This window comes from Stenotrophomonas sp. YJH_SMC_36 (genome assembly GCF_059369935.1).
The window spans coordinates 56,907-168,124 of the sequence record NZ_JCAFTD010000003.1; the positions used below are offsets into that span (position 1 = coordinate 56,907).

Annotated in this window: 104 protein-coding genes and 1 tRNA gene (2 of these 105 cut by a window edge); 63 read left to right on the forward strand and 42 right to left on the reverse strand. The window is 68.3% G+C overall.

Translation table 11 applies throughout. The features are described from left to right. Nucleotides 1-171, forward strand: partial view of a universal stress protein gene (locus AC5P76_RS06835; RefSeq protein WP_053519931.1) — the end only. The gene continues 276 nt to the left of window position 1, outside the view; 171 of the gene's 447 nt are visible here — the last part of the coding sequence; its start codon lies off the left edge, out of view; the stop codon is at nt 169-171. 121 nt (nt 172-292) lie between these two features. Here the strand turns inward: AC5P76_RS06835 and AC5P76_RS06840 are convergent, their stop codons facing one another. Then, nucleotides 293-577 (reverse strand): DUF2782 domain-containing protein, encoded by a 285-nt coding sequence (locus AC5P76_RS06840; protein WP_053519930.1) that lies wholly within the window; start codon nt 575-577, stop codon nt 293-295. Between the two features lie 99 nt (nt 578-676). Here AC5P76_RS06840 and polA point away from each other — a divergent pair, with 99 nt between their 5' ends. Continuing rightward, complete coding sequence (gene polA, locus AC5P76_RS06845; protein ID WP_253119103.1) at nt 677-3,451, forward strand: DNA polymerase I; 2,775 nt, start codon at nt 677-679, stop codon at nt 3,449-3,451. A 326-nt stretch (nt 3,452-3,777) separates the two neighbouring features. Beyond that, nucleotides 3,778-4,260 (forward strand): DUF421 domain-containing protein, encoded by a 483-nt coding sequence (locus AC5P76_RS06850; protein WP_253119104.1) that lies wholly within the window; start codon nt 3,778-3,780, stop codon nt 4,258-4,260. A 48-nt stretch (nt 4,261-4,308) separates the two neighbouring features. Here the strand turns inward: AC5P76_RS06850 and hemF are convergent, their stop codons facing one another. The 4 genes from hemF to AC5P76_RS06870 are packed head-to-tail and all read right to left on the reverse strand — an operon-like array spanning nt 4,309 to nt 8,625. After that, nucleotides 4,309-5,205, reverse strand: a complete 897-nt coding sequence (hemF, locus tag AC5P76_RS06855) for an oxygen-dependent coproporphyrinogen oxidase (RefSeq protein ID WP_053519927.1) — start codon at nt 5,203-5,205, stop codon at nt 4,309-4,311. Between the two features lie 49 nt (nt 5,206-5,254). Next, complete coding sequence (locus AC5P76_RS06860; protein ID WP_253119106.1) at nt 5,255-5,815, reverse strand: hypothetical protein; 561 nt, start codon at nt 5,813-5,815, stop codon at nt 5,255-5,257. A gap of 27 nt (nt 5,816-5,842) precedes the next feature. Continuing rightward, nucleotides 5,843-6,262: an NUDIX hydrolase gene (locus AC5P76_RS06865; RefSeq protein ID WP_065181420.1), complete on the reverse strand. Its 420-nt coding sequence runs from the start codon at nt 6,260-6,262 to the stop codon at nt 5,843-5,845. Continuing rightward, nucleotides 6,259-8,625, reverse strand: a complete 2,367-nt coding sequence (locus AC5P76_RS06870) for a S9 family peptidase (RefSeq protein ID WP_128987636.1) — start codon at nt 8,623-8,625, stop codon at nt 6,259-6,261. The genes AC5P76_RS06865 and AC5P76_RS06870 overlap by 4 nt, the downstream gene beginning before the upstream one ends. A 167-nt stretch (nt 8,626-8,792) precedes the next feature. Here AC5P76_RS06870 and AC5P76_RS06875 point away from each other — a divergent pair, with 167 nt between their 5' ends. From AC5P76_RS06875 to AC5P76_RS07000, 26 genes are all read left to right on the forward strand, one after another. Beyond that, nucleotides 8,793-9,122 carry a hypothetical protein gene (locus AC5P76_RS06875; protein WP_340044272.1) on the forward strand — a complete coding sequence of 110 codons (330 nt, stop codon included), beginning with the start codon at nt 8,793-8,795 and terminating at the stop codon, nt 9,120-9,122. A gap of 37 nt (nt 9,123-9,159) precedes the next feature. Next, nucleotides 9,160-9,801: an RNA polymerase sigma factor gene (locus AC5P76_RS06880; protein WP_445394000.1), complete on the forward strand. Its 642-nt coding sequence runs from the start codon at nt 9,160-9,162 to the stop codon at nt 9,799-9,801. Then, nucleotides 9,798-10,013, forward strand: coding sequence for a hypothetical protein (locus AC5P76_RS06885; RefSeq protein WP_495222712.1), 216 nt, complete (start codon nt 9,798-9,800; stop codon nt 10,011-10,013). The genes AC5P76_RS06880 and AC5P76_RS06885 overlap by 4 nt, the downstream gene beginning before the upstream one ends. A gap of 216 nt (nt 10,014-10,229) precedes the next feature. Continuing rightward, nucleotides 10,230-11,627 (forward strand): cytochrome ubiquinol oxidase subunit I, encoded by a 1,398-nt coding sequence (locus tag AC5P76_RS06890; protein ID WP_495222713.1) that lies wholly within the window; start codon nt 10,230-10,232, stop codon nt 11,625-11,627. A gap of 1 nt (nt 11,628) precedes the next feature. Further along, a complete protein-coding gene (gene cydB / locus AC5P76_RS06895) occupies nt 11,629-12,642 on the forward strand; it encodes a cytochrome d ubiquinol oxidase subunit II (protein WP_065174269.1) in 1,014 nt (337 codons plus the stop codon). Between the two features lie 214 nt (nt 12,643-12,856). Then, nucleotides 12,857-13,600: a beta-ketoacyl synthase chain length factor gene (locus AC5P76_RS06900; RefSeq protein WP_253119111.1), complete on the forward strand. Its 744-nt coding sequence runs from the start codon at nt 12,857-12,859 to the stop codon at nt 13,598-13,600. Further along, on the forward strand, nt 13,593-14,390 hold the full coding sequence (locus tag AC5P76_RS06905) for a lysophospholipid acyltransferase family protein (RefSeq protein WP_053518128.1): 798 nt from the start codon (nt 13,593-13,595) through the stop codon (nt 14,388-14,390). Before AC5P76_RS06900 ends, AC5P76_RS06905 begins: the two co-directional genes overlap by 8 nt. Next, nucleotides 14,377-14,634, forward strand: coding sequence for a phosphopantetheine-binding protein (locus AC5P76_RS06910; RefSeq protein WP_053518072.1), 258 nt, complete (start codon nt 14,377-14,379; stop codon nt 14,632-14,634). The genes AC5P76_RS06905 and AC5P76_RS06910 overlap by 14 nt, the downstream gene beginning before the upstream one ends. Before the next feature lie 17 nt (nt 14,635-14,651). Then, nucleotides 14,652-14,909, forward strand: a complete 258-nt coding sequence (locus tag AC5P76_RS06915; protein ID WP_053518073.1) for an acyl carrier protein — start codon at nt 14,652-14,654, stop codon at nt 14,907-14,909. 22 nt (nt 14,910-14,931) lie between these two features. After that, on the forward strand, nt 14,932-15,483 hold the full coding sequence (locus AC5P76_RS06920; RefSeq protein ID WP_053518075.1) for a COG4648 family protein: 552 nt from the start codon (nt 14,932-14,934) through the stop codon (nt 15,481-15,483). Beyond that, nucleotides 15,476-17,161 carry an ApeI family dehydratase gene (locus AC5P76_RS06925; protein WP_253119113.1) on the forward strand — a complete coding sequence of 562 codons (1,686 nt, stop codon included), beginning with the start codon at nt 15,476-15,478 and terminating at the stop codon, nt 17,159-17,161. Before AC5P76_RS06920 ends, AC5P76_RS06925 begins: the two co-directional genes overlap by 8 nt. Further along, nucleotides 17,151-17,921: a glycosyltransferase family 2 protein gene (locus AC5P76_RS06930; protein ID WP_053518077.1), complete on the forward strand. Its 771-nt coding sequence runs from the start codon at nt 17,151-17,153 to the stop codon at nt 17,919-17,921. The genes AC5P76_RS06925 and AC5P76_RS06930 overlap by 11 nt, the downstream gene beginning before the upstream one ends. A gap of 1 nt (nt 17,922) precedes the next feature. Continuing rightward, on the forward strand, nt 17,923-18,864 hold the full coding sequence (locus tag AC5P76_RS06935) for a lysophospholipid acyltransferase family protein (RefSeq protein WP_053518078.1): 942 nt from the start codon (nt 17,923-17,925) through the stop codon (nt 18,862-18,864). Continuing rightward, the gene (locus tag AC5P76_RS06940; RefSeq protein ID WP_065181425.1) at nt 18,854-20,404 is read left to right on the forward strand and encodes an HAL/PAL/TAL family ammonia-lyase; all 1,551 of its coding nucleotides are present in this window, start codon (nt 18,854-18,856) and stop codon (nt 20,402-20,404) included. The genes AC5P76_RS06935 and AC5P76_RS06940 overlap by 11 nt, the downstream gene beginning before the upstream one ends. Then, a complete protein-coding gene (locus AC5P76_RS06945) occupies nt 20,397-20,813 on the forward strand; it encodes an acyl-CoA thioesterase (protein WP_414488004.1) in 417 nt (138 codons plus the stop codon). Before AC5P76_RS06940 ends, AC5P76_RS06945 begins: the two co-directional genes overlap by 8 nt. Beyond that, the gene (locus AC5P76_RS06950) at nt 20,810-21,439 is read left to right on the forward strand and encodes an outer membrane lipoprotein carrier protein LolA (protein WP_065174273.1); all 630 of its coding nucleotides are present in this window, start codon (nt 20,810-20,812) and stop codon (nt 21,437-21,439) included. The genes AC5P76_RS06945 and AC5P76_RS06950 overlap by 4 nt, the downstream gene beginning before the upstream one ends. Then, nucleotides 21,432-23,786: an MMPL family transporter gene (locus tag AC5P76_RS06955; protein WP_253119115.1), complete on the forward strand. Its 2,355-nt coding sequence runs from the start codon at nt 21,432-21,434 to the stop codon at nt 23,784-23,786. Before AC5P76_RS06950 ends, AC5P76_RS06955 begins: the two co-directional genes overlap by 8 nt. A 52-nt stretch (nt 23,787-23,838) precedes the next feature. Beyond that, nucleotides 23,839-25,089: an NAD(P)/FAD-dependent oxidoreductase gene (locus AC5P76_RS06960; RefSeq protein ID WP_065181428.1), complete on the forward strand. Its 1,251-nt coding sequence runs from the start codon at nt 23,839-23,841 to the stop codon at nt 25,087-25,089. Then, nucleotides 25,089-25,634: a DUF3261 domain-containing protein gene (locus AC5P76_RS06965; protein ID WP_219631760.1), complete on the forward strand. Its 546-nt coding sequence runs from the start codon at nt 25,089-25,091 to the stop codon at nt 25,632-25,634. The genes AC5P76_RS06960 and AC5P76_RS06965 overlap by 1 nt, the downstream gene beginning before the upstream one ends. Continuing rightward, nucleotides 25,631-26,815: a beta-ketoacyl-[acyl-carrier-protein] synthase family protein gene (locus tag AC5P76_RS06970; protein WP_253119117.1), complete on the forward strand. Its 1,185-nt coding sequence runs from the start codon at nt 25,631-25,633 to the stop codon at nt 26,813-26,815. The genes AC5P76_RS06965 and AC5P76_RS06970 overlap by 4 nt, the downstream gene beginning before the upstream one ends. Further along, nucleotides 26,812-27,267 carry a hotdog family protein gene (locus tag AC5P76_RS06975; RefSeq protein WP_253119119.1) on the forward strand — a complete coding sequence of 152 codons (456 nt, stop codon included), beginning with the start codon at nt 26,812-26,814 and terminating at the stop codon, nt 27,265-27,267. Before AC5P76_RS06970 ends, AC5P76_RS06975 begins: the two co-directional genes overlap by 4 nt. Then, nucleotides 27,264-27,995 (forward strand): 3-ketoacyl-ACP reductase FabG2, encoded by a 732-nt coding sequence (locus AC5P76_RS06980; protein WP_053518094.1) that lies wholly within the window; start codon nt 27,264-27,266, stop codon nt 27,993-27,995. Before AC5P76_RS06975 ends, AC5P76_RS06980 begins: the two co-directional genes overlap by 4 nt. After that, the gene (locus tag AC5P76_RS06985; protein ID WP_065174278.1) at nt 27,995-29,233 is read left to right on the forward strand and encodes a beta-ketoacyl-ACP synthase; all 1,239 of its coding nucleotides are present in this window, start codon (nt 27,995-27,997) and stop codon (nt 29,231-29,233) included. Before AC5P76_RS06980 ends, AC5P76_RS06985 begins: the two co-directional genes overlap by 1 nt. Nucleotides 29,234-29,288: 55 nt before the next feature. Beyond that, nucleotides 29,289-29,729, forward strand: a complete 441-nt coding sequence (locus tag AC5P76_RS06990) for a hypothetical protein (RefSeq protein ID WP_053518098.1) — start codon at nt 29,289-29,291, stop codon at nt 29,727-29,729. A 160-nt stretch (nt 29,730-29,889) separates the two neighbouring features. Next, nucleotides 29,890-30,150 carry a YcgL domain-containing protein gene (locus AC5P76_RS06995; RefSeq protein WP_053518100.1) on the forward strand — a complete coding sequence of 87 codons (261 nt, stop codon included), beginning with the start codon at nt 29,890-29,892 and terminating at the stop codon, nt 30,148-30,150. Beyond that, a complete protein-coding gene (locus AC5P76_RS07000) occupies nt 30,143-33,487 on the forward strand; it encodes an ankyrin repeat domain-containing protein (RefSeq protein ID WP_253119121.1) in 3,345 nt (1,114 codons plus the stop codon). Before AC5P76_RS06995 ends, AC5P76_RS07000 begins: the two co-directional genes overlap by 8 nt. An 87-nt stretch (nt 33,488-33,574) precedes the next feature. On the opposite strand, the gene AC5P76_RS07005 is transcribed toward AC5P76_RS07000, so the two are convergent. Then, nucleotides 33,575-35,362, reverse strand: coding sequence for a monovalent cation:proton antiporter-2 (CPA2) family protein (locus tag AC5P76_RS07005; protein WP_065181433.1), 1,788 nt, complete (start codon nt 35,360-35,362; stop codon nt 33,575-33,577). 317 nt (nt 35,363-35,679) lie between these two features. Here AC5P76_RS07005 and mgtE point away from each other — a divergent pair, with 317 nt between their 5' ends. The 3 genes from mgtE (at nt 35,680) to AC5P76_RS07020 (ending at nt 40,746) form a co-directional block, all read left to right on the forward strand. Then, entirely contained in the window at nt 35,680-37,050 is a 1,371-nt protein-coding gene (gene mgtE, locus AC5P76_RS07010) for a magnesium transporter (protein ID WP_053518107.1), read from the forward strand. A 98-nt stretch (nt 37,051-37,148) separates the two neighbouring features. Then, nucleotides 37,149-39,875: a bifunctional acetate--CoA ligase family protein/GNAT family N-acetyltransferase gene (locus AC5P76_RS07015; RefSeq protein ID WP_111187192.1), complete on the forward strand. Its 2,727-nt coding sequence runs from the start codon at nt 37,149-37,151 to the stop codon at nt 39,873-39,875. A gap of 169 nt (nt 39,876-40,044) precedes the next feature. Next, on the forward strand, nt 40,045-40,746 hold the full coding sequence (locus AC5P76_RS07020) for an alpha/beta fold hydrolase (RefSeq protein ID WP_053518111.1): 702 nt from the start codon (nt 40,045-40,047) through the stop codon (nt 40,744-40,746). 116 nt (nt 40,747-40,862) lie between these two features. On the opposite strand, the gene dkgB is transcribed toward AC5P76_RS07020, so the two are convergent. Further along, the gene (dkgB, locus tag AC5P76_RS07025; RefSeq protein ID WP_253119122.1) at nt 40,863-41,672 is read right to left on the reverse strand and encodes a 2,5-didehydrogluconate reductase DkgB; all 810 of its coding nucleotides are present in this window, start codon (nt 41,670-41,672) and stop codon (nt 40,863-40,865) included. A gap of 128 nt (nt 41,673-41,800) precedes the next feature. Then, entirely contained in the window at nt 41,801-43,015 is a 1,215-nt protein-coding gene (locus AC5P76_RS07030) for an MFS transporter (RefSeq protein WP_053518114.1), read from the reverse strand. Between the two features lie 104 nt (nt 43,016-43,119). Here AC5P76_RS07030 and AC5P76_RS07035 point away from each other — a divergent pair, with 104 nt between their 5' ends. After that, entirely contained in the window at nt 43,120-44,022 is a 903-nt protein-coding gene (locus AC5P76_RS07035) for a LysR family transcriptional regulator (protein ID WP_253119124.1), read from the forward strand. A gap of 92 nt (nt 44,023-44,114) precedes the next feature. Here AC5P76_RS07035 and AC5P76_RS07040 read toward each other — a convergent pair whose 3' ends face one another. Then, nucleotides 44,115-46,235, reverse strand: coding sequence for a methyl-accepting chemotaxis protein (locus AC5P76_RS07040; protein ID WP_180876479.1), 2,121 nt, complete (start codon nt 46,233-46,235; stop codon nt 44,115-44,117). A 184-nt stretch (nt 46,236-46,419) separates the two neighbouring features. Between AC5P76_RS07040 and AC5P76_RS07045 the strand changes: the two genes are divergently transcribed. Both AC5P76_RS07045 and AC5P76_RS07050 read left to right on the forward strand, forming a co-directional pair. Beyond that, entirely contained in the window at nt 46,420-46,875 is a 456-nt protein-coding gene (locus tag AC5P76_RS07045) for an Rrf2 family transcriptional regulator (RefSeq protein ID WP_053518119.1), read from the forward strand. Then, the gene (locus AC5P76_RS07050; protein ID WP_065174286.1) at nt 46,865-47,767 is read left to right on the forward strand and encodes an NAD(P)/FAD-dependent oxidoreductase; all 903 of its coding nucleotides are present in this window, start codon (nt 46,865-46,867) and stop codon (nt 47,765-47,767) included. The genes AC5P76_RS07045 and AC5P76_RS07050 overlap by 11 nt, the downstream gene beginning before the upstream one ends. Nucleotides 47,768-47,815: 48 nt before the next feature. Here AC5P76_RS07050 and AC5P76_RS07055 read toward each other — a convergent pair whose 3' ends face one another. The 4 genes from AC5P76_RS07055 to AC5P76_RS07070 all read right to left on the reverse strand — a co-directional run bounded on the left by AC5P76_RS07055 (nt 47,816) and on the right by AC5P76_RS07070 (nt 52,250). After that, entirely contained in the window at nt 47,816-49,036 is a 1,221-nt protein-coding gene (locus AC5P76_RS07055) for an RtcB family protein (RefSeq protein WP_065181439.1), read from the reverse strand. Between the two features lie 56 nt (nt 49,037-49,092). Then, on the reverse strand, nt 49,093-50,217 hold the full coding sequence (locus tag AC5P76_RS07060; protein ID WP_164150475.1) for a slipin family protein: 1,125 nt from the start codon (nt 50,215-50,217) through the stop codon (nt 49,093-49,095). A gap of 355 nt (nt 50,218-50,572) precedes the next feature. Then, nucleotides 50,573-50,646, reverse strand: a tRNA-Gln gene (locus tag AC5P76_RS07065). A gap of 647 nt (nt 50,647-51,293) precedes the next feature. Next, a complete protein-coding gene (locus AC5P76_RS07070) occupies nt 51,294-52,250 on the reverse strand; it encodes an aldo/keto reductase (RefSeq protein ID WP_053518125.1) in 957 nt (318 codons plus the stop codon). A 170-nt stretch (nt 52,251-52,420) separates the two neighbouring features. Here AC5P76_RS07070 and AC5P76_RS07075 point away from each other — a divergent pair, with 170 nt between their 5' ends. The 3 genes from AC5P76_RS07075 to AC5P76_RS07085 all read left to right on the forward strand — a co-directional run bounded on the left by AC5P76_RS07075 (nt 52,421) and on the right by AC5P76_RS07085 (nt 54,232). Next, nucleotides 52,421-53,278: a class I SAM-dependent methyltransferase gene (locus AC5P76_RS07075; protein ID WP_197600232.1), complete on the forward strand. Its 858-nt coding sequence runs from the start codon at nt 52,421-52,423 to the stop codon at nt 53,276-53,278. 85 nt (nt 53,279-53,363) lie between these two features. Continuing rightward, nucleotides 53,364-53,624, forward strand: coding sequence for a hypothetical protein (locus AC5P76_RS07080; protein WP_065174290.1), 261 nt, complete (start codon nt 53,364-53,366; stop codon nt 53,622-53,624). Nucleotides 53,625-53,692: 68 nt separating this feature from the next. Then, a complete protein-coding gene (locus tag AC5P76_RS07085; protein ID WP_065174511.1) occupies nt 53,693-54,232 on the forward strand; it encodes a pseudouridine synthase in 540 nt (179 codons plus the stop codon). Nucleotides 54,233-54,291: 59 nt separating this feature from the next. On the opposite strand, the gene AC5P76_RS07090 is transcribed toward AC5P76_RS07085, so the two are convergent. Both AC5P76_RS07090 and hrpB read right to left on the reverse strand, forming a co-directional pair. Then, on the reverse strand, nt 54,292-54,681 hold the full coding sequence (locus AC5P76_RS07090; protein WP_065174291.1) for a hypothetical protein: 390 nt from the start codon (nt 54,679-54,681) through the stop codon (nt 54,292-54,294). Nucleotides 54,682-54,799: 118 nt separating this feature from the next. Then, nucleotides 54,800-57,304, reverse strand: a complete 2,505-nt coding sequence (gene hrpB, locus AC5P76_RS07095; RefSeq protein WP_253119126.1) for an ATP-dependent helicase HrpB — start codon at nt 57,302-57,304, stop codon at nt 54,800-54,802. 67 nt (nt 57,305-57,371) lie between these two features. On the opposite strand from hrpB, the gene AC5P76_RS07100 reads away from it, so the two are divergent. After that, the gene (locus AC5P76_RS07100; RefSeq protein WP_111187264.1) at nt 57,372-58,184 is read left to right on the forward strand and encodes a TatD family hydrolase; all 813 of its coding nucleotides are present in this window, start codon (nt 57,372-57,374) and stop codon (nt 58,182-58,184) included. Here AC5P76_RS07100 and AC5P76_RS07105 read toward each other — a convergent pair. From AC5P76_RS07105 to AC5P76_RS07120, 4 genes are all read right to left on the reverse strand, one after another. Continuing rightward, the gene (locus AC5P76_RS07105; protein ID WP_253119127.1) at nt 58,175-59,107 is read right to left on the reverse strand and encodes a Rossmann-fold NAD(P)-binding domain-containing protein; all 933 of its coding nucleotides are present in this window, start codon (nt 59,105-59,107) and stop codon (nt 58,175-58,177) included. The genes AC5P76_RS07100 and AC5P76_RS07105 overlap by 10 nt on opposite strands. Beyond that, nucleotides 59,104-60,042 (reverse strand): 2-dehydropantoate 2-reductase, encoded by a 939-nt coding sequence (gene panE, locus AC5P76_RS07110; RefSeq protein WP_253119129.1) that lies wholly within the window; start codon nt 60,040-60,042, stop codon nt 59,104-59,106. The genes AC5P76_RS07105 and panE overlap by 4 nt, the downstream gene beginning before the upstream one ends. 71 nt (nt 60,043-60,113) lie before the next feature. After that, complete coding sequence (locus AC5P76_RS07115) at nt 60,114-60,905, reverse strand: ABC transporter permease (protein ID WP_053519566.1); 792 nt, start codon at nt 60,903-60,905, stop codon at nt 60,114-60,116. Next, entirely contained in the window at nt 60,902-61,870 is a 969-nt protein-coding gene (locus AC5P76_RS07120; protein ID WP_196769925.1) for an ABC transporter ATP-binding protein, read from the reverse strand. Before AC5P76_RS07120 ends, AC5P76_RS07115 begins: the two co-directional genes overlap by 4 nt. An 84-nt stretch (nt 61,871-61,954) precedes the next feature. On the opposite strand from AC5P76_RS07120, the gene AC5P76_RS07125 reads away from it, so the two are divergent. Continuing rightward, entirely contained in the window at nt 61,955-62,704 is a 750-nt protein-coding gene (locus AC5P76_RS07125) for a ferredoxin--NADP reductase (protein WP_080375334.1), read from the forward strand. Between the two features lie 50 nt (nt 62,705-62,754). Here AC5P76_RS07125 and AC5P76_RS07130 read toward each other — a convergent pair whose 3' ends face one another. After that, nucleotides 62,755-63,924: a lytic polysaccharide monooxygenase gene (locus AC5P76_RS07130; protein ID WP_495222714.1), complete on the reverse strand. Its 1,170-nt coding sequence runs from the start codon at nt 63,922-63,924 to the stop codon at nt 62,755-62,757. A gap of 213 nt (nt 63,925-64,137) precedes the next feature. Continuing rightward, on the reverse strand, nt 64,138-64,638 hold the full coding sequence (locus tag AC5P76_RS07135; RefSeq protein WP_253119131.1) for a DUF1203 domain-containing protein: 501 nt from the start codon (nt 64,636-64,638) through the stop codon (nt 64,138-64,140). 211 nt (nt 64,639-64,849) lie between these two features. Here AC5P76_RS07135 and AC5P76_RS07140 point away from each other — a divergent pair, with 211 nt between their 5' ends. Genes AC5P76_RS07140 through AC5P76_RS07150 form a run of 3 tightly spaced genes read left to right on the forward strand, consistent with a single transcriptional unit; the run spans nt 64,850 to nt 68,300 of the window. After that, on the forward strand, nt 64,850-66,376 hold the full coding sequence (locus tag AC5P76_RS07140) for an alpha/beta fold hydrolase (RefSeq protein ID WP_065181447.1): 1,527 nt from the start codon (nt 64,850-64,852) through the stop codon (nt 66,374-66,376). After that, nucleotides 66,373-67,119, forward strand: a complete 747-nt coding sequence (locus AC5P76_RS07145; protein WP_253119133.1) for an ABC transporter ATP-binding protein — start codon at nt 66,373-66,375, stop codon at nt 67,117-67,119. The genes AC5P76_RS07140 and AC5P76_RS07145 overlap by 4 nt, the downstream gene beginning before the upstream one ends. After that, nucleotides 67,116-68,300, forward strand: a complete 1,185-nt coding sequence (locus tag AC5P76_RS07150) for an ABC transporter permease (protein ID WP_065174299.1) — start codon at nt 67,116-67,118, stop codon at nt 68,298-68,300. Before AC5P76_RS07145 ends, AC5P76_RS07150 begins: the two co-directional genes overlap by 4 nt. Nucleotides 68,301-68,531: 231 nt before the next feature. Here AC5P76_RS07150 and AC5P76_RS07155 read toward each other — a convergent pair whose 3' ends face one another. Then, a complete protein-coding gene (locus tag AC5P76_RS07155) occupies nt 68,532-69,317 on the reverse strand; it encodes an AraC family transcriptional regulator (protein ID WP_180876502.1) in 786 nt (261 codons plus the stop codon). A gap of 77 nt (nt 69,318-69,394) precedes the next feature. Between AC5P76_RS07155 and AC5P76_RS07160 the strand changes: the two genes are divergently transcribed. Continuing rightward, nucleotides 69,395-69,649, forward strand: coding sequence for a hypothetical protein (locus AC5P76_RS07160; RefSeq protein ID WP_180876503.1), 255 nt, complete (start codon nt 69,395-69,397; stop codon nt 69,647-69,649). A gap of 59 nt (nt 69,650-69,708) precedes the next feature. On the opposite strand, the gene AC5P76_RS07165 is transcribed toward AC5P76_RS07160, so the two are convergent. Continuing rightward, the gene (locus tag AC5P76_RS07165) at nt 69,709-70,707 is read right to left on the reverse strand and encodes an energy transducer TonB (RefSeq protein WP_074900126.1); all 999 of its coding nucleotides are present in this window, start codon (nt 70,705-70,707) and stop codon (nt 69,709-69,711) included. 201 nt (nt 70,708-70,908) lie between these two features. Further along, on the reverse strand, nt 70,909-71,514 hold the full coding sequence (locus AC5P76_RS07170; RefSeq protein WP_053519577.1) for a TIGR00645 family protein: 606 nt from the start codon (nt 71,512-71,514) through the stop codon (nt 70,909-70,911). Between the two features lie 109 nt (nt 71,515-71,623). Here AC5P76_RS07170 and AC5P76_RS07175 point away from each other — a divergent pair, with 109 nt between their 5' ends. The 4 genes from AC5P76_RS07175 to AC5P76_RS07190 all read left to right on the forward strand — a co-directional run bounded on the left by AC5P76_RS07175 (nt 71,624) and on the right by AC5P76_RS07190 (nt 77,161). Beyond that, nucleotides 71,624-72,313 (forward strand): glutathione binding-like protein, encoded by a 690-nt coding sequence (locus AC5P76_RS07175; protein WP_065181452.1) that lies wholly within the window; start codon nt 71,624-71,626, stop codon nt 72,311-72,313. Nucleotides 72,314-72,506: 193 nt separating this feature from the next. Next, nucleotides 72,507-74,735, forward strand: a complete 2,229-nt coding sequence (locus AC5P76_RS07180; RefSeq protein WP_253119135.1) for a S9 family peptidase — start codon at nt 72,507-72,509, stop codon at nt 74,733-74,735. Nucleotides 74,736-74,760: 25 nt separating this feature from the next. Next, nucleotides 74,761-75,279 carry a cytochrome c oxidase assembly factor Coa1 family protein gene (locus tag AC5P76_RS07185; protein WP_065181454.1) on the forward strand — a complete coding sequence of 173 codons (519 nt, stop codon included), beginning with the start codon at nt 74,761-74,763 and terminating at the stop codon, nt 75,277-75,279. A 79-nt stretch (nt 75,280-75,358) separates the two neighbouring features. Further along, nucleotides 75,359-77,161 (forward strand): DUF885 domain-containing protein, encoded by a 1,803-nt coding sequence (locus tag AC5P76_RS07190; protein ID WP_253119136.1) that lies wholly within the window; start codon nt 75,359-75,361, stop codon nt 77,159-77,161. Between the two features lie 92 nt (nt 77,162-77,253). On the opposite strand, the gene AC5P76_RS07195 is transcribed toward AC5P76_RS07190, so the two are convergent. Beyond that, nucleotides 77,254-77,712, reverse strand: coding sequence for a hypothetical protein (locus tag AC5P76_RS07195; RefSeq protein WP_053517962.1), 459 nt, complete (start codon nt 77,710-77,712; stop codon nt 77,254-77,256). Nucleotides 77,713-77,894: 182 nt separating this feature from the next. Here AC5P76_RS07195 and AC5P76_RS07200 point away from each other — a divergent pair, with 182 nt between their 5' ends. From AC5P76_RS07200 to AC5P76_RS07215, 4 genes are all read left to right on the forward strand, one after another. After that, nucleotides 77,895-78,143 carry a hypothetical protein gene (locus AC5P76_RS07200; protein WP_006475755.1) on the forward strand — a complete coding sequence of 83 codons (249 nt, stop codon included), beginning with the start codon at nt 77,895-77,897 and terminating at the stop codon, nt 78,141-78,143. 121 nt (nt 78,144-78,264) lie between these two features. Beyond that, a complete protein-coding gene (locus AC5P76_RS07205; RefSeq protein ID WP_253119139.1) occupies nt 78,265-79,182 on the forward strand; it encodes a bestrophin family protein in 918 nt (305 codons plus the stop codon). A gap of 19 nt (nt 79,183-79,201) precedes the next feature. Further along, nucleotides 79,202-80,191 carry a porphobilinogen synthase gene (hemB, locus tag AC5P76_RS07210; protein WP_053517964.1) on the forward strand — a complete coding sequence of 330 codons (990 nt, stop codon included), beginning with the start codon at nt 79,202-79,204 and terminating at the stop codon, nt 80,189-80,191. Nucleotides 80,192-80,224: 33 nt separating this feature from the next. Beyond that, nucleotides 80,225-80,494, forward strand: a complete 270-nt coding sequence (locus AC5P76_RS07215) for a hypothetical protein (protein WP_053517966.1) — start codon at nt 80,225-80,227, stop codon at nt 80,492-80,494. 21 nt (nt 80,495-80,515) lie between these two features. Here AC5P76_RS07215 and AC5P76_RS07220 read toward each other — a convergent pair whose 3' ends face one another. After that, nucleotides 80,516-81,379, reverse strand: coding sequence for a TolB family protein (locus tag AC5P76_RS07220; RefSeq protein WP_253119200.1), 864 nt, complete (start codon nt 81,377-81,379; stop codon nt 80,516-80,518). Nucleotides 81,380-81,427: 48 nt separating this feature from the next. On the opposite strand from AC5P76_RS07220, the gene aroE reads away from it, so the two are divergent. The 3 genes from aroE to dinG all read left to right on the forward strand — a co-directional run bounded on the left by aroE (nt 81,428) and on the right by dinG (nt 84,951). Next, a complete protein-coding gene (aroE, locus tag AC5P76_RS07225) occupies nt 81,428-82,273 on the forward strand; it encodes a shikimate dehydrogenase (protein ID WP_065174307.1) in 846 nt (281 codons plus the stop codon). 3 nt (nt 82,274-82,276) lie between these two features. Beyond that, a complete protein-coding gene (locus AC5P76_RS07230; RefSeq protein ID WP_053517969.1) occupies nt 82,277-82,633 on the forward strand; it encodes a hypothetical protein in 357 nt (118 codons plus the stop codon). Between the two features lie 215 nt (nt 82,634-82,848). Then, nucleotides 82,849-84,951, forward strand: coding sequence for an ATP-dependent DNA helicase DinG (gene dinG, locus AC5P76_RS07235; protein ID WP_253119141.1), 2,103 nt, complete (start codon nt 82,849-82,851; stop codon nt 84,949-84,951). A 107-nt stretch (nt 84,952-85,058) separates the two neighbouring features. On the opposite strand, the gene ilvD is transcribed toward dinG, so the two are convergent. Further along, complete coding sequence (ilvD, locus tag AC5P76_RS07240) at nt 85,059-86,897, reverse strand: dihydroxy-acid dehydratase (RefSeq protein WP_253119143.1); 1,839 nt, start codon at nt 86,895-86,897, stop codon at nt 85,059-85,061. A gap of 234 nt (nt 86,898-87,131) precedes the next feature. Here ilvD and AC5P76_RS07245 point away from each other — a divergent pair, with 234 nt between their 5' ends. Then, on the forward strand, nt 87,132-87,704 hold the full coding sequence (locus tag AC5P76_RS07245; RefSeq protein ID WP_053517972.1) for a DUF1190 domain-containing protein: 573 nt from the start codon (nt 87,132-87,134) through the stop codon (nt 87,702-87,704). A gap of 7 nt (nt 87,705-87,711) precedes the next feature. Continuing rightward, nucleotides 87,712-88,890: a glutathionylspermidine synthase family protein gene (locus AC5P76_RS07250; protein WP_253119145.1), complete on the forward strand. Its 1,179-nt coding sequence runs from the start codon at nt 87,712-87,714 to the stop codon at nt 88,888-88,890. Nucleotides 88,891-88,982: 92 nt separating this feature from the next. Here AC5P76_RS07250 and AC5P76_RS07255 read toward each other — a convergent pair whose 3' ends face one another. The 9 genes from AC5P76_RS07255 to AC5P76_RS07295 all read right to left on the reverse strand — a co-directional run bounded on the left by AC5P76_RS07255 (nt 88,983) and on the right by AC5P76_RS07295 (nt 99,317). Beyond that, the gene (locus AC5P76_RS07255; RefSeq protein ID WP_065174310.1) at nt 88,983-90,281 is read right to left on the reverse strand and encodes a DUF58 domain-containing protein; all 1,299 of its coding nucleotides are present in this window, start codon (nt 90,279-90,281) and stop codon (nt 88,983-88,985) included. After that, nucleotides 90,278-91,264: an AAA family ATPase gene (locus AC5P76_RS07260; RefSeq protein WP_074900112.1), complete on the reverse strand. Its 987-nt coding sequence runs from the start codon at nt 91,262-91,264 to the stop codon at nt 90,278-90,280. Before AC5P76_RS07260 ends, AC5P76_RS07255 begins: the two co-directional genes overlap by 4 nt. Further along, nucleotides 91,261-92,445, reverse strand: coding sequence for a DUF4350 domain-containing protein (locus tag AC5P76_RS07265; RefSeq protein WP_065181461.1), 1,185 nt, complete (start codon nt 92,443-92,445; stop codon nt 91,261-91,263). The genes AC5P76_RS07260 and AC5P76_RS07265 overlap by 4 nt, the downstream gene beginning before the upstream one ends. Beyond that, complete coding sequence (locus AC5P76_RS07270) at nt 92,442-94,049, reverse strand: DUF4129 domain-containing protein (protein WP_253119146.1); 1,608 nt, start codon at nt 94,047-94,049, stop codon at nt 92,442-92,444. Before AC5P76_RS07270 ends, AC5P76_RS07265 begins: the two co-directional genes overlap by 4 nt. Next, nucleotides 94,039-95,031 carry a stage II sporulation protein M gene (locus AC5P76_RS07275; protein ID WP_253119148.1) on the reverse strand — a complete coding sequence of 331 codons (993 nt, stop codon included), beginning with the start codon at nt 95,029-95,031 and terminating at the stop codon, nt 94,039-94,041. The genes AC5P76_RS07270 and AC5P76_RS07275 overlap by 11 nt, the downstream gene beginning before the upstream one ends. Then, nucleotides 95,028-95,717 carry an RDD family protein gene (locus AC5P76_RS07280; protein WP_053517981.1) on the reverse strand — a complete coding sequence of 230 codons (690 nt, stop codon included), beginning with the start codon at nt 95,715-95,717 and terminating at the stop codon, nt 95,028-95,030. The genes AC5P76_RS07275 and AC5P76_RS07280 overlap by 4 nt, the downstream gene beginning before the upstream one ends. Before the next feature lie 122 nt (nt 95,718-95,839). After that, nucleotides 95,840-96,370: a gamma carbonic anhydrase family protein gene (locus AC5P76_RS07285; protein WP_253119150.1), complete on the reverse strand. Its 531-nt coding sequence runs from the start codon at nt 96,368-96,370 to the stop codon at nt 95,840-95,842. Between the two features lie 90 nt (nt 96,371-96,460). Then, nucleotides 96,461-98,350, reverse strand: coding sequence for a tRNA uridine-5-carboxymethylaminomethyl(34) synthesis enzyme MnmG (mnmG, locus tag AC5P76_RS07290; RefSeq protein WP_065174313.1), 1,890 nt, complete (start codon nt 98,348-98,350; stop codon nt 96,461-96,463). A 490-nt stretch (nt 98,351-98,840) separates the two neighbouring features. Then, nucleotides 98,841-99,317: a hypothetical protein gene (locus AC5P76_RS07295; protein WP_053517985.1), complete on the reverse strand. Its 477-nt coding sequence runs from the start codon at nt 99,315-99,317 to the stop codon at nt 98,841-98,843. A 156-nt stretch (nt 99,318-99,473) separates the two neighbouring features. Between AC5P76_RS07295 and AC5P76_RS07300 the strand changes: the two genes are divergently transcribed. Together AC5P76_RS07300 and AC5P76_RS07305 are read left to right on the forward strand one after the other, a co-directional pair. Further along, a complete protein-coding gene (locus AC5P76_RS07300; protein WP_065174314.1) occupies nt 99,474-100,436 on the forward strand; it encodes a pyridoxal-phosphate dependent enzyme in 963 nt (320 codons plus the stop codon). Beyond that, a complete protein-coding gene (locus AC5P76_RS07305; RefSeq protein WP_111187213.1) occupies nt 100,433-101,065 on the forward strand; it encodes a YdcF family protein in 633 nt (210 codons plus the stop codon). Before AC5P76_RS07300 ends, AC5P76_RS07305 begins: the two co-directional genes overlap by 4 nt. Before the next feature lie 63 nt (nt 101,066-101,128). Here the strand turns inward: AC5P76_RS07305 and bioC are convergent, their stop codons facing one another. From bioC to bioB, 5 genes are all read right to left on the reverse strand, one after another. Further along, nucleotides 101,129-102,013 carry a malonyl-ACP O-methyltransferase BioC gene (gene bioC, locus AC5P76_RS07310; protein WP_053517990.1) on the reverse strand — a complete coding sequence of 295 codons (885 nt, stop codon included), beginning with the start codon at nt 102,011-102,013 and terminating at the stop codon, nt 101,129-101,131. 11 nt (nt 102,014-102,024) lie between these two features. Beyond that, a complete protein-coding gene (locus tag AC5P76_RS07315) occupies nt 102,025-102,804 on the reverse strand; it encodes an SDR family oxidoreductase (protein ID WP_253119152.1) in 780 nt (259 codons plus the stop codon). A gap of 29 nt (nt 102,805-102,833) precedes the next feature. Then, nucleotides 102,834-103,613: a pimeloyl-ACP methyl ester esterase BioH gene (gene bioH / locus AC5P76_RS07320; RefSeq protein WP_065174316.1), complete on the reverse strand. Its 780-nt coding sequence runs from the start codon at nt 103,611-103,613 to the stop codon at nt 102,834-102,836. An 18-nt stretch (nt 103,614-103,631) separates the two neighbouring features. Next, nucleotides 103,632-104,855: an 8-amino-7-oxononanoate synthase gene (gene bioF / locus AC5P76_RS07325; protein WP_164150516.1), complete on the reverse strand. Its 1,224-nt coding sequence runs from the start codon at nt 104,853-104,855 to the stop codon at nt 103,632-103,634. A gap of 67 nt (nt 104,856-104,922) precedes the next feature. Next, the gene (gene bioB / locus AC5P76_RS07330; protein ID WP_253119153.1) at nt 104,923-105,966 is read right to left on the reverse strand and encodes a biotin synthase BioB; all 1,044 of its coding nucleotides are present in this window, start codon (nt 105,964-105,966) and stop codon (nt 104,923-104,925) included. 202 nt (nt 105,967-106,168) lie between these two features. On the opposite strand from bioB, the gene AC5P76_RS07335 reads away from it, so the two are divergent. The 4 genes from AC5P76_RS07335 (at nt 106,169) to AC5P76_RS07350 (ending at nt 109,465) form a co-directional block, all read left to right on the forward strand. Continuing rightward, the gene (locus AC5P76_RS07335; RefSeq protein WP_111187216.1) at nt 106,169-107,509 is read left to right on the forward strand and encodes a chloride channel protein; all 1,341 of its coding nucleotides are present in this window, start codon (nt 106,169-106,171) and stop codon (nt 107,507-107,509) included. A 183-nt stretch (nt 107,510-107,692) separates the two neighbouring features. Further along, nucleotides 107,693-108,388, forward strand: coding sequence for a ComFC family protein (locus AC5P76_RS07340; RefSeq protein WP_053518002.1), 696 nt, complete (start codon nt 107,693-107,695; stop codon nt 108,386-108,388). A gap of 58 nt (nt 108,389-108,446) precedes the next feature. After that, on the forward strand, nt 108,447-108,998 hold the full coding sequence (locus tag AC5P76_RS07345) for an HdeD family acid-resistance protein (RefSeq protein ID WP_253119155.1): 552 nt from the start codon (nt 108,447-108,449) through the stop codon (nt 108,996-108,998). After that, nucleotides 108,995-109,465, forward strand: a complete 471-nt coding sequence (locus tag AC5P76_RS07350; RefSeq protein ID WP_253119157.1) for a SecDF P1 head subdomain-containing protein — start codon at nt 108,995-108,997, stop codon at nt 109,463-109,465. The genes AC5P76_RS07345 and AC5P76_RS07350 overlap by 4 nt, the downstream gene beginning before the upstream one ends. 50 nt (nt 109,466-109,515) lie before the next feature. Here the strand turns inward: AC5P76_RS07350 and AC5P76_RS07355 are convergent, their stop codons facing one another. Then, nucleotides 109,516-111,218: the 3' portion of an MFS transporter gene (locus AC5P76_RS07355; protein WP_164150519.1), read on the reverse strand. 76 nt of this gene lie beyond the right edge of the window; 1,703 of the gene's 1,779 nt are visible here — the last part of the coding sequence; its start codon lies off the right edge, out of view; it ends in the stop codon at nt 109,516-109,518.

Genomic DNA, 111,218 nt, shown 5'->3' on the forward strand with positions numbered 1-111,218 from the left:
GTACTGGACCGCTACGCGGCCGACGGCATCATCGAGACCGCTGCCGAGCGCAACAGCGACCTGATCGTGATGACCTCGCATGGCCGTCGTGGCGTGACCCGCGTGCTGCTGGGCAGCCAGACCGCCGAGGTGCTGGCACGCAGCACGCTTCCGGTGCTGGTCATCCGCTGAGGCACGTGTTCCCGGGGAGGGGACACCGACGCCGGCCGCAGGATGCGCGCCGGCGTCATCTTTTATGCAGCCGGGCTCGCTGGGGTCGGATCCTGCGGAAAGGGATCCGACCTCTGTCACATCACCAGCTGTAGAGCTTCCAGTACACCGGCGAGACGCCGTCCTTGTCGGTGTCCATGCGGCCATCGCCGTTCTTGTCGTACATGTAGAACGGGGCACCCCGCGACGGCGTCACCTTGACCATGCGCAGCTGCCCGGCCACGCGGTACTCCTCGATGGTGTCGCCGTTGCTCATGGTGCGGCTGGAGACCTCGGCGCCCTTGACGTCGACCGGGGGCGCCCCGGCGCCACCCATGCTGGCGCAGCCGGCAAGCAGGAGCAGGGAGGCCAGCATCAGAGTCTTCATGGGCGGTGGTCCTTTGCCTGGAAAGAGATTCGATTATGCCCCATCGTCGGGCATGCGCCGTGTCGCCGCTGTGCAGGGACAGGCGCGTAGAATCGCTGCATGAGCAGATTAGTCCTGATCGACGGGTCCAGTTACCTGTACCGCGCGTTCCACGCGCTGCCGCCCCTGTCCAATGCACAGGGCGAGCCCACCGGCGCGCTGTTCGGCGTGGTCAACATGCTGCGCTCGACGCTGAAGGAGCGGCCGGCCTACGTCGCGTTCGTCGTCGATGCGCCCGGCAAGACCTTCCGTGATGACCTGTACGACCAGTACAAGGCCAACCGTCCCCCGATGCCCGACGAGCTGCGCAGCCAGGTCGAGCCGATGTGCCGCATCGTCGAAGCGCTGGGCATCAGCATCCTGCGCGTTCCGGGCGTGGAAGCCGACGATGTGATCGGCACGCTGGCCCTGCAGGGCCAGGCGCAGGACCTGAAGGTGACGATTTCCACCGGCGACAAGGACTTCGCCCAGCTGGTGCGGCCGGGCATCGAACTGGTCAACACCATGACCGGCAGCCGCATGGATTCGGACGCGGCGGTGATGGAGAAGTTCGGTGTGCGCGCCGACCAGATCGTCGACCTGCTGGCGCTGATGGGCGACAGCGTCGACAACGTGCCGGGCGTGGAGAAGTGCGGGCCGAAGACCGCCGCCAAGTGGCTGGCGGAGTACCAGCACCTGGAGGGCGTGATGGCCGCCGCGCCGTCCATGAAGGGCAAGATCGGCGAGAACCTGCGTGCGGCGCTGGAGCGCCTGCCGCTGAACCGCGAGCTGGTGACGATCCGCACCGACGTCGCGCTGGAGGCCACCCCGACCACGCTGGCGCTGCGGGAACAGGACGTGCCGGCGCTGACCGAGCTGTACACGCGCTACGGGTTCACCCAGGCCCTGAAGGAACTGGGGGCGCCGCTGCCGGCACCGGCCGTGGCCAGCGAGGCGGCACCGAGCCTGCGTGGCACGGCGGCCGGCTTCGCCCGTGGCAGTGCGGAGGCACCGGCCGAGGGCACGCTGGATCCGGCACTGGCCGCGCCAGGTGAATACGAGACCGTGCTTACCAGCGAACAGCTGCAGGCCTGGGTGGAGCGGCTGCAGCAGGCCGACCTGATCAGCTTCGATACCGAAACCGACGCGCTGGATGCGATGCGCGCGCGCCTGGTCGGTGTCAGCCTGGCGGTCGAGCCGGGCAGGGCGGCCTACATCCCGGTGGGTCATGACTACCCCGGCGCACCGGCGCAGCTGCCGCTGCAGCAGGTGCTGGACGCGTTGCGCCCGGTACTGCAGGATCCGGCAAGGAAGAAGCTGGGCCAGCACGGCAAGTACGACCTGCATGTGCTGCGGCGCCACGGTGTCGAGGTGCAGGGTTACCACGACGACACCATGCTTGAGAGCTTCGTGCTCAATTCCACCGCCACCCGCCACGACATGGATTCGCTGGCCCTGCGTTACCTGGGCTACACCACCATCAAGTTCGAGGACGTGGCCGGCAAGGGCGCCAAGCAGATTCCGTTCTCGCAGGTGGGCATCGACGAGGCCAGCCGCTATGCGGCCGAGGACGCCGACATCACCCTGCGCCTGCACCGCGCGCTGCAACCGCAGCTGCTGGCCGAACCGGCCCTGGACAGCGTGTACCGCGACATCGAGATGCCACTGGTGCCGGTACTGGCCAGCATCGAGGCCAACGGTGTACGCATCGATGCCGACGAGCTGCGCCGGCAGAGCCAGGACCTGTCTTCGCGCATGCTGGCCGCGCAGCAGAAGGCCACCGAGCTGGCCGGGCGCAGTTTCAACCTGGATTCGCCGAAGCAGCTGCAGGCCGTGCTGTTCGACGAGCTGAAGCTGCCGGCGGTGGTGAAGACTCCGAAGGGCCAGCCCAGCACCAATGAAGAGGCGCTGGAGGCGATCGCCGACCAGCATGAGCTGCCGCGGGTGATCCTCGATTACCGTGGCCTGGCCAAGCTGCGCAGCACCTATACCGACAAGCTGCCGGAGATGGTCAACCCGGATACCGGCAGGGTGCACACCAGCTACCACCAGTCCGGCGCTGCCACCGGCCGCCTGTCCTCCTCGGACCCGAACCTGCAGAACATCCCGATCCGCACCGAAGATGGCCGCCGCATCCGCCGCGCCTTCGTCGCACCGGAAGGCTGCCAGCTGCTGGCCGCCGACTATTCACAGATCGAACTGCGGATCATGGCCCACCTGTCCGAAGACCCGGGCCTGGTGCGCGCCTTCGAGCAGGGCGCCGACGTGCACCGCGCCACCGCCGCAGAAGTGTTCGGCCGCACCCTGGACGAGGTGACGCCGAACGAGCGCCGCGCGGCCAAGGCGATCAATTTCGGCCTGATGTACGGCATGAGCGCCTTCGGCCTGGCCCGCAACCTGGGCATCGACCGTGGCCAGGCGCAGGATTATGTGGCGTTGTACTTCAGCCGTTACCCGGGCGTGCGTGACTTCATGGAGCGGATGCGCCAGCAGGCCCGTGACCAGGGCTATGTGGAAACGCTGTTCGGCCGCCGCCTGTATCTGAACGATATCCATGCACGCAACCAGGGCCTGCGTGCCGGTGCTGAACGCGCCGCGATCAACGCGCCGATGCAGGGCACGGCTGCCGACATCATCAAGCGCGCGATGGTGGATGTTGACCGCTGGCTGCGCGACAGCGGGGCGCCGGCGCGGATGATCCTGCAGGTGCACGATGAACTGGTGTTCGAAACCGAGACTGCGTTTGTCGAGGAGCTGCGGGAAAATGTGGTGCAGCGCATGTCGCAATCGGCACAGTTGCGCGTTCCTCTGGTGGTCGACACCGGCGTAGGTAACAACTGGGACGAGGCACACTGAGTCGCTTTCGGGCCTGAAACGACGTGAATTTGTTCATCTGGCCACAGTTTCTGACTCGGCCATGAATACTCGCCCCATTGCGGTTCATTAAATTGGCTCCCTTCACGAACCGTTAGTGTTCGGAGTGGTTCTATAGCTCTCGACAGGCGCAATGCCTGTTGTGGATCTCTCCCATCCCCTGGAGCAGATCTCGGAACGGGGACTCCTCCCCAAGTGCCCGTTCCCCGGCCCCGTTGACCTCCCCCTGGTCAGCGGGGCTTTTTATTTGCGCCGCCGGCAGGCTGCCGGCTGCTAGGCTGGGCCACCGCCCAGCAGGGGAGCCCGCAATGCACGATCTGTTCGTACTGGCGATGCCGTGGTGGGAGTTCATCCTGCGCGCGGTGGTGGTCTACACCGTCGTGCTGGGCCTGGTGCGCCTCAGCGGCAAGCGCGCGCTGGGGCAGATCACCCCGTTCGACGTGCTGCTGATCGTGCTGCTGGGCAACGCGGTGCAGAACGCGCTGCTGGGCCAGGACACGTCCCTGGGCGGTGGCCTGCTGCTCGCCGCGACCCTGATCCTGCTCAACTACGGCGTGGGCTGGGTGACCACCCGCAACCGCCGCCTGGAGCGCCTGATCGAGGGGGAACCGGTGGTGATCGCCCGTGACGGCACCCTGTTGCGGGATGTTCTGCGCCGCGAACTGATCAGCCGGGCCGATTTCGATGCCGCCATGCGCCAGCAGGGCTGCCTGCGCATCGATGATGTGCAGGTGGCGCTGCTGGAAACCACCGGCCACATCACGATCATCGCCCGGCACACGGACGCGTAGGGCCGGCGGCATGTGTGCGGGGACGGCCACGCCGCCCCGCGAGATGCCTTAGAGCCAGTCGCGCGGGACCAGGTAATCGGCCAGCCGGGCTTCCGGACTGCCCGCCTCGGGGGTGAAGCCGTATTCCCAGCGCACCCGCGGCGGCAGGCTCATCAGGATGCTTTCGCTGCGGCCGCCGCTCTGCAGGCCGAACAGCGTGCCGCGGTCGTAGACCAGGTTGAATTCCACATATCGGCCCCGCCGGTACAGCTGGAATTCGCGCTCGCGCTCGCCATGGGCGATGTCCTTGCGCTGCTGCACGATCGGCAGATAGGCATCGAGGAAGCCGTCGCCGACCGCCCGCAGGTAGTCGAAGTCGCGTTCGAAATCGCCGTGCAGATCGTCGAAGAACAGGCCGCCGATGCCGCGCGTTTCGTTGCGGTGGCGCAGGAAGAAGTACTCGTCGCACCAGCGCTTGTGCGCGCTGTAGCGCTCTTCACCGAACGGCGCGCACAGGTCGTGGGCGACCTGGTGCCAATGGCGCACGTCCTCGTCGAAGGGATAGAAGGGGGTCAGATCGAAACCACCCCCGAACCAGCTGGCCACCACTTCGCCGTCGCGCTGCGCCTGGAAGAAGCGCACGTTGGCATGGGTGGTGGGCACATAGGGGTTGAGGGGGTGGAACACCAGCGATACGCCGGTGGCGCGCCAGGATGCACCGGCCAGCTCCGGGCGGTTGGCCGAGGCCGACGGCGGCAGGCGGCTGCCGGAGACATCCGAGAAGCCGATTCCGGCCTGTTCGAACACCGCGCCGTCGCGCAGCACGCGGGTGCGGCCACCCCCGCCTTCAGCGCGCTGCCACAGGTCTTCCTGGAAGCGGGCCTGGCCGTCGGCCGCTTCGATCGCCGCACAGATGCGGTCCTGCAGGTCGGTCAGGTAGGCGCGCACGCGCTCGAATTCGTTCATGACGCGTACTTTACCGCAGGGCCTGCCGCACGCCGCGGGTGAGGGCAGGTCAGTGGAAGCAGGAGCGGATATCCGGCCGCAGCAGGCGCCAGGCCAGCCAGCCCTGCGCGACGAGCAGGGCGAATGCGCCGCCGAACAAGGTCAGCGACATGAGGATGTGCTGGGTTCGCGCTTCGCGCAGTGTGTCTGGATCGACGATACGCCCGATGACGTCGGCGAGGACGCTGTCCAGCCACCCGGCGACGGCGAAGTTTGCCAGGGCCGAGAGCCACAGCAATGCTACGTAGCTCCACAGCCCCCAGCGACGTCGCCGGGCAAATCCCCAGCTGGAAAGCACGGCGGGGATCGCTGACAGCATCAGCCACAGGGTAGCGTCCACCGGCTTGCGCAGTATCCACAGCACGCTTGGCGGGAACTGCTGTTCAGTGGCCGACAGCAGCATCCACCGCCAGAACGGGCCGCCGGACAGCTGCCAGACCACCAGCGCCTGAATCGCCATGGCCACCACGAACGCTGCGCAGATCAGCAGCGACGCCAAGCCGAGCGGCCGCACGAAATCCTCCGGGTTGAGCGGCGTGGCAGGGCGGTGCCGGGGCGGTTGAAGCGACATCCGATGTCCTTGGCTGCAGTGGCGTCTTCAGCGGGTCGCCACCCGGGTGGCAACGGCCGGCAGGATATGGTGTTCGCTCAAGGGTGCCAAGAGCAGGCCATGGGGCGGGCGCAGCGGCACCCACGCCAGCTCGGCGATTTCCGCGCGTGCCTGCGGCGTGCCCTGTACCTGCACCCACCAGGCCTCGGCCTGTACGCGATGACCAGGCTCGTTCACCGCCCAGTCCTGGAAATGGCCCAGCGCCACGGTCGGGCCGGCGAGCAGGCGCACACCCAGCTCCTCGTCCAGTTCGCGGGCGAGCGTCTGCAGTGGCGTTTCGCCCGGTTCGGGCTTGCCTCCGGGCTGGATGAAGCGGTCGGCGCCGTGCTTGCGTACCACCAGCGCCCGGCCGTGGTCGTCGACGATGACCGCGGCCACGATGTGGATCGTGGCCGCGGCACTGCTCACTTCAGGTTCTGCTCGAACAGCTTGAGGATGCGCTTGTACTGGTCCAGCCAGGAGTCGGCGCGGACGTAGCCGTGGCGTTCCAGCGGGTACGGGGCGATCGACCAGTTGTCCTTGTGCAGCTCGATCAGGCGCTGGGTCAGGTTCACCGAGTCCTGGAAGAACACGTTGTCATCCATCATGCCGTGCGCGATCAGCAGGTTGTCCTGCAGGTTCTGCGCGTACTCGATCGGCGAGGACACCCGGTACGCCTCTGGATCGATGTCCGGCGTGTTGAGGATGTTGCTGGTATAGGCGTGGTTGTAGTTGTGCCAGTCCACCACCGGGCGCAGCGCGGCACCGGCCTTGAAGGTGCCCGGTGCGCGGAACAGCGCCATGAAGGTCATGAAGCCGCCGTAGGAGCCACCGTAGATGCCGGCGTGGTCACGGTCGCCCTGCTGGGTGTCCACCAGCCAGTCCAGGCCGTCCTTGTAGTCTTCCAGTTCCGGGTGGCCCATGTTGCGGTAGACGGCCGTGCGCCAGTCGCGGCCGTAGCCCTCGCTGCCGCGGTAGTCCATGTCCAGCACGATGTAGCCCTTCTGCACCAGCAGGTTGTGGAACATCTGCTCGCGGAAGTAGGCCGGGTAGCGCTGGTGCACGTTCTGCAGGTAGCCGGCACCGTGCACGAACATCACGATCGGGTACTTCCTGCCCGGCTCCTTGTGCTCGGGTTCGTAGTACTTGGCCCAGACCACGCCGGCGCCATGCCTGGACGGCACCGCCACCAGCTTCGGCTGGATCCACTGGCGCGCCTTGAAGTCGGCGCTGCGGGTATCGGTCAGCACGCGGGCCTGGCCGCCCGCGCTGGGCAGCACCGCCAGCTGCGGTGGCAGGTAGGCACCGGAGTAGCGCACCAGCAGCTGCTGGCCATCCGGCGACAGCGAGAAGTCTTCCACGCCGTTGAGGCTGGTCAGCTCGCGGACCTGACGGCTGCCGGTGTCGACCGCGCAGACTTCGTAATCGTGCGGGGCCTGCGGGTTGCACAGGAAGTAGAAGCCCTTGCCGTCGGCCGACAGCACGGGCGCGGAGGTCTCCCACTTGCCGCTGGTCAGCGCCTGCGGCCGGGCAGTGCCGGCCTGGGTGTACAGGTGCGAGAAGCCCGATTCCTCGGACAGCAGCCACAGCGTGCGGCCATCGGCCATCCAGCCGAAATCGTTGAAGCCCCAGTTGATCCACGCGTTGTCGGTCAGCCGGTGGCGGTTCTGCACGCGGCCGTCGCTGCCGATGCTGACGATCCAGCGGTCCTTGTTGTCGTTGGCGCGCAGCATCACCGCCGCCTGCTGGCCATCGGCGCTCCAGCGCATGCCGCCGCCCATGAAGTCGCTCATCACCTGCACGCTGCGTTCGCCCTTCAGCGCCTCCTTGCCGGCCTTGCGGCGCAGGTCGGCCAGCGGGTCGGTGGCGATGCCCGGCAGGCCGGACAGCGACAGCTTCTGCGCCTTGCCGCTGCGCACGTCCACGTACCACAGGGTGTGCGGCTCGTTGCCATTGCGACCGACGCGGGTGCGGGTGTCCTCGGTTTCCTCGTAACCGGATTCGGTCACGTACAGCGGCATCTTGCTGGTGCGGCCCTCGTCGAAGTCCTTCGGCGTGGTCACCACGATCAGGTGGCCCAGGTCCGGCGACAGCACGCTGTCGGCGATCTCCACGTCGGCGCCCAGGTATACCGGGCCCGGCGCGCGGGTCGGGTCGGCCTGGCGCCAGCGCTGGTCCTGGTCCTTCAATGCCTCGCGCTGCTCGCGGTCGCGACGCAGGGTTTCCAGGGTACGCAGCTGCTGGTCGCGCAGCAGGTCGTCCTTGGGCGCGCTGTTGGGGTCCTTGTCGGCCTTCAGGCTGGCAACCTGCTGCACGCCGCCGGCAGCGGTCCAGTGGAACCAGTTCTGGCCCACCCGCCAGATCACGCCGTTGTCGGCAGCGAAGTTCACCCCGCTGGCGCGCTCGTTGCTGCGCGTGAGCTGGGTGAGCGCGCCGCTGCGCAGGTCGCGCACGAACACGTCGCCGTTGCGGACGAAGGCGCTGCGGGTGCGGGTGCGGTCGTAGACCGGATCGGCCACGTCCAGGGTGCCGCGCTGGTCGTCAGCCACCTGGGCCGCAACACCACCGGCCACGGGCTGGCGGAAGGTGTCGCGCACCGGGCTGCCGTTGCGCTTGAGCTGGTACTCGACCTGCTGGCTGTTCCACGACCACCAGGCCTTCTCGACCGGCGGACCGATCCAGTCCGGATCCGCCATGGCCTGTTCGATGGTGATCGGCGTCGGCGCGGCATGGGCGGCCGGTGCGGCCAGCACGGCCGACAGCAGGAGGGACAGGGGCAGCACTCGGGACATGGGCGGACGGCACCAGAAAAGGAAACCGGGCAAGGGTAGCAGCCGTTCGCGCCGCAGGAGGGGGCCACAGGTCATGGCAGCGGGATCGGCAAAGCGGTGCAACCGGTGCCCCCCATCGCGCATCCATTCTCCTGAACCCGCATCATTCACCGCACAGGAGCACGACCATGCAGGAACTCATCCCGATCACCCTCTTCATCTGCATCGCCTACGCCATCCACGCCATCGCCGATGCGCGCGCGCGCAGCAAGCTGGTCGCACCGCACGTGCCCGAGGAGGTGATCCGCTCCCTGGCCGTGCTGGAGGAAGAGCGCCGCCGCCAGGGCGCGCTGCGCTGGGGCATCAGCCTGGTGTGCCTGGCCCTGGCCATGGGCCTGCTGGAAGTCCTGGGCGCCCGCGACCTCACCTTTGGCGCCGCCGCCGCCCTGGTGGGCAGTGCCGGCCTGGGCCAGCTGCTGGCCTGGCACTTCACCCGCCCCACTGTGCGCAAGAGCTGAGCGCCGGCATGCCACACGCCCCGGGGGAGCGGTGCGCATGAGCCTGCTGGGCGAAGCCCTGTCCGCCCTGCGCGGCCGCCGACGGCAGGACGCCGCGGCGGCCGCGGTCATCGACAATGATGCAGCGCTGGTGCGGGCCATCATCGATGGCTCGCAACCGGCGTTCGCGCAGCTGGTGCAGGCCCATCAGCGCACGTGCGCGCATGTGATCGGGCGCATGGTGGGTGACCGCGATCAGGTCGCTGACCTGCTGCAGGAGACCTTCCTGGCGGTGTTCCGGCAACTGCACCGGTTCCGCTTCGAATCCTCGCTGCGGACCTGGATCTCACGGGTGGCCTACACCACCGCATTGCAGCACCTGCGTCGCCGGCGCCTGGAAGCGCAGTGGATGGTGGCGGTGGAGGTACCGGAGGATCTGGGGATCGGTGACGAGGGACCGGGCCCGGCCGAACTCAGCCAAGCGCTGCAGGCCGGCCGCCAGCTGGGTGCGGCGCTGGAGCGGTTGAGCCCGCCGCAGCGCCTGATCGTCGGCCTGCATTACCTGGAGGATTTCGACCTGGCAGAGATCGAGCAGGTGACCGGTCTTGCGCGCGGTACCATCAAGAGCCACCTGCACCGCGCGCGTCTGCTCCTGAAGCAGGAACTGACGCGGCATGCCACCGCCGGAGAACTGCTGTGAACCCACCGACCGATCCCCGCGATGCCGACGAGCGCGCGCTGGCGCAGGCGTTGCGTGAACAGGCACGGCAGGAACAGACCCCGGACGTGAGCGAGGCGTTGCAGACGCGTATTGCCAGTGAGTCGCGCGACAGTGGCGTGGGCTATGTGGTGGTGCAGGTGCTGCTGGTGGGCGCGCTGATGGCGGCCGGTGCCTGGTACTTCTGGCCTTGAGGCTCTCGCCGGGCATGGCCCGGCGCTACCTGGGGATCAATGGGTAGCGCCGGGCCATGCCCGGCGGATCGGCGCCGGCAGGTCATGGGGCGCGGCCATGCTCGGCGGCTTCCCCTGCGACAGAGTGAAGCAGCGCGTCACCCGGTCGCATCCCGGCGTAACGAAATATTCCTAAAGTGGTCCGGTATCCCACCGGTCGCAGGCAGGAGGCGTCCCTTGGACGCGTTGTTGTTGTCCCGGATCCAGTTCGGATTCGTCATCAGTTTCCATGTGCTGTTCCCGGCCTTCACCATTGGCACGGCCAGCTGGCTGGCCTTCGTCGAATGGCGCTGGCTGCGTACCCGTCTCCCGGTCTGGCGGGAGCTGTACTTCTTCTGGCAGAAGATCTTCGCCGTATCGTTCGGCATGGGCGTGGTCAGCGGCATCGTCATGGCCTTCCAGTTCGGCACCCACTGGCCGCGCCTGAGCGAGGTGGCCGGTACCGTCATCGGCCCGCTGCTGACCTACGAGGTGCTGACCGCGTTCTTCCTGGAAGCCAGCTTCCTGGGCGTGATGATGTTCGGCTGGGGCCGGGTTTCGCCGCGCCTGCATTTCCTGTCCACCTGCATGGTGGCGCTGGGCACGCTGTTCTCCACGTTCTGGATCCTGTCGTCCAACAGCTGGCTGCACACCCCGGCCGGCTACGAGATGGTCAATGGCATCGTGCATCCGGTGGACTGGTGGCAGGTGGTGTTCAACCCGTCGTTCCCGTACCGGCTGGCGCACATGGCGCTGGGCTCGTTCATTACCACCTGCTTCGTGATCGGCGGCGTGGGTGCGTGGTACCTGCGCAGGGGAACGCACGTGGAGGCGGGTCGGCGCATGCTGATCGCGGCCGTGGCGTTTGCCGCGCTGACCGTGCCGGTGCAGATCTTCGTCGGCGACATGCATGGCCTGAACACCCTCAAGCACCAGCCGATGAAGATCGCGGCGGTGGAAGCGCACTGGCATGAATCCGGCGAAGGCGAGGGCGTGCCGCTGGTGGTATTCGCGCTGCCCAACGAAAAGGACGAGCGCAACGACTTCGAAGTCGCCATTCCGAAGCTGGGCAGCGTGATCCTGACCCATTCGCTGGACGGCACCTTCGATCCGCTGACTTCGGTACCGGCCAGTGAACGGCCACCGGTGACGCCGGTGTTCTTCGCCTTCCGCATCATGGTTGGACTGGGCACGCTGATGCTGCTGCTGGCATGGCTGTCGGCGTTCCAGCTGTGGCGGAGGAAGCTGCTGGATTCGCCGTGGCTGCTGCGCGGCTGGAACTGGATGTTGCCGAGCGGCTTCATCGCGCTGCTCTCCGGCTGGTTCGTCACCGAGATGGGGCGGCAGCCGTGGGTGGTCTACGGCGTGCTGCGTACTGCCGATGCGGTCGGCCCGCAGAGCGCATGGATGACCGCGCTGTCGCTGGGGGTCTACGTCGTCGGCTACGCCTTCGTCTTCGGCTGGGGCATCTGGTACCTGGTGAAGATCCTGCGCCATGGACCGCAGCCCCACGACCAGGGGCCCTCGCTGGACCACGGCAGCCACACCCCGGCACGGCCGCTGTCCGCCGCCGACGAACCGCTGGAGGAGCGCTGACATGGACCTGGTGACCTGGCTGCCGGTGGCGTGGTTCGCGGTGATCGGCTTCGGCGTACTGATGTACGTGGTGCTGGACGGGTTCGTGCTGGGCATCGGCATCCTTGCGCCGTTCGCCGAGGACGAGGAGCAGCTCGACCTGATGATGAACACGGCTGCGCCCATCTGGGACGGCAACGAGACGTGGCTGGTGCTGGGCGGCGCCGGCCTGCTGGCGGCGTTCCCCAAGGCCTATGCAGTGCTGTTGTCGGCGCTGTATCTGCCGGTGCTGCTGCTGGTGGTGGCACTGGTGTTCCGCGGCGTGGCCTTCGAATTCCGCTTCAAGGCGCATCGCTCGCGGAGGCTGTGGAGCGTGGCGTTCGCGCTCGGCTCGCTGCTGGCCACGTTCGCCCAGGGCGTGATCCTGGGCGCACTGGTGCAGGGGCTGCCCCTGGTGGACGGGGTCTACCACGGCGGTGCGTTTGCCTGGTTCAGCCCGTTTGCGATGCTCACCGGCGCGGCGCTGGTCGCCGGTTACGCATTGCTGGGCAGCACCTGGCTGATCCTGAAGACGGAAGGGCGCGTGCAGGCGCTGGCGCGGCAGCTGACACGGCCGCTGGTGGTGGCGGTGATCGCAGCGATGGGCCTGGTCAGCAGCTGGCTGCCGTTCCTGGACTCGCGGCTGATGGCGCGCTGGTTCAGCGACGGCAACTTCTGGTGGCTGTCACCCGTGCCGTTGCTGACCCTGGCGGTGGCCGCTGCGTTGTGGCGCAGCGCCACGCATCCACGCCGCGACCTGCCGCCGTTCCTGCTCAGCCTGGCGCTGTTCATTCTCGGCTTCCTGGGCCTGGTGCTGGGCATGTGGCCGTACCTGCTGCCGCCCTCGATGACGTTGTGGCAGGCAGCAGCACCGGCGTCCTCGCTCGGCTTCACCCTGGTCGGGCTGGTCATTCTGCTGCCGGTCATCCTCGGCTATACGGCGTGGTCGTACCGGGTATTCCGCGGCAAAGTGCAGGCCGGAGCCGGTTACCACTGAGCAATGGCGTGCGGGGCCACAGGTGCCGGCCCCGTGTTGTGCAATGTGAAACCTGCACACCCTGCGCAGGACGTGCTAGCGTGCGCTCCTTTCCGGCCGCCAGGGGGGCAGCCGGCGACGTCCTGGACGGACGCACGGCTGCAGGGACGGGGGGCCGCCGCGCGTCGCCATAATGGCTCGTGCCATCGTTCTCCTGATGAAGCACCATCGCTAGATGATCGAATTCTCCATCGTCGACTGGGCTGCCTGGGCACCTGGCCTGAGCGAGCGCAGCCAGTGGCTGAGCTGGGCTGACGCACCCTTCCTGCCACAGGGCGAGGGCACGCCGGCGCTGTCCGAGGTGCCCGCGATGCAGCGCCGCCGCATCGAGCGGCTGGGGCGGATGGCGATCCAGACGGCCTGCTGGTGCGAGGATGGCCAAGGGGCCGACAGCCAGGTACCGCTGGTGTTTGCCAGCCGCCATGGTGATGTGGCGCGCTCGATGGACCTGCTCGGGGCGCTGGTGAACGAGCAGCCCCTGTCGCCCACCGGATTCGGCCTGTCGGTCCATAACGCGATCGCTGCGCTGTACTCGATCGCTCGTGGCCATCGCGGCAACTATCTGGCGCTGGCTGCCGGCCAGGCGACGGTGGAGGCCGCCTGCCTGGAGGCCGCCGGTCTGCTGGCCGATGGCGCCCGCGAAGTGCGGGTGGTGGTCTACGAGTCGCCGTTGCCCGAAGTTTACGCGACGTTCGCCGACGAACCCGATCCGTTCTTCGCTTGGTGCTGGCGTGTGGTGGCGTCGACACAGGCGCTGCCGACGCTGTCGCTGCAGTGGGATGGCGCGCCGGCCCCGGTTACCGCCGCACCCGGCCTGTTGCCGCACGCGTTGGACCTGCACCGCTTCCTGCTCGCGGGCGCGCCGGCGCTGGAACACGTTGCCAATGGCCAGCGCTGGCGCTGGAGCCGCCGTGGCTGAGGCGCTGCGCCGCCTCGATCTTGCCTGGCGGGTGGTGGGCACCGGCCTGAGTTTTGCTGCGTTCGGCATCGGCGGACTTCTGCTGGGCGCCGTGGTGATGCCGGTCCTGCTGCTGATGCGTGATCCGGTGGCCCGCCGCCGTCGCGCCCGCCGCGTGGTGCAGGTGGCGTTCGCCAGCCACCTGCGGCTGATGCGCGGGCTCGGGGTGATGACCTATGAGATCGAAGGGCGCGAGCGCCTGCAGCGCGACGGCCTGCTGGTCCTGGCCAACCACCCCACCCTGATCGACGTGGTCTGCCTGGTCTCGCTGCTGCCCAATGCCGACTGCGTGGTCAAACGGGCGGTGGCTCGCAACCCGTTCATGCGGGGCCCGGTCCGGGCCGCCGGCTACATTTCCAATGACGACGGGGCCGGCCTGGTCGATGACTGCGTGGCCGCGGTACGGGCCGGCGGCAGCCTGGTCATTTTCCCGGAAGGGACCCGCAGCGTGCCCGGCCAGTCGCCGAGGCTTCAGCGTGGGGCCGCCAATATCGCCGTCCGCGGCCGGCTGGACATCACGCCGGTGCGGATCACCTGTACCCCGCCAACCCTGAGCAAAGGGCAGAAATGGTATCGTGTGCCCTCACGTCGCTTTCACGTTCGGCTGCAGATCGGCGAAGATATCCCGATCGCGCCATTCCTGGCCGAAGACGACGCGCCAAGGGGGGATGCCTTGGCAGCACGCCGCGTCACCGAGCACCTTTCTCGTTATTTCGACCTGTCTGGAGATTCGACCCGTGCAAGCACTTGAGCACGAGATCAAGGAATTGATCATTTCCTCGCTTTCACTGGAGGACATCACGCCGGAGGACATCGATCCGACCGCGCCGCTGTTCGTCGAGGGCCTGGGCCTGGATTCGATCGACGCTCTGGAACTGGGCCTGGCGCTGCAGAAGAAGTACGGTGTGAGCCTGTCGTCCGACTCGGAAGAGACCCGGCGCCATTTCTCCAGCGTGCGCGCGCTCGGCGAGTTCGTCGCCGCCCGCCAGTCGTAACGGCGCCAGGAGCTGCCATGACCAAGAATGAACTGTTCGAACGCATCGTCAACATCCTGACCGACAGCTTCGAGATCGAACCGGCCCGGATCACCCCCGAGGCACGTCTCTATGACGACCTGGACATCGACAGCATCGATGCGGTCGACCTGATCGTGCAGCTCAAGCCGCTGCTCGGCCGCAACCTGCAGCCGGAAGCGTTCAAGGCCGTGCGCACCGTGCAGGACATCGTGGATGTCGTGCACCGGCTGCTGCCGGACCAGGCAGCAGCCTGACCGCAGCGCGGGCGGCTCCGCCTTGGCACGCGCGCGTACGGTCGTGGTGGCGGCGATTTCGCTGGCCTACCCGCTGCTCGTCTACCTGGCGATGGGCCGCTTCGAGCCGCGCTGGCTGGCACTGCTGCTGTTCACCCTGGCATTGCTGCGTGCCCTGAGCACGCGCCAGCCGCTGTGGTGGGCTGCTGCAGCCGGTACCGGACTGCTGGCGGTGCTGGCCACCGTGCTCAACCAGGCGCTGCCGCTGAAGCTGTACCCGGCGCTGGTGAACGTGGTGATGCTGTGCGTGTTCGCCATCAGCCTGCGGTTCGGGCCGCCGCTGGTGGAGCGCCTGGCGCGGCTGCAGGAGCCGGACCTGCCACCGTTCGCGGTGGCCTATACCCGCCGCGTCACCCAGGTGTGGTGCGGCTTCTTCGTTCTCAACGGCAGTCTGGCCCTGCTCACCGCGCTGTACGCATCGGATCGGGTCTGGATGCTCTACAACGGATTGTTGGCGTACGTGATGATGGGCGTATTGTTCGCAGGCGAATGGCTGGTGCGGCGACGGGTGAAGGCGGCGCACGCCCATGGCTGAGTGGATTGCCCTGGACCGGCTGCTGCGGGATGCGCGGCCGCAGCGTGCTGTCGGCATCCGCGATGGCGAAGTGGTCGACCATCAGCAATTCCGTCAGCGCGTACTGGCCTGGCGTACGGCGTTTGCCGCCACTGACGGCCGTGACTGGGCGCTGTACTTCGATGATGCCGTGTCGTTCGCCGAGGCGCTGTTCGGTGCCTGGCACGCCGGCAAGCGGGTGTTCCTGGCCGCCGACAACCTGCCCGCCACGCTGCAGGCCCTGCAGCCGCAGGTGAGCGGTTTTGCCGGTGACGTTTCCCGTGATTACCGGCCACTGATGATGGCGGCCGCCGGTGCGCAGGTCGAGCTGGATGCGTTGGACGAGCATGCCTGCGAGCTGTGCGTGTTCACGTCGGGCAGCACCGGCGAACCCACTGCGATCGACAAGCGCCTGGACCAGCTGGCGCGCGAGGTCGATGCGTTGCAGGCCGCGTTCGGCGCACAGCTGGAAGGCGCGCAGGTGCATGGCACGGTGTCGCACCAGCACATCTACGGCCTGCTGTTCCGCGTGCTGTGGCCGCTGGCCGCCGGTCGCCTGATCCATCCGCGGCGGTTCTTCCATGAGGATCTGGTCGCTGCGCTGGCGGGCACGCAGACGGTGCTGGTGGCGACCCCGGCGCACCTCAAGCGCCTGCCTGCGCAGCTGGATTGGGCCAGCGTGCAGGGCCACCTGCGCGCTGTGTTCTCCTCTGGCGGCCCGCTGCCGGAAGAGGCAGCGCGGCAGGTGCGGCAATGGATGGCAGTCGCACCGACCGAGGTCTACGGCAGCAGCGAGACCGGCGGCATCGCCTGGCGTCGCTGGGATACCGATCTTCCGCCCTGGCAGCCGCTTCCGGGGGTGCAGTGGAGAATCGAGGGAGGCTGCCTGGCGGTGGCTTCACCCCATCTGCAGAGCCGCGACTGGTGGTGCACGCAGGATCGGGTGGAAGCGCTGGCCGAGGGTTGCTTCCGCCTGCTCGGCCGCGCCGACCGCATCGTCAAGATCGAAGAGCGCCGCGTTTCGCTCGATGCGCTGGAACGTGCGTTGCGCGACGACGCGGACGTCGATGACGTGCGCGTGCTGGTGCTGCCCGGCCAGCGCGAGCAGCTGGCGGCCGTGGTGGTGCCGGCCGATGCGGCACTGCTTGATGCCGATGATGCCGCGCGCCGCGCGCTGGGCCAGCGGCTGGCCGCGCGCCTGGCACAGAGCCATGACGCCGTGACCCGTCCGCGCCGCTGGCGGCTGGTACCCACGCTGCCGGTGAATGCGCAGGGCAAGGTGACCCAGGCCGCGCTGGTGGCCCTGTTCCAGCCGTCGATGCCGGTGCCGGTATGGGATCGGCGCGAGGCGGCCAGCGCTACCCTGCGCATGACACTGGACCCGGCGCTGCGCCCGTTCCAGGGACATTTCCCGCAGGCCGCGATCCTGCCCGGCGTGGCCCAGGTGGACTGGGCGGTGCGCTTTGCCCGGCAGGCCTTTGCGATGCCGGAGGGGTTCGTGCGCATGGATGCGGTGAAGTTCCAGCATGTGGCGCGTCCGGGCGACGAGCTGACGCTGCATCTGGACTGGGATACCGCACGCAACGTGCTGGTCTTCCGCTATGCCTCCGTGCATGGCGTACACGCCAGTGGCAGGATGGTCTTCGCCGATGCGCAGTGATCCGGCCGATGCCGGTGCCGCGTTCGCGCCACTGGTGGTGATTCCCGTCTACGACCACGAACATGCTGTCGCCGCGGTGGTCGATGGCGTGCAGCGCGCTGGCCTGCCCTGCCTGCTTGTGGACGATGGCTCGCATGCATCATGTGCTTCGGTGCTGCAGGCGCTGGCACAGCGTGAAGGGGTCGATCTGCTGCGTCTGCCGGTCAACCAGGGCAAGGGTGGGGCGATGCTGGCGGGCTTCGCCGAGGCCGCAAGGCGGGGCTGCAGCCACGTGCTGCAGATCGATGCCGACGGCCAGCATGACACCGGCGACCTGCCGCGCTTCATCGCGGCCGCGCGTGCGCGGCAGGACGCGGTGATCTGCGGCATTCCCGCCTACGACGCCAGTGTGCCCAAGGCCCGCCTGTACGGTCGCTACGCAACGCATGTCTGGGTCTGGATCAACACGCTGTCGCTGCATCTGCGCGACACCATGTGCGGTTTCCGTGTCTATCCACTGCCTCCGGTGCTGCGCCTGATGGGCGAAGAGACCATCGGCCGGCGCATGGATTTCGATACCGAAGTGATGGTGCGGCTGTACTGGCGGCAGGTGCCGGTGGAACATCTGGCGACGCGGGTGACCTATCCGGCAGACGGTGTCTCGCATTTCGATGTGTGGCGCGACAACGTACGCATCAGCCGCATGCATGCGCGCCTGTTCTTTGGCATGCTCCGGCGCGCACCGCGCCTGCTCTGGCGCCGCCTGCAGGGGCAGGGCTGAGATGGCCGCCCCCCAAGGTGCGCCGCACTGGGCCGACATCGGTGAATCCACATCGGTGGCCGGCGTGTTGTTCCTGTGCTGGGTGCATCGGTGGTTCGGGCGCTGGCCGTTCCGCCTGTGCGTGTGGCCGGTGGTGCTCTGCCACTGGCTGGGCAACCGCGTGGCCCGGCAGGCATCACTGCAGTATCTACAGCGCTTGCAGGCACACAGTGGCGCGCTGGGCCGCGAGCCGACGCGGCGCGACAGCCTGCGCCATTTCTTCGCGTTCGCCGACACCCTGCTGGACAAGATCCTCGGCCTGGGCGGACGCTATCCGCCCGAGCGCATCCAGCTGCGGCGCGATCTGGTGCTGGACAGGATCGCACGCCGCGAAGGCGGGCTGATCCTGACCGCCCACATCGGCTGCCTGGAGTTGTGCCAGGTGCTGGCCGAACAGGTGCCGGGGTTCCGCATCACCGTGCTGGTGCACACCGCGCACGCGCAGCGCTTCAACCGCCTGCTGCAGCGGTTGGACCCGCTGGCAACGGTGGAACTGGTGCAGGTCACCGCGATGGGGCCGGCCACGGCGATGATGCTGTCCGAGCGCGTGGCTGCCGGTGGCTTCGTGGCCATCGTCGGCGACCGCACGCCAGTGCAGGGTGGACGCAGCGTCACCGCGGATTTTCTCGGCCACCGTGCCCCGTTCCCCATCGGTGCCTACGTGCTGGCGGCGGCACTGGGCTGCCCGGTGTACACCATGGCCTGCCTGCATGAAGGCCAGGGGTACCGGGTCGCCTTCGAGCAGTTCGCCGATCGCATCGTGCTGCCGCGTGGCTCGCGGGACGCGGCACTGGCAGGGCAGGCGCAGCGTTTCGCGCAGTGGCTCGAACTGCAGGTCATCCAGTCCCCGCTGGACTGGTTCAATTTCTTCCCCTTCTGGGATCAGGCTCCGCATGACGACTGACGCCGTACCCGTGTGCCGCTTTGGCGACGCACCGTTGACCATCGAAGACGTGGTGGCGCTGGCCCATCGCCAGTGCGAGGCCGCGCTGAGCGAGGCCCCGGCCTTTCGTGCCCACATCCAGCGCGGTGCCGATTTTCTCGACCGCCTGCTGCGCGAGGACGGGGTGATCTACGGCGTGACGACCGGCTACGGCGATTCGTGCACGGTGAACATCCCGCCGGCGCTGGTGGCCGAGTTGCCGCACCACCTGTACACCTACCATGGCTGCGGACTGGGCCGTTACCTGGACCCGGCCGAGACCCGCGCAGTGCTGGCTGCCCGTCTGGCGTCGCTGGTGCGTGGCATGTCCGGTGTCAGCGTAGCCCTGCTGGAAGGCCTGGCCACACTGTTGCGGCATGACGTGCTGCCGATGATCCCGGCGGAGGGATCGGTCGGCGCCAGCGGTGACCTGACGCCGCTGTCATACGTGGCGGCGGTGCTGTGCGGCGAGCGCGAGGTCCTGCACGATGGCCGCGTGCAACCGGCTGCCGGAGTACTGGCGAGCATCGGCATGGTCCCGCTGAAGCTGCGGCCGAAGGAAGGCCTTGCGATCATGAACGGCACTGCGGTGATGACCGGCCTGGCCTGCCTGGCCTGGCAGCGTGCCGACTACCTGGCGCGCCTGGCCACCCGCCTGACCGCATTCAACGTGCTGGCCAGCGACGGCAACGCGCACCATTTCGACGAGACCCTGTTCGCGGCCAAGCCGCATCCGGGCCAGGCCCGCATCGCCGCACGGCTGCGCCGCGACCTGCACAGCGAACGGCCGCCGCGCAACGAACAGCGCCTGCAGGATCGTTACTCGCTGCGGTGCGCCCCGCACGTGATCGGCGTGCTGGAAGACAGCCTGCCCTTCCTGCGGCAGCTGATCGAAACCGAGCTGAACAGCGCCAACGACAACCCGCTGATCGATGCCGACGGCGAGCGCATCCTGCACGGCGGCCACTTCTACGGCGGCCATATCGCACTGGCAATGGACACGCTGAAGAACACCGTGGCCAACCTTGCCGACCTGCTCGACCGGCAGCTGGCGCTGGTGGTGGATGCGCGATACAACCACGGCCTGCCCGCCAATCTGTCGGCGGCTACCGGCCCGCGGGCAGCAATCAACCACGGGCTGAAGGCACTGCAGATCAGCGTCTCGGCGTGGACCGCCGAAGCGTTGAAGCAGACCCTTCCGGCCAGTGTGTTCTCGCGCTCGACCGAATGCCACAACCAGGACAAGGTCAGCATGGGCACCATCGCCGCGCGCGACTGCCTGCGTGTGATCGAACTGACTGAACAGGTGGTGGCGGCGATGCTGATCGCCGCCCGCCAGGGCCTGGCACTGCGCGAGCGGGTTGGCCTGAACGCGCAGCTGCATGGCAGTCTGGCCGACATGTATGTGGACCTGGGGCAGCGCATCGCGCTGGTCGAGGAAGACCGCGCGCTGGATCGCGAACTGCGGGAGCTGCTGGTGGAGATCCGCGCGCAACGTTGGGAACTGTATTCCGGTGAATGACCTGGTCTGTGAAATCGAGCTGCGCCCCGCCTTCCACGACTGCGATCCGATGAACGTGGTCTGGCATGGCAACTACTTCAAGTATCTGGAGATTGCCCGGTGTGCGCTGCTGCAGCGCCACGACTACGACTACCCGCAGATGCTCGCATCGGGCTACCTGTGGCCGGTGGTCGATGCGCGCGTGAAATACGTGCGACCGCTGCTGTTCAACCAGCGGCTGCTGGTGCGTGCACGCATCGTCGAATGGGAGAACCGGCTGAAGATCGACTACGAGATCCTGGATGCGGAGAGCGGCCAGGTGGCCACCCGGGCCATGACCATCCAGGTCGCGGTGGATGCCGCCAGCAAGGAGATGCTGTACCAATGCCCGCCGGTACTGTGGGAACGTCTGGGAGTGCCCGCGCCATGAACATGCTCGCCCGTCTTCCAGGCGTGCTGCTGTGCGCGCTGCTGCTGGTGGCCGCACCGCGTGTACAGGCAGCCGATCCTGCCGTCGACGCGATCACCCAGGCGGTGGCGCGTCCGGAGGTGCTGCGTGGCCAGTTCAGCCAGGAAAAGCAGGTCAGTGGCTTCAGGAATCCGCTGCGCTCGCACGGCCGGTTCGTGGTCGCGCGCCAGCACGGTGTGATCTGGACCACGCTCACGCCGTTCCCCTCCGAGGTGGTGGTCACCGCCGACCGCATCCTCAGCCGCCAGCGCGATGGCAGCACCCGCGTTGAACTCGATGCACGGCAGCAGCCGGCGATGCGCTCGGTGAATGCGATCATGTTCGCGCTGATGAGTGGCGACGTGCAGGCACTCTCCGGCCAGTTCAACGTGGCGGCCAGCCGTGAAGGGCAGGGCTGGCGCCTGCGTTTGACACCGAAGTCGGCGATGCTGGCCAAGGCCTTCGAGTCGCTGACGCTGCAGGGTGACCGCTATGTGCGCCAGGTCGAGATCGTCGAGGCGAACAAGGACCGCACGCAGATCCAGTTCAGCGCGTTGAGTGAAGCCCCCGCCACGCTGAACCCCGACGAGGCGCGCCGCTTTGAGTGACGCCGTGGCGTTGAACGCACCGGACCGGTTGCGGCGTTGGTGGCATTGGCTGGGCATCGCCTGGCTGGTGTTGCTGCTGGTACTGGGCGTGCAGCAGTGGCGACTGTGGAGCCAGGAGTCGCGGATCGATACCGACATCCTCGCGCTGTTGCCGCAGGATGCACATGACCGCCTGTTGAGCGATGTCACCCGGCGCATCGCCGATGGCAGTTCGCGGCAGGTGGTGGTGCTGCTCGGCAGCCAGGATGGCGCCGCCGCCAAGCGGGCGCAGGCCGCGTTCGCTGCGGCCATGGCTGGAGATGCCGAGAGCGCTTTGCTGGTGCCCAGTGGGTCCATTGAAGGCTGGTTCGACGAGGCGCGTGCGTTCTACGCGCCGTATCGCGACCGCCTGCTGACCCCGGCCCAGCGTGACCAGCTGCAGAGCACGGAAACCGGTGCGCTGGCCGAACAGGCACTCGCCGCGCTGTACGGGCCGATGGGTGCGCCGCGGCTCACCGAATGGCGGCAGGATCCGCTGTCGTTGTGGCCGCAGTGGTGGCAGCAGCAGGCGCAGGGTTCGGGCTTGCGGCTGGGTGATGATGGCCTGCTTGAAGCCGAGGGCAAGCATTGGGCGGCGCTGCAGTTCGATACGCCGGGTTCGGCGTTCCAGCTCGATGGCGAGCGCCATCTTGATGGCCTGCTGGAGCGGGCCGGGAAGGCGGCCAGGGCCGCAGCGCCTGAGCTGGAAATCCTGCATGCCGGCGTGCCGCTGCACGCCGAAGCCGCTGCGGTGCAGGCCAACCGCGAGATCAACACCATCGGTTGGGGCTCGCTGGCCGCGGTACTGCTGCTGGTGTGGCTGGCGTTCCGTTCGCTGCGGCCGATCCTGCTGGTGGCCGCGTCGCTGCTGATCGGTTGCGGCGTGGCGCTGGCGGTGACCGTGCTGGTGTTCGGCAAAGTGCACGTGCTGACCCTGGTGTTCGGTGCATCGCTGGTGGGTGTAGCGGAGGACTACGGCATCCACTGGTTTGCGTCGCGCCAGGCCGAACCGGCCGACCGTCGCTGGAAGCTGCTGCGGCATCTGCTGCCCGGCCTGTGGCTGGCGCTGTTGACCAGTGCGCTGGCCTACCTCGCGTTGGGCCTGGCTCCGTTCCCGGGCCTTCGCCAGATGGCGCTGTTCTCGGTGGTGGGCCTGGCAGCAGCGTTCCTCACGGTGATCTTCTGGTTCCCGTGGCTCGACGGTGGCGAGATCCGCCAGACCCGCTTCTCGCACTGGCTGGGCAATACGCTGGAACGTTTCCCGCGCCTGCACGGCCGGCGCCCGGTGGCGATCTTCGTGGTGGCGGCGCTGGCGTTGTCCGCGGTGGGCATCGCGCGCCTGCAGAGCAACGACGACCTGCGCAGCCTGCAGTCGTCTCCACCGGCGCTGATGGCCCAGCAGATCCGCCTGAGCCAGCTGCTGGGCATGCCCAGCCCGGCACAGTTCTACCTGGTGCAGGGCAGCGATGCCGCCCAGCTGTTGCAGCGCGAAGAGGCGTTGACCGAACGCTTGCGCGTACTGGCCGATGACAAGCGCATTGGTGGCTACCGCGCGATCAGTGACTGGCTGCCATCACCGGCCCGGCAGCAGGCCGATGCTGCGCTGACCGCGAAGGTGGAGCCCGGCGTGCTGTCGGCCGTGTCCGAAGCCGTGGGCGAGCCGCTGCAGCGGCCGCAGTTTGCCGCAGCGCCGCTCACCGCCGACGCCTTCCTGGCCTCGCCAGCCTCGCAGCCGTTCCGCCACCTGTGGGTGGGTAAGGTCGGTGGGCAGATGATCAGCGTGGTGATGGTCGATGACCTGTCGCGTGCCGATGCTCTGGCCACGCTGGAACGTGCCGCCGAAGGTCTGCCCGGCGTGCGCTGGGTGGACCGAACCTCCGATTTCTCCACGCTGCTGGGCCATTACCGCAAGCTGATGGGCGGGCTGCTGCTGGTCGGCATCGCACTGGTGTTCGGCGCGCTGTGGCTGCGCTATCGCCGCCAGGCCTGGCGCGTGTTCGCCCCGACCCTGATCGCCGGTGCGCTGACCCTGGGCCTGCTGGGCCTGTTCGGCCAGCCGCTGCAGCTGTTCAACGTGCTGGCGCTGATGCTGCTGCTGGGCATGGGCATCGACTATGGCATCTTCCTGATCGAGCATCGTGGCGACGCCAGTGCATGGCTGGCGGTGTGCGTGGGTGCGGCCAGTACCTGGCTGTCGTTCGGCCTGCTGGGCCTGTCGCAGACTCCGGCGCTGCGCGCGTTCGGCCTGACCCTGCTGTTCGGTATCGGGCTGGTCTGGCTGATCTCGCCGCTGTTCCGGCCGCCGCCGCATGATCTGCCGGCGGCCTGAGTCCGCCTTCGGCTCTGCTTCTCTCCCTCTATCGAGCAACAAGGACGCCCCGATGAGTACTGCTGTGGATGCTGTCGAACGCACCGAAATCCTGATCATCGGCGCCGGACCGGCCGGTTCCGTTGCTGCTGCGATGCTGCGCCGGCAGGGTCGCCAGGTGTTGATGATCGAACGCCAGCAGTTCCCGCGTTTCTCGATCGGTGAAAGCCTGCTGCCGCAGAGCATGGAGTACATCGAAGCGGCAGGCCTGTTGCAGGATGTGGTCGAAGCCGGCTTCCAGCACAAGAATGGCGCGGCCTTCGTGCATGGCCAGGCGCGTACCGCATTCGACTTCAGGAAGAAGTTCTCGCCCGGCTGGGGCACCACCTACCAGGTGCAGCGCGCCGACTTCGACAACGTGCTGGCGCGGGGCGCCGAGCGGATGGGTACCACGCTGCGTTTCGGCGACGAGGTGCTGTCGGTCGAGCCGGGCGAGCAGCCTGCCGTCAACGTGCGCCGTCCCGATGGCAGTGAGTACCGCATCGAGGCCGATTTCATCCTCGACGCCTCCGGCTTCGCGCGGTTGCTGCCGCGCCTGCTGGATCTGGAGTCACCCTCCAACTTCCCGGTGCGTGGCGCGATCTTCTGCCACGTGCGTGACAACATTCCGGCCGAAGCGGACTTCGACCGCAACAAGATCCTCATCACGACCCACCCCGAGCACATCGACGTCTGGTACTGGACGATCCCGTTCTCCAACGGCTGCTGCTCGCTGGGCGTGGTGGCTGAGCCCTCGTTCTTTGATCGCTACGAAGGCGACGACCTGCAGAAGCTGCAGGCCATCGTCGGCGAGGATCCGAACCTGACCCGCCTGCTGGCCAATGCCGAATGGGCGGTGCTGCCGGTACGCCGCATCACGGGCTATTCGGCCAATGTCCGTTCGCTGTGGGGCCCGGGCTATGCGCTGCTTGGCAACGCTGGCGAGTTCCTCGACCCGGTGTTCTCCTCGGGCGTGACCATTGCCTTCAAATCGGCGCAGCTGGCCAGTGAGTGCCTGGCGCGCCGTTATGCCGGGCAGGCTGTGGACTGGGAGGCCGAGTTCTCCGTTCCGCTGCGTGCCGGCGTGAAAACCTTCCGTCGTTTCGTCGAAAGCTGGTACCAGGGCGGCTTCCAGAAGATCATCTACCACCCCGACCCGCAGCCGGACGTGCGCGACATGATCAGTTCCATCCTGGCCGGATACGCCTGGGACACCAACAACCCCTACGTGGCCGACCCCAGCGGCCGTCGCATGCGCGTGCTGGAGGAACTGTGCGGCGCCTGATGGCCCTTTCCGCTGCAGTGCTGCTGTGCCTGCTGCTGGTTGCCTGTACCGGGCGCATGCCACGCCCGCAGGTGCAGCTGCCACCGCTGCGGCTGTCGCCGGCCAGCCTGCCAGCGCCGCTGGCACTGCAGCAGCAGCTGCATTTCCGGTTCGGCAGCCATGAGCGCGATCTCGATGCGCTGCTCGAAGCCGACGCACAGCAGGTGCGGCTGGCGGTGCAGGCCATGGGCCAGACCGGCGTGCGCCTGCAGTGGGATGGCCGGCAACTGACCCAGCAGCGTGCGCCGTGGTTGCCGCCGCAGGTGCGTGCCGAACGCGTACTGGATGACCTGCAGTTCGCGTTGTGGCCGACCGCGGCGATCGCTGCGGCATTGCCGGCGGGCTGGGAGGTCAGCGATGACGGCCGCCAGCGCAGCCTGTCCCGCAGCGGTACGGTCTGGCTGCAGCTGCGGCGCCTGGACGATGGCAGCGTCCAGCTGGAGAACCGTGCCGAGGGTTACGCCCTGCGCATCGAATCGATCGACATGGCCGGGCAGGCGCGATGAATACACCGATCTACCTGAACGACCTCGGCCTGGTCTGCGCGCTGGGCGAAGGCCGCGGCGCCGTGGCATCGGCGATGTTCGCCGATGCTCCGGGCGGCCTGAGCGACAACGACCGCCTGCTGCCGGGGCGTACCCTGGCGCTGGGTGAAGTGCGCACGCCACTGCCGACGCTGGAAGACCTGCCGGTGTCCCTGCGCGGGCGCAACAATGCATTGCTGGAGGTCGCACTGGCGCAGATCGCGCCTGCGGTGAGCGCGGCCATTGCACGCCATGGCGCCGATCGGGTGGCCGTGGTGCTGGGCACCAGCACCTCCGGCATCGGCGAATCGGAGCAGGCACTGCGGACCCATGCGGAGCAGGGCTGCTGGCCTGAAGGTTTCGATTACGCACAGCAGGAAATGGGCACCACCGCGCAGTTCGTGCGTCAGCGCAGCGGCGCGCAGGGCCCGGCGTGGACCCTGTCCACTGCCTGTTCGTCCAGTGCCAAGGCGCTGATGTCGGCCGCGCGAATGCTGCGTGCCGGCACCGTCGATGCGGTCATCGCCGGGGGGGCCGACTCGCTGTGCCGCTTCACCGTGGCAGGCTTCAATGCGCTCGAATCGGTCTCGGCAGTGCGCTGCAATCCCTTCTCGCAGCATCGTGCCGGGATCAACATCGGCGAGGGCGCTGCGCTGTTCCTGCTGACCCGCGAACCTGGCCCGGTATGCCTGGCCGGATGGGGCGAGTCCGCCGATGCACATCACATGTCGGCGCCGGATCCGCAGGCCCTTGGCGCCATCGACGCCCTGCAGCAGGCGCTGCATCGTGCCGGCTGGTCGCCCGCCGATGTCGACTACGTGAACCTGCACGGCACTGCCACCGGCCACAACGATGCGATGGAAAGCCTGGCGGTGGCGCAGGTACTGGGCAATGACGTTCCCTGTAGTTCCACCAAGCCACTCACCGGCCACACCCTGGGTGCGTCGGGGGCGATCGAGGCGGCGCTGTGCTGGATCGTGCTTGCCGAGAACGGCCGGCAGCAGCTGCCACCGCACTGGTGGGATGGCATCGCTGATCCGGCGCTGCCGCCGTTGCCGCTGGTGGCGCCGGCCACCTGCCTGGCGCAGCCGCCCCGGCGCGTGCTGAGCAACTCGTTCGCCTTCGGCGGCAGCAACGCCGTGCTGGCACTGGAGTGCGGATGAATACGGTGTATGCCATTGAAGACGTGGTGCCCCACCGGCAGGACATGTGCCTGCTGGAGCGCATCGTGCACTGGGACGAGGACGGCATCGAGGCCGAGCTGGTCGTGCTGGCGAGCGGGCTGTTCGTCGAGGATGGGCACGTGCCGGCCTGGATCGGCATCGAATACATGGCGCAGGCCATCGCGGCCTGGGCCGGCTGCCGTGCACGCGCTGCCGGCAACCGGCCGCAGCTCGGATTCCTGCTGGGCAGTCGCCGTTATGGCAGCCAGCGCAGCGGTTTTCCGGTGGGCAGCCGCCTTCGCGTACAGGCGCGCTGCGAGCTGTTGGGCGACAATGGACTGGGGATGTTCGCCTGCCGGATCCTGGCAGGCGACGAAGAATGGGCGACCGCCAACGTGTCGGTGTACGAACCTGCCGACGCGATGGCCTATCTGGAGAGTGGACAGGCATGACAGGGAATCGGAGCGTGCTGGTCACCGGCGCCAGCCGGGGCATCGGCCGGGCCATCGCGCTGCGCGTCGCGCGCGATGGGTTCGATGTAGCCGTGCACTGCCGCAGCCGCGTGGACGAGGCGCAGGCAGTGGTGGACGAAATCCAGGCACTGGGCCGGCAGGCCCGCGTGCTGGCGTTCGATGTGGCCGACCGGGATGCAGCACGCGGCGCATTGGAGGCCGATGTCGAGGCGCACGGCGCGTACTACGGCGTGGTGTGCAATGCCGGCATCGCCCGCGACGGCGCATTTCCTGCGTTGTCGTCCGAAGACTGGGACCAGGTCATCCACACCAACCTGGACGGCTTCTACAACGTGCTGCATCCGCTCATCATGCCGATGGTGCGGCGGCGCCGGCCCGGTCGCATCGTCACCCTGTCGTCGGTGTCCGGGCTGGCCGGCAACCGCGGCCAGGTCAACTACAGCGCGGCCAAGGCCGGCATCATCGGTGCCACCAAGGCGCTGGCGCTGGAGCTGGCGAGCCGCCAGATCACCGTCAACTGCGTGGCCCCGGGCCTGATCGAGACCGAAATGCTCAACGATGAAGTGGTCGAACACGCCCTGAAGCTGATTCCGGCCGGCCGCGTGGGGCATCCCGATGAGGTGGCCGCAACGGTCGCGTTCCTGCTGTCCGAGCCGGCCGGCTACATCACCCGGCAGGTGATCTCGGTCAACGGGGGCATGCTCTGATGGCCGCTGATCGTCGCGTGGTGGTGACCGGTGCCGCTGCCATCAGTCCGCTTGGCCACGACTGGCCCACCATCCACGCGCACCTGCGCAGCTGCCGCAACGCAGTGCGCACCATGCCGGAATGGGACGTCTACGCGGGCCTGAACACCAAGCTGGCCGCGCCCGCGCAGGACTTCACGCTGCCGCCGAACTACAACCGCAAGACCACCCGCTCGATGGGCAAGGTCGCGATCATGTCGGTGCGCGCCACCGAGATGGCCCTGCGCGAGGCCGGCCTGCATGAGCATCCGGTGCTGCGCAGCGGCCGCACCGGCGTGGCCTACGGTTCGTCCTCCGGCAGCCACGAAGCGACCGGCGAGTTCGGCCGCATGCTCAACGAGTTCACGACCGATGGCATCAGTGCCACCACGTACCTGAAAATGATGAGCCATACCGCGCCGGTCAACATCGGCGTGTTCTTCGGCCTGTCCGGGCGTGTCTACACCACCTCCAGCGCCTGCACGTCAGGCAGCCAGGGCGTCGGAGCGGCGTATGAAGCCATCCGCAGCGGCAAGCAGACGGTGATGGTGGCCGGCGGTGCCGAGCAGCTCGACGCCACCGCTGCAGCGGTGTTCGACACCCTGTTCGCCACCAGCGTGCGCAACGATGCGCCGCAGTCGACGCCGCGGCCCTTCGATGCAGGCCGCGACGGCCTGGTACTGGGCGAGGGCGCCTGCACGCTGATCCTGGAGGACATGGAGCACGCCCTCGCACGCGGTGCGTCCATCCTTGCCGAGGTGGTCGGCTACGGAACCAACAGCGACGGCCAGCACGTCACCCAGCCCAGCGCCGACACCATGGCCCAGGCCATGCGCCTGGCCCTGGAGGACGCCGGGCTCGACGCGGCGCGGATCGACTACGTCAACGCCCACGGCACCGCCACCGATCACGGCGACATCGCCGAGACACAGGCCACCGCGCAGGTGTTCGGCAGCCGCGTACCGATCAGCTCGCTGAAGAGCTACGTCGGGCATATGCTCGGCGCGTGCGGAGCGTTCGAAGCCTGGCTGAGCATCGAGATGATGCGTGCCGGCTGGTTCGCGCCGACCCTCAACCTGGCCGAGGTCGATCCGCGCTGCGGCCAGCTGGACTTCATCACCGGGCACGGCCGCGATCTGCAGGCCGAGTACGTGATGAGCAACAACTTCGCCTTCGGCGGCATCAATACCTCGCTGGTATTCCGCCGCTGGAGCGAATGACCCCCGCACCCCATCCGCACCACCCCCAACGCACCCCGGACAAGGAGATGTTTCGATGCGCCGCACCCTGATGATCGCCAGTGCCACCCTTCTGCTGGCTGTGACTGCCACGGCTTCCGCCCGTGACACCCGAGTCGAGCAGTCCCTGCAGGAACTTGTCAGCTCGCAGGCCGCCCGCGATGCCGGCATCGATGGCAGCGTGCGCTTCTATCTGGCCGGGCAGCCGGTCAGCGTGCAGCAGCGTCTGGGTGAAGACGTCACCAACCGGAAGACCAACGCCGCCAACAAGAGCGATGCCGAAGCCTGCCGCTGGGTGGCGCTGTCGGCGCTGCGCGCACTGCAGGACGGCGCCCGCTCGCGTGGCGCCAATGCGGTGGTCGACATCGTCAGCTACTACAAGAAGAACGAGTTCAGGAGCGCGAGCAACTACGAGTGCTGGGCGGGCACGTTCGTGGCCGGCGTCGCCCTGAAGGGCACCTACGCCAAGGTCAAGTAAGCATCCGTGTGGCGGCGGCCGAGGCTGAACGCCGCCGCCACATTGCTGAACCCCGCCGGGGAAACGCCGTCGATCCTGCCGGCATCGTCGGCCGACGGCTTTCCCCGGTGTCGGCTTTCCGACACAATCAGGGCTCTTCCCGGGTTATCGTCCCGTGGACATGCACGCCTACGTCTATAAAAGCCAACTCAAGCCGGACACCTTCGTCTACGTTCCCCGACGCGATGACTTCAGCGCGCTGCCTGCGCCGCTGGTGGCGTCGCTGGGCACGCTCACCTTCGTCCTGGACGTGGCCCTGGAGCCGCAGCGCCGCCTCGCCCAGGCCGATCCGGCCAAGGTGCGCAGCGAAATGAGCGAACGCGGGTTCTACCTGCAGGTGCCGCCGTCGGTGACCAGCATGATGCCGCGCCACAATGACTGAGCTTTCCCGTCCGCGCGCCCTGTCGATCGCCTTCGTCCTGGGTACCCTGCTGGCGCTGGGTGCCGCCGTCGGCGGCCTGCCGGGGGCGGTGCTTGCTGCGCTGGCGCAGCCGGCGTATGCCCTGGGCATTTCGTGGTGGCGGCGCAGCCGTGCGGTACTGCCGCCGAAGTTGATCGCGCAGCAGGACCTGCCGGCCCTGCTGGCGCTGTGGACCGCCGCGCCGGTACTGCTGGCCCTGCTGCTGGCCTGGCCGCTGGCGGCACTGCGCGACAGCGGCAGCCTGGCGGCGGTGCTCGGGCTGAGCGTGCTGGTCAGTGCCGGTTTGCTGGCGGCCTGGCGTACGTGGCCGCTGTGGAATGATGTCGAGCGGCTGGATGGCAGCCTGGCGCAGCACTGGCAGGCGTTGGCCGGCCGTGACCTCACCGCCTGGCGTGGCCTTGTCGTGGCCGCGCTGGTGATCGCGCTGGCCGCACTGGTGGTGTTGCCGGCATGGCCAGGGCTGCTGCCGGAAAGCGCGCGCTGGCCCGCCACGTTGACCGTGCTGCTGGGGTCACCGTTGCTGCATCTGCTGCTGCAGCGGGTCGCACCGGCGCCACTGGTGTCGCTGCGCGTGAACCCGGGCCCGCTGGCCGATGCCGGTGCGACACACGCGCCGCTGTTCCCCGCTGCCAGCGAGACCACGCCGCTGGAGGCGATGGCCCCGCAGGAACTGACGCCTGCGCTGCATGAAGCGGCGCGCCACGGTCGCATCGACCGGGCGCTGCAGCTGCTGCAGGCCGGCGCGGACCCGCACGCGTTGCCGGACCCGAACTGGCGTGATCAGCGCAGCCTGGCGGTACTGGCGGCGGTGTTGCCGGACCTGCGCCTGCTGCGTGAACTGATTGCCCGCGGGGTCGATGTGAACGCGCCGCACCGGGGCATGACGCCGCTGCTGGCGGCCACCCGCGACAGCTGGCATGGTCGCCCCGAAGCCGTGATGACCCTGCTGGCCAATGGCGCCGATTCTCGCGCTACCGACAGCGAGGGCAACACGCCGCTGCACCACGCGGCTCGAAGCTCCGACCCCGGCGTTGCCGCGCTGCTGCGCGATGCCGCGGCCGAAGTGGATGCACTCAACCACGAGGGCTGGTCCCCGCTGGCCGTGGCCTGCCAGGTAGGCAACTGGCGCCTGGCCCGCTTCCTGCTCGAACGCGGTGCCCGCACCGAGCCGGCGGACGGCACGCCGGTCCTGCTCGCCGCAGCCGCCACCGAAGACGATGATCCGGCCGGCGTGCAGCTGCTGCTCAAGCACAAGGCGCGTGCGGATGCGCGCGACCGCCAGCGTCGCAGCGCACTGCACGAAGCGGCCCTGGCCGGCCACGTTGAAATCATCGGCGTGCTGCTCGCTGCCGGTGCAAACCTGGAAGCACGCGACGCGCTCGGTCGCACGCCGTGGCTGGAGGCCGCGCGTGCCGGTCGCGCCGCCGTCATCGAACACCTCCTGCCGCACAAGCCCGACCTGGTGGCTGTCGATGGCGAGGGCCGCAACGCGGTGCAGCTGGCGGCCATGGCCGATACGGTTTCGCCCCTGCTGGTCAAGCGCCTGGTCGAACTGGGCATCACCGCCGATGCGGCCGATCCGGTCGGTCGGCGTGCGGTCGACTACGCGGCCGAAGCCGGTCGCTGGGCCATCGTCGCGCTGCTTGATCCGTCCTATCCGCTGCCTGCGGCGGTCAGCGATGGCCTGGCCGAGCGCGGTGAGGCCGCCAGCGCCAGTGGCCTGCTGCCTGATCGGCCGCCGCTGACCCTGCTGCGTGAAGCACTGGGCTTCGGCAACACCGACGGCATGGCCGCCCTGGCCAGGCTGTGTCAGCCGCAGGAGCTGGGCAGCCTGCTGCTGGATCCGGAGCTGGCGCTGGAGCCGCGTGCCGTGGATTGGCTGCTGGCCCATGGTGCCGATCCCTATGTGCGAGATGCCTGCGCCGACACGCCGATGTTCGCGCTGCTGTCGCGCGGCGTCGATGCGGTGCCGGCGCTGCAGGTCATGCTGCAGCATGGCCTGTCGCCGGCCGGCCGCGGCGGCCTGGCCCGTTTCCTGGCCGCCTGCGCGCAGCACGATCAGGCGGCCCGCGGACTGGAACAGCTGGCGCTGGAACTGCTGGAGCGGGGTGCTGATCCGTTCGCCGCATCGCCGGCAGGCGATCCGCCGCTGTCGTTGGCGGTGCGCCTGGGCTGGCTGCGCCTGCAGCAGGCCCTGCTCAAGACTGGTGTCGACCGTGAGGCGCGCGACAGCCATGGCATGACCGCCCTGCACCTGGCGACCGCGCTGGCCCGGGAAGGTGCGCTGAAGCTGCTGGTACAGCACGGCGCCTCGCCGGAGGCACGCGCCGCCGATGGCCAGACCCCCCTGGGTGTGGCGCTGTCGAGTGGTCGTCGTGATCTGGCCGACTGGCTGGACTGGCGGGTGTGGCCACTGCCACGCCGTACCCTGCGCGATGCCGACCTGCCCTCTGCGGCGATGGCCGGCGATGTCGATGCGGTGCGTCGCCTGATCGATCTGGGGTTCGCCGTTGATGCCGTGGATGCGCAGGGCTGCACGGCGCTTCTGCGTGCCGCCGGCGGCGGCCATCTGGCGGTGACCGACCTGCTGCTGGCACGGGGCGCCGATCCGCAGCACGCAGCGGCCAGCGGCGCAACGCCGTTGTCGGCCGCGGTCAGTATGCGCCAGGTCGAGATCGTGTCGGCCCTGCTCGATGCCGGTGCCAAGCTCGAACACCGGCTGCCGGGGGGAGTGACCGTGCTGATGCTGGCCTCCGCGCTGGGCCTGCCGGACATCGTCGCGCGCCTGCTGACCGCAGGTGCCGATGTACACGCCGGAGACGCGCAGCAACTGGGCCCGCTGCACTGCGCGGCCCTGTACGGCTTCAGCGCACGTGACCGCCCGCGGTTGCTGGCGTTGCTGGACACGCTGCTGCTGGCCGGTGCCGAACCGGACCAGGCCGCCGCCGGTTCGGTCACACCGCTGCTGCTGCTGCTGGGAGCGCGCGCCGAGCCGGGTACGGCCTGCGACGAGCAGGTGGTGATGGCCGCGGTGGAGCGTCTGCTGGAAGAGGATGTCAGCCTGGACGTGCGCGATCCGCGTGGTTTCGGCCCGCTGCACCTGGCGGCGCTGCACGGCCTGCCGCTGCTGGTACAGCGCCTGCTGCGTGCCGGCGCCGACCCAGACGTGCGGGACAGCCTGAACCGCAGCCCGCGCGAGATCGCCGTGATGCGTGGCTTCATCGACGTTGCCGGCGAGTTCGAGCCGCGCGTACCGGGCGTGTCCTCGATGGCCCGGTTCCTGCGCGACAACGGCTGAGAATCGGGGGTCAGAACCCTTTCCGTTGGAAAGGGCTCTGACCCCGATCATGCGGAATGCCGACGATGCTCGGCAGCCCTTTCGCCGTCAGCGCTGCGTGTCGCCGTCGCTTTCCGCGTCGGCCTCGAACAGATGCATCAGGTCGTTGCGGGCATCGCGCGAGGTCTGGATCACGGCCGCCTCGTCGTCGTACACCAGGTACTGGTCGCGCAGCAGCTGTTCGTCGTGTTCGCGGAAGCGCTGCACATGGCGTTGGGCAACATCGGGTGCCACCCCCAGCGCGGTCAGCACGCGACCGCTCATTTCCAGGCTGGTAGCGAACACTTCGCGGAACGGCTCGGCCGACATGTCCATCAGTCGCCATGCGTGCTGGCGGTTGCGCGCACGTGCCAGCACCTTCGCCTCCGGATACAGGCGCCGCACCATCCGTACCGCACGCAGATTGGTCTCCGGGTCGTCCACGGTGATCACGAACACATCGATATGTTCACCACCGGCGGCGCGCAGCATCTCCGGGCGCGTCGGATCGCCATAGTAGAGCTGGTTGCCGAAGCGACGCAGGTCGGCCACCGTGTCCGGGTTCGCTTCCAGTGCCACGAACGGCACCTTCTGTGCGGTCAGCAGGCGCGCGATCACCTGGCCGACGCGGCCCATGCCGGCAATCAGGACTTTCGGCCGGTTGTCCGGCGCGACCTTGTCGGCGTCGGCCGCGGCGCGCGGGGCCACCTTCTCCTGCCCGAGCAGCCGCATCAGGGCGATCATCAGCAGCGGCGTGATCGCCATCGACAGGCCGACAATGGCCACCAGCCGGTCGTGGTTGGCGTTGCCCAGCAGATGCGCGCGCTGCGCCTCGTTGAACACCACGAAGGCGAACTCGCCGCCCAGCCACAGCACGCTGCCCAGCAGCAGCGATTGCCGCGAACCCAGCCGGGCGATGCGGCCGATGGCATACAGCAGACTGAACTTGACCACCAGCAGGATGGCCACGCCTGCGGCGATCAGCCACGGTTCGGCGGCGATGCGGTCGAGATCGATGCCCATGCCGACGGCGATGAAGAACAGGCCCAGCAGCAGGCCCTTGAACGGCTCGATCTGCGCTTCCAGCTCGTGCCGGAACTCGGAATCGGACAGCAGCACGCCGGCCAGGAACGCACCCAGGCTGGGGCTCAGGCCGGCCTCCTGCATGAACCACGCCGTGCCCAGCACGACCAGCAGGGCGGTGGCGGTGAATACCTCCGGGCTGCGGGTACGGGCGATGACACCGAACAGCCGGCGCAGGACCGGCCGCCCGCACAGGATCACCACGGCCAGCGCGCCCAGCGCCACTGCGGCATCCTCCCAACGCAGCGTCTGGTTCTTGACGCCGCCCAGCAGCGGGATGGCCGCCAGCAGCGGGATCGCGATCAGGTCCTGGAACAGCAGGATGGCAAAGCCGAGCCGGCCGTGGTCGCTGTTGATCGCCTTGTGCTCGGACAGCAGCTGCAGGCCCACGGCCGTGGAGGACAGCGCCAGCGCCACGCCCACCACCAGCGCGCTCTTCCACTGGAAGTGATCGAGCAGCAGCAGGCCGCCCAGTACCAGGCCGGACAGCGCCACCTGCGCGGCACCGGCGCCGAACACCGAGCGCCGCATCACCTTCAGGCGGGCCGGCGACAGTTCCAGCCCGATCACGAACAGCAGCATCACCACGCCGATCTCGGCCGCACCGAGGATGCGGTCGGCGTCCTGCACGAAGCCCAGCCCATCCGGCCCCAGCACCACCCCCGCGGCCAGGTAGCCCAGTACCGCGCCGAAGCCGAAGCGCTTGAACACCGGCACCGCGATGACGGCCGCCAGCAGCAGGACCAGGGCCAGTTCCAGACCGCCGCTATGCATGGGAATACCTGGTCATCGCAGAGGCCTGCCGTACGTGGGTGCGGGGAGGAGAGGGGCGGCGGACGCCGCTGCGACATTATGCGCGCCGCATCGTGCACGCGCGGCAATGGCCGCTGCGGGTTGACCTGCGCGGCCGGCAGGTCCAGACTGCCCGCCGCTGGCGGCCTGCCGCCGGCACACGCATCCCGGAGTTCCCAACCCATGTCCAGCGACAGTAGAAGTCGACCTCGTTCGACGCCAGCGATGGCCACCGCCTGACATCGGGACGGTTCGCCTGCGTTGGCGTTGCGCGAGGTCGCACCCCACAAGGCAAACCGATGAACCAGAAGCAATTGCTGCGTCCAGTGGCCGATGCCGCTGCATTGGCGGCACCGCTGGCGGACTACAACACCGCCGACGCGGTGGAGTTCCTCAACACGCTGGAGCTGCAGCGCGCTGCCGACACGCTGGCGGCGCTGCCGCTGCCGCGTGCAGTGAAGATGCTGGAAGCCCCCGAACTGCATCGCAGCGGCGAGCTGGTGGCCGCGCTGCCACCGGCGCGGGCCGCTGCGCTGCTCGGGCTGATGGCCGACGACCGCGCCACCGACATTGTTCACGAACTGGATGAGGACGAGCGCGCGCGGCTGATCCCGTTGCTGGGCGCCGATGCCCGCCAGGCCATCCAGACGCTGCTCGGCTACCCGCCAAACACGGCCGGTGCGCTGATGACCACCGAGTACGTCGCCGTGCCGGCCAGCTGGACGGTGGCACAGACGCTGCAGCACATCCGCCAGGTCGAGCGCACGCGCGAGACGGTGTACGCGATCTACGTCCTGGACCCGGCCAGCCAGCGTCTGCAGCAGGTGGTGACCATGCGCCGCCTGATCACCGGCCTGCCCGAGGAGTCGATCCTCGAGGTGGCCCAGGTCAATCCGCCAGTAACCGTGGACGCGTTGATGGACCAGGAAGAGGTGGCGCGGCTGATCCGTCGCCACGACCTGCTGGCCATCCCGGTGGTCGATGCCAGCCAGCGGATGCTGGGCATCGTCACCGTGGACGACGTGCTTGATGCGCTGATCGAGGAATCCACCGAAGACGCGCACAAGTTCGGCGGCATGGAAGCGCTGGACAAGCCGTACATGCAGATCGGCTTCCTGGAGATGCTGCGCAAGCGCGCCGGCTGGCTGAGCGTGCTGTTCCTGGGCGAGATGCTGACGGCCAGCGCCATGCAGCACTACGAGGACGAACTGGCACGCGCGGTGGTGCTGACGCTGTTCATCCCGTTGATCATGAGTTCCGGCGGCAACTCCGGCTCGCAGGCCACCTCGCTGCTGATCCGCAGCCTGGCGCTGCGCGAGCTGCGCCTGCGCGACTGGTGGAAGGTGGCCCTGCGCGAGATTCCGACCGGCATGGTGCTGGGTGCCATTCTCGGTGCCCTGGCGATCGTCCGCATCGTCATCTGGCAGCTGGGTGGCCTGCACGACTACGGCGAGCACTGGGTGCTGCTGGCGATCACGATCGGTGCGGCGCTGGTGGGCATCGTCACCTTCGGGTCATTGTCGGGTTCGATGCTGCCGTTCGTGCTCAAGCGGCTGGGATTCGACCCGGCCAGCGCATCCGCCCCGTTCGTGGCCACGCTGGTCGACGTGACCGGGCTGGTGATCTATTTCAGCATCGCCGCGATGATCCTGCGCGGCACGCTGCTGTAGGGCCCTGTCGCCCCGCATGCGGCGGGGCGCCGCATCCCCCGCCTGCTTTGTTGCGCAGGATCATGCGCCTGTTGCGCGGGTGCGTGTACCGTAGGCGCATGAGTACCTACCACCTGCAGTCAGTGTTCCGCCCGCAGTCGGTCGCAGTGATCGGCGGCAGTCCGCGCGAGCGCTCGGCCGGCCGCGCGGTGATGCGCAACCTGCGCGGTACGGGCTTCCCCGGCAAGGTGGCGTGGATCAACCCGCGCCACGCCGAAATCGATGGCATCCGCACGGTGAAGCGGCTGAAGGATCTGGACTGGGTGCCGGATCTCGTGGTGATCACCGCGCCGGCCGCCATCGTGCCGCAGGTGGTGCGTACCGCGGCCGAGCGGGGCGTGCAGGCGGCGATCATCCTCACCGCGCATCTGGGGGATGGCCCGGGTTCACTGTCGGCGCAGGTGGAGGCCGTGGCCCGCCGGCACGGTCTGCGCATCCTGGGCCCGCATTGCCTGGGTGTGATCGCGCCGCATGCACGGCTCAACGCCAGCATCGCCGCACACTTCCCGCAGGCTGGCGATCTTGCGTTGATCTCCGAATCCTCGGCGATTGCCGCGGCGCTGGTGGAATGGGGCGTGGCGCGCTCGGTGGGTTTCTCCGCCGTGGTCTCGCTGGGCGATACGCTGGACGTCGACTTCGGCGATCTGCTGGACTATTTCGCCACCGATTACCGCACGCGCGCCATCCTGCTCTACGTCGAACAGATCAAGGACGCGCGCAAATTCATGTCGGCGGCGCGTGCGGCCGCGCGCGCCAAGCCCGTGGTGGTGGTGAAGTCCGGCCGCAGCGAGCGCGTGCAGCCTGGCAGCCGCGATACCCATGTGCAGGCGCTTGCACGAGCCGATGATGTCTACGGCGCTGCGTTCAACCGCGCCGGCCTGCTGCGCGTGGGTGCCCTGGACGAGCTGTTCACCGCCGCAGAGACCCTGGGCCGGCTGGGTACCTTCCCGGGCCGTCGGCTGGCCATCCTCAGCAATGGGGGCGGCGTCGGCCGGCTGGCCGTGGACCAGCTGGCCGCGCTGCGCGGAACCCTGGCGAACCTGTCCGACAGCACGGTCGAAAAGCTCGATGCGGTGCTGCCGCAGGGCTGGTCGCGCAGCAATCCAGTGGATATCGTGGTGGATGCCGATGGTGATCGCTATGCCGCGGCCATCGAGGCCCTGCTGGCCGACAACGAGAACGATGCGGTGATGGTGGTCAACGTACCGACGGCGTTCACCTCCTCGGCCGACGCCGCGCAGGCGCTGACCCGCACGCTCGGCCTGCGCCCGCGCCACCATCGTGACAAGCCGGTGTTCGCCGTGTGGCTGGGCAACGATGACCAGGCCACCGCCACGCTCAATGCGGCGCGCGTGCCGACCTATCCCACCGAAGCCGAAGCGGTACGTGGCTTCCAGCATCTGGTGCGCTATCGGGAAGCGCAGAACGCACTGATGGAAACCCCGCCGAGCCTGCCGCAGGACTTCAGCGTGGATGCGGCCGCGGCGCGCACGCTGGTCGAGGCCGCGCTGGCCAACGGCCAGCAGTGGCTGGACCCGTTGGCCACGCACGAGCTGCTGAAGGCCTATGGCATTCCCTCCGCGCCGGTGATGCATGCGCGCGACGCGCACGAGGCCATGGATCTGGCGCAGCCGCTGCTGGAGCGGGGTGCGACCGTCGCCTTGAAGATCCTGTCACCGGACATCCCGCACAAGTCCGAAGTGGACGGCGTGCGCCTGAACCTGTCGACGCTGCCGGCGGTGCAGGCTGCGGCCAAGGCGATCCTGTCGCGTGCACGCCAGCTGCGCCCGGATGCACGCATCGACGGTCTGCTGGTGCAGCCGACCATCGTCCGCCCGAAAGCGCGTGAACTGATCGTGGGCATCGCCGATGACGCGACCTTCGGCCCGGTGATCGTGGTCGGTCGCGGCGGCACGGCGGTGGAGGTGATCAACGACAAGGCACTGGCCTTGCCGCCGCTGGATCTGCGCCTGGCCCACGAGCTGATCGGGCGTACCCGTGCGTCGCGGATCCTCAAGGCCTATGGCGATGTTCCCGCTGCCGATGAGCGCGCACTGGCCCTGGCGCTGGTGAAACTGGCGCAGCTGGCCGCCGACATTCCGGAAGTGCGCACGCTGGATATCAATCCGCTGCTGGTCGATGGCAAGGGCATTCTCGCTCTCGATGCACGCGTCGCCATCGCGCCTTCGCGCATCCTGCACAAGGGTCGCGGCCATCCGCGCTTCTCGGTGTTCCCGTATCCGAAGGAGTGGGAGCGCACCATCGAGCTGTCCGATGGCGGTCACGCCTTCGTGCGCCCGGTGCGCCCCGAGGACGACGCGCTGTTCCGCGCGTTCTTTGCCCGGGTCAGCGACGAGGATCTGCGCCTGCGCTTCTTCCAGTCGGTGAAGCACTTCAGCCACGAATTCATCGCTCGCCTGACCCAGCTCGACTATGCGCGCTCGATCGCGCTGGTGGCCATCGAACCGCGCAGCGGCGAGATGCTCGGCGCCGTGCGCCTGCACGCGGATGCGGATTATCACCGCGGCGAGTACGGCATCCTGATCCGCTCCGACCTGAAGGGCCATGGCATCGGCTGGCGCCTGATGGCGATCATGATCGAGTATGCGAAGTGGCTGGGGCTGCACGTGGTCGAGGGACAGGTGCTGCGCGAGAACAGCACCATGCTGGCGATGTGCCAGAGCCTGGGCTTCAAGACCCGGCTGGACCCGGACGACCCGACGGTGATGATGGTGACCCTGCCGGTGCAGCAGGTGGACGTTCCCGAGGTGCCGCCGGTGGCGTGAGGGTTCCTCATCGGCAGCGCCGGGCCGTGCCCGGCGGTCCCCATCGCAATCGCTCAACCACCGCCCTGCGGTAGCACGGCACTCCGGTCACGCCGGTCATCCCATCGGCGGCGTCGTAACGCCGAAGTGATCGTGGCATACCGTCCGTGCGGTTGCGACAATGCGGGCCATGACTGACCGCATCCCCTTGCTGCTGCTCCCCGGCCTGCTCAACGATGCCGAGCTGTGGCGCGCGCAGCTGGCCGACCTGGCCGATATCGCCGAGTGCAGCGTGGGCGACCAGACCCGCGGCGCGACCCTGCAGGCGGTGGCCGAGGATGTACTGGCGCAGGCACCTGCGCGCTTCGCGCTGGCCGGGTTCTCGCTGGGAGGCTTCGTTGCCCAGCAGATCCTGCGCGTCGCACCGGAGCGGGTGCTGCGGCTGGCGCTGATCGACACCTCGATCCACGCCGATTCGCCGGAGCGCGCCGAGCAGCGTCGCAGCCAGCGCGCCAGCGTGCGCCTGCCCGGGAAGTTCCATGGATTCGGTGACGCCCTGATGCGCAGCTACATCGATGCCTCGCGGCTGGACGACTATGTACTGGTGCAGCGCGTGCGCGACATGACGGCGCGTCTTGGCGCGGAGGTGTTCCTGCGACAGAGCGCGCTGGAACGTCGTGACGGCCACGATGTGCTGGCCGGATATCGCGATCCGCTGCTGATCGTGTGCGGTGCCAACGACCGCATCACGCCATTGGCGGTGAGCGAGGAGATGCACGCGCTGGTACCGCACTCGCAGCTGGTGGTGGTGCCCGACTGCGGGCACCTGGCGCCGATGGAGAAGCCGGATGAGGTCAGTGCGGCGATGCGCGGGTGGCTGCTGCAGGACTGAAGGGCCCGCCGGGCATGGCCCGGCGCTACCTGTGGCGATCCGGTAGCGCCGGAGCGCGCCCGGCGGCCCCCATCGCCATCGTCCGGTAGCGCCGGGCCGTGCCCGGCGGCTTCGGCTCAGTCCCAGGCCGGCGCGATGCCTTCCGGATTGGCCAGCCGATGCCCGCGGTCGAGCCTGGCAATCTGTGTCATGTCCTCCTCGGTCAAACGGATGGCCGCCGCTTCCAGATTGGAGGCCAGGTTCTCGCGCCGGGTCGAGGACGGAATCACCGCAAAGCCCTGCTGCAGTGCCCATGCCAGTGCGATCTGTGCCGGCGTGGCCTGGTGGCGGCCGGCGATGGCCTGGATCACCGGGTCCTTGATGACTTCGCCATAGGCCAGGCTCATGTAGGCGGTGACAGGGATGCCGTTTTCCTGCAGGAACTTCACCAGCAGGCGATTCTGCAGGTATGGATGGATCTCGACCTGATTGGTGGCGATGGCGTCGGCGCCGAGGATGCCGATTGCCTTGCGCGTCTGCGCGATGGTGAAGTTGGAGATGCCGATCTCCCTGGTGAGGCCCTGCGCCCTGGCTTCGGCCAGCGCAGGCAGGTACTCCTCCATCGGCACGTCGACCTTGTCGTTCGGTGAGGGCCAGTGGATCAGCGCCAGATCGACATGGTCGGTGCGCAGCTTCTTCAGGCTGTCGTGCAGGCTGGCCAGCAGCGCATCGCGCTTGAACTCGGTGATCCAGACCTTGGTGGTCAGGTAGATCTCGTCACGCGGCACGCCGGATTCGGCGATGGCCTGGCCGACCTCGGCCTCGTTGTCGTAGATCTGCGCGGTATCGATGGCGCGGTAACCGACGTCCAGTGCGTTGCGTACCGAGTCGATCACAGTCTGGCCTTTCAGGCGGAAGGTGCCGAGACCGAAAGCGGGGACAGTCATGGGGGAACTCCAGCTAATGGGGGGAAGGGCGCGGTAGATCCGCACAAGGGTAGGGCAGGGCCTGCATGCATGCCGGCAACGGTGCATTGCGCAGGCGTGGAGATGCGTCGGTAGTGAGCGGCGTCGTATCAGTGTGCGGTGATCGCGGTGCCCTCGGCGCGGTCGTCGATGCCGTCCCGACGGTCCAGGCGGCCGCTGAGCACGGTCAATGCATAGGCACCCACCACCACCAGCGCGCCCAGCCACGGCGTATGCATCAGGCCGACGTTCTCCACCACCAGGCCGCCCAGCGATGCGCCCAGGGCGATGCCGATGTTGAATGCAGCGATGTTCAGTCCGGATGCCACGTCGGTGGCCTGCGGCGCATAGCGCTGCGCCTGCTTGACCACATAGACCTGCAGTCCGGGCACGTTGCCGAAGGCCACCGCACCCAGGGCCAGCACCGTCAGCAACATCAACACCGTGTTGTAGGCGGTGAAGGTGAGCGCCAACAGGACCATGGCCAGCAGGGCGAAGATGCGCCTGAGCGCCGGAACCGGACCCATGCGGTCGGCCATGCGGCCGCCCCACAGATTGCCGATCGCCACCGACACGCCATACACCAGCAGTACCAGGCTGACCGCGTTGGCCGAGAAGCCGGTGACGTCCTGCAGGATGGGCGCCAGGTAGGTGAAGGCCAGGAACGTGCCGCCGTAGCCCAGTGCCGTCATCGCGTAGACCAGCAGCAGGCGCGGCTGGGCCAGCACGGCCAGCTGCTGGCGGAAGCGGGCGGGCGCGCTCTGCGGCACAGTGCGCGGCACGAACAGCGCCGCGCCGACCAGGGCGATCACGCCCAGGCCGGCCACGGCCAGGAAGGTCGCGCGCCAGCCCAGGTGCTGGCCGATGAAGGTGCCCAGCGGCACGCCGGTCACCAGTGCGACGGTCAGCCCGGTGAACATGATCGCGATCGCGCTGGCGGCCTTTTCTTTCGGCACCACCGCCGTGGCGATGATCGAGCCGATCGAGAAGAACACGCCATGGGCGAGGCCGGTCAGGATGCGGGCGACAATCAGCGAGGCGTAGCCCGGTGCCATCCAGGCGATGACGTTGCCCAGCGTGAACAGCGCCATCAGTGCCACCAGCAGGGTCTTGCGCGGCACGCGGCCGGTCAGCGCGGTCAGCACCGGCGCGCCGATGGCTACGCCCAGGGCGTACAGCGAGACCAGCAGGCCGGCCGAAGGCAGGCTGACCTGCAGGTCGGCGGCGATGGTCGGAATCAGGCCGACGATGACGAATTCGGTGGTGCCGATGGCGAAGGCGCCCAGGGTCAGCGCCAGCAGGGCGAGAGGAATGCCGCGGATCATGGCGGGCTCCGGAGGAAGGAAGGCGCGCAGTGTGCGCGGCCCACCTTTGTCGAAAAACCGGTCTTCACGCCAATCACTCTTGCCTGGTGGTCAATAATGGCGCCATGAAGACCACCCTCGATGAAATGCAGGCCTTTCTGGCCGTGATCGACAGCGGTTCGATCAGTGCCGCCGCCGAGCAGCTGGGTCAGACCCCTTCCGGGGTGAGCCGGGCGCTGGGCCGGCTGGAGGACAAGCTGGGCACCACCCTGCTGACCCGTACCACGCGCCGGCTGCACCTGACCGCCGAAGGCGAGGCCTACCTGCGCCATGCACGGGCGATCATCGACGCGGTGGAGTCGGCCGAAGAGCAGATGGCGGCGCGCCGCGAGCGCCCGGCTGGACGCCTGCGGGTGGATGCGGCCATGCCGTTCGTGCTGCACGTGATCGTCCCCCTGGTGGCGGGCTACCGCGCGCGATACCCGGAGGTGCAGCTGGAGTTGAACAGTTCCGAACGCTACATCGACCTGCTGGAACGACGCACCGACGTGGCCATCCGCATCGGCCCACTGGCCGACTCAACGCTGCACGCGCGCTCGCTGGGCCGCTGCCGGCTGCAGCTGCTGGCCAGCCCGGGCTACCTGGCCGAGCACGGTGAACCGGCCAGCGTGGCGGCGCTGGGTCAGCACACGCTGCTGGGATTCAATGAACCCGAATCGCTGAACCGCTGGCCCGTGCCGGGCGACGCCGACGGCCAGCTGCTGGTACGGCCGGACATCGCCGTATCCAGCGGCGAGACCCTGCGCCGGTTGGCGGTGGAAGGGGTGGGCATCACCTGCCTGTCGGACTTCGTCACCGAACGCGACCGTGCTGCCGGCACGCTGGTGCCGGTACTGGCTGCAGAGACGCTGGATGTCTACCAGCCGATCCACGCCGTGTACTACCGCAACACGGCGGTCTCGGCGCGGATCAGCTCGTTCCTGGACCATCTCGGTGACGCGATGGTGCAGTCGGATTACCTGCGCTGAGGCATGCCGCGCTCGCCGGGCATGGCCCGGCGTTACCTGCGCGTTCCGCAGAGCCGGACCCATGCTCGGCTGCACAGGGTCCATGCAGTCCTTCAGGCCGCGCGCGCCAGCGCTTCGCCGCTCGCCGCGGGGGGCGACAGATCGAACACATCCACCGCGTCCATCAACCGGTCCGCCTGCTGCTCCAGGCTGCGCGCGGCGGCGCTGGCCTCTTCCACCAGCGCGGCATTCTGCTGGGTCGCGCCGTCCATCTGCACCACGGTCTGGTTGACCTGTTCGATGCCTGCACTCTGTTCCTGCGACGCGGCGGAGATCTCGGCCATGATGTCGGTCACGCGCTGCACCGAGGCGACGATCTCGGCCATGGTCATGCCCGCCTGGCGCACGCGTTGTGCGCCATCGGCCACCTGGTCCACCGAGGTATCGATCAGCGTCTTGATCTCCTTGGCCGCATTGGCTGAACGCTGCGCCAGCGTACGCACCTCACTGGCCACCACGGCGAAGCCCCGGCCCTGCTCACCGGCACGCGCAGCCTCCACCGCTGCGTTCAACGCCAGGATGTTGGTCTGGAAGGCGATGCCATCGATCACGCTGATGATGTCGGCGATCTGCCGCGAAGAGGCCTCGATCGCCCCCATTGTCGCCACCACCTGCGTGACCACCTCGCCCCCCTGCGAGGCAACCTCGTGCGCGCCGATCGCAAGCTGGTTGGCCTGGCGGGCGTGCTCGGCGTTCTGGCGCACGGTGGAGGTCAGTTCCTCCATCGATGCTGCCGTCTCCTCCAGGTTGGCAGCCTGCTGCTCGGTGCGGCGCGACAGGTCGTTGTTGCCGGCGGCGATCTCGGCGGCCGCGGCATGGATGCTGCCCGAAGTGTGCTTGATGTCGGTGACGATGGTGGCCAGCTGCGCCGCAGTCGTGTTGGCATCGCCAGCGATGCGGGCGAACACGCCCTGGAAGCTGCCGTGCATGCGCGCGCCAAGCCGGCCATCGGCAATCGCGCGCAGCATCGTTGAGACCTCGCCGAGATTCTGCTCGGTGGTCTGCATGAGCTGGTTCAGGCCCTCCACCATCGCGCGGAAGTCATGCTCGAAGCGCGCGCTGTCACCGCGCTGGCTGAAATCGCCGGCCGCAGCGGCGGCGGCAAGGCGGCGGATCTCGCCGTTGATGGTGCCAAGGTTGGCCTTGGCAGTATCCAGCGCTTCGGTGATGACGGCCTTCTCGCCTGGCAGGCGCTCCATGTCCTCGCTGAGATCGCCCACCGCATAGCGGCCCATGATCGTGATCGCGCGCATCTTCACCCGGATGTGCGCGTCGACCAGCGCGTTGCTGTCGGCCACCATGGTTCCGAATGCGCCAGGGAAGGCGCTGGCATCCATGCGATAGCTGATCGAGCCGGCGTCATGCGCCTTCGCCATTGCCGCCTGCGCCTCGAGCACGCCGCCCACCGTGGCCTGCACGGCCTGCATGGCCTGCGCCAGCCGGCCCACTTCATCGCGGCTGCGAACCTGCACGACGTGCTGCAGGTCGCCAGCGGCCACGGCGCGCGCAGCCGCCTCCACCGCCAGCACCGGTTGCACCACCGCGCGGCGCAGCCACCAGGCCAGGCCCATCAGCAGCAGCGCAGCGGCGACCACGGTCAGCACCGCGCACAGCAGCAGCATCTGCCTTGCCTGCTGCGCGCGCGTGGCCACCGCGGCCTCGGCCACCCGGGTGGCCTGCGTGCTCAGCGCGTCCAGCGATGCGGCCACCGCGCGGTCCTTGCCCCGCACCAGGGTATCGCCCGCAGCGGCATCGTAGCCGGCCGCAGCAAACGCCTGCAGTGCAGCGTGATAGTCCTTCTGCAGCTGCGCATGCAGGCCAGCGAAGGCGAGGGCGAGCTCGCGCGTACGGGCATCGGGGCTGCCGGCCAGCCCGCGTGCCAGTCCATCGACGATTCTGCCTTCGCTGTCGAATGCATCCAGATGACGCTGGCGCAGGACCGGATCGTGGCCCCGCAGCAGCACGTTCTTCCATTCCTGCACCTGGCCACGGAACTCGCGCTGCAGGCGTTCGGCATCGCGGCCATGGGCGACTTCGGCAGGCACCTCGGCAGACAGCTTCAGCCAGGCCGACGCCAGGCCGGCCAAGGCACACAGCAGGATGACGGCGAGGCCAAGGGATACGGCGCCGAGCAGCTTCGTCTGCAGTCGCGGCGCATGGGGAGAGGCATTCATGGGGCGAGATCTCGGAAGGGGGGCGATGCGGTATCGACCTGATCTCGCGTGCTCTGAAGTGCGATAAGTATCACATTATCGTTTCGTTCAACGAGGTGAAGGAAATGTTTCATAGGACAGATGTGTCCATATGGAACGAAACAGGACGCTCGACAGGGGATATAAATGTAACTATTGTTGTTACATGAAATCCTCGAACCCGCTTTCCGACGCGCTGCACGTGATGGCCCATCTCGTGGGCCAGCAGGGGCCGCGCACCTCCGAACAGCTGGCCATGTGCCTGCCGACCCATCCGGTGGTGATCCGCCGGCTGCTGGCACAGATGCACAAGGCCGGGTTGGTGCGCAGCACACGCGGGCACGGTGGTGGCAGCCAGCTGGCGCGCGATGCCACCCGCATCACGCTGCACGACATCTACCTGGCGGTCGGCGCACCGCCGCTGGTGCAGATCGGCACACGCGGCGCAGGTCGTGGCTGCCCGATCCAGCAACTGGTCGATTCGGCGCTGCTCGATGGTGCCCGCGAAGCGCAGCGATTGCTGGAACACCGCCTGCAGTCCACCACGCTCGACCAGCTCGGCGCGGAGTTCGCGCGCCACCTCGCCCATCACCGCTCCCTGGAAGGACACCATGAATCCTGAAGTGATCATCGTCGGCGGCAGTTACGCCGGCATCGCCGCGGGCCTGATCCTGGCCCGCGCACGCCGCGCGGTCACCGTCATCGACGCCGGCCTGCCCCGCAACCGTGCGGCCAGCCATTCGCATGGCGTCCTCGGCCTGGACGGCATCAGTGGTGCCGAGCTGTTGAAGACGGCGCGCCAGCAGCTGCTGGACTATCCCAGCGTGCGCTGGATCCATGCCGAGGCCGCGCACGCCACCGCCAGCCCCGACGGTGTCGAGGTCCGCACCGCGGATGGCCAGGTGCTGGCCGCACGCAAGCTGCTGCTGGCCAGTGGCATCAGTGACCAGCTGCCGGACCTGCCCGGCCTGGCCGAGCGCTGGGGCAGCACCGTGCTGCATTGTCCCTACTGCCATGGCTACGAAGTCGGCGGCGGAGCGATCGGCGTGCTCGGCGGCCATCCGATGTCGGCCGGCAAGGCACCGCTGTTCGCCGACTGGGGCAATGTCACCTTCTTCAGCCAGGCGGGGGAGATCAGTGAGGAGGAACGCGTGGCCATGCAGCAGCGTGGCGTGCAGATCGAGATCTCGCCGGTGATTGCCGTGCAGGGCGACCAGCCGACCTGGCTGGAAGTGGAACTGGCCGATGGCCGTCGCATCGCCCAGCGCGCGCTGTTCGTTCCAGCCACCCAGGCGATGGCCACGCCGCTGGTGCAGCAGCTGGGCTGCGCGCTGGTCGAAAGCCCGCTGGGCGTGCTGATCGAGGTGGACGCGATGAAGCAGACCTCGGTGCCGAACGTGTACGCCGCAGGCGACGCGACCACGGTCGGCAATATCACCCTGGCCGCCGCCGAAGGGGTGCGTGCCGGGATCGGCGTGCATCACGCGCTGGTCAGCGAAGACAGCATCGGGTGACGGAAAGGGCCGGATTCCGCTCTCTTGAACGACATCCGGCCCGCCCCATCAGCCTTTGACGCACAGCACCTGGCGCAGTGTGTGGACCACGTCCACCAGGTCGAGCTGGGCGGCCATCACATCGTCGATCGACTTGTACGCCGCCGGCGATTCATCCAGCACGCCGCTGTCCTTGCGGCATTCCACATGCGCGGTCGCCTCGCGGTGCTGGGCCAGGGTGATCCGCTCGCGTGCCGTGCCGCGGCTCATCACCCGGCCTGCGCCGTGGCTGCAGCTGTGGAAACTGTCTGCATTGCCCTTGCCACGCACGATGTAGCTGCGCGTGCCCATGCTGCCGGGGATGATGCCCAGCTCGCCCTGGCGTGCACTGACCGCACCCTTGCGGGTGACCAGCAGTTCCTGCCCGGCGTGCGTTTCCTTCTGCACGTAGTTGTGGTGGCAGTTGACGGCCATCGCCGCCAGCCGGAACGGCGGCAGCCGATGCCGCATCTCGGCCAGCACGCGCGCCATCATCGCCTCGCGATTGTGCCGCGCGTAGTCCTGCGCCCAGGACACCGCTTCCACGTAGTCGTCGAACAGCGGCTCGCCTTCCATGAAGAAGGCCAGGTCCTTGTCAGGCAGATGGAAACCGAGCACGCGGCGCTCCAGCTCGCGACGCGCCTGCTCGATGAAGTACGTGCCGATCAGGTTCCCGGTGCCACGCGAGCCGCTGTGCAGCATTACCCACACGGCATCCGTTTCATCCAGGCACAGCTCGATGAAGTGGTTGCCACCTCCCAGCGTGCCCAGCTGGCGATCGAGCTTGTCGGTGCGGATCCGGCGATGCCTGTCCTTGATCTTCTCCAGGCCAGCGGCCAGGCCGGACTGCACCAGCCGCGTGTGGATGCTGTCGGGCATGCGCTGATGCTCGCCACCGCGACCGTTGCCGACCGGGATGCTGCGCTCGATGCTGTTGCGCAGCTGCCGCAGGTCATCGGGCAGGTCGTTGGCCTGCAGCGTCGTGCGCACCGCGGCCATGCCGCAGCCGATGTCCACGCCCACCGCCGCCGGAATGATCGCTCCGCGGGTCGGGATCACCGAGCCGACGGTCGCGCCCTTTCCCAGGTGCACGTCCGGCATCACGGCCACCCAGGGCCCGACGAATGGAATGGCGGCGATGTTGCGCAGCTGCTCATGGGCCTGCGCTTCCAGCGGCACGCCGTTCACCCAGCCCTTGATCGGCGTGGTGCCCTCGGCATGCAGCCATTGATAGGTGTGTTGAGTATCCATGTTGCAATCCATCTCCTTGATGGGCCGGCGGCGCGTCCCTGCGCCAGCCCAGCCCCCTACTTCATCGTCACCAGCTGCTTCAGCACGCCATCCAGGCCGCCGAACACGGTGAGCTTGTCGATCTTCTCGGTGACCTTCTCCAGCGCTTCCAGCTCCTTCAGCCGCATCAGCACCGGGTTGTCCTCGATCAGCCTGGCGGTATTGAGCTGCGAGCGGGTGGCGTTGGCCTCCTCGCGGCGGCGGATCACGCTGGCCTGCGCCTGCTTCTCGGCCAGCACCACGCCGTTGAGGATCTCCTTCATCTCGCCCGGCAGGATCACGTCCTTGATGCCGACACCCAGCAGCTGCACACCGTGGCCCTCGATCGCGGCCCGCACGTGCGCGGCGATCTCACCGTCCAGCGCCGCCTTCTCGCCCAGCAGCTCATCCAGGCTGCGCGTGGCGATCGCCTGGCGCAGGCCGAGCTGCAGCTGCCGGTAGATGAACTCGTCGGCGTTGCTGAGCGTGCGGTGTGCACGCACCGGGTCGACCACCTGCACGGTCGCGGCCAGGTTCACCCGCAGGGTCACCTTGTCGCGGCTGAGCAGCTCCTGGCCGGACACGTCGAGCGAACGCGCGCGCAGTTCGACGCGCTCCACCGACACGTTGCCGTTGAAATTCCAGAACGCGTGCAGTCCGGCATCCAGGGTCTGTCGCAGCGTACCGTCGACGAACAGCAGGCCGACCGATTCGCTCGGCACGGTGCTGATCACCGCCACGCGCGGCAGTACGCCCAGCTGCCCCAGGCGCTGCTGCACGTCGGCCGGCACGCGCGGTTCGTCACCCAGGGCCATCACGCGCACCTCGGTGTCGACCGAACCCCGCCAGTAAAGATGGCGGCTGCCGGGCGGCAGGACATCGTCGATACGGCCATTGCGCAGCAGCAGACCCACCTGTGCAGCGCCGATATCGGCCAGCACGAAGTGTTCGTGCAGCTGTGCTCCCAGCGCGTCGATCAGGCTGTCCTGGTCGCTGCCGTTGTAGGCGCTGCCCTTCGATGCGTTGTGCACGGTCACCTGCGGCGAGCCGCCGAACCGCGACAGGCGGTGCACGCCCGGCAGCAGCACCTGCTGGAAACGACGGTTGCGATACACCAGGCCGCGCTCGCCGTCGCCGATCACGACCTTGATGGTCCAGAACATGGGAGTCTCTCCTTGTATGGCTCTGGTGGTTCGACCCGATGGAAATCCGTCGCCACGACCCGGGCCGATCAGGTCGTGGCGAGGCGGCCTGCACACCCGTGCAGGCCGCGGAAGAGGGCGGCCACCGGTGGACGGTCCGCGCGCGGAGCCTTCGGTGCGCCGGCAGTACCGCCATGGGCGCCGCCGGCAGGCAGCACCGGGGTGGACCAGGGCGGGCAGTGACGGCGGACCGGGGCCCGGCGTGCGGTCCGTTGCTTCCACTTCTCCGCCCGAAGGCGATGTCCGTGGATGGCGACGATGGCCGCTGGGACGTGCGTCCCGGGTGTTGCTTCAAGTCATGACGTGACAGGTCATGTGGTTTGGAGTGGGAATTGAACCCACGACAGACGGACTCAGGATCCGTTGCTCTGACCAGGCTGAGCTATCCAGTTGGGAACCGCGCGGAATCGAACCGCGTGCCGGCGAACCGGCGCCTGCGACCAGCAGGCGATCCAGGCGAGGGCATGTCCGCGACCTCCGGCATACGCTACGGCAGCGCCGTGCGCACCAGCCCGCCATTGAAGCGGGACCGTTGGAAAATCGAGGGTGCAGGCCATCGACATTATCGGCGGGCGATAATGTTGTGAGGCGATGCAGATAATGTCCGGGCACGGCCGCCCGCGCGAAGATAAACTCCGGCGTGCGGGTAATGGCCGATCAGTGGGCGGCGGAATGCCGCGCGGGGTGCAGTTCTGGCATCGCGGGTCCTTGTGCCGACGCAAACGAAAACGCCCCCGGGACATGCGTTCCGAGGGCGTCGTCAAGCCTCGGAGATCGGGGTGGCCGATCTCCGCAGGGCGGGTATCAGGCCGTTGTGGGCAGTGCTTCCTTGCCGGACGCGCGCGCCAGCACATCCATGCGCAGGCATGGCAGCAGTGTGGCGATGGCGGAGAAATGCGCGTTCAAGGGAAACATCCAGGCGGGTGTTGAAACGAGGTGCGCACGATAAACCACGATTTAGTCGTGCGCAACCATTTTGTTGAATTATTTTCTTCTGCCCGATGCCGGAGCCGGCCGGCGACCGGCCCCGGCCAATCTCAGCCTTCCGCGCTTGCCGCGTCCAGCTGCGCGACATCCTGCACGCTCAGCGATACATTCGCCGCGGCCAGCAGGTCGTGCAGCTGTTCGACGCTGGTGGCGCTGACGATCGGCGCGGTGATCGACGGCCGTGCGATCTGCCATGCCAGTGCGATCTGTGCCGGGCTGGCAGTGTGCTTGCTGGCCACGTCATCCAGCGCTTCCAGGATGCGCAGGCCGCGCGGGTTGAGATAACGCTTCACCACGTTCTCGCCCCGCGCCGGGCTTTTGCCCGCATCGGCTGCCGTGCGGTACTTGCCGCTGAGGAAGCCGCTGGCCAGTGCGTAATAGCCGATCACGCCGATCTGCTCGCGCTGCACCAGCGGTTCCAGCGCGGTCTCGTAGCCGGCGCGGTCGTAGAGGTTGTACTCCGGCTGCAGGGTTTCGTAACGCGGCAGCTTGTAATCGGTGGATACCTTCAGCGCATCGGCCAGGCGGGTGGCGCTGTAGTTGGAGGCACCGATGGCGCGCACCTTGCCGGCTTCGATCAGGCGACCGAACGCGGCCAGCGTGGCTTCCAGCGGTGTCGACTCATCATCCTCGTGGGCCTGGTACAGATCGATCACATCGGTCTGCAGGCGACGCAGCGAGTCTTCCACCGCCGCATTGATGTTGTCCGGGGTCAGCCCAGGGCGTTCGGCCCATTTGCCGACCTTGGTCGCCAGCACCACCTTCTCGCGCTTGCCGCTGCGGGCGAACCACCTGCCGATCAGCGTTTCCGATTCGCCGCCCACATTGCCGGGCACCCAGGCCGAGTACACGTCGGCGGTGTCGACCAGGTTGAAGCCGGCGTCGACGAAGGCATCAAGCAGGGCGAAGCTGGCCTTCTCGTCGGCGCTCCAGCCGAACACGTTGCCTCCGAAGGCGAGCGGACGTACATGCAGGCCGGAACGGCCCAGTTCACGGGTTGCCGTCATGGGCACGGTCTCCTTGGGGGAAGTGCTCCAGAATAGAACGCGTTGTGTTACCGCGCTGCGGCGCTGACCACAAAACAGTGTTCCGCGACGGGCGCGCGGCTAACGATTTGTGAACACCTGGCGCGCGGTGACTGCTAGTCTCGCCGCATCATTCCGCTGGAGTCGCCCCGATGATGCCTGCTTCGTCCCTGCGTGGTTGCCGCCTGTTGCTTGCTTCCGCCCTGCTTGCTGCCGTGCCCGCGTACGCTGCGCCGACCTTGGTGGCGCCGGCGCAGATCCAGGTATCGCCCGCCATCGACGCTGCGGTGAAGGCGTCGACCCGTGATCCGGCCAACGTCAAGCGTGATGGCTACCGTCATCCGGCACAGTCGCTGGCCTTCTTCTCGGTGGCACCGGAGAAGACCGTCATCGAAATCACTCCGGGCAATGGTTGGTATTCGGAAATTCTCGCGCCGCTGCTGCATGACAAGGGCCGGTACGTGGCAGCCGTGGTCGACCCGATGGCGGTGGCAGAAGGTCGTGGCCGCGACTACCAGCAGCGCAGCCGCGATGGCCTGGAAAAGAAGTTCGCCGGTGCGCCGGCACAGTTCGGCAAAGCAGTCGTGGTCGCCTACGATCCGGCCAAGCCGGTGTTCGGACCGGCCAACTCGGCCGATGTGGTGCTGACCTTCCGCAACGTGCACAACTGGCGCAAGGCCGGCCAGGCGCAGGGCATGTTCCAGGGCTTCTTCAACGTGCTCAAGCCGGGCGGCGTGCTGGGCGTGGTGGAGCACCGCGCCAAGGCCGATGTGGCCGACGATGATGACACTGGTTATGTCGGCCAGCAGCAGGTGATCGCCTTGGCCGAGGCCGCCGGCTTCAGGTTGGATGCGCGCAGCGAGATCAATGCCAACCCGCGCGACACCAAGGATCATCCCAACGGCGTGTGGACCCTGCCGCCGACCAACCAGCATGACAAGGCCGACGCCGCGAAGTACCAGGCCATCGGCGAAAGCGATCGCATGACCCTGCGCTTCATCAAGCCCTGAGGCGAAGCCTCGCAGCCGCAAGCGGCAATGGACACACGTGTATCCGCCGGGCCTGGCCCGGCGCGACAGTCAAAGGAGTGAGCGGTTGAAGAAGATCCTGTACATCGTGATCGCAGTACTGGTGCTGGTACGCCTGTTCGACTTCACCTTCCATGGCGGCAATACCTATGACCTGCTGGGCGCGGTGGGGTTCGCGGTGCTGTTGATCGGCATCCTGCAGGATGAACGCGCGCGCCGTGCGAGCCCGCCATTGGCGTCCCAGCGGCGGCGGGCGGCGATCGCATCGGCCTGTGGCATTGCGCTGGTGCTTGTTTCGTTCCTGCTGAAGTGGAAAGTCTTCGGCTGAGGCGCCCGTGATCGCGATGGCAGCGCCGGAATGGGACAATGCCGCATCCACCGCCTGCCGTGCCTGCGATGCTGATTGCCTTCAACAAGCCGTTCAATGTGCTGTGCCAGTTCACCGATCGCAGCGTCCCGCCGCGCCCGACCCTGGCGGGTTTCGGCCTGCCGCCGCGTGTGTATGCGGCGGGCCGGCTGGATCATGACAGCGAAGGCCTGCTGCTGCTGACCGACAACGGTCCCTTGGCGCACAGGTTGACCGACCCGAAGCACAAGGCCGACAAGACCTACTGGGTGCAGGTGGAAGGCACGCCTGGCGAGGAACAGCTGCAGCGCCTGCGCAGCGGCGTGATCCTCAATGATGGGCCGACCCTGCCGGCGAAGGTCGAACGGCTCGATCCCGCGCCGGAGCTGTGGACGCGCGATCCGCCCGTGCGTTTCCGCAAGACCGTTGCCGATACCTGGCTGGCGATCACGATCCGCGAAGGGCGCAACCGCCAGGTACGGCGGATGACCGCCGCCGTGAACCTGCCCACCCTGCGCCTGGTGCGGGTGGCAATGGGTCCTTACCGGCTGGATGATCTGCGCCCCGGACAGTGGCGGCAGATCGGCTGAAACGAAACGGGCCGGAGATCACCCACAGGCGATCTCCGGCCCGGATACAGCCGCCTGCCTCAGGCGTCGCTGCCGATATCGCTGTGCTCGTCGACCACGGTGTCGTTGCGGCGGTCGCGGGCACTGATGCGCTGCGCCTGGCCATCAACGACCTGACCATTGGCCGCCTTCTTCTTCTGCTGCTTGCGATACAGGGCATAGCCGAGCAGACCCACACCCACTGCCGCGGCGGCGATGGTCACTGCCGGATTGCGGCGGGCGAACTTGGTGGCAACCTTGCCACCGGTCTTCACTGCGCCCAGTGCGGCTCCCGTCTTGATCCAGTCGCTGGCCTGCGGACCCAGATGGCGCAGGCTGCCGCCGGCACTCTTCAGGCCGTCGCCCGCGGTGTGGGCCAGGTCCAGGGCGCGCTCCAGGGCGCGGTCGGTAATCACGGTCAGTCTGCTCATGCGGGGGTCCTTTGCCTCGGGTCGAAGTCCAGTGTGGCGCGTTGCCCGTAAACGGTATGTCAGTCGGGCAGTCACACGGCGTGACTCTACGCGCTCCATTCAGGATCAGGCAGGATTGCTATGTTCCCCGTGGTTTGGCCCGGTGGGTGGCGGTGGCCGTCCACGGGTCGTCCGGCCAGGGATGGCGGGGATAGCGGCCCTTCATCTCTTTCTTCACCTCGGCATAGGTGTTTTCCCAGAAGTTGCGCAGGTCCTGGGTGACCTGCAGCGGACGACCGCCGGGTGACAGCAGGTGCAGGGTCAGTGGCACGCGCCCATCGGCGATGCGGGGAGTGTCTGCCAGTCCGAACAACTCCTGCAGCTTCACGGCCAGCACCGGTGGCAGCGGTTCGCCGGACTCGCTGTCCAGTGCATAGGTGATGGGCCGCTCCAGCCCGGAGGGCACAGTGATGCGGCTTGGCGCATGCCGCTCCACGAGCTGCCGCTGTGACCATGCCAGGGGCGACTTCAGCGCTTCTGCGAAGCTGGCTTCGTCCAGCGCATCGAGGCGGCTCTTGCCGGTAAACGCAGGCTGCAGCCACCGCGCGCGGGTGGCGAGCAGCGTGGCATCGCTGCAGTCGGGCAGCTCCAGCTCGGGCATCCAGCGACGCAGCGACTCCACCCGTGCCTGCCATTGGCGCAGGGCCTCGGTCCACGGCAGTGCCTGCAGGCCGAGCTCGGCAACAGCCTCGGTCAAGGCGCCGGCCGCGTGTTCCGGGTCGACCCGGCCCGCCGAGCGACTGTCCAGCACGATGCGATCGAAGCGGGTTTCGCGCAGTGCGACCAGCGCACGCCGTTCGCCGTCCCAGCGCACCGTGTCGGCGGTGACGAAGCGCTGCGGGTAGATCCTGCGCAGATGATCCTCATCGACCGGCGCGGCGCGCAGCAGAAGCGCATCGCGGGCCTCGAAACGCAGTTCGCTGGCGACCAGCCACGGTTCGCCACGCAGATCGCTCAGTTCATGCAGGCGCGCGCTGCGCCCGTTGGCGAGCAGGTAGCGCAGCGGATCGCCCGGATGCTGGAAGCCGATACGATCGGGAAAAGCGTGCGCCAGCAGATCGCCCAGCGCGTGCGCTTCGATGCTGGCAGGGGGCGCCGCATCGCAGCGCAGCCGACGCCGCCACTGGCGCGCGGCGGCATCAATGGCAGCCAGTCCACCACGACTGGCATCGGCCGGCGCGCGGCCAGCACGGAACGCGGCCAGCGCGCGCCAGCGTGCCGCCAGTGCATCGCCGCCCTGGCGCAGGGGGTCGCGTGCTTCCAGCAGCGCCGCCAGATCGGCCGCCAGCGCCTGTGCGTGCGGGTCAGGGGCGGCGAGCAGCATCGCGGCCATGCGTGGATGGGTACCCAGCGCCAGCACGCGTCGGCCCAAGGCGGTGATCGCGCCCGACTCCGACAACGCGCCCAGGCGGTGCAGCAGCTCGCGCGCCGCACCCATCGGTCCGCTTGGGGGCGGATCGAGAAAGCGCAGGTCGCTGCTGCCCCACGCCGCCAGCTCCAGCGCCAGTCCTGCCAGTTCGACCTGGTCGATCTCGGCACGCCGCTGAGGCTCCAGCCGCTGCGACTGCGGCCACAGGCGCCAGGCCACGCCCTCGGCCACGCGGCCGGCACGACCGGCACGCTGGTCGGCCGAGGCCTGCGCAATGGCCACCACGTCCAGGCGGGTGAAGCCGCTGTTCGGGTCATAGCGGGGCTCGCGTGCCAGGCCGCTGTCGATCACCACGCGCACGCCGGGCAGGGTCACCGAGGATTCGGCCACGTTGGTGGCCAGCACCACGCGGCGGCGGCCCTCATCTGCGGGTTGCAGCACGCGCGCCTGCTGTTCCACCGGCAGTTCGCCATGCAGTGCCAGGACCTCGGTGTTGCCGCCGATCGATTCCTGCAGACCGGCCTGCACACGGGCGATCTCCCGCTGGCCAGGCAGGAACACCAGCACGTCGCCCGGGTGCTCGACCAGCGCCTGCTGCACTGCACGGCGGACCTGCAGTTCCAGTGATTCTTCGCGACGCGCCGGGAAGTGGCTGACGGTCACGGGGTAGCTGCGGCCCTCGCTGCTCAAGCGGGGTGCGTCGAGGAAGCGTGCCAGCCGCTCGCCATCCAGGGTCGCCGACATGACCACCAGCCGCAGGTCGTGGCGCAGCTGTGCCTGTACGTCCAGCGCCAGTGCCAATCCCAGGTCGCCGCTGAGGTGGCGCTCATGGAACTCGTCGAACAGGATCGCGCCCACCTGTTCCAGCAACGGGTCGTCCTGCAGCATGCGGGTCAGGATGCCTTCGGTCACCACCTCGATGCGGGTGCGCGCGGACACCCGGTTCTCGAAGCGGATGCGGTAGCCGACGGTATCGCCGACCTCCTCGCCGAGCTGCCTTGCCATGAACATCGCTGCGCTGCGCGCGGCCACCCGGCGCGGCTCCAGCAGGATGATCCTGCGGCCCTGCAGCCACGGTGCATCGAGCAGCGCCAGCGGTACCTGGGTGGTCTTGCCGGCGCCCGGTGGTGCCTCCAGCACGAGCCGTGGCTGTGCAGCCAGATGCTGCTGGATCTGCGGCAGCAGCGGAGAAATGGGGAAGTGCGGGGCGTTCATGCGCAAAGGATAAGGGGCCACGCTGGGCGCGGGTACAATGCGCAGGCACATTTCCTCCGCGATGACCATGCACCTGATCGATATCGGCGCCAATCTGACCCACGACTCCTTCGACCGCGACCGCGACGCCGTGCTGCAGCGTGCCCGCCAGGCCGGGGTGGTGCAGATGGTGGTCACGGGGGCCAGCCGCGAGCACTCTCCGCTGGCGCTGCAGCTGGCCCAGCAGCATCCGGGATTCCTGTATGCGACGGCCGGCGTACACCCGCATCATGCGGTGGAGTACACCGAAGAATGCGATGCGGAGATGCGCGCCCTGCATGCCCACCCGGAAGTGGTGGCGGTCGGCGAGTGCGGACTGGACTACTTCCGTGACTTCTCGCCGCGACCTGCCCAGCACCGTGCGTTCGAGCGCCAGCTGCAGCTGGCGGCGGAGAACGGCAAGCCGCTGTTCCTGCACCAGCGCGACGCGCACGCCGACTTCATGGCGCAGATGAAGAACTTCGAGGGTCGCCTCGGGCCGGCGGTGGTGCACTGCTTCACCGGTGAACGGGAGGAGTTGTTTGATTACCTCGACCAGGACTGGTACATCGGCATCACCGGCTGGCTCTGCGACGAGCGTCGCGGGGCGCACTTGCGCGAGCTGGTGAAGAGCATTCCAGCCGATCGCCTGATGATCGAGACCGATGCGCCGTACCTGCTGCCGCGCACGCTCAAGCCGATGCCGAAGGATCGCCGCAACGAACCGATGTTCCTTTCGCACATCGTCGAGGAGTTGGCCCATGATCGTGGCGAGGATGTCGTGCTGACCGCAGCCCATGCCACGGCGGCAGCCCGTGCCTTCTTCCGGCTGCCCGACGCCGACACGACACGTCAGCCGTGAATGCCCGGATCCGGTGACGCTCGGCCATGCCCGGCGAGCGAAGCGGCAAGATCCGTCAGCCCTTCCCGATACGTCGGAAACTGCGGCGCCCACCCCAGCGCTTCGCGCGTACCGCGGCTGTCGATGCGCTTGCTGCCTTCGTAGAAGCGGCGCAGGGCCGGGCTCAGCGCCGGGTCGTCCCACGCCATTGCCGGTGGCATCGCAAAGCCTCCCAGCTGCGCGGCGAAGGCCAGCACGTCCTGTGGCGGTGCGGGCTCATCGTCGCTGGGCAGGTACAGCGCCTGCAGGGTGGGTCGCCGCATCGCCGCGATGATCACCGCCACCAGGTCCTGTACATGCAGGCGGTTGAACAGCAGGCCCGGCTTCAGCACATGGCGGGCACGCCCCTGCGCGAGCTGCACCAGTGCATTGCGGCCGGGACCATACAGCCCGGGCAGCCGGAACACTGCCGAGGCGATGCCGCGCCGGCTGGCCAGTGCGCGCCATTGCGACTCCGCGCGCAGGCGCTGCAGGCCCGCAGGCCCGGTGGCGTCGGCCACGCTGTCCGCATCGATCCAGCCGCCCTGGCGGTCGCCGTACACCGACGTCGACGACAGATAGCCCACCCACTGCAATGCGGGACTGTCTTCCAGTGCCGTGCGCAGCATGCGCACTGCCGGGTCGCCGTCGGCATCGGGCGGTATGCTGCCCAGCACCGCATCGGCGCGCGCGATGTCATCCAGAAGCGCGGGTGCAGGTGCTGTGCCAGCGCAGAGTCGATGGCAGCGCAGGCCATCGACGGCTGCCGTGGACGGATCGCGTACGGTGCCGGCGACCTGCACGCCCAGCGCTTCCAGGCGAGCCGCCAGTACGCGCCCGCTCCAGCCCATGCCCAGGATCAGCACCCGTCCGGGCAACGGACCGGCCGGCAGCGTCAGGCTCACGCCCGGCGCTGCGCCTGGTAGGCCTGCAGGCTGCTGTAGGCGACCTGCAGCAGCACGCCCTGCTGGCCGGCACTGCGTGCACGCGCCAGCATGTCACCGACGATGTGGCCGGCCTCCACCTGCTGCCCGGCCTCCAGGTCACGCAACATCGAGGCCTTCAATGCCGAGCCGGCCTGGGTCAACGTGCCGCGCGCAGTGTCCTGCGCTGCCGCCGGGACTGCCTCACCGGCCGCCTCCGCCACGGCCAGGCACTCGTCGTACAGGCCCTGCACGATGGCCGTGCCATCATCGGTCGCGACAATCGTGCCGATGTCCGCGCGCAACAGGCAGGTCGCCGCGGCAAGCGCGGTGAGGAAGGTGTACTTGATCCACTGCTCCTGGCCGATGCGTTCGCTGGCCAGGTGATCGAGGTTGGCCTGCGTGCAGGCGGCGGCGAAGGCACGCACGCGCGCCGAGAGCGCGCCACCGCCGCGTTCCCCGAAGGTGAGCTTGGCGGGTTTTCCCAGATGCACCACCGCACCGTCCGGTGCCTTGGTCGCACTGATGAAGCACAGCCCGCCCAGCACCGCCTCGCGGCCGAAGCGTGCATCCAGATCGTTGTAATGATGCAGCCCGTTGAGGATCGGCAGCACGGTGGTGCCGGGGCCCACCGCCGGCGCGATGGCCTCGATCGAGCTGTCCAGGTCGTAGGCCTTGCAGCTGAGGATGACCAGGTCGAAGGGCCTCTCCCGGGCCAGCGCGGGCAGCGCATCGGCTGTCACGTGCTGCACCGGGAAGGCGGCATCGCCGACTGGACTGCGGATCACCAGTCCATCGCGTGCAAGCTGCCCGGCGCGGGCAGGGCGGACCAGGAAGGTCACGTCCACACCGGCCTGGGCCAGGCGGCCGCCGAAGTAACCGCCGGTACCGCCGGCGCCGAGAATCAGGATGCGCATTGCACGTTCACCGTTGTCTGCGGAACCAATGTTGCGAGTGTGCCGGGGATCGCGACCCCGGCGATCGGCGCTCAGCTGCGCATGCCCACGCCGCGGCGCAGCAGCCACAGCGCCACCGCCGTCAGCACCACCACGAAGCCGATCATCAGCGCGTACGCGACCCACAGCGGCACGTCACTGCTGCCCAGCAGGCCGTAGCGGAACGCGTTGACCATGTAGAAGATCGGGTTCGCATGGGTCGCTGCTTCAGCCCAGGCCGGCAGCAGCTTCACCGAATAGAACACGCCGCCCAGATAGGTCAGCGGGGTCAGGATGAAGGTCGGAACGATCGCCACGTCGTCGAACTTCTTCGCGTACACGGCATTGATGAAGCCGGCCAGCGAGAAGATGGTAGCGCCCAGCAGCACCGTGGTCAGTGTCACCAGCGGGTGCGGGATGCGCACGGGGGTGAAGAACATCGCGATGATCAGCACGATCACGCCGACCATCAGGCCGCGCAGTACCGCACCGGCCACGTAACCCCACAGGATCACCCAGTTCGGCATCGGGCTCACCAGCAGCTCTTCCACGTGGCGGCCGAACTTGGCGCCGAAGAAGGACGAGCTGATGTTGCCGTAGCTGTTCTGGATCACGCTCATCATGACCAGCCCGGGCACGATGAACTGCATGTAGCTGTACCCGCCCATCTCGCCCACGCGCGAGCCGATCAGGCCGCCGAAGATGAGGAAGTACAGGGTCATGGTGATCGCCGGCGGCACCAGCGTCTGGCCCCAGATGCGCATGATCCGGGTCACTTCGCGGCGCACGATGGTCAGCAGCGCGACGCGGTTGCGCTGGCCGTCGGTCAGCTCGGTGGTGCTCATGCGGATTTCTCCTGGTTGCCGGTGAGGCGCACGAACAGCTCCTCCAGTCGGTTGCTCTTGGTACGCATCGAGCGCACGCGGATGCCGGCTTCATTCAGCGCGGCGAACACGCGGTTCAGATCCATCGCCCGTGGCATGTCGATGTCCAGGGTGTGCGCGTCGGGCGCGCTGAGGGTTGCGCCCTCGATCGCCGGCAGCTGCACCGGCAGATCGCCATCGATGTCCAGCAGGAAGCCTTCCACGTCCAGCTTGGCCAGCAGCGCACGCATCGGCCCCTGCTCGACGATCCGGCCGTGGTTGATGATCGCCAGATGCCGGCACAGGTACTCGGCCTCCTCCAGGTAGTGGGTGGTGAGGATGATCGTCGTGCCAGCCGCATTGATCTCCTTCAGCACCCGCCACATGTCGCGGCGGATCTCGATGTCCACGCCCGCGGTCGGCTCATCCAGGATCAGCAGGCGGGGACGCGTCATCATCGCGCGGGCGATCATCAGCCGGCGCTTCATGCCGCCGGACAGGGTGCGGCTCATCACCTGCGCCTTCTCCCACAGATGAGCACGCCTGAGTTCCTCTTCCGCGCGCTGCTCCGCTTCCTCGCGCGGTACGCCATAGAAGCCGGCGTAGTTCACAAGAATGTCGAAGGGTTTTTCGAACAGGTTGAAGTTGATCTCCTGCGGCACCAGGCCGATCAGGCGCATGGTCGCGCTGCGGTTGCGCACCAGGTCGCTGCCGAACACCTCCACCTGGCCCTCGCTGAGGTTGACCAGGGAGCTGATGATGCCGATCAGGGTGGACTTGCCAGCCCCGTTGGGGCCCAGCAGGGCGAAGAAGTCGCCCGGGGCGACCTCCAGCGAGACCCCCTTCAGGGCCTGGGTTCCGTTGTCGTAGGTTTTGCGCAGGTCGCGCACGCGCAGGGCGGGCGCCGTATCGTTCAGGGATGCCAAGCTCGAAGCCTTCGCGCCTATGGGCTGGCGCTGGAGAGGGGCGGGGAAGGGCTATTATAGAAGACCCCGAGGGCTCGCCCCGGCTACACACTGTCCCGAAAAGTCGTGCCTGTTCAATTCCCCCTCAAGCTGGTCGGCCGCCGCATGCTGGCCCCGACCGTCGGCCACTACCAGTTCGTGCGCGACGATGGCCAGCCGCTGGATTTCCAGCCCGGCCAGTTCATCCAGGTCCATTTCAGCTACGCCGATGGCACCGAGACCAAGCGCAGCTATTCCCTGGCCACCCTGCATGATCACGCACTGGGGCCCGGCGAAGCCGTGGATATCGCGGTCAGTTTCGTGCCCGGCGGCGCCGCTACAGCGCTGTTCGAGGCGCTGGAAACCGGCGGCCAGATCAGCGCGTCCGGCCCGTACGGGCGGTTCTGCCTGAACCCCGGCGATCACAACGCGCGCTATCTGCTGATCGCCACCGGTACCGGCGTGACCCCCTATCGCTCGATGCTGCCACTGCTGGAAAGGGCCATGACCGAACGCGGCGTGCAGGTCGTCCTGCTGCAGGGTGCACGCAGCCCGGGCGAACTGCTGTACAGCGAAGATTTCTACAGTTTCGCCGAAAAGCACGCGAACTTCCGCTATGTTCCGTGCCTGTCGCGGGAGTTGCCGGAACAGGCCCACGCCGACGTCCATCATGGCTACGTGCAGCAGGCCCTGGCTGGTTTCACGCCGGACCCGGCCACCGATATCGCCTACCTGTGCGGCAACCCGGACATGGTTGATGCCTGCGCCGAGCTGCTCAAGGCGGCCGGGCTGGGCAACCCGCAGATCCGCCGCGAGAAGTACGTCAGCAGCAAGTGAGTGCGCTGCGGAGAGGCGGCGCCAGCCGCCTCCCGCAGACCGCGCCGGTCTCAGTACGGCACCCAGGCATCACGCCAGGCTGCGCCCACGCCCGGCCGGTACGCGTCGGCGTTGACGTTGCACCACGCGCCTTCAGGGAACGGACGGCAGGCGTACAGCCGGCCATCGCTGCCCTTCACCACGGTCTGCCCGGGCACATAGCTGCCGATGCCTGCCGGGTACACGTAGTCGAAGTCGCCGCCCGGCGAAGGCGTGCCCGGATCGGGTACCCGGGTGTCCAGCTGGAAGCGGTTGCCTTCTTTCAGATAGACCCGGTTGCCGGTCGCCGACGCCGTCGGCGTGATCGTGCCGTTGGACAGTACGCCCACCCGAGCGTGCTGGCTGGCACCATTGACCTTGCGGGCCAGCACCAGCGGCCACTGCGCGGCCGCCGTCTGGCCGCTGGCCAGTGTGGCCTCCACCCGCTCCACATCGTTGCCGCTGGCGTTGAACACGCGCAGCGCCAGGACGGTGCCGACCGGCAGATCGCCACGCGCGGTGAGCGGGCCGGCATCCTGCCACTGCGATGCCGAGGGAGTGCTGCCGCCCTCGAAACGCACATCCATGCAGGTGTAGAACGCTTCGGTCGAATCCGCGCGCTGCCACGTGTTGTAGATCACGTGCTGGCCCGTGCGCTGTGGCAGCGGGCACTGCAGCCTGTACGTGCCATCGGCGGACAGCGGGGTGTTGCCCAGTGTGCAGAACTCCTGCAGGTCCGCCCAGCGCAGAGGACTGCCCGGTGTCCAGCCTTCGCGGGTAACGAAGAATCGCCAGTCACGCGTGGCATGCGGTGCGGTGGCCTTGAACACGAAGGTGAACCTGCCGTTCGCATCGGGTTGGATCGGCGTGGTCTGCCAATCACTGCGGTTCAGATCCAGGCCGCGGAAGGTCGGGTTGTTGCCGCTGCACAGCGTGCCGTCGGGTACGACGGCCTGATGGTTGCCATTGGCGTTGGCCTGGTTGATGCCGTTCCAGTCGTAGAACGCCTGCGAGCCGGCGAGTGCTTTCGCGGCGGCGCAGGCCGGGTTGGTTGGATTCTCCGGATTGCCCTGGAAACAGGCGTAGACGCGACTGGCCGGCGTGGTCATGGTGCCGTGCGCGAATGCGCTGCTGGCCAGGCAGATCAGGCCGGCGGCTGCGAATGAGCTGGCCAGCACAACACGTGTGGATCGGAATGACATGGCGCATCCTTGTGGTCGTCGATGGGAACGGTGACCGCAGGCGTTGCGCTGCGCAGCGGACGGTCGGCGGCACCTCGGCGAGTATCGAGGTGCGCTGCATCGCGCGGTACCTTGGAAGTGCCGTTCCGTGACTGCCTGCGTGAAGCCTTTCCCACAGGCTTCACGCAGGCCTGAACGGATGCGCAGAAGGTCACGCGTCGTGCGTGGTGCCGATCACGCGACGCCGTGTGTCAGCGCGTCCTGATCCATCCGGTCCGCCTGGCACGAAAAACACCCGTGGCCTGCGTTGTGCAACTGCACGAAGGCCACCGCGGGATCGGCGAACAGCACATCGAGCTGTACCCCGACCTCGTTGCCGGGGCAGACCTGCCCGCTGATCATCAGTGCATCCTCGTCGTAGGCGCGCAGTGAGATAAGCCGTCGCTCGACGTAGGGCGGAACGACCCCGGCGGGCAGGACGCAGCGCGTAGCGCCGCGCTGCACGAAGATCGGACCGGACGCGCGATAGGGCGAGTGCCTGGCCAGGTGGGTATGGGGCAGCAGAAGCAGTTCGGCGCCACTTGGGGGGTCGGACAGGCTGACCCGGCACGGATGGCCGCCGCGATCCCCGGCCCAGCGTCGCAGGATGCCCTGCGCGGCCAGCGCGCGGTCGCTCTGTTCGAACAGGTGCTGGAAGGGGCGGTGATCGAGGCCGCTGAGGTACCACGCGTTCATGGGAATCTCCTGGGTTCTCCATGAGTCTGCGTGGCCGACGGCTGCGCTGCTCGCCATGATGCGACGCCGCATTCGATCCGGCCGACATGGGCCTGGCTTTCCAGTGACGATTGCCCATCGCCGCCAGCCTCCTGCCCGTGTAAGTTGGGTCACATCTTCCGCGGCAGCCCGTCGTGGTCGACAGGAACGTCTTCCAGGGGAAACGAGCACGATGCAAAGACACCACCTCGCACTGGCCGGCGCGCTGGCCAGCCTGCTGCTTGCCGGTTGCGGCGCAGCGCCTTCCGGCAGCGCCGATGCGGCGGCGGAAACGCCCGGCCGCCGCTACGGACAGATCGACTTCCAACCCTGCACACTGACCACGATGGGCGCCAGCGCCAACGTCGAGGCACAGTGCGCCACCCTGCAGGTGGCCGAGGACAGGGCGCAGCCGCAGGGACGGAAGATCAACCTCCGTATTGCCTGGCTGGAATCGGGCAACAGTGGCTCCGGCCAACCGGATCCGGTGTTCTTCCTCGCCGGCGGACCCGGGCAGGCAGCCAGCGAGGTGGCGGTCATCGTCGATACCGCCCTGCGCCAGGTCCGCAAGCAACGCGACATCTTCCTGATCGACCAGCGCGGGACCGGTGGTTCCAACCCGCTCACCTGCCTGGGCGCAGATGGCAAGGAACTGGCGTTCGACGAGGAGGCGCCCCCCAGCGAGGCGCTGCTGCGCGACTACGCCCAGCGCTGCGCGAGCTCGTTGCAGGGACGCGCCGATGCGCGGTTCTACACCACCCGCGACGCCGTTGCCGATCTGGATGCCGTGCGCCAGGCGCTGGGCGTGGATGCGCTGAACCTGGTGGGTGGTTCCTACGGAACCCGCGTGGCCCAGCGTTATGCCGCGGCCTATCCGCAGCACACCCGCAGCATCGTCATCGACGGCGTCGTTCCGAACGAGCTGGTGGTCGGGGGTGACTTCGCCAATACCTTCGAAGACGCGATCAATCTGCAGTCGGCCCAGTGCCGCAAGGACCCGGCGTGCAGCAAGCGCTTTCCGAGCGACACCAGCAAGCAGCTGCGCGGCGTGCTCGATACGCTGCGCGCCGCGCCGGTGACCGTTGACTACCGCGACCCCGGCACGAACGCGCCGCGGCGCGACGTGCTGACGCCGGACAGCGTGATGGGGCTGGCGTTCGCCTTCTCCTATGTTCCGCAGTACGCCTCGCTGTTGCCGCTGGTGCTGGACGAGGCTGCGCAGGGCCGCTACGCGCCGCTCGCCTCGCTGGCACGGGGTGCCAACCGCAGCATGGGTTTCCAGATCAACCGCGGCATGCAGTGGTCGGTGATCTGCAGCGAGGACGCTCCGCGCTACCACGCGCCAGCCGCCAATGCCGAGCGCCTGTTCGGCAACGAGGTGGCCAGCGCCTTCTTCGCGCCGTGTGCTGTCTGGCCGCACACCGCGGCCCCCGCCGCGGATGCCGCACCGCTGCGCAGTGAGGTGCCGGCGCTGCTGCTGTCCGGTGAACTGGACCCGGTCACGCCACCGCGCTACGCCGCACAGGTGCTCAAGGGGCTGCCGCAGGGGCGCGCACTGGTCGCGCGCGGCCAGGGCCACGGCACGCTCTCCGCCGGCTGCATGCCCCGCCTGCTGGGCCAGTTCATCGACAGCACCGATGCCAAGGCGCTGGATGCCAGCTGCCTGGATACGCTGAGCTACGTGCCGGCGTTCACCTCGTTCAACGGATGGGAACCATGATCGTCGCTGACAACCTGCACAAGGCCTTCGATACCCGCACCGGCCGCATCCAGGCAGTGGCCGATGTCGGCTTCCGCGCCGAGGACGGTCGCATCACCGGTCTGCTTGGCCCGAACGGTGCCGGCAAGACCACCACCATGCGCATGCTGTACACCCTGATGACGCCTGACCAGGGCAGCATCAGCGTGGATGGCGTCGATGCCGCGCGCAATCCCGTGGAGGTCCGTCGCCACCTGGGCGTGCTGCCCGATGCGCGGGGCGTCTACAAGCGGTTGACCGCGCGCGAGAACATCGCCTATTTCGGCCGGCTGCACGGCCTGTCCGAAGCACGCATCCGCGAGCGCATCGACGTGCTGTCGCAAGCGCTGGACATGGGCGACATCCTCGACCGCCAGACCGATGGCTTCTCGCAGGGCCAGCGCACCAAGACCGCGATCGCGCGCGCACTCGTGCACGATCCGCGCAACGTGATCCTCGACGAGCCGACCAACGGCCTGGATGTGATGACCACCCGTGCACTGCGCCGGTTCCTGCTGGGACTTCGTGAGGAAGGGCGGTGCGTGATTCTGTCCAGCCACATCATGCAGGAGGTGGCTGCACTGTGCGACCACATCGTGATCATCGCCAAGGGCACGGTCATGGCCGCCGGCAGTGCCGATGAGCTGCGCGCGCAGTCCGGCGAAGCCAATCTGGAAGATGCGTTCGTGAAACTGATCGGCAGCGAAGAGGGCCTGCACGCATGAGCATGATGTCGACCCTGATGACGGTGATGCGCAAGGAGCTGCGTGATCTCTCCCGCGACCGCCGCACGCTGATGCTGACCCTGCTGTTCGGTCCGCTGCTGTACCCGGTGCTGCTGCTGGGCATGGGCAAGCTGGCCGAGAGCCGCGTGCGCACGCAGATCGAGCAACCGCTGCAGATTCCGACCATCGGCGCGGACAACGCACCGAACCTGGTCCGCTTCCTGGCCGCGCAGGGGCTCAACGCCAGCGCAGCACCCAAGGACCTGGCTGCGGCCATCCGCAACCAGGACATCGACGTCGCGCTGCGCATCAGCGATGACTTCGGCGAGGACTGGGCCGCGGGCAGGCCGGCGCTGGTGGAGGTGATCAAGGACAGCACCCGGCGTGCCGCCGAAGTGCCCAGCGCACGCCTGGAAGCGGCGCTGGCCACCTACAACGGCCAGGTGGGCGCACTGCGGCTGATGGCACGCGGCGTGGATGCCCAGGTCGCGCGTCCGTTGGACGTGGGTAGCCAGGATCTGGCCAGTGCCGAAGCGAAACGGGGCATGATCCTGTCGATGCTGCTGCCGGTGCTGTTGACCCTGACCTCGTTCATCGGCGGCGCCTATCTGGTGATGGACGCCACCGCTGGCGAACGTGAGCGGCAGTCACTCGAGCCACTGCTGGCAACGCCCGGCTCTCGCAGCGCGATCGTCAGTGGCAAGATCGCCGCCGCCTGCGTGGTCGGCTTCGCGTCCCTGCTGTTGACCCTGGTGGCTTTCAAGGTCAGCGCGCAGATCGCCCCGGGCAACATCGGCCGCCAGTTCAACATGAATGTCGGCTCGATGCTGCAGATGCTGCTGGTGATGCTGCCGATGCTGCTGATCGGTACCTCGCTGCTGACCTTCCTGTCGGCTGCGGCCAAGAGCATGAAGGAAGCGCAGAGCCACATGACCTGGCTGATGCTGCTGCCGATGCTGCCCGGCTACGCGCTGGTCGCCTACCCGCTGAAGAGCGAGCTGTGGCAGTACGCGGTGCCGTTCCTGTCGCAGAACCAGATGCTGCTGAAGGTCATCCGCCACGAAGTGATCAGTCCCAGCGTCTGGGCGATCTATCTGGGCGCCAGTCTCGGTCTGGCCGCACTGCTGTGGTTTGCCGCCGTGCGCCGCTACCACAACGAACGCCTGGCGATTTCCGGCTGACCGCCACTGGAAGCGCCGGGCCCTACCCGGCGGATAGGGAACGAGGCCCGGTCATTCCGGGCCTCGCTGTTTTCAGGTTCGCCTTGCCTGCCAAGCGGCGAAGCGCCGGGCGATCACCGGGGCCAGTCGGTCAAAGTTCTCCCAGGTATCGGCGACGTGGTACAGATCCGGGACATCGGCCCCAGCAGGCAGTCTGGGGCGCGAAGGCAGGCAGAGGAAGTGCTGAATACGTTAGCCCTCTGCATACCGCGCAGGCGTCACCCCCATCTCGCGCTTGAACACGGCGATGAAGGCGCTGGGGGTGTCGTAGCCGAGCGATAGCGCCACGCTGATCACCGGTTCCCCGGCCAGCAGGCGTGGCAGCGCCAGCAGGACGCGCAGGCGCTGGCGCCATTGGCTGAGTGTCATGCCGGTTTCGGCGCGCCAGTGGCGCGCAAGGGTGCGGCTGGACAGTCCCATGGCAAGGGACCAGGCCTCGACGCTGCGGGTGTCCTGTGGTGCACGCGCCAACGCCGCAGCAACGCGCCGCAGGCGCCGATCGCGTGGCTGCGGCAAGGCCAGCGGCAGCGGTGTGCTGGCGTCGATCTCATCGGCAATGACGCCGGCAAGACGCTCCTGCACCGCGTCGAGCGGTGCGGGCGCCCAGCGCAGCGCGCGATCCACGGCCGCCTGCAGCAGGGCGCCCGGTTGCACGATGCGTGGGCGTGCCGGGAGTCGCGTGCAGGTCGCTGCGTCGAGGTACAGGCTCCAGCCATTGAACGGGCCGATGCTGGCCAGCGCATGCGGCAGTCCGGGAGGAACCCACGCCATATGGCCGGCTGGCAGCAGCCAGTGCAGGTCGCCTGCCTCGATCCGCAGCAGGCCCTGTCGCGCCCCCAGCAGCTGCCCGCGGGCGTGCTGGTGCCGGGCGGTCCGGCGTGGACGGTCCAAGGCCAGTTGCGCGGTCAGCAGCACCGGCCCTCGGGCGGTGTCGACCAGGGGCGGGTCAATCAGGGCGGGGGATGTCTGATATGCCATATCAACTGGCAGTTATACGGCAGATCCGGCAGACAGGAGCGTCCACACTGCACTCCACCCGCCGAAAGGAGTTCCTCATGCAGCCTCAAGACATCCTCCCTGACCATCAGAACGACGTGGTGGCCAACGGCGTCACCGTGCGCAAGGGCAGCGTGGGCGCTTTCCTTGCCAGCGTCCGCGACTGGCAGGATCCCGCCGGCAGCCCCGCGTCCCGGGCAGCGGCGGAAGCCGACCTGCGCGCCCTGCTGCCGGGTCTGCATGCGTTGGGCCTGTTCCGCATCCTGAGGGCACGCGATCCGGTCCTGCAGCACCTGATCGACGGCGCGCGCTGATACGAACAAGGCCCGGACAGACCGGGCCTTGTCGTGATGGTTGGCGGGGATGTCCCGGCTCAGCCGCCCGGCGCGAACACCAGGGTGCGGCGGGTGGTGACCGGTGCGCTGACCGGCTCGAAACGCCAGCGCTTCACGGCGTTCATGGCTTCGCGGTCGAAGATGCGCGCGGGCGTCGCACGCAGCACGCGGGCGTTCACCACCGAGCCGTCGGTACCCACGGTGATCTCCACCAGCACCTCGCCGGAGGTGCCGGCGCGCAGGGCGTCGGCCGGATAGCGGGGGGCCGGCGTACTGACCGGACGCAGGCTGGGCGCAGCGGCAGGTGCCTGGCGTGCGGCACTGGCCTGCTGCGCAGCGGCCTGTTGCTGCTTCTGCTCCGCTTCACGCCGTGCGGCGGCCTGGCGCTCGGCCTCCTCGCGCTCGCTGTCACGGCGGGCGGCATCCTGCTGTGCGGCGATCTGCCGGGCCGCATCAGCTTCCTTGGCGCGCTGCTCGGCCAGGCGCTGCTGCTCGGCCTGCTGCCGGGTACGGTCCTCGGCGTCCTTCTTGGCCCGCTCCGCTTCCGATTCGGTGCGCTTGGCCGCGTTTTCCACACCCTTGGCCAGGCCTTCCTTCAGGCGTGGCAGGGCCGGTGCGGAGGCATCCACCTTCTCGATCAGGGCGACCAGGCGCTGCGCCTCGGTGAAGTCCTCGCGGCCCAGATGCTGCTCGGCCGCGATCAGGGTGTAGGGCAGCAGGTCGGTCAGCGCACTTTTCACCGCGGCATCGTCCGGCGTCTTGTCGCGCAGGGCCAGGTAGTACTCGATGGCGTTGTCGCCGGCCGGGGCATACATGCGGTTCTCGCGCAGCGCCTGGCTGGCCGACTCGCGCAGCTGCTCGGTGCCCATCGACTGCACCTTGGCGGCCACTACCGGTGTCGCCGGCGCCGCAGCGGCAGGCGATCCTGCCGGGGCAGGGGCAGGCGTTTCTTCCTTGCCCGAGCAGGCGGCCAGGGCCAGTACCAAGGCAACCGGCAGCCACCGGCGCGCGGCGGTGATCGTTGTGACGTGCGACATCCTGCTCCCCTCTAAGAAGACGACGTTACGTAAATCATTGATATGCATGGCCGGGACCGTGGGTCCGAGCACGGCAGGGTGGCGTTTCCCGACGCCACCGCCGGCAACGGCGAGGAAGCAATCTAGCATCCCCGCCAGCGCTGCGTACAAGGGCGGCAGCGACGACCGGCGGTGGCGTCCGCGCCACCACCGGCCAGCGCCTCAATGCGCCTGTGCCTTATCGTGGCTGTTGGACATCAGCTTGTCGGTCCAGGCGATGCCGATCGCCGAGAGGATGAACACGCAGTGGATGATGGTCTGCCAGAGCACGCCCTGCTCGGTGAAGGTCGAGCACCTGGCGGCACCGATGTTGGCAGCGGCGACGTTCATCAGTTCCGGCGCGCACAGCGGCAGGCCGCCCAGCGAACCGCTGGCGATGAAGGTCTTGAGCAGGTGGATCGAGGAAATGCCGATGATCGCCATCGCCAGCTTCACCTTCAGGACGCTGGCATTGACGTGGCTCAACCATTCCGGCTGGTCGGGATGGCCTTCCAGCCGCAGGCGCGAGACGAAGGTTTCATAACCGCCGACGATCACCATCACCAGCAGGTTGGAAATCATCACCACGTCGATCAGGCCCAGCACGATCAGCATGATCTGCTGCTCGCCCATCGAGGCCGAGTGGGAGATCAGGTGCCACAGTTCCTTGCCGAACAGGAACACGTAGACACCCTGGGCGACGATCAGGCCCAGGTACAACGGCAGCTGCAGCCAGCGCGAGGCGAAGATCAGCGAGGACAGCGGGGAGAGGGGGCGTTGGGGGGACATGCAGGACAGTGCGTTGCGGGGGAGGAGCGAGGTTACCGGCCCGCCATGACGGTGCCAAGCCAACTCCCGCACTAGACTTCAGGTTCCTTACCGCACCCGAGCCGCTGCCATGATCGATCTGTATTACTGGCCTACCCCGAACGGCCATAAAGTCACCCTGATGCTGGAGGAAAGCGGGCTGGAGTACCGCATCCACCCGGTCAACATCGGATCGGGCGACCAGTTCAAGCCGGACTTCCTGGCGATCTCGCCCAACAACAAGATGCCGGCCATCGTCGATCATGCGCCGGCTGACGGCGGCGCGCCGCAGAGCGTGTTCGAATCCGGTGCGATCCTGCTGTACCTGGCCGAGAAGACCGGTCGCTTCCTGCCCAGCGATGCGCGTGGCCGCATCGCCACGCTGGAATGGCTGTTCTGGCAGATGGCCGGGCTGGGCCCGATGAGCGGCCAGATGGGGCATTTCAATGTCTACGCACCGCAGAAGATTCCTTACGCCATCGAGCGCTACGACAGCGAGGTGCGGCGCCTGCATGGGGTGATGGACAAGCGGCTGGCCGGGCATGCCTTCCTGGCCGGCGAGGAGTACACCATCGCCGACATGGCCAGCTATCCGTGGGTCGGTGCCTACGACGCGCTGCCGGCAGATTTCGATGCCTTCCCGAACCTCAAGCGCTGGCATCAGGCCATCGCCGCGCGCCCGGCCACCCAGCGGGCGTATGCGCTGCGCCAGCAGGTCAATCCGAACGCCGGCAAGCCGCTCAGCGATGATGAGCGCAAGCATCTGTTCGGCCAGCGCTGAGGGTCCTGCGCAGGCCGCTGCGCTCGCCGGGCATGGCCCGGCGCTACCTGCCCGTCAACGGCCGATGTGCCGTGCCCGGTCCCTGCCATGGGCAGAAGGTCATGCTGCCTTCCCGCACGGGCTTGGTTAGGATGGGGGCTGATCGCCACCGCACATGCTGCGGTGGCGGACCTGCCGTTTGCCGGGATCCTCCATGCGCCACCTGTTCGCTTCGCTTGCCCTCATGCTCGCCACCAGTACTGCCGCCCACGCTGAAAAACTGACGCTGGAAGCCATCACCGGTCCATTGCCGCTGTCCGGGCCGACCCTGATGAAGCCCAAGGTCGCTCCGGACGGTTCGCAGGTCAGCTTCCTGCGCGGCAAGGACAGCGACCGCAACCAGCTGGATCTGTGGACCTACGACATCGCCAGCGGCCAGACCCGCCTGCTGGTCGACTCCAAGGTGGTGCTGCCGGGCACCGAGACCCTCAGCGACGAGGAGAAGGCCCGCCGCGAGCGCCAGCGCATCGCGGCGATGACCGGCATCGTCGATTACCAGTGGTCGCCGGACGCACAGCGCCTGTTGTTCCCGCTCGGCGGCGAGCTCTACCTGTACGACCTGAAGCAGCAGGGTCCGGCAGCAGTACGCCAGCTGACCCACGGCGAAGGCTTTGCCACCGACGCCAAGCTGTCGCCGAAAGGCGGCTTCGTCAGCTTCATCCGCGGCCGCAACCTGTGGGTGATCGATCTGGCCAATGGCAGCCAGCTGCAGCTGACCGGCGATGGCAGCGCCACCATCGGCAACGGTGTGGCCGAGTTCGTGGCCGACGAGGAAATGGACCGCCACACCGGCTACTGGTGGGCGCCGGATGATTCGGCCATAGCCTTCGCCCGCATCGACGAAGCACCGGTACCGGTACAGAAGCGCTACGAGGTCTATGCAGACCGCACCGATGTCATCGAACAGCGTTACCCGGCCGCCGGCGATGCCAATGTGCGCGTGCAGCTGGGCGTGATCGCGCCGGCCGCCGCGGCACAGCCGCGCTGGATCGACCTGGGCAAGGAACAGGACATCTACCTGGCGCGCGTGGATTGGCGTGATGCCCAGCACCTGACGTTCCAGCGCCAGTCGCGTGACCAGAGGCAGCTGGATCTGGTGGAAGTGGCATTGGACTCAAACCGTCAGCGCGTGCTTGCCCATGAAACCAGCCCCACCTGGGTGCCACTGCACAACAGCCTGCGCTTCCTGCAGGACGGCAGCATGCTGTGGTCGTCCGAGCGTACCGGCTTCCAGCATCTGTACCGCATCGACAGCACGGGCAAGGCCACCGCGCTGACCCACGGTGACTGGCCCGTGGATGAACTCCTGGCTGTGGATGAAGCGGCCGGCAAGGCCTATTTCCGCGCCGGCATCGAGACGTCGCGCGAGAGCCAGATCTACTCCGTCCCGCTGCAGGGCGGACAGGCGCCACAGCGGCTGTCCAAGGCGCCGGGCATGCACAGCGCCAGCTTCGCGCGCAACGCCAGTGTCTATGTCGACAGCTGGTCCAACAGCACCACACCGCCGCAGATCGAGCTGTACCGCGCCAACGGTGAGAAGATCGCGACGCTGGTGGACAATGATCTGGCCGATCCCAAGCATCCCTACGCGCGCTATCGCGATGCGCAGCGACCGGTCGAATTCGGCACCCTGACCGCTGCCGATGGCCGGACGCCGCTCAACTACAGCCTGATCAAGCCTGCCGGCTTCGATCCCTCCAAGCGCTATCCGGTGGCGGTGTACGTCTATGGCGGCCCGGCCAGCCAGACCGTCACCGACAGCTGGCCCGGACGTGGCGATCATCTGTTCAACCAGTACCTGGCGCAGCAGGGCTACGTGGTGTTCTCGCTCGACAACCGTGGCACCCCACGGCGTGGCCGTGAGTTCGGCGGCGCGCTCTATGGCAGGCAGGGCACGGTGGAGGTGACCGACCAGCTGCGCGGCGTGGCATGGCTGAAGCAGCAACCCTGGGTCGACCCCGCGCGCATCGGCGTGCAGGGCTGGTCCAACGGCGGTTACATGACCCTGATGCTGCTGGCCAAGGCGTCCGACAGCTATGCCTGCGGCGTGGCCGGTGCACCGGTCACCGACTGGGGGCTGTACGACAGCCATTACACCGAACGCTACATGGATCTGCCGGCACGCAACGAGGCCGGTTATCGCCAAGCGCGCGTGCTGACCCACATCGACGGACTGCGCTCACCCCTGCTGCTGATCCACGGCATGGCCGATGACAACGTGCTGTTCACCAATTCGACCAGCCTGATGAGTGCGCTGCAGAAGCGTGGCCAGCCTTTCGAACTGATGACCTACCCGGGCGCCAAGCATGGCCTGTCCGGTGCCGATGCGCTGCACCGCTACCGTGTGGCGGAAGCGTTCCTGGGACGTTGCCTGAAACCCTGAGTGACAACCGGGAAGGAGCCCGCCGATGAACCACCTGCCACCCCCTGTTCCTGGCCATCCCGCCCATCCCCCCGGCTGGTGGCGCCGTCACTGGCGATGGGCGATGCCACTGACCGTGGTGGTGTTCCTGGGCGTACTGGGCGGTTCCGCGGCATGGAGTGTGATGCGCTGGGGCGAAGCCGCACGCGAGAGTCCGCCGATGCGTGAGGCGATGCGGCGCGCCGGATGCAGCATCGAGCTGGTGGAGGCCTTCGGCGAACCGCTGCGCGCCGGCTCGCTGCCATTGGGCAGCATGCAGACCGCGATCACCGGTGAGCGCGATGTGGGCCTGACCGTGTCGCTGGAAGGGGCCCATGCGCAAGGTCGCCTGTTCGTGCAGGGCATCCGCCGCGACGATGTCTGGGACTACCCGGTGATGTATGTGCTGGGTGCGGACAAACAGACCTTCGATCTGACCGCGCTGGACGATGAGGAGGCTGCGCAGGAGTGCGAACTGCAGGCCTGCCGCGAGCGCGGTGGCTGCCCGATGACGGCCGCGTTCTGACCGGCGCCATGACTTCCCACCGATTGTCGCCATCGCCATGAGCGCGTAGGGTGCGGGCAACCCTGTCTTGGAGTGCTTCATGAAGCCGATCGCGCTGGCCGTCGCCCTGGCCCTGACCGCTGCACCGCTGCTGTCCGCCCCCCCGGCCCTGGCCGCACCGGCCGCCAAGGCCACCACGCCTGCCAGCCCCGCCTGGGTCGCGCGCAGCAATGCGCTGGCGCAGATCCTGCTCGACGCGCAGGGACCGTTCCAGCCCGAGCAGACCGGCTTCTTCGGCGTGCCGGGCTATGACGACAAGGTGGCCGACCTCGGCCCGGACAACGGCGCGCGCTTCCGTGCCGCGACCGCCAAGGCGCGCGACGAGCTGCAGGCCAGGCTGGCCACGGAGAAGGATCCCAACGTCCGCCAGGACCTGCAGATCATGATCCACGCCGCCAACCAGAACATCGAGGGCAGCGAGCTCAACGACAAGTACCTGCTGCCGTGGACCGATGCGCCGCAGACGGTGTTCAGCGGCCTCAATCTTCTGCTGTCCGACCAGGTGCCGGCCGAGCGCCGGGCCAAGGCGCTTGATCGCCTCAAGGCGTACGCCGGGCTGACGCCGGGCGGCACCGCCTTCACCACGCTGGCGCGCCAGCGCTACGAAGAACGCCTGAAGGACAGCGCGCTGCTGCAGCCGACGAAGATCGAAGTGCAGCAGTCGCTGGACAATGTCGAGACCTACATCAGCGGCATCGAGTCGCTGCTGAAGAAGTACCAGATCAGCGGCGCCGATGAAGCGATGAGGGCCCTGGCGGGGCAGATGAAGGAGTACGCGGCCTGGACGCGCAAGGAGGTGCTGCCGAAGGCGCGTACCGACACGCGCCTGCCGGCGCCGCTCTACGCATACCAGCTCAAGCAGGTTGGCATCGACATCGACCCGAAGCTGCTGATGCAGCGTGCCCAGCTGGAGTTCATGGAAACCCGCTCGGCGATGCAGCAGCTGGCGCCGCTGGTGGTGAAGGAGAAGGGCCTGAAGGTCGCCGATCCCACCGATCCGGTCGCCGTGATCCGCGCACTGAAGGCCGACAAGATCGCCGACGACCAGCTCGAAGGCCACTATCGCAAGGTGATCGACGCCATCGATCCACTGATCCGCGAGCACGGCATTGTCGACGTGCCCAAGCGCGCCATGCAGATGCGCCTGGGTTCGGCTGCCGAGAGCGCCGCCAGCCCGGCACCGCATTTCCTGCCGGCACCGCTGGTGAACAACACCGGACAGCAGGGCACCTTCGTGCTGCCATTGGGCAACCCGGCGGCCGGTGCCGGCGCCCAGTACGACGACTTCAACTTTGGTGCGGCCGCGTGGACCCTAAGCGCACATGAGGGCCGTCCCGGCCATGAGCTGCAGTTCACCGCGATGGTCGAGCGGGGCGTCTCGCTCGCGCGCACCATGTTCGCGTTCAATTCGGTGAACGTGGAAGGCTGGGCGCTGTACGCCGAAGCGGAGATGGTGCCGTACGAGCCTCTGGACGGGCAGATGATCGCCCTGCAGTTCCGCCTGCTGCGCGCCGCGCGCGCGATGCTTGATCCGATGCTCAACCTCGGCCTGACCGACCGTGCAAACGGCGAACGGGTGCTGATCGAACAGGTCGGCCTGTCCAAGGCCATGGCCACCCAGGAGCTGGACCGCTACACCGTGCGCATGCCTGGCCAGGCGGGCAGCTACTTCTATGGCTACACCCGCATCCTGGAGCTGCGCATGCAGACCGAACTGGCACTGGGCGCGAAGTTCGACCGCCTGGCGTTCAACAACTTCCTGCTCGACCAGGGCCTGCTGCCGCCGGATCAGCTGGCCGACGCAGTGAACCAGGTGTTCGTGCCGAAGTACCGGAAGAAGTAACGGTAGCGCCGGGCCATGCCCGGCGAGCGCAGCGGGGAAGAGCGAAATGCCGCCGGGCACGGCCCGGCGCTACCCGCGGTGACGCTGCTGCGTCACCGCTGTGGCGTGATCACCTGGGTCGGCAACCGTGCCGGCGGCGCCGGGTTCGGCACCCAGATCGCCACGCCTGCGGCGCGCTTCTGCGTGGTCGGAATACCAATGCCGAGACCGCCGCCCACATGCGAACCATAGCTGCCGGCGCCCACGGACATGCCCACCGGCGAGCCGCTGCTGCCCACGCCCATCAGCACCACGCCGTTGGCGCCCAGTGCTGCCGCTTCGCGCTTCAACCGCGCCACGGCGGCGTCGGTCTGGCCCTGGGTGCCGAAGCCCACCGCCGAGGCGGATTCCAGCTGGGCGATCTCCTGCGAGCCGGCCGGCGGCGTTGAATAGATCTGCACCTGCGCCGGGTCGATCGGCGCCCGCGCGCGGCCCAGCATGACCTTGGAGGTGCTGGCACAACCGGCGGCGGCCAGCAGCATGGCCGCCAGTGCGGCCCAACGGATGTTCATGGCAATACCCCTGCAGGACTGGATGGGATCATCGGTGGGCCACTCTGAATCGGCGCCAACGCCCTGTGCGCTGGGCATCCAGACGCTAGCACGGCCGAGGTGAGCGGCCCGCCAACGGGAGTAGGCGACGGCGGCCGGAACGTCTATGGTTGGGGCCGGGAACCAACTGCGGGAGAGCGGCGATGGGTGTGATCAGTCTGTTGTGGGGTGTATTGGCGCTGCTGTGGATGATCCTGGCGCTGATACCGCTGCTGGGCTGGGGCAACTGGTTCCTCATTCCGTTCGCTGCGGTCGGCGCGGTGATCGCTGCGCTGGGCATCCTGTTCACCCACCCGAGCAAGCGCGGCCGGGCCTGGGCCGGCCTGGTCCTGAACGGCATCGTGGTGGTGGTGGGCATCCTGCGCCTGGGCCTGGGCGGTGGCGTGATCTGAACCTGCGGCCGGGTGCGACCGGGCGTCGCAGGGCTGCGGCCCGCAGCCGGGCAGGGGCGTACAATGAACGGCTGCGCGAGCCTGCGCGTGCCTGTGAATCCGCGCCCGGCGCGGCTGCCCCATGATCATCCGACCTCGTCCCCACGGCTGGCAACTGCTGTACATCCTGCGCGGATCGATCGTTCCGGCGATCGCACCGAAGGTGCTGGCCATCCTGATCCTGTCCATCGCCGTCGCCGCGGTGGTGGAACTGGCGCCGCCGATCGGCATCGAGCGCGTCTCGGTCACGCCGTTCACCCTGCTGGGCCTGGTCCTGTCGATCTTCCTGAGCTTCCGCAACAGCGCCTGCTACGAGCGCTGGTGGGAAGGCCGCAAGCTGTGGGGGCAGCTGGTGTTCGAATCGCGCTCACTGGCCCGGCAGGTGAACCTGCTGCTGGTGGATGACGCAGGCCGCCGCCGTCGCATCGCCTATCTGGCCACCGCCTTCGCCCATGCGCTGGCCGCCCGCCTGCGCGGCCGCATCGTGGCGCTGGCGGCCCTGCCGTGGCTGGACAAGCGCCAGCGTGCGCAGCTGGCCGAGCGCGGGAACGTACCCGATGCATTGCTGGCGATGATCGCCGCCGAACTGGCGCAGGCGCTGCGCAGCGGCGATCTCGATCCGATCCTGTACGCCCAGCTGGAAGACCGCCTGCATGCGATGTCCTCGATCCAGGCAGGCTGCGAGCGCATCCTGACCACGCCGCTGCCGTTCGCCTACACCCTGCTGCTGCACCGCTGCGCGTGGATGTTCTGTGTGCTGCTGCCGTTCGGCCTGGCCAGTTCGCTGGGCTGGGGCACGCCGGTGCTGTCGGCGGTGCTGGCCTACGCCTTCTTCGGCCTGGACCAGCTTGGCGAAGAAATGGAAGACCCGTTCGGCCTGGAGCCGAACGATCTGCCGCTGGACGCACTGGTGCGCACGATCGAGATCGACCAGCTCGACGCGCTCGGTGAACGCCCCCTGCCCGAACCCCTGCTGCCGCAGGGCTACCTGTTGCACTAGCCACTCCTCGGAGCCTGCCATGCCTCATCCCCACTACCGCCCGCGGCGCATGCGCCATGACGAGTTCTCACGCCGCCTCATGCGCGAGAACACGCTGACCACCGACGATCTGATCTATCCGGTGTTCGTGCACGAACCGGCTGGCCGCACCGCTGTGCCGTCGATGCCCGGTGTGGAGCGGTTGTCCATCGAGGAACTGCTGAAAGTGGCCGAAGAGGCGCTGGAGCTGGGCATCCCGGTGATCGATCTGTTCCCGGTGATCGACGCCTCGCAGAAGTCGCTGGATGCCTCGGCGGCATGGGCGGAAGACGGGCTGGCGCAGCGTGCGATCCGCGCCCTGAAGTCGCGCTTCCCGGAGCTGGGCGTGATGACCGATGTGGCGCTGGACCCCTACACCACCCACGGCCAGGACGGCATCATCGATGACAAGGGCTACGTGCTCAACGACATCACGGTCGAAGCGCTGGTCAAGCAGTCGTTGTCGCATGCCGAAGCCGGCGCGGACATCGTCTCGCCGTCGGACATGATGGATGGCCGCATCGGCGCGATCCGCCGTGCGCTCGATGCCGACCATCACCTCAATGTGCGCATCATGGCCTACTCGGCCAAGTACGCCTCGGCCTTCTACGGCCCGTTCCGCGACGCGGTGGGCAGCGCGGCCAGCCTCGGCAAGGCGGACAAGAAGACCTACCAGATGGACCCGGCCAACGGCGACGAGGCGATGCGCGAGATCGCGCTGGATCTGGAAGAGGGCGCCGACATGGTGATGGTCAAGCCGGGCATGCCGTATCTGGATCTGGTGCGTCGCGTGAAGGAACAGTTCGGCGTGCCCACCTTCGCCTACCAGGTCAGTGGCGAGTACGCGATGATGAAAGCGGCGTTCGCCAATGGCTGGCTGGACGAGCGCGCCTGCGTGATGGAGTCGCTGCTTGGTTTCAAGCGCGCCGGCGCCGATGGCGTGCTGACCTATTTCGCGCCACAGGTGGCGCGCTGGCTGCGCGAGCGCTGACAATAGCGCCATCGATGGAGGGAGGAACGGCTGATGGGACCCGAACTGGGATGGATGCAATGGCTGATCTGGGGCGTCGGCACGCTGGTGTTCGGTGCCGTCATCGTCGGCGTGTTCATCGCAGCCTGGCGGGCGAGCAAACGCCCTCCCGAGCAGCTCTCCGCCGCCCGTCGGATCGCCCGTGAACAGTCCCTGCCGGACAGCGTGCAGGCCGAGCTGGCCGCGCTCAACCAGCGCAAGGACAGGGGCCAGCTGAGCGAGGCGGACTACGAACAGCAGCGCGCCAAGGTGCTGTCGCGCTGATTGCGGTGCCCGGGCCGGGATCTACCGCATGCAGCCGGCCACGGCAGGCACTTTCGGTACCGCCAACCGGTAGAGATCCACGCCCCCGGCACGCGGCGCCTTCGCCGCACTGCTGGCGACCAGCATTTCCCCCGGCTTGGCGTTGTCGATCACCGGCGCACCGGTCCAGCCGCCTGCCTGGTTGAAGGACAGCCCCAGCGGCTGCAGCGCCACGCCGCTCCAGGCGCACCCGCTGCTCCATACCTGCGCGCTCGTGCCGCTGCCACGACTGAACACCACGGCGCCATCGTTGCCCAGCCAGTCAGCGTCGGTCTCGTCATCGGCGCTGTTCAATGCCGCCAACGCGGTGGCCGGGCCCCGCGCGCCCTCGGCATCCAGGGTGGCCACGAACAGATCCCAACCGGCGTCACGGCCCTGCTGGCGCGCGAACAACAGCCGCCGGCCATCCATGCTCAGCGCTGGACCGCGCTCTTCGTACCGCCCACGCTCGCCGCGCAGGGCCTGTGCGTTGCCAAGCTGGCCATCGCCGGTCACGGCGGCACGGTACAGCGCCAGCTGGCCTTCGGTGCCCGCCGCGAACAGCAGCCAGCGGCCATCGCGGCTGAAGTAGGGATCCCGGGCCTCACCGCTGACATCGACCGCCAGCGCCTGTGCCTGCTGCCAGCGGCCATCGATCAGGCGGGCCTGCCACAGGCCCCAGCCGCCCTCGCCGCGGCGGGCGAAAACGATGCGCTGGCCGTCGGCACTGATCGTGCCGCGAGCCTCGTCGGCACGGGTCGAGACCACGCCCATGCCTTCGATGCCGTACTCGTTCAACGCCATCGCCACGGGGGCAGAGAGTAGACTGGCGGCAAGCACCAGCAGGGTCGGGGTGATGCGCATCATCCGGGTCCGTGCACGAAAGAGCATCAGTCTAGCCAGCTTGAGGAATCCATGACCGACCGTTACGCCGTCTTCGGACACCCCGTCGCCCACTCGAAGTCGCCGCAGATCCACGCGACGTTCGGTCGCCAGGAAGGCATCGCCATCGACTACCGCACGATCGACCTTGCCCCCGACGCCTTCCTCGCCGGCCTGGAAGCATTCGCCGCCGAAGGTGGTGTCGGTGCCAACGTCACCCTGCCGCACAAGGAAGCCGCGTTTGCGGTCTGCACTACGCTGACGGCCCGTGCGCGCCGCGCTGGTTCGGTCAACACGCTGCTGCGCAAGGGCGAGCGCTGGCATGGTGACACCACCGACGGCATCGGCCTGGTGCGCGACCTGACCGACCGCCATGGCCTGGACCTGCGCGGCCGCCGGGTGCTGATGATCGGTGCCGGCGGCTCGGCCCGCAGCGTCGCCCCGGCGCTGCTCGATGCCGGCATCACCGAGCTGGTGGTGGTCAACCGTACGCCGGAACGCGCCGATGAACTGATCGATGCGATGGGTGAGCCGGGCCGCGCCATCAGCCGCTACTGGGAAGACCTGCGCGAGCTGGGTGACTTCGAGCTGATCGTCAACGCCACCTCTGCCGGCCGTGACCGCGACGTCGAGTTCAAGCTGCCGCTGTCGCTGGTCAATTCGATGACCACCGCAGTCGACCTGAACTACGGCGAGGCGGCCATCGCGTTCCTGGCCTGGGCGCGTGCGGCGCAGTGCCGCAATACCGTCGATGGCCTGGGCATGCTGGTCGAGCAGGCCGCCGAGAGCTTCCTGCAGTGGCATGGTGTGCGTCCGCAGACCGACGAGGTCTACCAGCAGCTGCGGCAGGGCGCCCTGGCGCTGGCCGGCGAGGACTGAGCGATGGACAACATGACCCTGCTGGTGACGGTGCTGAGCATGGTGGGCGTGCGCCTGCCGGTGCTGATCGCGCTGTGCGTGGGCCTGGTGTGGGTGGTGGGCGCGCCGCGCGATGCCACCCGCAGCGGCGCGCTGGCCGGGCTGCTGCTGTTGCTGCTGGCCAGCCTCGGCAGCATGGCAGCGGGCATCCTGCCGATGTGGATGGTCAGCAGCGGTGACTTCAGCGCGGTTTCGAGCATGAGCGCCATCCTGGGCGTGCTGCATTTCGCTCTGGCGATGGTGGAAGCGATCGGCATGGTGCTGCTGGTCTGGGCGCTGGTGCGCCTGCTGCGCCAGCGGCCGCCTGTGGCAGGCCGGTAAGGTCGTGCCGGGCATGGCCCGGCGCGACCGTCGATGGGCGGGTAGCGCCGGGCCATGCCCGGCGGAAGCGCCGCATCTGCCCCGGCGCTGTACGGCCATCCAGCCCATGACCGCCAAGGCCCGACGCCGCTGACCCTGTTCAGCGCACGCGCCTCGGTCCCGGCCGCCGGCCATGCGACAATGACCGGCCTGATCCAGCCACGGTAGTTCCCGGCGTGACCGAAACCGTCGCCGCTCCGCGCACGCTCGATGAGCCCTTGAAGGACGCGATCCGCAAGGCCTATACGACGCTGCAGGCCAACACTCCCGGCTTTTCCACGCGCCGCTCGCAGAGCCAGATGATCGGCGTGGTGTCGCGCGCGTTGTCGAAAAGCGGTGGCGTGGGCGTGGTCGAGGCACCCACCGGCGTCGGCAAGAGCCTGGGCTACCTGACTGCCGGCGTGCCGATCGCGCTGGCCAGCAAGAAGAAGCTGGTGATCAGCACCGGTACCGTGGCGCTGCAGTCGCAGCTGGTCGAGCGCGACATCCCGAACTTCCTCAAGGCCACCGGACTGGAAGCGACCGTGGCCCTGGCCAAGGGCCGCACCCGCTACCTGTGCACGCGCAATGCCGCCGAGGCCCAGGGCGAGGGCTCGCAGGGCGGCATGTTCGAGGATGACGCGCCCCTGTTCGACCGGCCGCTGGCGCCGATCGAAATGGACATCGCCAAGCGCCTGACCGACGCCTTCACCAGCGGTCAGTGGGACGGTGACATCGACAATGCGCCGGAGACCATAAGCCCGGGCCTGCGTGGCCGCATCACCACGCCGGCGTCGGGTTGTGCCGGGCGGCGCTGTGCGTATTCGGCGCAGTGCGCGGTGCTGCGCTCGCGCAACACCGTGCGTGATGCGCAGATCGTGGTGACCAATCACGCGCTGCTGCTGTCGGCGCTGTCGATCGGCGACAGTGACAATGGCCAGCCGTTGATCGCCGCGCCCTCGGAGATGCTGCTGGTGCTGGACGAGGGCCATCACATCGGCAACGTCGCCATCGACCAGGGCGCGGCCAGCCTGGCGCTGGACGAGATGGCCAAACGCACCGGCCGCCTGCAGATCCTGATTGCCGGCGCGTATCGTGCGGTCGACAAGGACCGCCTCGGCAACCTGCTGCCGAACGAAGCCATCGACGTCGCCAGCAACGTGGCCAAGCAGCTGCGCGCATTCCGCGACCATGTCGAAGCGGTGTGGATGCCAGCGCCGGCCGACGAGGAACCGATGTGGCGCGCGGCCAACGGTCGCTTGCCGGAAGCGTGGCGCGAGCCGATCGAAGCGCTGGCCGACGATACCCGCAGCCTCTACAACTGGGCGCATGCCGCCACCGCGCAGGTGGCCAAGGGCAAGCCGGACGACCCGGCGCGTGAACGCCTGCAGCGCAACCTCGGCATGGCGCTGGAGATGATCGAGCAGCAGTACAGCCTCTGGCAGGCCTGGCGCCGTGAGGACAAGGACGGTGCGCCGCCGATGGCGCGCTGGGTCACCGCCACCCGCGACGGCGATCTGGTCCTGCATGGCTCACCGGTCTCGGCCGCGCATGTGCTGCGCAAGCTGCTGTGGGACGAGGTGGATTCGGTGGTGATGACCTCGGCGACGCTGACCGGCGGTGGCGATTTCCAGTCCCTGGCGATCGACAATGGCATTCCCGAGGAAGCCGAGATGGTTTCGCTGTCCTCGCCGTTCGACCTGCCGAACCAGGCCGAGCTGATCGTGCCGAAGTTCCCGGTCACGCCCGACGACCGCGAAGGCCATCCCCGCGAGGTGGCGCGCTACCTCGACACGGAGCTGGACTGGGCCAAGGGCTCGATGGTGCTGTTCACCTCGCGCTGGAAGATGGAGAAGGTCGCCGGACTGATGCCTGCCTCGCGCCGCAAGCAGGTGCTGGTACAGGGCGAGATGTCCAAGACCCGGCTGATCGACGAACACCTGCGGCGCGTGGCGGCGGGCGAGGGCTCGGTGCTGTTCGGGCTGAACTCGTTCGGCGAGGGCCTCGACCTGCCCGGTGAAGCCTGCACCACGGTGGTGATCACTCAGGTACCGTTCGCGGTGCCGACCGATCCGCAGACCGCTACCCTGAGCGAGTGGTTCGAGGCGCGTGGACTCAACGCGTTCAACCTGATCGCCATTCCACACGCGCTGCGCACGCTGACCCAGTTCGCCGGCCGCCTGATCCGCACCTCCACCGATACCGGGCGCGTGGTCATCCTCGATTCGCGGCTGCTGACCCGCCGTTACGGCAAGCGCATCATCGACGCGCTGCCGCCGTTCAAGCGCGTGATCGGCTGACGATCGGAAGGTAGCGCCGGGCCATGCCCGGCGAGCGCGAAGCGCGGCTTGTGTCAGGTGCAATGACCGATCAGGTGGGAATGCCGCCGCGCACGGTCCGGCGGCGCCTAATCGCCCAGCAGCGCGGTGTTGCGTACGGCGCCCTTGTCGGCGCTGGTGGCCAGCAGGGCGTAGGCCTTCAACGCGCTGGTGACCTTGCGCGGGCGCGCCTCACGCGGCTTCCATCCCAACGCATCCTGCTCGGCACGGCGCGCATCCAACATCGCCGCATCCACCAGCAGATCAATCCGCCGCGCCGGAATATCAATGCGGATACGGTCGCCGTCGCGTACCAGCCCGATCGCACCGCCCGCCGCCGCTTCCGGCGAGGCATGCCCGATCGACAACCCGGACGTACCGCCCGAGAAGCGCCCGTCGGTCAGCAGTGCACACTGCTTGCCCAGTCCCTTCGATTTCAGGTAGCTGGTGGGGTAGAGCATTTCCTGCATGCCGGGGCCGCCTTTCGGGCCTTCGTAGCGGATGACCACCACGTCGCCCGCCTTCACTTCGTCGGCGAGGATGCCGGCCACGGCCGCGTCCTGGCTCTCGAACACGCGCGCGCTGCCTTCGAACACGTGGATGGATTCATCTACGCCTGCGGTCTTCACCACGCAACCGTCTTCGGCCAGATTGCCGCGCAGTACGGCCAGTCCGCCTTCTGCCGAGTAGGCATGCGCGACGCTGCGGATGCAGCCTTCGGCGCGGTCCACGTCCAGCGTGGGCCAGCGCGTGGCCTGGCTGAAAGCCACCTGGGTGGGGATGCCGGCCGGGCCGGCACGGAAGAAGTCGTGCACGCTTGATTCGCTGCTGACCGCCACATCCCAGCGCTCGAGAGCATCGGCCAGGGTGCGGCTGTGCACGGTCGGCACGGTGGTATCCAACAGGCCGCCACGCGCCAGTTCGCCCAGGATGCCGTACACGCCACCCGCGCGGTGCACGTCTTCCATGTGGTACCTGGGCGTGTTCGGCGCCACCTTGCACAGCTGCGGCACGCGCCGTGACAGCGCATCGATGTGGGTCAGGTCGAAGTCCACTTCGGCTTCCTGCGCGGCGGCCAGCAGGTGCAGGATGGTATTGGTCGATCCGCCCATGGCGATGTCCAGGGTCATCGCATTGGCGAACGCGGCCTGCGTGGCGATGCCCCGCGGCAGCGCGCTTTCTTCCTCGCCGCCGTACCAGCGGTGGCACAGTTCGACGATCAGGCGGCCCGCGCGCAGGAACAGCTGTTCGCGGTCGGCATGGGTGGCCAGGGTCGAGCCGTTGCCGGGCAGCGACAGGCCCAGCGCTTCGGTCAGGCAGTTCATCGAGTTGGCGGTGAACATGCCCGAACAGGAGCCGCAGGTGGGGCAGGCGCTGCGCTCGAACTCGGCCACCTTTTCATCGCTGGCGCTCTCGTCGGCGGCGATGACCATCGCATCGACCAGATCCAGCTTGTGCTCGGACAGCCGGGTCTTGCCCGCTTCCATCGGCCCGCCGGACACGAACACCACCGGGATGTTCAGGCGCAGTGCGGCCATCAGCATGCCAGGGGTGATCTTGTCGCAGTTGGAAATGCACACCAGCGCATCGGCGCAGTGCGCGTTGACCATGTACTCGACCGAGTCGGCGATGATCTCGCGGCTGGGCAGTGAATACAGCATGCCGTCGTGGCCCATCGCGATACCGTCGTCCACGGCGATCGTGTTGAACTCCTTGGCGACGCCGCCGACCTTCTCGATCTCGCGCGCGACCAGCTGGCCGAGGTCCTTCAGGTGCACGTGGCCCGGTACGAACTGGGTGAACGAGTTGGCGATGGCGATGATCGGCTTGTGGAAATCGCCGTCCTTCATGCCGGTGGCACGCCACAGGGCGCGGGCGCCGGCCATGTTGCGGCCGGCGGTGGAGGTGCGGGAGCGGTATTCGGGCATGGCTGGCGGAACGGGCGGGCCGTACGACATGGGGTGTCGGACGATCATCGCCAATTTTTTCGGTTGCTGCTGCAACCACCGCTCGTCTGCGCGGCGCCGCCGGGTGATGCGGCGATGGCGGATCGGGCCTGACGAAAATGAAACGCCGTTCATCTTTCGGACTTTGCCGATTCCGGTTGTTGGCCCGGATCGGGCATCATTGGGGTATTGATCCGCTGCTTGAGGCATGAGGCCATGAAACGTTCCCGCACCACCGCGCTGCTGCTGATGAGCGCCGCACCGCTGCTGTTCACCGCCTGCCAGAAGGAGCCGGAGGTGAAGGTGCAGGAAGGCCTGTTCACTTCGGTCGAGGCCTGCACCGAGGCCACCGGTGATCCGTCGTCGTGCCGCAACGCGTTCGCCGAGGCGCAGAAGCAGGCCGCCGACGCTGCGCCGAAGTACGCCACCAAGGAAGCCTGCGAGCAGGACTACAAGCCCGAGCAGTGCGTGCAGCAGCACACGTCGGCAGGCACCTCGTTCATCGGCCCGATGATGATGGGCTTCTTCATGTCCCAGATGCTGAGCAACCGCGGTGGCCTGGCCCCGCAGGCGCCGGCGTCGGCACCGGCCTACCAGGACAAGAATGCGGGTTGGGCGCGTTCGGCCCCGGGCGGTACGGGGGGCCTGAACACCGCCAGCGGCATCGGCGCCGGCAAGGCTGGCCTGGCACCGGTCACCAGCGAGCCGAACCGTGCCGTCACCGCCAGCCGGGGTGGCTTCGGCAACACCAGCGCGCGTCGCAGCACCAGCGGCAGCTACGGCGGCTGATCGACCCATGCAGCGTATCCGTATCGCCGAGCGCGCCCACTGGCGGGCGCGCGCGGAGGAAGCCGGTTTCCGCTTCCACACCATCGACGGCCAGCCGTACTGGGATGAAAGCGCGTACTACGCCTTCACCCTGCGCCAGATCGAACAGGACATCGAAGATCCCAGCGCCGAGCTGCACCAGATGGCGCTCGACCTTGTGGGCGACGTGGTGGCCAGCGAGCGGCTGATGGATCAGCTGGCGATTCCCGCGCATTACCGCGACTGGATCGCCGACAGCTGGCGCCAGCGCCAGCCGCATCTGTACGGCCGGCTCGATCTGGCCTATGACGGTACCGGTCCGGCCAAGCTGTACGAGCTGAACTACGACACGCCGACCTCGCTGTTCGAGGCCAGTTTCTTCCAGTGGCAGTGGCTGGAGGACCAGCGCAACGCCGGCCGCCTGCCGCAGCAGGCCGACCAGTTCAACGCCATCCATGAGGCACTGGTCGAACGTTTCGGCGAGCTCGCCGGCCGCCTGCCGCCACCGCTGTACTTCAGCGCCGTGGGCAGTTCGGAAGAGGACCGGGGCACGGTGGAATACCTGCGCGACTGTGCTTCGCAGGCAGGCCTGCACGGGCAGGGCATCGCCATTGAAGACATCGGCCTGTCCGCGGATGGCCGCTTCACCGCGCTGGACGATTCGGTGATCGGCACGCTGTTCAAGCTGTACCCGCTGGAAGACCTGATGGCCGAGGAGTTTGGCCGCGCGCTGCCCGGCTCGGGCCTGCAGCTGCTGGAACCGGCATGGAAGGCGGTGCTGAGCAACAAGGGCATCCTGCCATTGCTGTGGCAGCGCAATGTCGGCCACCCGAACCTGCTGGAGGCGCACTTCGACGACGGCAGCGCGCTGGCCACCGGCTGGGTGCGCAAGCCCCTGTTCTCGCGCGAGGGCGCCAACATCGAAATGCACTTGGCCGATGGCAGCACCCAGCGCAGCGATGGCCCCTACGATGGACCGGCGATCATCCAGCGCGCGCATCCGCTGACCCGCTTCGAAGGCGGTTATCCGCTGATCGGCAGCTGGGTGGTCGGTGACCACGCCTGCGGCATCGGCATCCGCGAGGACGACAGCGCGATCACCCGCGACAGCGCGCGCTTCGTACCGCACGCGATCGTTGACGAGGCGCCGACGCGGATCTACGTCTGAGCACGGTGCGCACCCGCACACGTAGTGGACGCTAGCGCCGGGCCATGCCCGGCGTGTGCGGTGATCCGCCGGGCATGGCCCGGCGCTACCGGTCAGAGCAGGCCTTCGCGCTTGACGGCCAGGTAGCGTTCCACCAGCGCGGCCGGCAGGGCATCGGCGGTCACGTCCAGAACCATCACCTTCTCGCTGCGCAGTGCCTCGTGCGCCTTCGCGCGCTGCTGCAGATACAGCGCCGCGGCGCCGGCCTGCGCGGCGTCCTCCAGCGTATGCACCTCGCCTTCGAGCGCGCCGTCCAGCTCGTGCTCGCGTAGGCTGGCCACGCACACCAGGTGGCGGCGCTGCAGCAGGCGCACCGCGGCCAGGAGGTCCTCGATGTCTTCGTCGCGCACGTTGCTGACCAGCATCACCAGCGCACGGCGTCGCTGGCGCAGGGATACCTCGGTGGCGGCGGCCAGGTAATCGGTGGCTACCGGCTGCGGCTGCAGGTCGTAGCTGGCCCGCAGCAGATGCTCGACGGTGCCCATGCCGCGCTGTGGCTGCACCCACCGACGCTCGCCGCCGACGGCGAACAGGCCAGCCGCATCGCCCTGCCGCAACGCCAGATAGGCGACCACCAGCGAGGCGTTCAAGGCATGGTCGAAGTGCGAGAGTCCGCCTTCGCTGGCCAGCATGCGGCGGCCACTGTCGAGCATCAGCAGCAACTGCTGGTTCTTCTCGTCCTGGTACTCGCGGGAGATCAGCTTGCGTGCGCGGGCGGTGGCCTTCCAGTCGAGCTGGCGCAGGCTGTCGCCGACGCGGTACTCGCGCATCTGGTGGAAGTCAGTGCCCTCACCACGCCGGCGCTTCACGTGGGCGCCCACCAAGCGTGAGGCCTGATCGGCGCTGAACAGCGCGAAGCGGGTCAGCGGCACGAAGTTCGGATAGACGCGGACGTCCAGCAGAGGGGGCAGGGTGCGCTGCTGCCACCACAGGCGCCATGGCGAGCGGATGCGCAGCTGCACGCCCTCGAAGCGGAAGCGTCCGCGCTGCTGCGGCTGCAGGGTGTAGTGCAGCGCGCAGGCATGCCCGGGACGCAGCTGCACGCGCTGGGGTAGCGACTCCAGCGGCCAGCCACCCGGCACCAGATCGAATACCTGCACCCGCATCGGCTCTGTGGTCTGCAGGCGCAGGCCCACCTCGCGGCGCACGCCCAGGGCCAGCGCTTCGGGCAGCTCGCGCTGCACCTGTGGCGACGGTCGCCGGGCCTGCCGCCACAGGTCCAGCAACGCCAGCGTACCGATCACAGTGGCAACCAGTGCCCAGCTCCAGCGCGGCAATGCGCCGGCCAGCACCACGCCTCCCAGCGCAGCCCAGGCCAGCAGCAGGACCAGCAGCAGCGGCGCAGGCCTCATCGGCGCGGTGCTTCCACCTTGGCCAGCAGCGCACCCAGCACATCGTCGGCGTCCTGGCCTTCGATCTGCAGTTCCGGTGCCAGCGCGATGCGGTGGCGCAGCGCCGGACGCGCGATGTCGCGCACGTCATCGGGGGTGACGAAGTCACGACCGGCCAGCACGGCCTGCGCGCGCGCAGCACGCACCAGCGCGATGCTGCCACGCGGTCCAGCGCCCACGGCGATGCCGGGCCATTGCCGGGTGGCAGCGACGATGCGCACGGCGTAGTCGATCACTTCGTCATCGACGGTGATCGCGGCCGTGGCCTGCTGCAGCTGCAGCAGTTCTCCGGCGCCCAGTACGCGCGGCACCCGGCTCAGATCGAAATCGCTGGCGGCGCGGCCACGGGTGATGGCCGTGACCATGCGTTTCTCGTCCTCCAGCTGCGGATAGTCGATCAGCACCTTCAACAGGAAGCGATCCAGCTGCGCTTCCGGCAGCGGGTAGGTGCCTTCCTGTTCCAGCGGGTTCTGCGTGGCCAGGGCCATGAACGGCGGCGCCAGGGTGAAGGCTTTGCCTTCGATGGTCACCTGGCCCTCCTGCATCACTTCCAGCAGTGCGGACTGGGTCTTGGCCGGTGCACGGTTGATCTCGTCGGCCAGCAGCAGGTTGGTGAACACCGGCCCGCGACGGATCTTGAAGCTCTCGCTCTTCGGATCGTAGACGGCGTGGCCGCTGACATCGCTGGGCATCAGGTCCGGCGTGAACTGCACGCGGCCATAGTCCAGTTCCAGTGCCTGCGCCAGTGCGCGCACCAGCAGTGTCTTGCCCAGTCCGGGCACGCCTTCGATCAGGACATGGCCGCCAGCCAGAAGGGCAACCAGGATCTGGTCAAGCACGTCAGCCTGGCCGATGAAGGCGTGGCCGACGGCCTGGCGGATGGCGTCGACGCGTTCGATCAGGCGGGCATTGGCGGCCGCCGGATGTTCGGGGACTTCGGTCATAGCAGGGATCTCATCTGGAGCAGCAAGCGGATGCGCTCGCGCAGGGCGGAGGAATCGTGCGGCGGAGGGGGGGTCAGGGCACTGGCAACGCGGCTGCGCGGCCACTGCAGCAGTTCGGCGATGGCCTGTTCGCGTGGCGCGCCTTCCAGCGCAGCAGCGAGTGGCGCGCGCAGGCGCAGGCGATGCACGAACAGGGCATGCACGGCCTGGTACAGGCGCACGCCCTGGCCGAAGCGCAGCAGCAGTTCGCCGCTGGCGCGCACATGTTCCAGCAGCGAGCGGCGCTCGATCACGGGCGATGGCAACAGGCTGCCGAACCGCTGCGAGCGCGCCCACAGCCAGGCCAGCAGTGCCATCAGCAGCGGTACCCACAGCGGCCAGCCCTGGTAGAACAGGCGCACCCACAGTGACGGCGGACGACTGGCATAGACCAGCCACATGGCGCCCTTGCCGTAATTGGGATCGAGCAGGTAGCGGGTCAGATCGCGGTGGGAACGGTCGTGCAGGCCGTCGCTGGCCTGGCCCTTGGCTGCGGCCATCCGCGCGGCCTGCGACTCCACTTCGCTGCGCATGAAATCCATGTCCGCCAGCACGCTCACCCGGCCCTGGCCGTGACGCAGGCGCGCGAACACCAGGTCGTGCCCGCTGCCCCACCGGCGTTCGGTCCGCGCTTCAGCGGCGAAGCCAAGCGTGAAGCGGCGGCCCTGGCAGAATTCCACGTGGCCGGGATCGTCCTGGACATGGAAGGGCTGGCAGTCGCTGCGCTGGTAAAGGCTGTCCACGCCGAGTGCATCCAGCAGCGGCCCCTGCGTGCTGCCGGCATCGTCCTCGGCCGGCGGCGGCGTGCGCAGCAGCAGATGGCCACCGCCGTCGACCCACGCCAACAGCGCCCTGGCGGCCGGCGCCGGCAGCTCGCTGCTGTCCTGCAGCAGCACCACCGTGTCCTGCGGCCCCAGCGCCATCTGCTGCAGGTCCAGCCGCGGCCGCGCATGCACCTCGATGCCATCGGCGCGCAGCGCCTGCCCGAGCACGTACAGCGGGTTGTAACGGGCCTCGCCCTGCGGTGGCAGCGTGACCGTTTCGGTGACCCGCTCATGGGTACGCATGAACAGGATCGCCAGTGGCACGCCGAGCAGCAGCAGCGTCCCCAGCAACAGTGACCAGAACAGGCGCGGGTTCATGCCTGCCACCCGTACTGCTGGCGCAGGGTCGTGGCCAGCGCATCGAAATCGCCGCGGCTGGGCAGGTGACCACCGTAGGCGGCGTATTGCCACATCCGCACCATGCGCGCGAACAGTTCACGGTCGACGCTGTCGGGCATGCGTCGCGAGGCACGCAGGCACTGCGATTCGGTGGCGCCCGGAGGCAGTGCGATGCCGGCACGCTCGCTGACCGTGCGCACGCTGGCCCGGTACAACAGGGCCAGCGCCTGGCGCGGCCGGCCCTGGTCCCACAGCAGACCAGCTTGGGTCGCCACGTCCGGCGGCAGCACCACCGGCAGCTCGACCTGTTCCTCGACCACGTGCGGCGCCGCTGCGGCCCGGCGGCGGCCCGAGCCGCGCAGCCACGGCAGCCACAACCGTGCAGTCAGCACCAGCACCAGAAGGAGGGCACCGAGCAGGCCCCACAGGCCCCATTCGGCCAATCGCGCCAGCCAGGCGATGCTGCTGCTGCGCGACGTGCGTTGGCTCTGGCTGCTGCCGTCGCGTTCCAGTTCCTTGCGTGCGTCCTTTTTCTCTTCCGCCTCTTCGATCGCTTTCCACTGCGTGACCTGGCGGGTCGGGCGCTGCAACGGATCCTCGTAGGCGCGGCTCACGGCCTGGCGGAAGCCCGCGGTATCCACCGGGGTGTCGCCGAAGATCATGGCGGGTGTATCGCCGGGGTTGATCTGCGGTGCTCGGCGCGCGTCGCTCTTGCGGTTGCTCGATGCGTCACCCTCCTGCGCGTGCACCGGCATGGAGGTGAGCGGCAGTGCCAGGCACAGCAGCAGCGCCAGGCACAGCAGCAGCGCCAGCGACGAGGCAACCGGCAGCAGGCGTTCGCGCAGCCGGCGCAGGGCGATCTCCACGTCCCAGGCTTCCATCTGCGTACGTCGATTCAAGTACAGGCCGAACCCGGCGCCGACGTAGAACGGCCCGATCAGCACGGAGGCCAGCCAGCAGGCCAGATTGAATCCCAGCTTCGCCCAGGCGGGCGTGTCCTTGCCGATCATGTCCCAGGCCGCGCGCCAGGAATCGGAGAGCAGCTCGAACGGGATGAACATGAACACCGCGCCGATGGCGCCTGCGACCAGTACGCCCTCGAACACCATGCAGGCTACGGTCAGCACCAGCGCCGGACCCGCCGCGCCGGCTGCGACCGCGCGCCGGCGCGGGCCACGCTGTTCGGCGGTGTTGCCCTCCAGCAGGTTGACCGGCAGGCACAGGCTGCGCAGCACGCTGAAGCGACGCCAGCCCAGGTAGCCCCAGAAACCACGGTTGCCCCACTGCCGCTGTGCCCGCAGGGCGGCCAGGGCGGTGACCGGCTCGCCGAACACACCGCGTGACAGCACATACAGCGGCGCGCGTTCGAACACGGGCTTGCACCACCACATCAGCAGCCAGGCCAGGCCGAATGCGTCCAGCCACCAGCCCAGTGCGTTGGCGATCACGAACAGCGGTGCGCTGGCCAGCAGCCAGCTGCCCCACACCGCACGCGCATGCCGGCGGGTCAGCGCGCTGCCCAGCTCCATCGCTTCCCAGCCGCTGCGTGCGCGCAGCACGACGTCCAGGCGATCAATGCGCATCGCCGCCTCCGCGTCCGCCACGCCACAACCACAGCAGCACGCCGGCCCACAGCACCCCGGCCACACTGAACTTGCCCCACGCCGGCACTTCGGCAATGGACGACCAGAACGCCTCCACGAACGCCGCGACCAGCAACATGAAGGCCACGCCCAGGCACAGCCGGGCACCGATGCGGCCACCTTCGACCAGTGCGTCCAGGCGGCTGCGGCGTCCGGGCGCCAGCAGCTTCATGCCCAGCTGAAGACCGGCGCCGCCTGCGATGACGATGGCGGTGAGCTCGAATGCACCGTGGCCGACCACGAAGCGCCAGAAGGGATCACCATGGCCGATGTGCTGCAGGTGGCCGGCCACCACGCCGATGATGACGCCGTTGAACAACAGCACCAGCAGCGTGCCCAGCCCGGCCAGCAGGCCGCTGGCGAAAGTGCGCAGGGCGATGCTGATGTTGTTCATGATGTAGTGGCCGAACATCATCCAGTCGGTACCGCTGTCGCGGCCCAGGCGTTCGGCAGCCGGGTCGTACATGCGTTCCATTTCGGCGATCTGGCGGTTGTCCATCACCTGGTGGATCAGGTCCGGGTACAGCTGCACCAGCACGAAGCAGCCCACCGCCGGCAGCGCGAACATCGCCAGGGCGGCCCACATGCTGCGTGCCTGGCTGCGCACCAGCAGCGGGAAATCGGCCACCAGGAATTCAAGCGCGCGCCGCCAGCGCGTGGGAGGCGTCCGGTACAGCACGCTGTGGCCCTGCTGCATCAGCTGTTGCAGGCGCTGCACCAACTGCGGGCTGTAGCCCCGCTCACGGGCCAGTGCCAGCTGCTGGCACAGCCGCCGGTAACGCTGTGGAAACGCAGTGTCGTCCAGCGTGGTGGCCGCGGGCTGGCGGCGGCGACGGCGGGAGGCGCCGGCACGCAGCAGCAGCCACTGCTCCAGGTCCAGCCATTCCTGCTGATGGCGGGCGACGAACTGTTCCTGCTTCATCGCCGTCCCAGCAACCAGTTGGCCATCGCATACAGGCGCAGCACGCCGACCTGGCCATGGGTGCCGGTCAATGGTTCGGCGATGGCGGCCAGTTCCTGCTGGCGGAGCGGTGCCAGCCGCGGGGCACGCTCGGCGAAGGCCAGCAGCGCCGCCTGTTCCTCCGGCCGCAGCGGCTGCGGCGGCGCCAGCACGCTGTCGATGGTGGCCGGCGGCGGCAGGTACAGCGCCGGCGCGTGCACCACCACGGTGCCGGCGACCAGATCGCCCAGGCGGCGGCCGTGCGCGTCGAACAGGCTGCTGAGCAGGCCCAGCGCGTAAGCGAACGGCAGCATGTCGACGGTCCGCAGCAGGTTGCGGGTGATCGCCGCCATCCAGCCCACCGGCGCGCCATCACGGGCCAGCACGCGCAGGCCCAGCGCGCGCTTGCCCGGGGTGCGGCCCCACAGCGCCTCGCAGACGATCGGATACGCCCAGTACACCAGGAACATCAGGGCCAGGTAGAGGCCGGTGCCGAATTCCTTCAACAGTGCCAGCGGGATCGACAGCGCGGCAAGAATCGCGAAACGAATGGCCAGATCGACCAGCCAGGCCAGCGCACGTGGCACCGGACCGGCGGCCGGCAGCTGCAGCGGCACGCCTTCCGGCGTCACCACCTCGCGGTAGGTGTCGAGCATCGGTGCGGCCATCAGAGCGACGGCCTTCGTTGTGGGCGCTGGAGTCCTCTCCGGCTGGCAACCACAGGCATGGGGGTCTCGACAGTTCCTGGTCGGGCCCAGACTTTAGCAGAGCGCGCCGGCAGTCGAGGGCCTCAGCCCAGGTATTCGTCCTTCAGCCGGACGTAGTGGTCGGCCGAGTAATGCAGCGACTCGATCTCCCTGTCGCTCAGCATGCGCGCCGGCCGGGCGGGATTGCCCAGCCAGAGTTCGCCTTCGCCGACCACCTTGCCCGGGCCCACCACTGCACCAGCACCGACGAAGCCATGGCGCTCCACGCGCGCGCCATCGAGGATGCAGGCGCCCATTCCGATCAGGCTGTAATCGCCGATGCTGCAGGCATGGATGATGCAGCCGTGGCCGACTGTCACGCCTTCGCCGATCAGGGTCGGATAGCCGGCCTTGTTGTACGGGCTGTGATGGCTGACGTGGATGATGGTGCCGTCCTGCACGTTGGTGCGGGCGCCGATGCGGACGAAATTGACGTCGCCACGGATGACGGTACCCGGCCAGATCGAAACATCGTCGGCAAGCTCCACGTCACCAATGAGGGTACACGCCGGGTCGACGTATACGCGTGCGCCGAGCACCGGCATCTTGTCGCGGAAAGGGCGCAGCGGGGTCATCGGTGTCTCCGGAAATCAGGGCGATCGCGACGATGATACGCGGGCCGCTGCGCTCGCCGGGCATGGCCCGGCGCCACCGTCGATGCTGCGTTACGCCACGCGTCCGCGCCGTGCACGCTCCAGGTGCACCAGCAGCAGCGAGATCGCGGCCGGCGTCATGCCGGGGATGCGCTGCGCCTGGCCAATGGTCTGCGGACGCACACGTTCCAGCTTCTGCAGCACTTCGGCCGACAGGCCACGCACGCTGGCGTAGTCGAAGCCTTCAGCGATCGGTGTGGCTTCGTGCCGCTGCTGGCGCGCGATCTCGTCGCGCTGGCGGTCCAGGTAGCCGGCGTATTTCACGCCGATCTCGACCTGCTCGGCCACCTTGCCATCGGCCACTGCCGGGCCGAGCGAGGGCACCTGCATCAGCTGCGCGTAATCCAGCTCGGGGCGCTTGATCAGGTCGAGCACATTGGTTTCGCGGCTGACAGTCACCCCCAGCGTGTCCTGCACTTCGCGGCCCAGGGCATTGGCCGGGGTCGCCCACAGCGCCCCCAGCCGCGCACGTTCGGCGGCTACGGCAGCCTGCTTGGCCTCGAACGCCATCCAGCGCCGATCATCGACCAGTCCCATGTCGCGGCCAACCGGAGTCAGGCGCTGGTCGGCGTTGTCCTCGCGCAGCTGCAGCCGGTACTCGGCGCGGCTGGTGAACATGCGGTACGGCTCGTTGGTGCCGTGGGTGATCAGATCATCCACCAGCACGCCCAGATACGCTTCGTCGCGGCGCGGGCACCAGCCATCCAGGCCGCGCACCTGGCGGGCCGCATTGAGGCCGGCCAGCAGGCCCTGCGCGGCCGCCTCTTCATAACCGGTGGTGCCGTTGATCTGGCCAGCGAAGAACAGGCCGTTGACCAGCTTGGTTTCCAGCGAAGCCTTCAGTCCGCGCGGATCGAAGAAGTCGTACTCGATGGCGTAGCCGGGGCGGGTGATGTGCGCGTTCTGGAAGCCCCGGATGCTGCGCACCATCTCCAGCTGCACGTCGAACGGCAGCGAGGTGGAGATGCCGTTGGGATAGATCTCGACGATGCCCAGCCCCTCAGGCTCGACGAAGATCTGGTGGCTGGCCTTTTCGGCGAAGCGCACCACCTTGTCCTCGATGGAGGGGCAGTAACGCGGGCCGATGCCTTCGATCTGGCCGCTGTACAGCGGCGAGCGGTGCAGGGCGTCACGGATGATCTGGTGGGTCTGCTCGGTGGTATGGGTGATCCAGCAGCTGACCTGCTGCGGATGTTCGTCCACCGAGCCGAGGAAGGACATCACCGGCCGCGGCGTATCACCGGGCTGCTCGTCCATCACGCTGTAATCCAGCGAGCGGCCGTCGATGCGCGGTGGCGTGCCGGTCTTCAGGCGGTCGACCTGGAACGGGCGCTCGCGCAGGCGTGCGGCCAGCGTGGTGGCCGGCGGATCGCCCATGCGGCCGGCGGCGTACTGGGTCGGACCGACGTGGATCTTGCCGGCCAGGAAGGTGCCGGCGGTCAGCACCACCGCCTCCGCATCGAAGCGCAGGCCGGTCTGGGTGATGACGCCGCGCACGGCGTCGCCCTCGATGACCAGATCATCGACGGCCGCCTGGAACACGGTCAGGTTGGCCTGGCCCTCGACGAGGGCGCGGATCGCCATGCGGTACAGGTTGCGGTCGGCCTGGCAGCGGGTGGCGCGCACCGCTGGACCCTTGGAGGCATTGAGCGTGCGCCACTGGATGCCGGCGCGGTCGGCGGCATGCGCCATCGCCCCGCCAAGGGCGTCGATCTCCTTGACCAGATGGCCCTTGCCGATACCGCCGATGGCCGGATTGCAGCTCATCGCGCCCACCGTTTCGATGTTGTGGGTCAGCAGGAGGGTGCGCACGCCGGTGCGGGCCGCGGCCAGCGCGGCCTCGGTGCCGGCGTGGCCACCGCCGATGACGATGACGTCGTAACGATGGAAGGAGTGGGTCATGGGGGCGGAGTCGATGGGGGCGGGCGCGGCCGGAGGCGGTGCCGGGGTGGCGATTTTAGCGCCATTCGGCAGGGCGACGCCCGGAGAAGCCAGGGCCGGACGAAATTGACCCTAAAGTTGGCAGGATTTTTGCAGATAACCCAATAGCACCCATCGTGGCTGGCGCCGAAGGCGCCCGTGACCGGAATTGGAACAGGGGCCGGTACAGGCGCACGATGGGGGAGCAGAGGGCCGGCAGTCGGGGGACTGTCCGGCCCTGTTTTTCTTCGCGGAAGGCATCCGCAAAAACAGACGGCCCCGCATTGCGGGGCCGTCTGCCTTCAGAGGTGCCGACATCCGACAGGGCCGGAACAGGGGGGATCCAGATGTTCCTGTCGGATATCGACGTAGAGCTTTCCGCGACGGCCCATACCGCTTCTTGTCACTTTGTGACGCGGGCCGTCACAACCGCTTTAGATTGCCGCTTGGACCATGTGAAATGCAAGACGGTTCAGCGCTCAAGTGTGCGCTGCGTCGCACGATCCATGTTGCGCCAGGGGGAACCGTTCATCCTGGGCGCACTCGGTGCCGGCGCCGGGCGGGCCGGCGGTGCCGGGCGCTGCACGCTCGGCTGCGGCGGGCGTCGCATCGAGTCCATGTTCCGCCACGGTGAACCACCATTGTTCTCGCGAGGCGGACGCGGCGGACGGTTCTCGCCATTGCCCGGCGGGCGCGGTGGCGGGCGGTGATTGTGCGGTGGACGATAGATCGGACGCGAGTAATACGGGTAGCCATAGCCGCCGTAATAGCCGCCATAGCCTCCGTAGTACGGGCCGTAGTTGTAGGGATAGCCGGCGGGGTAGCGGTACTCCACCGACGGCGCACCGTGGTAGTAGCTGCCGCTGCGGCCACCGCCGACATAGTCGTAGGTGGTGCAGCCGGTCAGGGCCAGCAACAGGCCACCGGCAAGCATCAGGCGCGTTTTCATGTGGGTCCCCCCAGAACGGGTGTGCAGTCAGCTTCGGGCGTGGGCATTGAATCGGCCCTTAATTCCACCACCCAGGATGAATGGCGGCGAAGGCCTGCATGCTGGCATGACCTGTGCCGGGGTCGCCAGCACGAGGGCATACGTTAATCTTGCGTCATGAGCGATTCACTGTTGCCCCGTGCCGAAGATGTCCTGGCTGCCGCCGCGAGGATCGCGCCGCACGCAAGTGTGACGCCGGTGCTGCGCTCGCGCACCCTCGACACGCTTGCCGGCGCACGCCTGGCCTTCAAGGCCGAGCACCTGCAGCGGGGCGGCGCGTTCAAGTTCCGGGGCGCCTGCAACGCCGTCTGGTCGCTGTCGGACGAGCGCGCCGCACGAGGTGTGGTCACCCATTCATCGGGAAATCATGGCGCGGCCCTGGCGCTGGCGGCACGGACGCGGGGCATTCCCTGCCATGTGGTGGTGCCCGAGGGCGCCGTTGCCGCCAAGCTGGCCAACATCGCGCGCCATGGCGCCACGCTCTGGCGTTGCGCGCCGACCATTGCCGAGCGTGAGGCCACCTGCGCCAGGGTGCAGGCCGACACCGGTGCAACCCTGGTGCACCCGTATGCCGATCCGGCGGTGATGGCAGGGCAGGGCACCGCGGCGCTGGAACTGCTGCACAGCGACGGGCCGTTCGACGTGCTGGTGGTGCCAGTGGGCGGTGGTGGCCTGGCCAGCGGTACTGCGCTGGCGCTGCAGCTGGCCGGCCCGCAGACCCGGCTGGTGCTGGCCGAACCGGCTGGTGCCGACGATACCGCCCGCTCACTGGCCGCCGGCGAGCGGCAGGGCGCGTTCACCCCCGATACCGTCTGCGATGGCCTGCGCACCCTGATCGGTGCGCCCAACTTCGCGCTGCTGCGTGCTGCCGGTGCGGAGGTCATCGTGGTCGACGACGCCGCCACCCTGGCTGCGATGCGCCTGCTGTGGGAGGTGCTCAAGCAGGTGGTTGAACCGTCTTCGGCGACGGTGCTGGCGGCGGTGCTGTCCCAGCCGGAACGGTTTGCCGGGCAGCGGGTGGGCCTGGTGCTGTCCGGTGGCAACGTCGATCTTCCCGCCCTGCGCTGGGGCATGCCTTGAGCCGCGGCCGGCACCGCGAGCGTACCGGCCTGTTCGGTTGGGCGTGGCGGCTGTTCGTGCTGCTGGTGATCTGGCTGCTGGGCGTGACCGCATGGATCGTCTGGGTGGGAGAGCGCGATCAGGCCGCGCAGGCCGATGCGATCATCGTGCTCGGTGCGGCCGCCTATGACGCCAAGCCGTCGCCGGTCTTCGAGGAGCGCATCCGTCATGGCCTGGACCTGTACGAGGCCCGGTATGCACCGCTGCTGATTTTCACCGGAGGATATGGCGGCAGCGGTGCCCGCTTCTCCGAATCGCAGGTGGCGCGGCGCTATGCGCTCAAGCACGGCGTTCCGGACGACGCGATCCTGATTGAAACCGCCTCGCGCAACACCGTGCAGAATCTGATCGAGGCCAAGCGGCTGATGGATCAGCGCAACCTGCACCGGGTGATCATCGTCAGCGATCCGCTGCACATGGCACGCGCGCTGCGCCTGAGCCGGGCGCTGGGCATCGATGCGCTGGCGTCATCGACGCCGAGCACCCGCTTCCGCAGCTTCCACACCAGCTGGCGTTTCCTGCTGCAGGAAATCTATTTCTTCCATCGCGATCTGGTGCGGCCACCGCTGAGTTCGCCGGCCAATACCTGAGCGGCTGCCGCCTGCCTTGGGTGGGTGCCGACCTTGGTCGGCGCATCACCCGTGATCGATCGATCAGGTCTGCTTGCGGCGGATCGGAATGGCCGACACCGGTACCGAGGCCACGTCGTGGCCGCCTTCGCGGATCGGCGCGCCCGGGTCCGGTGCCCAGGCATGGGCATAGATCACTTCCCAACTGCTGGGCAGCGTGCCATCGGCACGGCGCATCGGCTCGTAGGCGGCCGCCGCAGCGGCGAAGCGCCCGCGGCCGGTCAGCGTATGCCGACGGTCCACCCGCGCATTGGTCGCGCCCATCGCCCGCAGTTCGCGCATCAAGGCGGGCAGATCCTCGTAGGTCAGGGTGAACAGGTCGCGGTCCAGCACGGGGTCGCGGAAGCCGGCCATCATCAGCGCGTCGCCGAACTGTGCGATCTGCGCGAAACGGCTGACGTGCGGGCGATCATCGGCAGCAGCGAACGCTTCGTTGAGCTCGATCAGGGTTTCCGGCCCGAAAGTCGAGCACAACAGCAGGCCGCCGGGCTTGAGCACGCGGCGGAAGCCGGCGAACACTGCAGGCAGATCGTCCACCCATTGCAGGCAGAGATTGCTGAAGATCACATCCACACTGTTGTCGGCCAGCGGCAATGCCGCCGCATCGGCACACAGGCGCTGGAAGGGCTTCCACCACCCGGCCTGGCGCCTGGCCTGATCGAGCATCGGCAGGGCGATATCCAGCGCGATCACCTGTGCCTTCGGCCAGCGCTTCTTCATCAGTGCGCTGGCATGGCCGGTACCGGCACCGATGTCCAGCACCACCTCGGGCCTGCGTGCCTCCAGGTAGTCCAGCGATTCCACCAGCCGTGACTGCACTTCGCGCTGCAGGGCAGCGGCGGCGTCATAGCTGCTGGCGGCGCGGGAGAACGCACGGCGCACATGGCGGGGATCGAAGTGGGACGGCATTGCAGGATCTCTCAGAACGTACCGGGGTAGGCGCCGCCATCGATCAGCAGGTTCTGCCCGGTGATGTAGCCGGCCTGTGCGCTGCACAGGAAAGCGCAGGACGCGCCGAATTCGTCGGCGGTGCCGAAGCGGCCGGCGGGGATCTGCTGGCGGCGGCGCTCGGCGATCTCTCCGGCATCGCCATCCTTGCCCGCGCTGTGGGCGAAGTTGGCGCGCAGGCGATCAGTGTCGAACTGGCCAGGCAGCAGATTGTTGAGGGTGACGTTGTGGGCGACCGTGCGCCGCGACAGACCGGCGACGAAGCCGGTCAAGCCACTGCGCGCGCCGTTGGACAACGCCAGGGTATCGATCGGCGCCTTCACCGCCGACGAGGTGATGTTGACGATACGGCCGAAGCCGCGTTCGATCATCGCGTCCACGGTGGCGTGGATCAGCGCGATCGGGGCCAGCATGTTGGCGTCCAGTGCAGCGATCCAGTCGTCACGCTCGAAGCTGCGGAAATCGCCCGGCGGCGGCCCGCCCGCGTTGTTGACCAGGATGTCCACCTGCGGGCAGGCGGCCAACGCAGCGGCACGTCCGGCTTCTGTGCTGACGTCGGCAGCGACCGCGTGCACCTCGCCGGCGCCGGGCAGTGCGCGCAGATGCTCGGCGGCGGCCTGCAGCGCTGCTTCGCCGCGCGCAACGATCACCACGTTCACGCCTTCGCGCACCAGTGCGCGCGCGCATCCCAGGCCCAGCCCCTTGCTTGCACCGCAGACCAGGGCCCAGCGGCCCTTGATACCCAGATCCATGCGTCAGCCCTGCGCAGTTCGAAGGAACGTCATTGTCCGTCATCCGCCGGTGTCAGGCCGGCAACGAAGCGTTGCAGGACGGCGGCCACTTCGTCGGCGTGGCCGAGGAAGGGGGCGTGGCCGCCGTGAGCGATGGTCAGCGCCTGTCCGCCGGGCGCGAGCGCCGCTGCAGCCTGTATGGCGGCCGGTGGCACCAGCCTGTCGCGTTGACCGGCGATCCACAGGCTGGGCTTGCCCAGTGCCGGCAGGGCGCCGCGCAGGTCGGTGCTTTCCAGCAGCTGCAGACCCTCCCGCAGGGCGCGTGCGGTCGGTGCACCGCGTTCCACCAGGCGCTGGCGCAGGGTGCGCAGTTCCTCGCGGGCGTGCGCCGAACCCATTACATCCAGGGCCAGGAATCGTTCCAGCGTGCCACCGAAATCGCCGGCCAGCTCACGGCCGAACTGCTCGAACACGGCCGGCTCCACCGCATGCGGCCAGTCGTCGCCGCGCACGAAGCGGGGCGTGGCAGCGATCATCGCCAGTCCCCGCACTTTCGGCAGGGTCGCCGCGGCATGCAGTGCGAACAGCCCGCCCAGCGACCACCCGCACCACACCGCCGGTGGCGTGGCGGCGGCGATCGCGTTGACCACGAAGGGCAGGCGCAACGGCGTGGTGTCCCCGCGGCTGTGGCCGTGTCCGGGAAGATCGACCAGGTGCAGGGTGAACTGCTGCGCCAGGCGCTGGACCAGCGGCGCGAACACACCGCCCTGCAGGGCCCAGCCGTGGATCAGTACCAGGTCCGGCCCCTGGCCGGCGACTTCGATATGCATGCGGAAACCAGCCGAACCTCAAGCCAGGGCCGGCAACGGCGGTGGCGTGGCCTCGCGCGGCGTGATCGAGAGGCGATCACGCGCGCTGGCGATGGCCTCGACCAGCCCCCGCACCTGGTCTGCCGTGTGCAGGGCAGAGAGGGTGACGCGCAGGCGTGCCTTGCCCTCTGGAACGGTCGGCGGGCGAATCGCTCCGACCAGCCATCCCGCCTGCTCCAGCGCCTTGGACAGCGCCAGTGCGGTGTGGTCATCGCCGCACAGCAGGGGCTGGATCGGTGTCTCCGATGCCATCAGGTCCAGCCCGTGGCGGCGCGCTTCGCCGCGGAACAGTGCGATCAGGTCGACCAGCTTGGTGCGGCGCCAGTTGTCGCGGCGTGCCAGGCGCACTGCTTCCAGTGCCGCCGCCGCCAGCGCCGGCGGCATCGCGGTGGTGTAGATGTAGGGGCGGGCGGTTTCGGCCAGATGCTCGATCAGGTCTTCGCGGCCCAGCACCACCGCGCCGGCGCTGCCCAGCGCCTTGCCCAGGGTGACCAGTTGCAACGGCACGTCGTCCACGCCCAGACCGGCGGCCGCCACCGTGCCCCGGCCATCGCCGACCACGCCAACGCCATGTGCATCGTCCACATAGAACAGTGCCTGCTGCAGGCGCGCGACCAGTGACAGTGCGCGCAGCGGCGCGACGTCGCCGTCCATGCTGAAGACACCATCGGTGGCCAGCATCGCTGCGCCATCGGCTGCGTGCCTGAGCTGGCGCATGGCCCCTTCCGCATCCAGGTGCGGATAGCGGCGCAGGCGTGCGCCCGCCAGCCGCGTGGCATCGAGCAGACTGGCGTGATTGAGCTTGTCCTGCACGCAGACGTCGTTCTCTTCGCTCAGCAGCGCCTGCTGCACCGCCAGGTTGGCGGAAAAACCGCTGCCGAACAGCAGTGCGCGCGGGTAGCCCAGCCACTCGGCCATTTCGCGTTCCAGAGCATCGTGCATCGCGTGGTGGCCGCAGACCAGGTGCGATGCGCCGGCCCCGGCGCCTTCGCGGGCGGCCGCGTCCTGCAATGCATTGACCACGCTGAACTGCTGGGCCAGGCCCAGATAGTCGTTGCTGCAGAAGCCGGTCAGCCAGCGGCCTTCCACTTCCAGGCAGACGCCATCGCGGCGGGTGACCGTGCGCCGTGGGCGGCGACGACCTTGGGCATCGCGCAGCGCGCGCTGGTCCTGGATGCGGGCGGTGAGGTCGGGGCGGGCCATGGCGGCGGGAGGCGGCGACGGGGCGGCTAGGGTAGCGCGTTGCCGCGACGCCTGCTCGGGCCCCGTCTCAGGCTGCGTGAGCGCAGCCGCAGCCGGGTGCAGCGCTGCCGATATCGGCATGTGCGGTACCGCCGTGGTCGTGGCCCTGGGCGTCCACCTGCACCGCCATCGGCTGCAGGCCCAGCCGCGCGAACAATGCCAGATCGCGCTCGCTTTCCGGGTTGCCGGTGGTCAGCAGCCTGTCGCCATAGAAGATGGAGTTGGCGCCGGCCAGGAAGCACAGCGCCTGCAGTTCGTCGCTCATCGCCTCGCGGCCGGCCGACAGGCGCACCATCGAACGCGGCATGGCAATGCGTGCCACCGCGATCATGCGCACGAACTCGAACGGGTCCAGTTCGGCACTGCCGTGCAGCGGCGTACCGGCCACCTGCACCAGTCTGTTGATCGGCACCGAATCCGGATGGGCCGGCAGCGTGGCCAGGGCCAGCAGCAGGCCCACGCGCTGCGCCCGCGTCTCGCCCATGCCGACGATGCCGCCGCAGCAGGTCTTCAGGCCTGCATCCCGCACGTGTTCCAGCGTGTCCAGGCGGTCCTGGTACTGGCGGGTATGGATGACCGAGTCGTAGTAGTCCGGCGCGGTGTCGAGGTTATGGTTGTAGTAGTCCAGGCCGGCGTCCTTCAGTGCCCGTGCCTGGTCGCCACTGAGCATGCCCAGCGTGGCGCAGGTCTCCAGGCCCAGTGCCTTCACCCCGGCGATCATCGCGGTCACTTTCGGGATGTCGCGATCCTTCGGCGACCGCCAGGCCGCGCCCATGCAGAAGCGCGACGCACCGGCAGCCTTGGCCTGGCGCGCCTTGGCCAGCACCGCTTCGGTGTCCATCAGCTTCTGTGCGTTGACACCGGTGCTGTAGCGCTGGGCCTGCGGACAGTACGCGCAGTCCTCCGGGCAGCCGCCGGTCTTCACCGACAGCAGCGTGGAGACCTGCACCCGGGCGGGGTCGAAGTGCTCGCGATGGACTGCAGCGGCGCGGAACAACAGGTCGGGGAGGGAGAGTTCGAACAGCGCCTGCAGTTCATCGTGTTGCCAGTCGTGGCGGACGGCAGTGGCCATGGCGGGACCCGGGTACGAGTGGAGCGAGGGCGGCAGTGTGGAGGGGGGTGGAAAGGCTGTCAACCCGTGAGTGTTTTTAGTGGTTTACAGTGCATCGGTTGATCAGGCCCGACGCGGATGGCCGCGTTTCACCGCTTCCTGCAAGGCTTGCGGCCACAGTGACTACTGCCCAACGGAAGCGCTTGCGCGCAGACTCTGTCCCATGACCGATCTCCATCGTCTTCGCGGACGCATCGCCGCGCTGGTCCTCAGCGAGGCCTGGCGCCGCCGCGCCGCACTCTGGGGCGGTGCCGTGGCCGTGGCGCTGGTGGCCATTCTGTTCGCCAAGGCCAGCGACGCGGCGTTCCATCTGTTCCAGCGCATCACCACCCATTCGCCGTGGTGGGCGCTGCTGCTCACGCCAGGCATCTTCGCGCTGCTGGCATGGCTGACCAGCGGTGTACTGAAGCCTACCCGCGGCAGCGGCATTCCCCAGGTCATCGCTGCGCTGGACAAGCCGGATGCCTCGTTCCGCGCGACGAATCTTTCACCGGCGGTATCGGCCGGCAAGCTGCTGCTGACGTCACTGTCGTTGTTGGGCGGTGCTTCGGTCGGCCGCGAAGGTCCGACCGTGCACGTGGGTGCAAGCCTGATGTACCTGTTCGGTCGTTGGTTTGGTTTCAAGGACCCGCGTGAGCTGTCGCACTTCCTGCTGGCGGGCGGCGCCGCAGGCATCGCGGCAGCATTCAATACCCCGTTGGCAGGCATCGTGTTCGCCATCGAGGAACTCAGCGGCCGCTTCGAGCACCGCTTCTCGGGCACGCTGCTGACGGCGGTGATCGTCGGTGGTGTGGTATCGCTGGGTCTGCTGGGCAACTACACCTACTTCGGCCATGTTTCGGCGCGGCTTCCGCTGGGCCAGGGCTGGCTGGCGATCCTGCTGTGCGGTGTGGTGGCGGGATTGCTGGGAGGACTGTTCGCGCGCGCCGTACTGGCGAGCGCGGCAGGCCGTCCGCGCTGGCTGGGGCAACTGCGCCAGCGCCATCCCGTGCTGTTGGCCGCCGGCTGCGGCCTGGTGGTGGTGGCGCTGGCGATGCTGTTTGGTGAAGGTGCGTTCGGCACCGGCTACGAACAGGCGCGCAGCCTGGTGCAGGGTCACGCGCTGGTGGGTCATGAGTTCGGGCTGATGAAGCTGCTGGCCAATCTGGCCTCCTATGTGGCCGGTATCCCCGGGGGCCTGTTCTCGCCCGCGCTGGCGGTCGGTGCCGGGTTGGGCCACAACCTGGCGGTACTGATGCCCGGCGTGGATCCACGCGCGTTCGTGCTGCTCGGCATGTGTGCGTATCTGACCGGCGTCACCCAGGCGCCGCTGACCTCTGCCGTCATCTCGCTGGAACTGACGGACAGCGGTGACCTGCTGCTGCCGATTCTGGCCACGGTACTGATTGCCCGCGGGGTATCCGGTCTGGTGTGCCGGGTGCCGATCTATCGTGGCCTGGCCGAGCTGCTGATGGTGCCTGGCCCATCGGCCGATGCCACGTCCGTCGATCCCGGTCGAAAGTAGGTGATCCGCGTACGTGCCCGGCAGATGCTGCCAGGGAGAGGCGACCGGCAGCCACCCTGGCAGGCCATGCAGTAGGGGGCATGGTGGGTCATGCCCGTCGGCACACGATGACGGGCATTTCACCGACCCATGTCTGGTCCGTCCGCCGATGGCGTCGCTGCCTGCCATGCGCGAGCCTGCGGCATGCGCATCGTCCACCGCATTGTCGCCGGGGCCCCGTTGCAGCGGCTGCTGCGCCTGCTGATTCCGCTGCGCTGCCTGGTCTGCAACGACCCGGGTCACGACGAGCTGGATCTCTGTGCGGCCTGCTACGCCGGACTGCCGTGGTCGGGTCGCGCCTGCCTGCGCTGCGCGCTGCCGCTGCCGGATGCGGCCCTGATCGTCTGCGGCAGCTGCCGCGAGGAGGCACCACCGCAGCTGGCCACGCACGCGAGCCTGCTGTACCTGCCGCCAGTGGACCAGCTGCTGGTGCGCTACAAGTTCCATCAGGACCTGGCGGCCGGACGCCTGCTCGCGCAGCTGATGCAACGCGCGCCGCCGCCCTGGTCGTGCGCGCCGCTGGTGCCGGTGCCATTGCATGATCGGCGCCTGCGCCAGCGTGGCTACAACCAGGCCGCCGAACTATGCCGGTTGCTGCCGATGCCGGTCTGGCAGGGCCTGTACCGTCGCCGGCATACGGCACCACAATCCGAACGCACGGCCGAACAGCGCAGGGACAACCTGTTCGACGCCTTCGATGCACATGCGCCGGTGCCGCCGCGGCTGACCGTGGTCGATGATGTGATGACCACCGGCAGCACCGTGATGGAAATCGCTGAGACACTGCGCTGCGTGGGTGCCGCAGAGGTGCGCGTGTGGGTCTGCGCACGGGTTCCGTGATCGCCCTCTTCATCGCCAGGGGCTAGGATGAAGCCGATTCCGGATCGAAGGAGTGGTCATGAATTCCCCCTTGTCTCCCCTGTTGTCGGCGGTCGGTCGCAGCTGGTGGATCCTGCTGCTGTATGGCCTGGTCGCACTCGGCTTCGGCATCATCGCGATCGGCTGGCCGCTGTCGGCGGCGACGGCCCTGGCCTGGACGCTGGGCGTGATGGCCATCATCGAAGGTGTCATCAGCCTGTTCGCGCTGATCAGCGGTGGCAGCGGTGTCTCGCGTGGCTGGCTGGCGCTGTACGCCATCGCCTCGCTCGGCTTCGGCATTCTGGCGGTGATCAATCCGCTGGCCACCGCCAGCGTGCTGGTGCTGTTCCTGGCAGCGTGGCTGCTGGTGGCCGGCATCTACCGCATCGTGTACGCAATCCGCGTGCGCAGGCAGATCCAGGGCGAGTGGTTGCTGATACTCAGTGGTGTGCTGGCGGTGGTGCTGGGCCTGCTGTTTGCGGCCAATCCCTACGCGGGCGTGGCCGTGACCACGCTGTGGATCGGCATCGGCAGCCTGCTGTATGGGCTGCTGCAGGTGCTGGTGGCATTCAAGCTGAGGAAGCTGAAGTGAGGCGGGCGGGTTCGTTTCTGCTGGTCGCGGTGCTGGGCCTGGCCGGTTGCATGCCCGGCGCAACAGCGGATGCGGAGGCTGGCAGGGATCATGCGCCGCGTCCGGGCGTGGATGTGCGTCTGAGCGCAGTCGATGCTGCCGGCAATGGCACACCGGTGCAGTGGCAGGGTGAAACACTCGCGCTGCGCGAGCCGCCGATCGCCGGCAGTGCCGACATTGCCGATGTGCGTTACGTGCTGGACCAGAGCCAGCAGCCCGGCCTGCAGATCCGCTATCGCAAGGAGGCACAGCAGCGCATCCACGATGGCACGGCCGCACTGGTGGGAAAGCGGGTGGCGATCAGCGTGGATGGCCGCGTGCTGACGGTGGCGACGGTGAGTGGCCCGTTCGGCGAATCGATGATGTTGAGTGGCCTACCCAGCGTGGCCGAGGCGCAGGCGTTGGCGAAGCACATCACTGGCGAATGACGGGCGCGCCATGAACCCGCGCTGCGCGCGGAGGTCGACCAAGGCGACCGCTACCGGGCGAACCGGGCCTCGATTTCCTCCAGCGACCTGCCCTTGGTTTCCGGCAGCCAGAACGCAGCCACCAGGAAGAACACGAATGTGCATGCCGCCCAGAACAGGAACATGCTGGCGTAGCCATAGTGGCCCACGGTCGGCAGGAAGATCGCGGCGATGGTGGTGGACACGAACTGGTTGATCAGCAGCGCGATGCTCATGCCATTGGAGCGGATCCGGTTGGGCATCAGCTCGGACAGTGCCAGCCATACGCAGACGCCAGGGCCCACCGCGAAGAAGGCAACGAACACGAGGATGCAGGCGGCCACCGCCCAGCCGTGGGCCGGCGTTGGCACCGGTCCGATCCGCGCCTGCTCGATGCGCAGTGGTGCGTGCGCGGCGCCGGCCGGGTCTGCGAATGGATTCAGGTGCAGGGTGCGGAAGAAGGCGCCGATGACGCTGTCCGGCTGCACGGTGCCGGCACGGTCGATGCGCAGCTCGCGATCGATCAGGTTGTCACTGCGCAGTGCGCGCACGTTGGTGAAGTCGCCATAGGCATAGGAGACGGTCAACTGCATCGGACGGCCTTCGCTGTCGATGCCGTCAGTGAGGCGTTGCCACTGCGCCTCGTCCAGTACCAGATGCAGGCCATCGCCGCTGGCTGCGGCCTGCAGCTGCGGCTGCACATCGGCGCGGCCGCGTTCGGCCTGGAAAAACAGGGTGGCGGCGGCCAGCAGCGCCACGCAGATACCGCCGCTGCCGAGCATCAGCAGGAACTTGCGGCCCTTGCGATCGACCAGCAGCAGCGCGACCACGGTCATCACCGCATTGAGCAGCTTGATCGCCACGTCGGCGCCATTGGCCACCGAACCGGACAGGCCCGCCTGGTTGAGGATGTTCACCGCATAGGCGAGCACCGAGTTGATGCCGGTGGCCTGGGTGCAGGCCAGGACCACGCAGGCCAGCACGAACGGCACCACGTAGCGGCGGCTGAGCAGCGGATCACGCCTGCCGTTCGTGCCACTGGATTCCGGTGCCTGGATGCGCGCGAGCGTGGGCTCGACCTCGGCGGCCGGCAGCACCCGCAGCAGGCTGCGACGGGCGTCGTCCACCCGACCACGGCGGACCAGCCAGCGCGGCGACTCCGACAGCCAGAAAATGCCGGCACAGAACACCAGGCCCGGCGTCAGGCAGCTCCAGAAGATGGTCCGCCACGCATGGTCCTTCACGGCGAACAGTTCCTGCGCCTGCTGTGCCAGCGGCAGCGAGCGCACGGTTTCGGCAGCGGCATCCACGGTCTGGGCGTGGTACAGGCCGATCAGCGCCGCCAGCACGAGTCCGATGGTCAGCAGCAGCTGGAACATCGCTGCACCCCGGCCACGCCGCTCCGGACTGAGCACCTCGGCCAGGTACAGGGGTACCACCACTCCGATCAGGCCGCCGCTGATGCCCTGCAGCAGTCGGCCCAGCAGCAGCGGCGTGTAGCCCGAAGCGAGCGCCATGATGGGAATGGAGGCGGTGAACAGAACGCCAGCCAGCAGCATCGCGCCGCGGCGTCCGATCAGGTCGGCCACCATGCCGGCAAACAGTGAGGACAGCACACTGCCCAGCAGAACGGCTGCAACGACGAATCCCAGCTGCTGGCTGCTGAGCTGCCAGGCCTGGCTGGCGGTCGCTTCCAGATAGGGCAGGGCACCGGCAATGATGCCGATATCGATGC

What these genes read in the sequence shown, in the direction of transcription:
- AC5P76_RS07175 (WP_065181452.1), top strand. Translation starts at nt 71,624, where the DNA reads ATGATCGATCTGTATTACTGGCCTACCCCGAACGGCCATAAAGTCACC.
- AC5P76_RS06860 (WP_253119106.1), bottom strand. Translation starts at nt 5,815, where the DNA reads ATGTCGCTTCAACCGCCCCGGCACCGCCCTGCCACGCCGCTCAACCCG.
- AC5P76_RS07205 (WP_253119139.1), top strand. Translation starts at nt 78,265, where the DNA reads ATGATCATCCGACCTCGTCCCCACGGCTGGCAACTGCTGTACATCCTG.
- AC5P76_RS07220 (WP_253119200.1), bottom strand. Translation starts at nt 81,379, where the DNA reads ATGATGCGCATCACCCCGACCCTGCTGGTGCTTGCCGCCAGTCTACTC.
- AC5P76_RS06990 (WP_053518098.1), top strand. Translation starts at nt 29,289, where the DNA reads ATGCGCCGCACCCTGATGATCGCCAGTGCCACCCTTCTGCTGGCTGTG.
- AC5P76_RS07275 (WP_253119148.1), bottom strand. Translation starts at nt 95,031, where the DNA reads ATGAAGCAGGAACAGTTCGTCGCCCGCCATCAGCAGGAATGGCTGGAC.
- AC5P76_RS07345 (WP_253119155.1), top strand. Translation starts at nt 108,447, where the DNA reads ATGAATTCCCCCTTGTCTCCCCTGTTGTCGGCGGTCGGTCGCAGCTGG.
- AC5P76_RS06925 (WP_253119113.1), top strand. Translation starts at nt 15,476, where the DNA reads ATGGCTGAGTGGATTGCCCTGGACCGGCTGCTGCGGGATGCGCGGCCG.
- AC5P76_RS07075 (WP_197600232.1), top strand. Translation starts at nt 52,421, where the DNA reads ATGATGCCTGCTTCGTCCCTGCGTGGTTGCCGCCTGTTGCTTGCTTCC.
- AC5P76_RS07260 (WP_074900112.1), bottom strand. Translation starts at nt 91,264, where the DNA reads ATGACCGAAGTCCCCGAACATCCGGCGGCCGCCAATGCCCGCCTGATC.
- panE (WP_253119129.1), bottom strand. Translation starts at nt 60,042, where the DNA reads ATGCGCATCCTGATTCTCGGCGCCGGCGGTACCGGCGGTTACTTCGGC.
- bioB (WP_253119153.1), bottom strand. Translation starts at nt 105,966, where the DNA reads ATGGCCACTGCCGTCCGCCACGACTGGCAACACGATGAACTGCAGGCG.
- AC5P76_RS07215 (WP_053517966.1), top strand. Translation starts at nt 80,225, where the DNA reads ATGGGACCCGAACTGGGATGGATGCAATGGCTGATCTGGGGCGTCGGC.
- AC5P76_RS06975 (WP_253119119.1), top strand. Translation starts at nt 26,812, where the DNA reads ATGAATACGGTGTATGCCATTGAAGACGTGGTGCCCCACCGGCAGGAC.
- ilvD (WP_253119143.1), bottom strand. Translation starts at nt 86,897, where the DNA reads ATGCCCGAATACCGCTCCCGCACCTCCACCGCCGGCCGCAACATGGCC.
- AC5P76_RS06970 (WP_253119117.1), top strand. Translation starts at nt 25,631, where the DNA reads ATGAATACACCGATCTACCTGAACGACCTCGGCCTGGTCTGCGCGCTG.
- polA (WP_253119103.1), top strand. Translation starts at nt 677, where the DNA reads ATGAGCAGATTAGTCCTGATCGACGGGTCCAGTTACCTGTACCGCGCG.
- AC5P76_RS06985 (WP_065174278.1), top strand. Translation starts at nt 27,995, where the DNA reads ATGGCCGCTGATCGTCGCGTGGTGGTGACCGGTGCCGCTGCCATCAGT.
- AC5P76_RS06840 (WP_053519930.1), bottom strand. Translation starts at nt 577, where the DNA reads ATGAAGACTCTGATGCTGGCCTCCCTGCTCCTGCTTGCCGGCTGCGCC.
- AC5P76_RS07295 (WP_053517985.1), bottom strand. Translation starts at nt 99,317, where the DNA reads ATGAAAACGCGCCTGATGCTTGCCGGTGGCCTGTTGCTGGCCCTGACC.
- bioF (WP_164150516.1), bottom strand. Translation starts at nt 104,855, where the DNA reads ATGGCCCGCCCCGACCTCACCGCCCGCATCCAGGACCAGCGCGCGCTG.
- AC5P76_RS06850 (WP_253119104.1), top strand. Translation starts at nt 3,778, where the DNA reads ATGCACGATCTGTTCGTACTGGCGATGCCGTGGTGGGAGTTCATCCTG.
- AC5P76_RS07250 (WP_253119145.1), top strand. Translation starts at nt 87,712, where the DNA reads ATGCAGCGTATCCGTATCGCCGAGCGCGCCCACTGGCGGGCGCGCGCG.
- AC5P76_RS07040 (WP_180876479.1), bottom strand. Translation starts at nt 46,235, where the DNA reads ATGAATGCCTCTCCCCATGCGCCGCGACTGCAGACGAAGCTGCTCGGC.
- AC5P76_RS07030 (WP_053518114.1), bottom strand. Translation starts at nt 43,015, where the DNA reads ATGATCCGCGGCATTCCTCTCGCCCTGCTGGCGCTGACCCTGGGCGCC.
- AC5P76_RS07145 (WP_253119133.1), top strand. Translation starts at nt 66,373, where the DNA reads ATGATCGTCGCTGACAACCTGCACAAGGCCTTCGATACCCGCACCGGC.
- AC5P76_RS07265 (WP_065181461.1), bottom strand. Translation starts at nt 92,445, where the DNA reads ATGAACCCGCGCCTGTTCTGGTCACTGTTGCTGGGGACGCTGCTGCTG.
- bioH (WP_065174316.1), bottom strand. Translation starts at nt 103,613, where the DNA reads ATGCATATCGAAGTCGCCGGCCAGGGGCCGGACCTGGTACTGATCCAC.
- AC5P76_RS07100 (WP_111187264.1), top strand. Translation starts at nt 57,372, where the DNA reads ATGCACCTGATCGATATCGGCGCCAATCTGACCCACGACTCCTTCGAC.
- AC5P76_RS06960 (WP_065181428.1), top strand. Translation starts at nt 23,839, where the DNA reads ATGAGTACTGCTGTGGATGCTGTCGAACGCACCGAAATCCTGATCATC.
- AC5P76_RS07255 (WP_065174310.1), bottom strand. Translation starts at nt 90,281, where the DNA reads ATGAGGCCTGCGCCGCTGCTGCTGGTCCTGCTGCTGGCCTGGGCTGCG.
- hrpB (WP_253119126.1), bottom strand. Translation starts at nt 57,304, where the DNA reads ATGAACGCCCCGCACTTCCCCATTTCTCCGCTGCTGCCGCAGATCCAG.
- AC5P76_RS07150 (WP_065174299.1), top strand. Translation starts at nt 67,116, where the DNA reads ATGAGCATGATGTCGACCCTGATGACGGTGATGCGCAAGGAGCTGCGT.
- AC5P76_RS07280 (WP_053517981.1), bottom strand. Translation starts at nt 95,717, where the DNA reads ATGGCCGCACCGATGCTCGACACCTACCGCGAGGTGGTGACGCCGGAA.
- AC5P76_RS07270 (WP_253119146.1), bottom strand. Translation starts at nt 94,049, where the DNA reads ATGCGCATTGATCGCCTGGACGTCGTGCTGCGCGCACGCAGCGGCTGG.
- AC5P76_RS06875 (WP_340044272.1), top strand. Translation starts at nt 8,793, where the DNA reads ATGCAGGAACTCATCCCGATCACCCTCTTCATCTGCATCGCCTACGCC.
- AC5P76_RS07180 (WP_253119135.1), top strand. Translation starts at nt 72,507, where the DNA reads ATGCGCCACCTGTTCGCTTCGCTTGCCCTCATGCTCGCCACCAGTACT.
- AC5P76_RS07335 (WP_111187216.1), top strand. Translation starts at nt 106,169, where the DNA reads ATGACCGATCTCCATCGTCTTCGCGGACGCATCGCCGCGCTGGTCCTC.
- mgtE (WP_053518107.1), top strand. Translation starts at nt 35,680, where the DNA reads ATGAACCAGAAGCAATTGCTGCGTCCAGTGGCCGATGCCGCTGCATTG.
- AC5P76_RS06935 (WP_053518078.1), top strand. Translation starts at nt 17,923, where the DNA reads ATGGCCGCCCCCCAAGGTGCGCCGCACTGGGCCGACATCGGTGAATCC.
- AC5P76_RS07140 (WP_065181447.1), top strand. Translation starts at nt 64,850, where the DNA reads ATGCAAAGACACCACCTCGCACTGGCCGGCGCGCTGGCCAGCCTGCTG.
- AC5P76_RS07200 (WP_006475755.1), top strand. Translation starts at nt 77,895, where the DNA reads ATGGGTGTGATCAGTCTGTTGTGGGGTGTATTGGCGCTGCTGTGGATG.
- AC5P76_RS07300 (WP_065174314.1), top strand. Translation starts at nt 99,474, where the DNA reads ATGAGCGATTCACTGTTGCCCCGTGCCGAAGATGTCCTGGCTGCCGCC.
- AC5P76_RS07115 (WP_053519566.1), bottom strand. Translation starts at nt 60,905, where the DNA reads ATGAGCACCACCGAGCTGACCGACGGCCAGCGCAACCGCGTCGCGCTG.
- hemB (WP_053517964.1), top strand. Translation starts at nt 79,202, where the DNA reads ATGCCTCATCCCCACTACCGCCCGCGGCGCATGCGCCATGACGAGTTC.
- AC5P76_RS07045 (WP_053518119.1), top strand. Translation starts at nt 46,420, where the DNA reads ATGAAATCCTCGAACCCGCTTTCCGACGCGCTGCACGTGATGGCCCAT.
- AC5P76_RS07035 (WP_253119124.1), top strand. Translation starts at nt 43,120, where the DNA reads ATGAAGACCACCCTCGATGAAATGCAGGCCTTTCTGGCCGTGATCGAC.
- AC5P76_RS07085 (WP_065174511.1), top strand. Translation starts at nt 53,693, where the DNA reads ATGCTGATTGCCTTCAACAAGCCGTTCAATGTGCTGTGCCAGTTCACC.
- aroE (WP_065174307.1), top strand. Translation starts at nt 81,428, where the DNA reads ATGACCGACCGTTACGCCGTCTTCGGACACCCCGTCGCCCACTCGAAG.
- AC5P76_RS06900 (WP_253119111.1), top strand. Translation starts at nt 12,857, where the DNA reads ATGATCGAATTCTCCATCGTCGACTGGGCTGCCTGGGCACCTGGCCTG.
- dkgB (WP_253119122.1), bottom strand. Translation starts at nt 41,672, where the DNA reads ATGACTGTCCCCGCTTTCGGTCTCGGCACCTTCCGCCTGAAAGGCCAG.
- AC5P76_RS07190 (WP_253119136.1), top strand. Translation starts at nt 75,359, where the DNA reads ATGAAGCCGATCGCGCTGGCCGTCGCCCTGGCCCTGACCGCTGCACCG.
- mnmG (WP_065174313.1), bottom strand. Translation starts at nt 98,350, where the DNA reads ATGACCCACTCCTTCCATCGTTACGACGTCATCGTCATCGGCGGTGGC.
- AC5P76_RS06965 (WP_219631760.1), top strand. Translation starts at nt 25,089, where the DNA reads ATGGCCCTTTCCGCTGCAGTGCTGCTGTGCCTGCTGCTGGTTGCCTGT.
- AC5P76_RS07130 (WP_495222714.1), bottom strand. Translation starts at nt 63,924, where the DNA reads ATGTCATTCCGATCCACACGTGTTGTGCTGGCCAGCTCATTCGCAGCC.
- AC5P76_RS07165 (WP_074900126.1), bottom strand. Translation starts at nt 70,707, where the DNA reads ATGTCGCACGTCACAACGATCACCGCCGCGCGCCGGTGGCTGCCGGTT.
- AC5P76_RS06940 (WP_065181425.1), top strand. Translation starts at nt 18,854, where the DNA reads ATGACGACTGACGCCGTACCCGTGTGCCGCTTTGGCGACGCACCGTTG.
- cydB (WP_065174269.1), top strand. Translation starts at nt 11,629, where the DNA reads ATGGACCTGGTGACCTGGCTGCCGGTGGCGTGGTTCGCGGTGATCGGC.
- AC5P76_RS07135 (WP_253119131.1), bottom strand. Translation starts at nt 64,638, where the DNA reads ATGAACGCGTGGTACCTCAGCGGCCTCGATCACCGCCCCTTCCAGCAC.
- AC5P76_RS07015 (WP_111187192.1), top strand. Translation starts at nt 37,149, where the DNA reads ATGAGTACCTACCACCTGCAGTCAGTGTTCCGCCCGCAGTCGGTCGCA.
- AC5P76_RS06995 (WP_053518100.1), top strand. Translation starts at nt 29,890, where the DNA reads ATGCACGCCTACGTCTATAAAAGCCAACTCAAGCCGGACACCTTCGTC.
- AC5P76_RS06980 (WP_053518094.1), top strand. Translation starts at nt 27,264, where the DNA reads ATGACAGGGAATCGGAGCGTGCTGGTCACCGGCGCCAGCCGGGGCATC.
- AC5P76_RS07195 (WP_053517962.1), bottom strand. Translation starts at nt 77,712, where the DNA reads ATGAACATCCGTTGGGCCGCACTGGCGGCCATGCTGCTGGCCGCCGCC.
- AC5P76_RS07060 (WP_164150475.1), bottom strand. Translation starts at nt 50,217, where the DNA reads ATGTTCTGGACCATCAAGGTCGTGATCGGCGACGGCGAGCGCGGCCTG.
- AC5P76_RS07090 (WP_065174291.1), bottom strand. Translation starts at nt 54,681, where the DNA reads ATGAGCAGACTGACCGTGATTACCGACCGCGCCCTGGAGCGCGCCCTG.
- AC5P76_RS07155 (WP_180876502.1), bottom strand. Translation starts at nt 69,317, where the DNA reads ATGGCATATCAGACATCCCCCGCCCTGATTGACCCGCCCCTGGTCGAC.
- AC5P76_RS07055 (WP_065181439.1), bottom strand. Translation starts at nt 49,036, where the DNA reads ATGGATACTCAACACACCTATCAATGGCTGCATGCCGAGGGCACCACG.
- AC5P76_RS07070 (WP_053518125.1), bottom strand. Translation starts at nt 52,250, where the DNA reads ATGACGGCAACCCGTGAACTGGGCCGTTCCGGCCTGCATGTACGTCCG.
- AC5P76_RS07230 (WP_053517969.1), top strand. Translation starts at nt 82,277, where the DNA reads ATGGACAACATGACCCTGCTGGTGACGGTGCTGAGCATGGTGGGCGTG.
- hemF (WP_053519927.1), bottom strand. Translation starts at nt 5,205, where the DNA reads ATGAACGAATTCGAGCGCGTGCGCGCCTACCTGACCGACCTGCAGGAC.
- AC5P76_RS06950 (WP_065174273.1), top strand. Translation starts at nt 20,810, where the DNA reads ATGAACATGCTCGCCCGTCTTCCAGGCGTGCTGCTGTGCGCGCTGCTG.
- AC5P76_RS07315 (WP_253119152.1), bottom strand. Translation starts at nt 102,804, where the DNA reads ATGGATCTGGGTATCAAGGGCCGCTGGGCCCTGGTCTGCGGTGCAAGC.
- AC5P76_RS07170 (WP_053519577.1), bottom strand. Translation starts at nt 71,514, where the DNA reads ATGTCCCCCCAACGCCCCCTCTCCCCGCTGTCCTCGCTGATCTTCGCC.
- AC5P76_RS06870 (WP_128987636.1), bottom strand. Translation starts at nt 8,625, where the DNA reads ATGTCCCGAGTGCTGCCCCTGTCCCTCCTGCTGTCGGCCGTGCTGGCC.
- AC5P76_RS07185 (WP_065181454.1), top strand. Translation starts at nt 74,761, where the DNA reads ATGAACCACCTGCCACCCCCTGTTCCTGGCCATCCCGCCCATCCCCCC.
- AC5P76_RS07160 (WP_180876503.1), top strand. Translation starts at nt 69,395, where the DNA reads ATGCAGCCTCAAGACATCCTCCCTGACCATCAGAACGACGTGGTGGCC.
- AC5P76_RS07050 (WP_065174286.1), top strand. Translation starts at nt 46,865, where the DNA reads ATGAATCCTGAAGTGATCATCGTCGGCGGCAGTTACGCCGGCATCGCC.
- AC5P76_RS06880 (WP_445394000.1), top strand. Translation starts at nt 9,160, where the DNA reads ATGAGCCTGCTGGGCGAAGCCCTGTCCGCCCTGCGCGGCCGCCGACGG.
- AC5P76_RS07340 (WP_053518002.1), top strand. Translation starts at nt 107,693, where the DNA reads ATGCGCATCGTCCACCGCATTGTCGCCGGGGCCCCGTTGCAGCGGCTG.
- AC5P76_RS07005 (WP_065181433.1), bottom strand. Translation starts at nt 35,362, where the DNA reads ATGCATAGCGGCGGTCTGGAACTGGCCCTGGTCCTGCTGCTGGCGGCC.
- AC5P76_RS06930 (WP_053518077.1), top strand. Translation starts at nt 17,151, where the DNA reads ATGCGCAGTGATCCGGCCGATGCCGGTGCCGCGTTCGCGCCACTGGTG.
- bioC (WP_053517990.1), bottom strand. Translation starts at nt 102,013, where the DNA reads ATGCCGTCCCACTTCGATCCCCGCCATGTGCGCCGTGCGTTCTCCCGC.
- AC5P76_RS06915 (WP_053518073.1), top strand. Translation starts at nt 14,652, where the DNA reads ATGACCAAGAATGAACTGTTCGAACGCATCGTCAACATCCTGACCGAC.
- AC5P76_RS07285 (WP_253119150.1), bottom strand. Translation starts at nt 96,370, where the DNA reads ATGACCCCGCTGCGCCCTTTCCGCGACAAGATGCCGGTGCTCGGCGCA.
- AC5P76_RS07000 (WP_253119121.1), top strand. Translation starts at nt 30,143, where the DNA reads ATGACTGAGCTTTCCCGTCCGCGCGCCCTGTCGATCGCCTTCGTCCTG.
- AC5P76_RS07245 (WP_053517972.1), top strand. Translation starts at nt 87,132, where the DNA reads ATGAAACGTTCCCGCACCACCGCGCTGCTGCTGATGAGCGCCGCACCG.
- AC5P76_RS07020 (WP_053518111.1), top strand. Translation starts at nt 40,045, where the DNA reads ATGACTGACCGCATCCCCTTGCTGCTGCTCCCCGGCCTGCTCAACGAT.